Below are 112,966 nucleotides of genomic sequence, written 5' to 3' on the forward strand. Positions count from 1 at the left end.
GAAATGGCCGCCGCCGGGATCGGGGTTGAGGTTGCAGCCGATGAAGCCGAGTTCGGTCACGCAGCGTTCCAGTTCCGCGATCGAGTTGGTCATGTCCGCCTTGGGCGATTGCGGCAGCATGCAGACGCCGACGAAGGTCTCGGGGAAGAGGTCGACGACGCGGGCGATCAGGTTGTTGCAGCGATAGGCCCATTCCTTCGCCATCGCCTCGTCACCCACATGCGGCGCCATCGCCGAGGCGCGCGGGGAGAAGATGGTGAGGTCGGCGCCGCGTTCCTTGATCAGACGAAGCTGGTTGGCCTCGATCGTCTCGCGGATCTCGGCGTCACTGATGTCGGGATAGGGCGGCGCGGCCTCGCCCGCCTTGAACGCGGCCTTCTGCGCCTCGCGCCATGCGTCATGCGCCTTGGGGAGGACGGTGTAGTGGCCGTGGCAATCGATGATCAGGCTCATGCGGCTTGGTCCCTTTCGCGCCCCAGCAGGACCGCGAGCTTGTCGTTGAGCGTATGCGGCGCACTGAGCCCGAGGGCGCCCAGCGCGCGCTGGCGCTGCACCGTGCCGCGCGTCATCGCGCTGCCGGTGCCGAGCGCGTCGAGCGTTTTCACCACCTCGTCCATCTCGGCGGCGCGGCGGATGCCGTGGGTCAGCATCCGTTCGAGATTATAATCGGCCTTCGCCGCCCAGTCGGTGCCGGGCCAGCTCGCATTGAGCGCCGCCACCGCCTCGTCGCGGATGCCCGCGGCCTCGGCGGCCAGGATCCATTCGGCGGTCAACGCCTCGAGCCCCTTGACCATCACCGACCGGATCATCTTGATCGCCGACGCCTTGCCGACACCGCCCTCGACGATGATGACGTTGGTGAAACCCACCGCCGCCAGCCGCTCGCGCGCCACCCCGGCATGGGGGCCGCTGACCAGCAGCGGCACGGCGAAGCGTAGCGGGTGGACCGGCGCCAGCACCGCGACATCGACATAGCGACCACCCGCCGCCTCGATCACCCGCGCCGCCGCCCGCTTGGTCTCCGGCGCGACGCTGTTCATGTCGAACCAGAGGGAATTTAGGGGGAGAAAGGGGGCACAATCGTGGGAAACCAGGGGGACTTTATCGGCGGTTACGAGGCAGAAAATCGTCTCCGCGCCGGCCAGCGCCTCGGCCGCGCTGGCGCAGCCGATGACCCCTACGGCCTTGTAATCCGCGCATTTTTCGGCGGCGGTGGCCGGATCTTCGGTCTTCACGTCATAGGCGCGCGCGCCGGCCGCCGCGAAGGCAATTCCTGCTTCTCCAAAGCCGATGAAGGTGAGCGATGACATGGCGTATAGCCAACATAGCGCCCGCGCCGCCGCCAATCGGATTGGCCGCGGGGCTATTCGGTTTCCTGAAGTCTTGTTGCACGGGCCGCCGCATGGACCGCGTCGAGCAAGGCGCGCTGGCGTGCGGTCGGCCGCCAGTTCGCGGGGGTGCTGATGCCGATCGTGCGCCCCGCGCGCGCCAGCGGCGGGCCGATCTGCGCGAGCATCCCGGCCTCCACCTCCATCGCGATCTGATCGGGCGACAGCAACGTCAGCAGGTCGCTTTGCGCGAGCAGCCCGCGGATGACCATCACCGATCCGCATTCGATCGGCACCGCGGGCAGCGCGTGGCCGGCGAACAGCGCCTCCCAATGTGCGCGCAGCGGCGTGCCGGCGGGGCCGACCACCCATTGCTGCGCGCAAAGTTGCACTATGTCGGGTCGCGCACCTGCCAGCGGATGGTCGGCGCGGGCGAAGATGGCGAGTTGATCCGTGAACAGCGGCACCTGCGCGATCTCCGCAGGCGGATCCTCGCGCAGCGCACCCACGGTCAGGTCGATCACGCCATCGACCAGCGGCTCGATCAGTTCGCGCCACGATCCCTCGACGACATCGAGCACCGTGCCCGGCGACGTCCGCAGGAAGGCGGCGAGCGCGTGCGGCAGCAGCAGCGCGCGGCTGAGCGGCATCGCCCCGATCGCGATGCGGTCGACATCGGCGCCATCGCCGCGCGCCTCGACGATGCCCGCGGCGATCTCGCGCTCTGCCAGCCGCACGCCGCGCGCCATCGCCCGGCCGGCGGTGGTCAGCATCACGCCGCGCCCGCGCCGCTCGACCAAAGGCGTGCCGCAGATCTGCTCCAGATCGCGCACCGCGCGGTGGATCGCGGGCTGCGACGCGCCGCTGGCGTCCGCCGCGCCGACGAAGCTTTGCGCATCGCTGAAATGGAGGAAGGCTTCGAGCTGGGTCGCGGTCATCAGCCATTCGGGGCGGGTAAAGCCCCGCGCCGATCGCCGCGCCCCCGCCGCCAGGCAGTCCAGCGCCCGTTCCGCCCGCTCGGCGAGCGCCTGCCCCGCGGCGGTCGGCATGACGCCGTCCGGCCGGCGCTCGAACAACGTCACCTCCAACTGCCGTTCCAGCTTGCCCAAGCCCTGCGTCAGCGCCGGCTGCGACAGCCCGACCACCTCCGCCGCCCGGCTGAGGCTGCCGCGCGACACCACCGCGGCGAGCGCGCGAAGGTGGCGCAGGTTGAGATCGAAGGAACGGACCATCGCTTCACCTATCGCAAAAACTTATCGCAGTCGGCAAGTTCGAACAGGGCGCTGCGCGGCGACGGGCTAGGCTTCCGTCACTTGCCCAGAGGAGTGTCGAATGGCTGGACGCGTCGTACAGAATATCGCCCGCGCCGATGCATCGGTGATCGACGGGCTGGCGGAGGCCGGCGTCGCGACCGTCCATGAGGCGCAGGGCCGCATCGGCCTGCTCGGCCATTATATGCGCCCGATCTACCCCGGCGCCCGCATCGCCGGCAGCGCCGTCACCATCTCCGCACCGCCGGGCGACAACTGGATGGTGCATGTCGCGATCGAGCAGCTCCAGCCCGGCGACATCATCGTGCTCGCCCCCACCTCGCCGTGCCTCGACGGCTATTTCGGCGACCTGCTCGCGACCAGCGCGATGGCGCGCGGTTGCCGCGGGCTGGTGATCGATGCCGGCGTGCGCGACGTGCGCGATCTGACCGCGATGGGCTTTCCGGTCTGGTCGAAGGCGGTGTTCGCCCAAGGCACCGTCAAGGCGACGCTCGGCAGCGTCAACGTGCCGATCGTCTGCGCCGGCGCCGCCATCGAGGCGGGCGACGTGATCGTCGCCGACGATGACGGCGTCTGCGTCGTCAAGCGCGCCGATGCCGCCGCCGTGCTCGACAAGGCCCGCGCCCGCGAGGCGGCCGAGGCCGACAAGCGCGAGACGCTGGCGGGCGGCGTGCTCGGGCTCGACATCTACAAGATGCGCGAAAAGCTGGAGGCGATGGGGCTGCGCTATGAGTGAGGGCGTGCGCTGCATGTGGATGCGCGGCGGCACCTCCAAGGGCGCCTTCTTCCTCGCCTGCGACCTGCCCACCGATACCGCCGCGCGCGACGCTTTCTTGCTGAGGGTGATGGGATCGCCCGATCCACGCCAGATCGACGGCATGGGCGGCGCAGATCCGCTGACCAGCAAGGTCGCGGTGGTGAGCAGGTCGGCGCGCGCGGGCGTCGATGTCGACTATCTGTTCCTGCAGGTGTTCGTGGACCAGCCGATCGTCACCGACAGCCAGAATTGCGGCAACATGCTCGCCGGCGTCGGCCCCTTCGCGATCGAACGCGGGCTGATCGCGGCTGGCGATGGCGAGACCCGCGTCGCCATCTTCATGGAGAATACCGGTCAGGTCGCGGTCGCGACGGTGCGGACGCCGGGCGGCGTGGTCCGCTATGAGGGCGACGCCCCGATCAGCGGCGTGCCGGGCACCGCGGCGCCCATCCCCCTCGCGTTCCGCGACACCGCCGGCTCCTCCTGCGGCGCGCTGCTGCCCACCGGCAACGGCGTTGACGAGATCGACGGCGTGAAGGTGACGTTGATCGACAATGGCATGCCCTGCGTCGTGATCGCCGCCAGCGACGTCGGCATCACCGGCTATGAGGATCGCGAGACCCTGGACGGCAATGCCGCGATGAAGGCGAAGGTCGAGGCGATCCGTCTCAAGGCCGGCCCGCTGATGAATCTGGGTGACGTCAGCGAGAAATCGGTACCCAAGATGATGCTGGTGGCGACGCCGCGAGACGGCGGCGCGATCGCCGTCCGGTCGTTGATCCCGCACCGCGTCCACGCCTCGATCGGCGTGCTCGGCGCGGTCAGCGTCGCGACCGCGTGCCTTGTCGACGGGTCGCCGGCGCAGGCGGTGGCCAGGGTGCCCGAAGGCGCCACCAAGACGCTGGGCGTCGAGCATCCCACCGGCGTCACCGAATGCGTCGTGACCGTGGACGCCGATGGCGCGCCGGTCGAGGCGGGGATGCTGCGCACCGCGCGTAAACTGATGGACGGAGAAGTCTTCGCATGAGCACCGACGAACAAGGCCGGATCAGAAGCTGGACGCTGACGCCGTCGCAGCCGCGCTACGAGCCCCCCGCCGGCGCGGTCGATGCGCATTGCCATGTGTTCGGGCCGATGGCGGACTTCCCGTTCAGCGCCAAGGCCAAATATCTGCCGCAGGATGCCGGCCCCGACGCGCTGTTCGCGCTGCGCGAGCGGCTGGGCTTCGCGCGCAACGTGATCGTGCAGGCTAGCTGCCACGGCACCGACAACCGTGCGACGTTGAACGGCATCGCCGTCTCCAGCGGCACCTGCCGCGGCGTCGCGGTGGTCGATCCGGCGATCGGCGACGAGGAACTGGATGCGCTCCACGCCGGCGGCATCCGCGGCGTGCGCTTCAACTTCCTCAAGCGGCTGGTGGACGATGCGCCGAAGGACAAGTTCCTCCAGGTGGCGCAGCGCATCCAGCGGCTCGGCTGGCACGTCGTGGTCTATTTCGAGGCCGACATTCTCGACGAGATGAAACCGTTCCTCGCCGCGATCCCGACCCCGATCGTGATCGACCATATGGGCCGGCCGGACGTGACGCATGGCCCCGACGGCCCCGACATGACCGCGTTCCGCGCGCTGCTGGACAGCCGCGACGATATCTGGACCAAGGTCACCTGCCCCGACCGGCTCGATCCCGCGGGGGAGCCCTATGCCGATTTCGTCCGTTCGGTGCGCCCGCTGGTAGAGGCCTATCCCGATCGCGTGCTGTGGGGCACGGATTGGCCGCACCCCAATATGGAAACGCGCATTCCCGACGACGGCCGGCTCGTCGACGTGATCCCGCAGATCGCGACCACCGCCGCGTTGCAGCACAAGCTGCTCGTCGCCAATCCGATGCGCCTTTACTGGCCGGAAGAAGCATGACCCGGACGATCGCCGGCCGCGCCGTCCATCCCGTCGGCCTGGGCTGCATGGTGCTGAGCCACGCCTATGGCACGCCGCCGGACCGCGAGGCGGCCGGCCGCCTGCTCAACGAGGCACTCGACCTCGGTTACGACCATCTCGACACCGCCGCGCTCTACGGCTTCGGCACCAACGAAACGCTGATCGGCGAAACCATCGCGCACCGCCGCGACGCCTATTTTCTCGCGTCCAAATGCGGGTTGACCGGAGTCGACGACAAGCGCGTGATCGACGGGCGCCCGGAAACGCTGCGCAGGACGATCGACGAGGCGCTGACCCGGCTCAAGACCGATCGCATCGACCTCTATTATCTCCACCGCTGGGACAAGGCGGTGCCGATCGAGGAGTCGGTGGGCGAACTCGCGCGGATGATCGAGGCCGGCAAGGTCCTGTCGATCGGGCTCAGCGAGGTTTCGGCGGCCACCTTGCGGAAGGCGCATGCCGTCCACCCGATCGCAGCGGTGCAGAACGAATATTCGCTCTGGTCGCGCAACGCGGAACTCGGCGCGCTGGAGGCTACGCGCGAACTGGGCGCCGCGTTCGTCGCCTTCTCGCCGCTCGCGCGCGGCTTTCTTGCCGGCGGCGTGCCCTCGGTCGAGGCGCTGCCGCAGGGCGACATCCGTCGCGCCATGCCCCGTTTCCAGGGCGAGAATTTCGCGCGCAACCGGGCGCTGCTGGCCGAACTCACCGCAATCGCCGTTCATCTCGACGCGACACCCGCGCAACTCTGCTTGCGCTGGCTGGCGGACCGGGCCCCGCATGTCGTGACGATCCCCGGCACCACCAACACTGCGCATCTGCGCGAGAACCTGGCGAGCGAACTTGCACCGTTGCCCGGCGCCGTTGCCGACACGCTCGACCGCCTGTTCCGGCCGCAAGCGATTGCCGGCCCGCGCTATCCCGCCGCGACGCTCGCCGAGATCGATACCGAAGAGTTCGCCTGACGACAGCGGCGGGGCGGCAGCATGCAGCCGTGCCTCAACCGCGACGTCCCAAATTGCTTATCGCTCGAAGCCGAAGCGGCTGAGCAGTTCCGCGCGCGTGGCCGCCTCGCGCTTGCCCGGCGGCACCCGCTTGCCGGTGACGCGCTCGAACCGGTCCGGCCCCACCTGCCGCCACCAGGGCAGGTCGATCGGCCCCGCCTTCTGCTTCAAGTGCAGCAAATATTCGTCGAGCGTCCGAAAGCGCTGTCCGAACGCATAGGGCAGCCCTGCCCGCCCGCCGGACGCACGCTCCGGAGCCGTCGTTTCGACTTGCGCATGCTTGGCGGGATCGGCCTGCGCGCCTTCCAGCGGCAGTGGCCGGAAAGGACTGCCGGCGGTCGCCGCGGCCGCAATGATCAGGCTTATCGTCACGCAACTCAACATGGCGCAAGAATCCTTACATGTCTATTGCCACACTAAGTTTCTTGTGGTCCCTATCGCCCCATCACGAGTATCGGGAGGGTTAACATGGGGTCACCGTTAGTTCGTTTTGACTCGGATGGTTCGATCATCGACAAGAGCGATGCGAAGGCCACCCAAGTCATTGACGCAAGGATTGCGCTGGGTGCAATCGGCGTGCCCGGCAGCGTCATCGCGGCCGAAGCCGACACAACTTTAACCGGCAGCCTGTCTGGCACCGAGACGGAAGATTTGATCGCGATCGAGCTTGTTGCCGGTCAGACCTATAGCTTCGCCTATCGCGGAACCGTCGAAGGTGGCATCGAGGATCCGTATCTGGCGCTGTTCGGGCCGGGCAACGCCTATATTACCGAGGATGATGACGGTGGTGCCGGCCGTACGTCCCAGATCACTTATACCGCGACCGTAACGGGTACGCATTATCTCTATGCAACGTCCTGGTATACGCTCGAATATGGCGATCCCACGCTGGATACCGGCAACTACACCATCGACGTCTGGGAACAGGATCCCGCGAAGGATGCGCCGGATACGATCGAGGGCGCCGAGGTTCTGACCCCCGGTGAGACGACCTTCGGTTATCTGGATTCCGCAACGGACATCGATCTCTACCAGATCACCGCCGAAGCCGGGAAAGTCTATTCCTTCACCTATGCCGGCGGCATCGCTGGCGCCGCCGAACTGGGAGATCCGTTTCCCGGTGAAAATATCGGCTATGTTTCGGTCTACGATTCCGAGGGCAATCTGGTTGCCGATGGTCTCAACTATGAGACCGGCGTCAGTTTCTTCGCGGAGACCGGGGGCACATATTACGTCCAGGTCGAACCCTATGACCCCTCGTTGCTGGGCGGTTATACGCTCGACGTCAGCGAGATCGACCCTTCGGACCTCGACCCGCTGGATTCGATCGACTGGCAGAGTGCCGCCAACGTACCCTTCGTCGATGTCGACGGGGTGCCGACCGCCTATGTCTATTTCGCCCCCGCCGGCGAGAATTTCGGCGAACTGGGTGACGACGGCAACCCGATGATCACCTACGGCTGGCAGCAGTTCCAGATCGATGGCGTGATGAAGGCGCTTGGCGAGTTCGAGGAAATTCTCGGCGTCAATTATGTGATCACCACCGACGTGAACCAGGCGACGTTCCGTCTGCTCACCACCGAATCCGAAGAATATGGCGCCTATTTCTACCCGCGCGATCCGAGCTACGGCACCCAGCAGGGCATCGCCGCGTTCAATCTGCTGAGCGGCGGTTTCACGTTGCCGGCCAGCCTCCAGCCGGGCGGCTTCTCCTACGCCGTCATCCTGCACGAATTCGGCCACGCCCATGGCCTCTCGCACCCGCACGACAATGGCGGTGGCTCGGACATCATGCTGGGCGTCACCGGATCCGACTCGCTCGGCGTCTATGACCTCAACCAGGGCGTCTACACCGTCATGTCCTACAATGATGGGTGGGCGACGCATCCGAGCGGGCCATTGACGTATAGCCGCGCGAACATCGGCTATGGCTGGTCGGGCTCGCTCAGTGCGTTCGATATTGCCCAGTTGCAGACGCGCTATGGCGTGCATGCGCAGAATGGCGGCAACACGCTCTACCGCCTCGATGACGCCAATGTCGTTGGCACCTTCTTCGAGACGATCTGGGATACCGGCGGCACCGACATCATCCGCTACGACGGCGCCCGCGACGCGCACATCGACCTGCTCGCCGCGACGCTCGACTATTCGCCCACCGGCGGTGGCGTCGTTTCCTATGTCGACACCATCTATGGCGGCTACACGATCGCCAACACCGTGGTGATCGAGAACGCCAACGGCGGCAGCGGTGACGACGTCATCCTCGGCAACGACGTCCGCAACATCCTCATCGGCAATGCCGGTGACGATACGCTGATGGGCCGCGCCGGCGACGATATCCTCTACGGCTATGCCGGTAACGACGTCCTCGAGGGCGGCGACGGCAACGACACGCTGCGCGGCGGTCTCGGCAACGACACGCTGGATGGTGGCGACGGCAACGACTCGCTGCTCGGCGAAGAAGGTGACAACATCCTCATCGGTGGCGCGGGCCGCGACACCGTCTATGGCGCCGGCGGCGTGGATACGATTGATGGCGGCGACGGCAACGACACGCTCCGCGGCGGCGTCGACAATGACGTCATCGAGGGCGGTGCCGGTGACGACACCATCCTCGGCGAGACGGGTGACGACATCATCACCGGCGGTGCCGGTCGTGATACGATGCTGGGCGGAGCGGGTGCCGACACCTTCGTGTTCGAGGATGTGACGGACAGCACGGCGGCGTTCCGCGACGTCATCCGTGACTTTGCCAAGGGCGACGACCTGATCGATCTCAGCGCGATCGATTCGGGCGCGGCCGGCGGCGCCTTCTCGCTGGTCTCGTCGTTCAGCGGCACCGCTGGCGAACTCGTCGTCACCAATGTCGGCGCGTTCCAGCAGATCCGCGGCGACGTGAATGGTGACAGCATTGCCGACTTCGCGATCCTCGTCACGGTCACGGGCGGCTCCCTCGCCGCGGCTGACTTCGTACTCTGATACGGAATGCACCTCCCTCCGCCCCGGCGGAGGGAGGTGCGACCGATCGGGAAAGACGGGCACCGGCACAGCGCCGGTGCCCTTTTTTGCGCCCCGGCGGATCGGACGTGGCGCAGAGGAGCGCCGTTCGGTGCAGCCGGATTCCCGCGGCGTCGGGAACGCGTTCAAAATGCCCTTTCGCTCCCTTGCAATTTGTAAGCAACACATACAGTATTGCCTCATAATCAATGGGCTGGGATGAGGAGCCGAGGGCCATGACGTGGATCACCAACCGCTGGTATGTCGCCGGGTGGGATTCGGAGGTCGATCGCACGCCGGTTGCGCGCACCATCTGCGGCGAGCCGCTGATGTTCTATCGCAAACTCGATCGCAGCGTCGTCGCGATGCGCGACGCCTGCCCGCACCGCCTCCTGCCGTTGTCGATGGGCTATAAGGAAGGCGATTCGGTGCGCTGCCGCTATCATGGCCTGCTCGTGGGGCCGGACGGCTGCGCCACCGAGATGCCGATCAAGAGCGAACGCGTGCCAAGGGGTGTGTGCGCGACGCTCTATCCAGTCGTCGAGAAGCATCGCTTCGTCTGGGTATGGATCGGCGATCCGGCGCGCGCCGATCCCGAGCTGGTGCCTGATTTCTGGCCGTGCAGCACGCCGGGCTGGACGTTCGACGGCGGCTATAACCGCGTCGGCTGCGACTATCGGCTGATGATCGACAATCTGATGGATCTCAGCCACGAAACCTGGGTGCATCAGGGCTCGATCGGCCAGCATGAAATCACCGAGGCGCCGATCGAAACCGAAGTGCGCGGCGAGGAGGTGCTGGTGCGCCGATGGATGCCGGGGATCGAACCGCCGCCGTTCTGGCGTGACGCGCTGCGCTCCGCCGGCCCCGTCGATCGCTGGCAGGTCTGCCACTTCCTGCCGCCGTCTTCGGTGCTGATCGACGTCGGCGTGTCGCCGGTCGCCGCGGGCGACACGATCGAACGGCATGATTCGGGCGTGCGCGGATTCGTCGTCGACGCGATGACGCCGGAAACCGAGACCAGCACGCATTATTTCTGGGGCATGGCGCGCAATTTCGACGTCGATGATCCCGGCTTCACCGCTCGCTTCAAGGCGCAGCAGGGCCGTGTGTTCGACGAGGATGTCGAGATTCTGGAGGCGCAGCAGCGCTCGATCGACGCCAATCCCGATCTCAAGCTGCGCGGCTATTCGATCGACGAGGGCAGCGTGCGCGCGCGCGGGATCATCCGCAAGCTGGCCGCCGCCGAGTTGGCCGATGCCGGCTGAGATCGGCCTCGGCGCGCTCGATACGATCCTGGGGCTGCGCATCCGCCGCGCGCATGGCGCGGTGCAGCGGCACTTCGCCGATCATTTCGCCGCGCTCGGCCTCACCCAGAAGCAGGTTTCGGTGCTGTGGCTGGCGGGCGACCACTCCGACCTCGCCCAGACCGACCTCGCCGCCGCGCTCGACATGGACCGCGCGACGACGATGACGATCGTCCACGCGCTGGAGAAGCGCGGTCTGCTCGCCCGTGCCCCGTCGCCGGGCGACCGCCGTCGCATCGCCTTCCGCCTGACCGCACAGGGCCATGCGGCGCTCGCCGCGGCACGGAGCGCGATCGCCGAGCACGAGGCCTGGCTCACCGCGCGCTTTACCGCTGACGAACGTGCCACGCTGGAGGAATTGCTCGCGCGCATTCATGGCTGATTTTGTTGTGTAGCATAACAGTATCTCTCAAGACGGACAGGCGGTGCCTGACGGCGTGGGCGGAACCATAAAGAAGGCGCGGATCGCGCACGGCGAATGACGAGGAGAGAATGATGGCAATCGATCCACGCGCGGTGATCGAAGATGCGCCGATGTCGCGCTTCCAGTGGAGCATCGTCGCGACCATGATCGGCCTCAACGCGCTCGACGGATTCGATGTGCTGTCGATCAGCTTCGCCTCGCCGGGCATTGCCGCCGAATGGGGGATCGACCGCGCCGCGCTGGGTATCGTGCTGTCGATGGAACTGGTCGGCATGGCGATCGGATCGCTCGTGCTGGGCGGCATCGCCGACCGCATCGGCCGGCGCGCGACCATCCTTTCCTGCCTCGTGCTGATGACGATCGGGATGATCGGCGCGGCGACATCCGCCGGTATCGCCGCGCTGTGCATCTGGCGCGTCCTCACCGGCCTTGGCATCGGCGGGATGCTGGCGGCGACCAACGCCGCGGTCGCCGAGGCGGCGAACGCGAAACAGCGCTCGCTCGCCGTCGTGCTGATGGCGGGCGGCTATCCGCTCGGCACGATCGTCGGCGGATCGGTCTCCGCGCTGCTGCTCGCGCACTATGACTGGCGTGCGGTGTTCCTGTTCGGCGCGGTCTGCAGCGCGCTGTTCGTGCCGCTGGTGCTGTGGCGCGCGCCCGAATCGATCGCCTTCCTGATGCACAGCCGCCCCGCCGGCGCGCTGGCGCGGATCAACCGCACCCTCGTCCGCATGGGCCACGCCCCCGCAACCGCCCTCCCCGCCCCAGAGACGACTGGGGCACGCAAGGTGCCGGTCGTCGCGCTCTTCTCGCCTGCGCTGCTGCGACCGACGGTGGTGCTGACCATCGCCTATCTCACCCACATCATGACCTTCTATTTCATCCTCAAATGGATCCCGAAGATCGTCGTCGATATGGGCTTCCCCGCGCCGCAAGCGGCGGGCGTGCTGGTGTGGGCGAGCATCGGCGGCGCCACCGGATCGCTGGTGCTGGGGCTGCTGACCGGCCGCATCCGCGTGCTGGCGCTGACGATCACCGCGATGCTCTTCTCCACCGCGCTCGTCATCCTCTTCGGCCAGGGCCAGAGCGACCTCGCCGCGCTCTCGGCCGTCGCGGCGATGGCCGGCTTCGCCACCAACGCCGGCGTCGTCGGCCTCTATGCGCTGGTGGCGCAAGCCTTCCCCACCAGCGTCCGCGCGACCGCGACCGGCTTCGTCATCGGCATCGGCCGCGGCGGATCGGCACTAGCCCCCGCACTGGCGGGCTTCCTGTTCGCCGGAGGCTACGGGCTGCCGACGGTGGCGCTGCTGATGGCGCTGGGCTCGGTAATCGCGGCGGGCGCGTTGATGGCGCTGCGCGGCCGCGAAAACGGCTGACGAACGACCGGCTGGGCGGCGGATCGATCAAGGCCGCCGGCCCGCTCGCGGCGATACGCCGAAGGCTCGACGGAAGGCATGGCCGAAGGCGCTCTGCGACGTATAGCCCACCGCCTGCGCTGCCTGCGCGACCGCCACGCCACCGCGGTTCAGTGCCGTTCTTGCCGCCATCAGCCGCCACGTGCGCAGATAGGACAAGGGCGGCTGCCCGACCCGGCGCGTGAATTCCGCAGAAAAGGCAGCGCGAGACATGCCGGCGATGCCCGCGAGACGCGCAACCGTCCAGGGTTCCGCCACGTCGGCATGGATGGCCCGAAGCGCCCGGCCGAGCCGCGGATCGGAGAGCGCACCAAGCCAGCCCATCGGCGCCTGCCGACCATAGGCACGGATCGCCTCCACCAGCAGGACGTCGGCAAGACGCGCACTGACGATTTCGCGGCCGGGCAGATCCTCGTCGATCTCCTTGCCGATCAATTGGAGGATCGTCGCGATGGTGCCGGATGCGGGCGCGGCGCCCGATATGATCAGCGCGTCAGGCAGCATGTCGAGGAAGAAGCCGGCTTCGGCGGCGTCGATGGTGACCGTGCCGCCGATTGCGATCACATCGTCTCCGCCGAGACGCGCCACGTCACCGCCGGCGTCGTCATAAACTGCCTGTCCATCGATGGGTGCGAGGCTCGCGTCGCTGGCGACGGTATAAGCGGTGCGACCGAGGAGGCAGACGTCCCCGGCGCTCAGCAACTGCGGGTCTTTGTCCGGGCGCAGCAGCCACTGGCTACCCCGCAGCATCGCGACGAACTTGAGCCTGTCCAGCGCTGGGAAGGCCAGCGCCCATTGGCCAGCGGCCTCCATGCGCGTCCGTCGGCTGATCCGTGCGCCGAGCACGTCGAGAATGTTCGACAGCGGATCAAGGCTCGATTTAGACGAATGCGACAATTCCATGGATTAGATCGCATAGATCATCTTCGCACCGCTGCCTATCTCCTGTTCGAAGGAGACTGATGATGAGCATTGCCGACAAGGTTGTGGCGATCACCGGGGCCAGCAGCGGCATCGGCCGCGCAACCGCCAAACGGCTGGCGACCGAGGGCGCGTTGGTCGTGCTCGGTGCCCGCAACGAGGCGGCATTGCGCACGGTGGTGAAGGAGATCGAGGCGGCAGGCGGCCGGGCGGCGTTCAGGGCGACGGATGTCCGCAGCCGGCGGGACCTCGAGGCACTCGTGTCGCTGGCGGTCGAGCAGGGCGGCCGGCTCGACGCAATCGTCAACAACGCCGGTATCGGCCCCATCTCGCGCTTCGATGCACTGCGCGTCGAGGACTGGGACGCGATGATCGACGTGAACCTGCGGGGCACGCTTTACGGCATCGCCGCCGCGCTGCCGGTGTTCGAGCGGCAACGTTGCGGGCATGTGATCAACATCGTGTCTACGGCCGGGATCCAGATGGTCCCCACCATGGGTGTCTATGCCGCGACCAAGAATGCGGTGCGCACGGCGACCGAGGTGCTGCGGCAGGAGGCCGGGCCGCATCTACGCGTGACCGAGATTTCCCCGGGGATGATCGGGACGAACTTCGTCGACGGCATCACCGACGAAGCGTCCAGGCGGATGATCGAAGACCGGTTCGGCGATATCGCGATTTCACCGGACGCGATCGCAAACGCCGTGCTTTATGCGATGGAGCAGCCGGCCGAGGTCGCCGTCGGCACCATCGTCATCCGGCCGACGGCGCAGGGATGAGCGCCTGACGATCCTGCGCGGCGTTCAGGACCCGACGAGCGAGCGCCGCGCCATCGCCTTTTCGAGGTCGGGATCGACAGTGCAGCGATACGACCCGGCGTCGGCAGCCGCCCCCTTGCCCTGATAGCGCGCCGCCTGCGGATAGGGGCAGAGCTTTCGGGTCAGCACGTCCTTGCCGTCGATGCGTTTCGCGGCGGTGATCTGCTGCGGGGCCTGCCCCCGTTCCACCCAGCGGATCAGCGCCCACAGCATGTCGCGGCCCGGATCGTTCGGCCAGGTGGGCTGGCCGGAGGCGCCGAAGGCGTCGGGGCCGGGGCCGCCGCGGCAGTGATACATGCCGGGAACCATGAACAAGCGCACCGCCTCCCCAAGCCTCGCGGCGCCGCCATGGGCGCGGGCCAACGCCGCAAAATAGTCGATGGTGGGGCCCGCGTTGGTGGAGGGATCGGCCCAGCCTTGGTAGAGGATCGCCTTGCCGCCCGCCTTGATGAACGGCGCGATCGCCAGCTTGTCCGCGCGCAGTTCGGGCATCGCGCGGTTGGCGGCATCGAGATCGGCGGTAGGGCGGAAGCCGTCCTCGTTCCAGTTGGGGTCGTTGTAGACGCCGTCCGCCCACATCGCGCGCAGCAGTGGAGAGGGCGGCCCCGGGCGGGTGCGGACTCCGGGTAGCAGGCCCCCGTCCATCGCCCTCCCCTGCTCGTCCCTCATCGGCGAGACGATCGTCTTCAGCATCGCCAGCCTGGGGGCGGTGAGACAGCGACCGGTCTGGCCGGGCTTGCACAGCAAGGTCTCGACGCGGAAGCGGCAGGCCATCGGGTTGGCGATGATGCCGTCGACCACCCCATCCGCCGCGTCGCAGGCCGCAGTCGCCTTCGCCTCGTAGAGCGACCAGTCGGCATCGGTCAGCCCGGCGTCCGGCATCTGCTTCTGCTGCAGCGAGAACCACATCATCCGCACCGACTGCAGCGGCATATAGGGCCCCGGCGCGCCGGCGATCACGCCGTCATAATCGCCCGGATAGTTCTGCATTTCCTTCAGCGCCTGCCGGCCGCCCCCCGAGCAACCGGTGAAATAGCTGCGGTCGACCGCGCGGCCATAGAAGGCGGCGGCGAGCCGCTTGGCGGCGCCCGTGGTCAGGTGGACGGCGCGATGCTCATAGTCGACGCGCGCCTTGGGATCGGCCATCCAGCGCGCCTGGCTGGCCTTGTGGCCGCTGTCCGTGGTGACGGTGGCGAAGCCCTCCGCCACACGCTGGCTCATATCGATATAGTTGTAGACACCGGCGTCGCCGCCCACCCCGGCGCCGAGCAACCGGCCGTTCCAATTGGCAGGCAGCCATAACTCGAACCCGATATTGCCCTCGATTACCGCTTCCACACGGCAGAAGGGCACCGAGACCGGCAGCCCGCGATAGGGTCCGCGGCTGTTCGGCGCCTCCCACGCCGGCGGCGGCGCGATGGGCGTGGCGCCGGTGACTTTGACATCGCCCGCATGCGTGCCGGTCAACGCCGCGCAGCCGGCGAGCGCGGCCGCGATCAGCCCTGCCATCAGAACTTCACTGCCGCCGTGACGGAGATCAGCCGCGGGATCGGGTTGGCCGACTGCGGATCGAAGCCGTTGGTGGTGTCGACGAAGGGCGGATCCTCGTCGAACAGGTTGCGAACATCCGCCGACAGGGTGACATGTTCATTGAGTTCATACCCCAGCGACAGATCGAACGTGTCGTAGTTGCTCACGTCCTGCCGCGGCGTGACGCTGTTGTTGAAATAGCCCCGCAGATGGTTCCAGGTGAAGCGCCCGCGCACCCCGCCCCACTTGACGCCGATATCGGCCTGGCTGCGGAAGCTCTGGGTGAAGCCCAGCGTGTCGGCGACGTCGATCAGCCCGGCGCCGGGCACCGCCTCGAACAGATAGTCGAGCAGGTAGGTGCCCTGCACGCCGGCATCGAGCTTCACGTCACCCCATTGCCAGTCATAGGCGAGCACGAAATCGAGCCCGCGCATCAGCGAAGTGCCGAGGTTCTGGCGGCGACCGTCGGCGATGAAGGTGACGTCCGCAGGGTTGATCGCGCTGTTGATCGGCAGGCCCGAGGCGAGCAGCGCCGCGATCTCCGCCTGGCTCGGATCGAACTGGACGAAAGAGTCGTAGACCGGGTTGGTCAGCAGCCCCGGCGTGCCCCGCAGCGCCTGGATCTGATCGGTATAGTCGATACGGAAATAGCTGAGCGAGGCGACGAGCCCCGGAATGTCCTCGGGCGCCGCTTCGACGCCGAACGACCAGGTCTTCGCCTGTTCGGGCATCAGGTTCGGATTGCCGCCGGCGATGCCGATGCCGATCTGGTTGCCCGCCGGCCCCGGCAGCGTATCGAAATAAAGGCCGGCGCCGCCCGCCAAGGTCGACACCTCGGTAAAGGTCGGCGCGCGGAACGAGGTGCCGTAGGTGCCCTTCAACGTCAGCCCCGGGAAGGGCGCGTAGGTGAGACCGATCTTCGGATTGGTCGTGCTGCCGAAGTCGCTGTAATTCTCGTGCCGCACCGCAAGGCTCAGCGACAGCCGTTCGAAGCCGGGAGATGCGTTGCCGGCGCCGACGATCGGAACGAAGAGTTCGCCGAACACCGCATCGACGTTGCGCTTGCCCGAGTCCGCGGTGGTCACCGGCGTCGCCGCCTGCCCGCTCAGCAGATCGGTGAAGGTATATTCCACGCGATGCTCGGCACCCACCGCGATGCGCACGGCGCCGCCGGGCAGGTCGAACAGCGATCCATCGAGCTGGCCGTTGATCACGTCCAGCCTGGTGCGTCCTGTGATGACGAACAGATTGTCGGTGATGCGCGCCAGCGTATCCGGATTGTTGGCGCCGCCGAACACGTTGAGCGCCGTTGCCGGGTTGGTGTCCGCGAGCGCGCGGGCGAGCGCACCGGCGTTGACGCCGGAGCGGCGGCGGTCCGCCACCTCCTCGGATTCGCCGTGGGCGTAATAGACCGTGCCCCGGAAGTCGCCGAACAGGTTGGCCTCGACGCCGCCCGAAACGTTCCATGAGGAAGCGTGATACGGATTGCGGAGCTGGCCCAGTTCCGGAACCAGCGAGTAGGCGACGTTGACCGAGGTTGCACCCGGCACCGGGCTGACGAAGAAGGGATTGGTGCTTGGCACGGTGGCGTTGACCGTCGGGTTGATCAGCACATCGCCTTCGCGCCGCGAATAGAAGCCATCGGCGAAGACGCGGATATCGTCGGTGATGTCCTGGCTGAACGCCCCGACCACGCTGATCCGCTCCTGCGGCGGGATGACATAGTCGCTATCGCCGTAGAAGCAGCGATTGCTGGTGCCGCGCACCAGCGAACCGACATTGGCGCCGGTGACGCCGCCCGCCGGGATCGCATAGGTGCCACCACCAACGGTGATCGTGCCGGGGTTGCAGTTTGTCACGCGCAGGTCACGCCCGCCGCGGTCGCGATTGTCGTTCTCGTAGAAATCGAGCTCCGATCCGCGCAGCACCTTGTTGGAGGTATATTCGGCGGCGATCATCGCGTTGCCGCTGCTCCATTTGTGCCCCGCGATCGCGGCGAACTGCTTCTCGTCGTAGTTGCCGTCGGTAAAGCCGTAGCGGGCACGGGCCTCGATGCCCGAAAAGTCACGGCGCAAGATGAAGTTCACCACACCCGCGACCGCATCCGATCCGTAGATCGCCGACGCGCCGTCCGCGACCACCTCGACGCGGCCGAGCGCGATCGACGGGATTACCGAGGGGTCGGTAAACTGGCCCTGCGTGCCCTGCGGCGGCAAGCGCTTGCCGTCATAGAGCAGCAAGGTCGCGTTGGTCGAAAGCCCGCGCAGGTTGATGCCGGCGCCGCGCGTCGCGTTGGCCGCGCCATTCTGGGCCGAGCCGCCGGCGCGGTTCGCGCCGAGCGAGACGACCTGCGGCACGCGGCGGAGCAGATCGTTGGTGGAGGTGACCGGCTCCTGCGCGATCGCATCTGCATCGATCGCGATCACGTTCGACCCCACCGGATCGATGCCGCGGATGCGGCTGCCGGTAACGACGATCTCCTGCTCTTCCTTCTCCGAAAGCGGGGGCGCCTCTGGCGCGGGATCGGCGGTCTGCGCGAAGGCCGGCAGAGCAAGGCCGAGGGCGAGCGCGCCCAGCGCGGTGCGGCCCATCAGCAGCGTGGATCGGGTGACGGTCATGTCTCTCTCCTCTGGTCGCCGCCCGCCTGTGTCGGCGGTTCGGACGGAGTTGTGTTGGGATCAGGTGGTTTCCGCGCGCGCCGCCTTTACCGGGCGCTGTGAGAAGCGGGGGGCAAGCGAAAGCAACACGATGGCGCCGATCAGGATCGCCGCTCCGGTCAGCTCGGCCGGACGCGGTGCGTTCAGGCCCCAGAACCAGGACAGGATCAGCGCACCGCCGACACCGGCAACGAGGCTCGCTGCGCGCTCCAGCGGCACGCAATAGGCGTTCTCGCGCGGATCGAGCAGGATGATGATGGCGAACACGCTGACGATGGTCAGCGTCACGCCGATGCCGAACAGCGGCAGGATCACCGGATCGGTCCACACCGAGACGAAGCCCCAGCCGAGCGCGCCGGACTGGTTGCCGATGCCGGAGGCGGAGATCGCCGCGAGGATCGCCACCGACAGGGGCAGCGCGAACACCTTCTCCTCGACGAAATATTTGCGCACCGAGGCGGGATCGCCGCTCTTCGACACCTTCGTCATTACCGCGAGGCGGATGAAGTAGCCGATGGTGTAAAGCACCACCGTGAGGATCGCGAGCGGCGGCAGATGGAAACCGCCGCGATCGGAGAGCGTGATCGCCAGCGCCGCGAGCACCATCGCCAGCGCCGTCCAGCTCCACCAGCGCACGCGGCGGCCGAACGCCAGGTCGACGAGCGGCGCGATCAGCAGGATGTCCCCGCGCATCAGCAACTGGATGAACGGGATCGAGACGCCCTCGAAGGTGAAGGAGAGCGGCACGGTGAACAGCACCAGCGCGGTGCCGATGCCGGACAGGAAGGTATATTTGGTCGGCACCGGGATGCGACGGCCGCCGATCATCACGCCATTGGCATCCTTGTGCCAGCCGGACCACCAGATGAAGAGGTAGGTCAGCACCATGCTGATGATCAGCGAGGCCGGCAGCGTCTCCAGCCCGGTCAGCGGGCGCCCCAGCCCGGCGTGCGGCATGCTCGTCACCAGCTTGGTGATGATCACATTGGGCAGATAGGCGATCAGGTAGAGCCCGACATAGGCCTCCAGCGGGAAGGCCGCCGGCTTCGCTGCCACGCCACCGCTCACGCCGCCGCCTCCAGAACAACCATCTCGCTCTCCACGCGATAGCGGGCGTTGAGCCCTGCCTCGGCGGTCACTGCCGCCATGTAGTCGACCACTTCGGCGTGGCGTTCACTTCCACGCTCGACGAAGCGGGGCACCGCATCGCGATCGATGGAGAGCGGCAGGAAGCCGGCGCGCACGATCCGGCCGCCGGCGATTTCCAGCCGGGCGACCATCGACAGGCGCGATGCCTTGGGGAAATTGTAGAGGCTGTCGAAATCGGGCTCCCATTCCTCGGCGAGCACGCGGATCTCGTTGAAGCCCTTCGACGCGGCATGGGCCGGGTCCATGCGCAGGTCGGTGGCGAAATTGCATAGCGAATAGAAGATCGGCTTGCCGTCGATCAGCTCGCAGCCCTTCAGGATGTGCGCGTGGCCGCCGAGGATCGCGTCGGCACCGGCCGCAATGGCGGCACGCGCGATGTCGCGCTGATAGTCGGCGATGGTCGCGCGGACGAAATGGATGCCCCAGTGCAGCGAGACGAGCACCACGTCCGCCACCGCCTTCGCCGCGCGGATGTCCGCCTCCAGCGCCGCCAGGTCCTCGCGGTGCGGGAAGCTGTGGATGCGCGCGGGCGTGCCCGGTTGGTCATGTTCGATCTGCTCGTAGAGCGTGTGCGCGCGCATCGGTGCGCAGCCCGGCCGGCGATCCTCGGCCCAATAGCCGTGCGGAAGGATGCTCGAATAAGCGAGGATGGCGACTTTGGTGCCGTCCCCCAGCGTCTTCACGACCGGCTTGCGCGCTTCGGCGATGTTGGCGCCTGCCCCCACCACCTCGATACCGGCGCGTTCGAGATTGGCCCTGGTCTCGAAAAAGGCGTCATTGCCCCAGTCGAGCACATGGTTGCCCGCCATCGAGATCACGTCGAACCCGGCGCGAGCCAGCGCGTCGGCACCATCGGGACGGGCGAGCACCGCGTGGCGCGCCTGCGGCAGCCGTACACCTTTTGCGGCGAAGCTGGTTTCGAGCTGCGCGAAGGCGATGTCGGCCGCCTTCAGCACATCGCGCGTGGCGTCATAGCTTTCGTCATAATGGTCGCGATCGGGGGCGAGGTCGCCGGCGGCGAGGAAGACATGCGTCATGCCGCGGCCTTCTCGAACGTCACCGGCACCGCGAGCGCGCCGATCTCCGGGAAGCGCGTCGGCATGGGCTCGCCCGCCAGCGCGAAACCGGGTGCGGCAGCGAGCAATTCCTCGAGCGCCACCTGCAGTTCGAGCCGCGCGAGTGCGGCGCCGACGCACATGTGCGGGCCGCGTCCGAACGCGACCGAATCCTTGATGTTGGGCCGGTCGAGGCGAAATTCGTCGGGAGCCTCGAACACATCGGCATCGCGGTTGGCCGAGGCGTAGACGAGCGCGATCGGCTCGCCCGCAGGGATCGTCCGTCCGCGGATGGTCACGTCGCGCACCGCCGTACGCGCGAAACCGCGATAGGGGGTGTAGAGCCTCAGGAACTCTTCGATCGCCGCCGGCACCAGCGCGGGCTCGGCGCGCAGCCGATCCTGCAGCGCGCGATCACGCGCCAGATGCACCGCGATCGATCCGATCATCACGCTGGGCGCGATGATGCCGACCACCAGCACCTGTCGGATGGTGCCGACGATCATTTCCTCCGGCAGCGGCTCGCCATCGACGCGCACCGCGAGCAACGCGCTGGTGACATCCTCGTCGATCGACATGGGATTGGCCTTGCGATCGGCAACGACGCCACGCGCCATGTCGTAGAGCAGCGCGCTCGATTCCTTCGTGGCATCGATATCATTCGCCTGGATCGCAATGTTGTAGCGCTTGCCGACTCGGGTCAGTTCCTCGACCGCCGCGGGCGGCAGGTTCATCCAGGTCGCGAAGGTGGCGATCGGCATGTGCGCGGAGAAATCGGCGACGATGTCTCCCGAGCCTTGCACAACCATCGCCGCGAGCAGATCGCGGCAGATGCGGCGAACCGCCGGCTCCAGCTTCGCGACTCGGCGCTCGGAGAGCAGCGGCGCGATCGCGCGGCGATAGGGCGTATGCTCGGGCGGATCGAGGTGCAGCGGCGGGCGGCGACCGGTGAATGCCACCTTGGGAATGACATTCTGCTGCGAGGTGATGAAGGTCTGCCAGTCCGCGGCGGCGGCCGCGACATCGTCATGCTTCATCAGCGCCCAGAACCCGCCCCAAGCGTCGCTATGCGCGACCGGGCATGTGGCGCGCAACACCGCATAATCGGCATTGGGGCTGTCGAACGTTTCCGGAAGCAGGGGATCGAAGTCATGAGACATAACAATTTCGTACGCCGTCATGAAAGCGCTTGCAAGAGTTTTTGCATCATCGCTGAAATCGGCGCTAAGAAAGCGGTCTATGGCCACCCGCCCGCCCCGCCTCGATGATGTCGCCGCCCGCGCGGGCGTCTCGGCGGCAACAGTCTCACGCTATCTCAACAGTCCAGAGGTGGTGGCAGCGGCGACCGGGGCGCGCATCCGCCAGGCGATCGAGGAGACGGGCTATGTGCCCAACATGGCTGCAGGTACGCTGGCCAGCAATCGCTCCAGGCTGATCGCGGCGCTGGTGCCGGACATCGCCCAATCCATCTTCAACGACACGATCGAGGCGATGATCGACGAACTGGCGAGCGACCGCATCAGCGTGGTGCTGGCGCTGACCGGCGCCGACAATCACCGGTTGGTGCCCGAGATCAACATGGCGCTCGCCCGCCGCGTCGACGCGATCATCCTGACCGGCATCGTCTCCGACGACGAGACGCGCCAGCGGCTGCGCACCGCGGGCATCACGGTAATCGAGACCTGGGGACTTCCCGAGGATCCCATCGACGTCGCAATCGGTTTCTCGCACCGCGCCGCGGGCGAGGAAATGGCGCGTTTCCTGCGCCAGCGCGGCTATCGCCGGCCACATCTGGTGGTGCCCCGCTCGACCCGGTCGGAACGCCGTGCCGGGGGTTTCATCGCGCGCTGGCTGCATGATGGCGGGCCCGAGCCGACGCGGCTCGACGTCAACGTCCCCAGCCATTTCGGCCAGGGGCGCCTGTCCTATCGCGCACTCGCCGACCTGCCCGAGCGGCCCGATGTCGTCGTTTGCGGGTCGGACTGGATCGCGCAGGGGCTGATCGTCGAAGCGCAGGCGGCGGGCATGCGCGTGCCCGACCAGCTTGCGGTCACCGGCTTCGGCAATCTCCGCCTCGCCGGTGACATGCGGCCGACGATCACCTCGGTCGATGTCGATGGCGCGCATATCGCGCGCGAGGTGATGCGCGTGCTGCGCGCCCGCACCGCAGGCACAGAGGTGGAGAAGCGCATCGATGTCGGCTTCCGGGTGATCGCGCGCGAGAGCGCATGAAAGGGCTTGCATAGTCCGGCGAACGCGATAGCTTTATCTCATAACATTTTGGGAGAGCCTGATGCGGTTGGGTATGATGGCGATCGGACTGGCGCTGCTCGGCAGCAGTGCGCTGGCGCAAGGGGACGGCAAGGCGCCGGGCGTCGCCGAACTGGCACAGCGCGAAACGGAAAGCCGCGCCGCCGACAATGCGATGCCCGACACGCCGGGCACCGGCGCCTACCCCGCGATCAAGGAGATCGACCCGACATTGGCCGATCACGTCGTCTATCGGCCGAAGGATCTGGCGAAGCTTGGCGACCGCAAGCTGGCGGTGCTGGTGTGGGGCAATGGCGGCTGCAGCGCCGATGGCGCCAGCGCACGGCAGCATCTCGCCGAGATCGCCTCGCACGGCTATCTTGCGATCGCGCCGGGTGAGATCCAGTCCGGCCCGGACGCGACCAGCACGCCCAGGGATCGGCCGGCCGATCGCGGGACGGGCGTGAAATTCGCCGTCGCCACCACGTGGCAGGATGTCGCCAAGGGTATCGACTGGGCCATCGCCGAAAATAGCCGCGCCGGCAGCCCCTATCGTGGCCGGATCGCGACCGATCAGATCGCCGTCGCCGGGCATAGCTGCGGCGGATTGCAGGCGCTGCAGATCGCGGGCGACAAGCGCATCAGGACGGTGATCGTCCACAACAGCGGCATCTTCGCCGACGGATCCAACCCGATCGCCGGCATCAACGTCGAAAAGTCGCTGCTCGAGACGCTGCACACGCCGATCCTCTACGTGCTGGGCGGCAGGGGCGATGTCGCCTGGCCCAACGGCACCGACGATTATGCCAGGATCACCAGCGTGCCGGCGGTGCTGGTCGATGGCGATGTCGGCCATGGCGGTACCTTCCGCAAACCCGATGGCGGCGAAGTTGCCGGCTTCGCGCTGGCGTGGCTCGACTGGCAGCTGCGCGGCGACCGGCAAGCGGCGAAGCTGTTCGCGGGCGCGGATTGCGGGCTGTGCAAGAACCCGAAGTGGCGGATCGAGAAGAAGGGATTTTGAGCGGGCCGGCCGAAGTGCGCGTTCCCGGCATGGCGGCAGCCGATCGCTGCCGCGTAGCCCACATGCCCCCCCCCGCCTTCGATCAGTTCACGCGCTTCGCCCATAGCGCCGGAGGACGCACCGCGCCGACCAGCGGCCCGCCAGCCTTCCACCGGGATGTAAGCAGGCCGTCACATGCTGGCGCTAGAAGCGCAGAATGGGTCCAGTGTCGAGACAACGCGCCGCGTGGCTGGGGGAGAGAATCTTCCCGCATGAGGCGGCACTGCGCGCATGGCTAGCGCGGCGGCCGCTCACCAGCGCGATGGATATCGACGATGTCGTGCAGGAAAGCTACGCGATCCTCGCCGGGTTGGAGAGCGTGGAGCATATCCGCAACCCACGCACCTATCTGTTCGAGGTCGCCAAATCGGTCGTGCTGCAGGCGCTGCGTCGCTCGAACGTGGTGACGATCGACGCGCTCGCTGAGGCCGAGGCGCTGCAGGTGCCGGCGAACGAGCCCAGCCCCGAGATGATCGCCGCCGACCGGCAGGAACTCGGCCGCCTGGCGACGCTGATCGGTGGATTGCCACCGCGCTGCCGTGAGGCGTTCACCTTGCGCAAGATCCATGGATTGTCGCAGCGCGAGGTGGCCGAGCAGTTGGGCTTGTCCCAAAGCACGGTCGAAAAACACATCATCAAGGCGCTGTCGATCCTCACCGGCGCGATCGGACGTGGCGGAAAGCGCAGCATTGAGTCATCTACACCCCGTGACCACGATGATCCCATCCAGCCCGGACGCGCCGAGGGAGAGCGCCGCCGCCATTGAGCAGGCGGCGTTCGCCTGGGCAGCGCGGGCCGATCGCGGGCCGCTGACGCCCGACGAGGAAGCCGAACTCGACGCCTGGGCGGCAGCCGACAGCCGTCGCGCCGGCGCGTATGCCCGCGCGTTGGCGGCCAATGCCTATCTCGACCGCGCGGTGGCGCTGGGCGCGCATTTCGAGCCCGCGCTTTCCCCCGCCCCGCCGCCGCCGACCGGCGCGATCGGGCGGCGGCGGATGTTCGCGATCGGCGGCGGCGCATTGGCAGCGGCGCTGGTCGGCGCGATCGGCATCGCGACCTATGCACGGCCCGATTCCATCGCGACCGCCAAGGGCGATGTCCGTCGCGTTGCGCTGGCCGAGGGTTCGTCGGTGACGCTCAACACCGACAGCGAAATCCTGCCCGATCTCGGGACGACGACCCGCCGTGTCGATCTGGTTCGCGGCGAAGCGCTCTTCGAGGTCGCCAAGGATCCCGCCCGCCCCTTCGTCGTCTACGCCGATACCGTGCAGATCCGCGCCATCGGAACCAGCTTCACCGTGCGCCGCCACGCCGATGGCAGTGTTGGCGTGCTCGTGCGCGAGGGCGTCGTCGCGGTCAGCCGGGACGGGATCGCGCCGGTGCGGCTGCCGGCGGGCGGCGTGACGCTCGTCCGCCCAGGCAAGGCGATCGCAGCGCATGCGCTGCCCGAGGGCGAATTGAACCGATCGATGGCGTGGCGCGATGGCCGGCTCGATTTGACCGGCCTCTCGCTCGCCGCCGCAGCCGCCGAGTTCGCTCGCTATTCCGATCGACGGATTGTCGTGGATGATCCGTCGATCGCTGCGCTCAAAGTGACCGGGGTTTATTCGACAAGCGATCCGCAGGGCTTCGCACGCGCGGCAGCGCTCAGCCTTGGACTTGCGACTCAGGAGGATGAGAGGGAGATACGGATCAAGCGGGCTCCTTCCTCTCCCGCCGTCCGCCAGGAGTAGAGGCCAAGCCGGGCGAAGGCCTGGATTGAAGGATCGGATGCGGTCTCGGTCGCGGTTTTTCGATGCGTGATTTCCGATCCGCTCCGCCACGCTTCGGCAGGGCCGGAACGTGGGTCGGAAGCCTCCGAAATATTTCGCGCGCGCAGATGGAGGATGCCGCGCACCCCCGGCATCTACCTCATGAAAACGGCACGAATGCCGTATCCAACCTTGGGGGGCACGTTTCATGAACCAGCGGTTCGCGATCGGCTACGGCGTTGCCGTGGCCGCACTGTTTTCGGCTGCACCGGCTCTGGCGCAGCAGCGATCCTTCGATATTCCCGCGCAGCCGATCACCTCGGCAATCTCGGCGTTCGGCCGACAGTCCGGGTTGCAGATCGTCGCCCCGGCTGACGGGATGGAGGCGGTGCGCAGCCGTGCCGTCCGTGGCCGGATCGAGGCGCGCGCAGCCCTGCGTCAGCTCATTGCCGGCACCGGGCTTGAGATCGCATCCGACAGCGACGGTCAGATCGTGCTGCGTCGTTCGCGCGTGCCGGTCCGCGACGCGCAGCCCGAACCGGAGAGCGAACCAGTCGTCGTCGCCGACATCGTCGTGACCGCCCAGAAGCGTGACGAAGCGGCGCAACAGGTGCCGATCGCGCTCACCGGCTTCTCGCGCAAGACGATCGAGCGCCAACAGGTCGATACGCTGCGTGACGTCGCGCGGCTGACACCCGGCCTGCTCGTTTCCGCTTTCAACCAGAGCAGCCCGACGATCGCCGTCCGTGGCGCCACCAACACCTTCACCCAGATCGGCGCCAACAAGCCGGTGGCGGTGGTGATCGACGACCTGTTCGTGCCGCGCAACAGTGCCGCGACCTTCGAGCTTTACGGGATCAGTTCGATCCAGGTCCTCAAGGGCCCGCAGGGCACCTTGTTCGGCCGCAACGTCACCGGTGGCGCAATCGTGATCGACACCGGCAAGCCGGCGTTCGGCGATGTCGCCGGCGGCGTTCGCGCCAGCATCGGCAATTACGATCTTCGGCAGATCGACGGCCAGGCCGATCTTTCCACGGGCGATACCATTGCCGTGCGCATCGCCGGGTCGATCAAGGACCGCGACGGCTTCGGCCGTGACCGGCTGACCGGTCGCGAGCAGGACGATATCCGCAGCCGCAACCTGCGCGGCCAGTTCCGCTTCGCGGCGACCGAAACACTCGAAGTGCTGATCGGTGCCGATTACGCCGAGGATTCGAACGGCGGCCGAACGCTTTCCTCGAAGGGCGCGGGTGACGACGGCAATCGCCGCACCTCCGAACTCGGCTTCGATCAGGGGTTCGACCGCGACCAATGGGGTGCTTCGGCACGCCTCTATTGGGATCTGCCGGCGGGGCAGATCACCTCGATCACCGGGTATCGCGCGTCGAAGTCGGTCGAGGATTATTCGGGCACCGGCACCAGCTTCCGCTTCCTCTCCACCGGCAGCCAGACCGTGAACCGCGATGCCGACGATGTCGGGCTGTTCTCGCAGGAATTGCGCTATGCCAGCCCGAAATGGCGCTGGGGCGACGTCGTCGCCGGCGGCTATTTCTGGAGCGAGGATGCCAAGCGCCAGCTCACGGTCCGCAACCTTGCCGCAGTCACCGGCCGCGAGACCTCCAACGTGCTGACCGACCAGGCGGTGGACACCACCAGCTATGCATTGTTTGCCGATGGCGTGATCCATCTCGGCCGTACCGTCGACCTGACGTTGGGCGTGCGCTGGACGCGCGACGAAAAGACGGCGTCGCTCAACCGGATCGACGCGATCAACCCGGCGGGCAGCTTCACCGCGCGCAACCTGAAAGCAGCATGGAGCGAGGTGACGCCGCGCGCGGTGCTCACCTGGTCCCCCACGCGCGACATCCATGCCTATGCCAGCGTCACCCGCGGCTACACAGCCGGCGGCTTCAACACCGACGCCGCCACCCTGACGGCGCTCGTCACCCCTTTCGATCCGGAGACGGTGACCAATTATGAGCTCGGGCTGAAATCCGAATGGCTTCAGAACCGGTTGCGCGTGAATGCCGCGATCTTCCACATGGATTATCAGGACAAGCAGGAGTTGTTCTTCAACAACCTCACCCGCATCCTGACGATCACCAACGCCGGCGAGGCCACCGTGGAGGGTGCCGAGGTGGAAATCGCCTATCAGCCGCTGCGCTGGCTGAGCCTGTCGGCCACTTACGGCTATCTCGACACCGTCTATGACGAATTCATCATCCCCGGCGGCGCGGTCTACACCGGCAACGATCTCGGCTCCTCGCCGCGCCACAAGGGCTCCTTCGCCGCCGATCTCGACCTGCCGCTGGGCGATGCCGGCTATCTGATTGCCTCCGCCAACTGGTCCTACACCGGAACCTACAACACCGGCGCCGCGGCCGATCCCAATCTGCAGATCAAGTCCTATGATCTCGCCAACGCGCTGATCGGCTTCGAGCCGCCGAGCCGTGCCTGGCGGGCGACGGCGTGGGTAAAGAACCTGACGAACAAGGATTTCGTGCTGACCAACTCCACCCAGGGCGTGCTCGCCGAATATCTCGGCGAGCCGCGCACCTGGGGCTTCACGCTCTCGGCACGGTTCTAAAGATGCGGCTGGACCGGCGCGCCTTTCTCGCCGCGATTGCCGCCTCGGCGGCAGGCCGCGCGGGCGCGGCGACCGGTGATCGCGATGTGGTGGGCGAGGCGCTCAGGCCGTGGCGGCCGGGCGGTCTCGACATCCACCACATTGCGACCGGGCGCGGCGATTCGACATTGGTGATCGGCCCCGACGGATCGAGCCTGATGATCGATGCCGGTGCTTCCAGCACCGTCGCTCCGCCGACGCTGGCACCGCTGCCCGACAGCGGTCGGCGACCCGGCGAATGGATCGCGCGCTACGCGCTCAGGCGCCTTGCCGACACCGGCGGCCGTGCGATCGACGCCTTCCTCGCGACGCACCAGCACCCCGATCATATCGGCGATGTCGATGCCAATGCGCCGCTCGCTCCCGATGGCCGCTATCGCCTGACCGGGGTGAGCGACGTCGATGCGCTGGTGCCGATCCGCCGGCTGATCGACCGCGGCTATCCGGACTATGCCGTTCCCGTTCCCTCGCAGGCACCATTCCAGCGCAACTACCAGGCCTATGTCGCCAGCCGCCGCGCCCGCGGACTTGCCGTGGAACGCTTCCGCCCCGGGGCGCTCGACCAGCTTCGCAGCGGCAGTGCCGCACCGGGCTATGCGATCCGCAACATCGCTGCCAACGGGCAGGTCTGGACGGGCGAGGATGACGCCGTCCGCACCCGGTTCCCGTCGATGGCCGGGCTGCCCCCACGCGATGTCCCCGATGAGAATGTCTGGTCCGCGGCGATCCGTATCTCGCTCGGCCGCTTCGCTTATTTTGCAGCGGGGGATCTCACCTCCAGCACTTATGACGGCGCGCTCCCATGGCGCGATATGGAGAGCGCTGCCGCCGAGGCCGCCGGTCCGGTCAGCGTTGCCGTTGCGCCTCACCACGGCATGTTCGACGCAACCGGCCCCGGCGCCGTCCGCGCGCTCGACGCGCAGGTGTGGATCATCCAGGCGTGGCACGCCCTCCACCCCAGTCCCTCGACGCTGGATCGCCTGCTGAACGGAAGGAGCGCGCGGGTGCCGCGCATTTTCGCCACCGCCATGGCCGATCCCACCGCCACCGCCAGCCCCTGGCTGACCAACCGCCTCGCCAGTCGCCAAGGCCATGTGATCGTGCGCGTTGCGACCGGAGGCGATCGCTATTCGGTGGTGATCACCGACAGCCGGGACGAGCGCGATCGGGTGACGGGAGTGTTCGGGCCTTTCGACTGCCGCAAATGAGGCGGATGGAATGCCGACGGGTCACCGGCAACGACCCGCCCCAAAGCGATGCTATCGAGGCGCTTGATGACCTGGCCGGGTTCGCGCCAGTCAGCCCTGCATCCGCCTCAGAAGTGCAGGTCGATATAGTCCGTCAGGCCATCGCACCATTCGAACTCGCGCAGGCGATAATAAGGGCGGTTCTGGGTGATCCCGAAACGCCAGGCCTTGTCCTTCACGCAGGATCGCCCGGCATCGGGCGTATCGGTGATGCTGATCCGGCCGACGAAGATGAAATAGTCGGTGCCGATCTCGGTGATCCTGCCGTCGAGTTCGAGCCGGCCCGGGCCGCCCTTCGCCACCTGCGAACCGCGCAGCGTCCAGCCCTTGCTGTCGGCGCGGACGCGGGCGGTGCCGCGCGTGTTCCAGTCGATCCACTGCAGGGTCAGCCCCTTGTTGGCGAGCAGCCGCTGCGCCGCCTTGCGGTCTAGCACGCGGGTCGCGCCGGACGCGGGGGCGCCACCCACCACGGGATTGTCCGCCGCCGGGGCGGAAGCCACGGGCAGGAACAGCGTCGAGAGCAGGGCGGCGAGGGTCAGGCGGGCTTGCATGCGTTCGAATACCTCCGGCAGACGCTGGTCACGGACCAGGCGCCATCTAGAGCCTCATCGCCGGCCACTTCAAGTTCGGGCGAGCGCTGACGATGGATCGCGGTCGAAGCCCACATATTCGGGCAACAGGGGAGACGGTCAGCGCGCCGCGCCGGCGCCGCGCTGGCAGGCTGCCACGGAGCCAATCCCCAGCCCGACGCGTTTCCACCCCGAAACGAGTCTTGCCAGCCGCCCCACGCTTGCGCATCGCAGCGGCGGCGCGGTCGGCGGGCAAGCGGCGGCGATGAGCAGGGTGGACGGACGAATGACGATTTCCCGGCAGCGGGTGGAAAATGGTGGGCTGGTCGTGGTGCTGATGCTCGTCACGATCGGGCTGACCCTGATCGTGTCGGGCTTCATCGGCGCGCTGTTCTGGGCGGCGCTGGCGGCGCTGCTGTTCCAGCCCCTGTTCCAGCGCCTGCTGGAACGCTGGCCGGGGCGGCGCAACGCGGCGGCGGCGGTGACGATGCTGATCATCACCATCGCGGTCGTCATCCCCGCGCTGACCATCGCCAGCCTCGTCGTCGAGCAGGCGGCGGGGGTCTATAACCAGATCCGCACCGGGCAGATCGATTTCGCCCATTATTTCCAGCAGATCCACGATGCGCTGCCGCAGCGCATCCAGCATGTCGTCGACAATTCGGGGTTCGATAGCTTCGAACAGGCGCAGCGGCGGCTGAGCCAGATCGTCAGCGCCAGCGCCAGCACATTGGCGCAGCGCGCGCTTTCGATCGGCGCCAATGCCGCGGCCTTCCTGCTGGTGTTCGGCGTGGCCCTGTACGTCACCTTCTTCCTGCTGCGTGACGGCGAGCAGATCGGCCCCGCGATCGTGCGCGCGCTGCCACTGGAGCGCGGCGTGGCGGCGCGGCTGACCGACAAGTTCGTCAGCGTGGTGCGCGCGACGGTGAAGGGATCGGGCGTGGTCGCGGTGGCGCAGGGCGCGCTGGGCGCGATCACCTTCGCGATCGTCGGCGTGCCCGCAGCGTTGCTGTGGGGCCTGCTGATGGCGATCGCGGCGCTGCTGCCTGCGGTCGGCCCCGCGATCATCTGGGCCCCTGTCGCGATCTACCTCTTCGCGATCGGCGACATCTGGCAGGCGATCGTCGTGATCCTTTCGGGCGTGCTCGTGATCGGCCTCGCCGACAACATCCTGCGCCCGATTCTGGTGGGGCGCGACACCGGCATTCCCGACTGGCTGGTGCTGGTGACGACGCTGGGCGGCATCGACCTCATCGGGCTCAGCGGCATCGTGGTGGGCCCGCTGACCGGCGCGCTGTTCATCACCGGTTGGCAGATCCTGGCGGAGCAGCGCGATGCCACGGAAACGGAGGACGCGGAGCATGAGCGGATGGCGCCCCCGGGTGGGTGACGGGCGCCTGACAACCTAAGGGAGTATAAGGCGTTCCCCGTCAGTTCGTCCCCATCGCCGCGATCGCCGCCGGCGCCTTTTTCTGCCCCAGTACCGCCGCCTGCCGCAACAGCGCCCGCGCCTTGGGGCGATCGGCGGTGCCGCCCTCGCCGCGCAGCAGCATCGCTGCGAGGTTGAACATGCCGTCTGCATCGCCGCGCTCGGCGCCCTGTTCGAACCAGCGGCGCGCCGCCCGATGGTCGCGCGGCACCTGTTCGCCGCGGTAGAAATAGGTGCCCATCGCCACCATCGCGGCGCCATCCCCCGCCAGCGCCGCCGCCTTGTACAGCGTGATCGCGCGTTCGGGGTCGGCGGGCATGCCCTCCCCCAGATCCTGCGCGCGAGCGAGTGCATAGAGCGCGCCGGGATGGTTGTGGCGCGCCGCCGCGCGATACCAGGCCAGCGCCTCGTCGCGATCAGGCTTCACGCCGTCGTCGCCCGTCCACAGGATCGCGGCCAGCGCAACTTGCGCCGCCGGCAGGTCGAGCTCCGCCGCCCTGCGATACCAGCGCACCGCCTTCGCCGGATCGCGCGCGGTGCCGATGCCGTCCAGATGCATGTCCCCCACCAGCTTGGCCGCCGGCACATGCCCCACGTCCGACGCGCGGACGAACCAGCGGCGCGCTTCCGCCATATCCTTCGGCAGCCCGTGCCGCCCATTGGCATGGAGATTGCCGAGGATTACCGCCGCCTCGCCCACCGCTGTGTTGAGTTCGGGCCGGGTGGGGTCGAACACCGGGGTTTCGTTGGCCGGGTTGAACGGCGCCGTCGCCGCCCGCTTCAGCCATTTCAGTGCGCGTGCCGGATCGCGATCCTTGCCGAACCCGGCCAGTTCGAGCTTGCCGATGAACAAGGCGGCCTCGTCCCCGCCCTCGCGCAACTGCAGCTTGTCCGCCGCGCGGTGAAAGAAGGTGAGGGATTCGGCATAGCGCCCCTGATCGAACAGCAGGAACGCCACCGGCAACGCGTTGTCGCGCCGTACCACCGTCTCGCGTCCGCGGAAATTGGCGCCGGGGCCGGGCGTCGGGCCGCCATAGAGCGTGCCCGGTCCCGCGCCGGTGCGCAGTTCGGATGCCATGCGCGATCCCAGCACGCCGCCGCGGCTGCCGCCCGGCGCATAGGCATCCAGGCAGGCGGCGAGGCTTGCGGCGCGATTGCTCAGCAGGTTGGCGGTCGCACTGCCCTCCTCCGCCGGGACATCGCCCGCGCCGACATCGTTGCCGCTGGGCTGGAGCCCTTCATAAAGGATGTCGGGAACGGCGAAGCGGGATCGCCCCACCGCCGGCAGCGGCGATCCCGCCGGCACGTCGGGTGCTGCCGCATAGTCCGGATTGCGCGGCAGCCGCGTCGGCACGAAGATCGCTGGCGCCAGGACGCCATGCTCCGCCGCCGTCGCCGAGACCGCCGCGAAATGCGGATCGCGCACCAGCGCCTGGCACGTCGCCCAGCGCGGCGCCTCCGCCCGCGGCATGCGCCGGCCGTCGACGGTGATCGCCCGGCCATCGGTGTTGATCGGCCGGCCATCGCCGTTGGCCGGCAGGTCGGTCTGCGCGGCAGCGGGCAGCGGCGCCGCTGCAATCAGGGCAAGGCAGCCAAGGGTCGTACGGCCAATCGACGCCATCGGTCATCCTCCACGCCCGCCCTGGCCCGACAACGGGCTCTTGCATGATGCTATCAGCGATCATGACAACAGGGAATATGCTTTGCGCGCGAGGGAAGGATACTGTTCCGTTCTTGGGGAACGGCCGGGATACTTGCGGCGTGCGCGGAAGAACGCGCGTATCGCCGAATTGCAGCCGGCGACGGTCCTGCCCCACATCGCCCCTACCCGCCATCCTCCAAACCCCGCATTGTCCCGCCATGGACAATCGCGCGGGCGAAATGCTGGTGTTCGTTCGGGTGGTGGAGGCGGGCAGCTTTTCCGAAGCCGCGCGGCTGCTGATGATGACGCCCTCTACCGTATCCAAGCTGATCGCGCGGCTTGAGGCCCGGCTGGGCGTGCGCCTCGTCGAGCGATCGACCCGGCGGCTGGCGCTGACCGGCGAAGGGCAATTCTATTATGAGCGCAGCCAGGCGTTGCTCGCCCAGATCGACGAGACCGAACAACTCATCGCGCAGGATCGGGCAGCGCCCGAGGGGCTGATCCGGGTGACATCCTCCGTCACCTTCGGCACCGCCGCGCTCGAGGCGATGCTGCCCGCCTTCTGGGAGGCGTACCCCCGCATCAGCATCGATCTCTCGCTGTCCGACGATGTCGTCGATCTCTATCTCGAGCGCACCGATGTTGCGATCCGCGTCGGCGCGCTGCCCGATTCCAACCTGATGGCGCGCCGCATCGGCGAGACGCGGCGGCGCATCGTCGCCGCGCCCGCCTATCTGGCGCGCCACGGCATACCCGAAACCCCCGAGGATCTGGTCGCGCACAACTGCCTGGGGTTCAATTTCCGCCGCACCAACCCGGTCTGGCCGATGCGCGAGGGCGGGCGGATCGTCGAGCGGATGCTGAGCGGCTCGCTGCTCGCCAACAATGGCGACACGCTGCGGCGGATGGCGATCGCCGGCGTCGGCATCGCACGGATCGCCGACTATCATGTGCGCGGCCCGATCGCGCGCGGCGAACTGGTCGAGCTGCTCGCCGACAGTGCCATCGCCGAGAACGACGAGATCCACGCTCTGTTCCGCGGCGCCCGCTTCCTGCCCGCGCGCGTCCGCGCCTTCCTCGACTTCACGGTGCCGCGCCTCCAGCGCTTCCTGGCGGAAGGCTGAAGGCGCGCTTACCGCGCTTATCCCTCGATCGGCAGCGGCGCCGCGGGATTGACCAGCCGCTCGACGCGCAGGTCGCGCCAGAAGCCGGCGGGGATCACCTCGTTCATCGCGGCGCTGTCCTCGGCGATGCGGCCGGGCCGGCTGGCACCGGGGATGACCGCCGCCACCGCGGGATTGGCGAGCGCGAACTGCAGGCCGGCCGCCTTCATGCTGATGCCGTGGCGGTCGGCGATCGCCTTGATCCGCGCCACCTTGTCGAGGATGGCGGGGGTGGCAGGGGCATATTCGAAATTGGGCCCGCCCACGAGCGCGCCCGAACTATACGGCCCGCCGACGACGATGCCGAGGCCGCGTTCGGCCACCCTCGGCATCACCCGCTGCAGCGCACGATCATGATCGAGCAATGTGTAGCGGCCGGCGAGCAGGAAGCCGTCGGGCCGCGGCCCTTCGAGGTCGAGCAGCAATTCGATCGGCTCGACGCGGTTGACGCCCAGCCCCCACGCCTCGATCACGCCCTCGTCGCGTAGCCGGTCGAGCGCCTTGAACGCGCCGTTGCGCGCGCTTTCGAACACCGACAGCCAGTCGTCGCCGTAGAAATCCTGCGCCACGTCATGCACCCAGGCGATCTCGATGCGATCGGTGTTCAGACGCTTCAGGCTGTCCTCGATCGAGCGCAGCGTGGCATCCTCGGAATAATCGTTCACGATCCGGTTGGGGCGGCCATATTTGAAGACCTCGCCCTTCTCGCCCAGGTCGCGCGCGCTGACATCCTCCACCTCGTCGAGGATCAGGCGGCCCACCTTGGTGCTGATGACATACGCATCACGCGGCCGTCCGGCCAGCGCCTCGCCCATGCGGATCTCTGCGAGACCCGCACCGTAGAAGGGGGCGTTGTCGAAATAGCGGATGCCGTCGTTCCACGCGGCGTCCACGGTCGCCAGCGCCTCGGCCTCGGGAATGTCGCGAAACATGTTGCCCAGCGGCGCCGCACCGAAGCCGAGCCTGCCGGGGAGAATATCCTTGAGCGCCATGGGTCCATTCCTTCCAATCGGATCCACCAGCGTCCTGTTTACGCTGGCCACGGGGAAAGAATAGGCATTCGCTGCGCCGGCAGAAGCGCGCGCGGGTTCGCATCAGCTTGGAAATGAATTCACGGGTGGATTCAACCCTCTCCCGCACTTCGCGGGAGAGGGCTGAATTCCCTACCCCTGCATGTCTTCCAGCTCGCGTCCCCGCGTCTCCGTCACCATCGCGCGGACGAAGAAGAAGGAGATCGCCGCGAACAGCGCATAGCCGGTGTAGGTGACCGCAAGACCCGGCCAGACCACCAGCGACGGGAAGCTCACCGAGATCGCGGCGTTGGCGATCCACTGTGCGAAGCCCGCCACGGCGAGACCGGAGCCGCGGATCTGGTTGGGGAACATCTCACCGAGCATGACCCACATGATCGGGCCCCAGCTCATGTTGAAGAAGACGACGTAGAGATTGGCGGCGACCAGCGCGATCACGCCATTGTTGCCGGGCAGGGTCACGCCGCCGTCCGCCGCCGGGATCGCGGTGGAGAAGGCGTAGGCGACGACGGCCAATGCCACCGCCATGCCCGCGGAGCCCATCAGCAGCAGCGGCTTGCGGCCGATGCGGTCGACCATCGTCATCGTCGCGAGGCAGGCGCCGATCGAGAGCACGCCCGAGAGGATGTTGGTCTGCAGCGCATAATCCTCGGAGAAGCCGACGGCCTCCCACAGGGTCGCGCCATAATAGAAGACGACGTTGATGCCGACGAGCTGCTGGAAGATGGCGAGGCCAAGGCCGGTCCACACGATCGGGCGGATGCGGCCGCTGGTCTTGTCGATCAGGTCCGACAGCTTGGGACGGTGATGGTCGGCGGCGAGCGAGGCGCGGATCTCGGTGACCTTGCGGTCCGCCTCGGCGGCGCCGAACAGGCGGGTGAGCACCGTGCGCGCCTGTTCCTCCTGCCCCTTCGCCACCAGGTAGCGCGGGCTTTCGGGGATCACGAACAGCGCCACCAGATAGATCGCCGCCGGGATCGCCTGCAGCCAGAACATCCAGCGCCACGCCGGATAGCCCATCCAGAATTCGGCGGTGGAGCCGCCGGCATAGCGCGCAAGCGCGAAATTGGCGACGAACGCGCCGGTCAGGCCGGTGATGATCATCACCTGCTGGATGCTCGAAAGCCGCCCGCGGATCGCCGCCGGCGTCACTTCGGAGATATAGACCGGCGAAATCACGCTGGCGGCCCCCACGCCGAGGCCGCCGACGATGCGCGCGATGATGAACAGCACCGACGAGGAGGCGGCGCCCGCCAGCAGCGCGCTGACGAGGAACAGCACCGCGGCCAGCATCATCACGCCGCGCCGGCCGATCATGTCGGACAGCCGGCCTGCACCGAACGCGCCGATGGAGGAGCCGACGAGGATCGCGCCGACATTGATGCCGATGCCCAGCTTGCCGAGATCGAACGCGCTCTCCAGCCCCTTCTGGGTGCCGTTGATCACGCCCGAATCATAACCGAACATGAAGCCGCCGATCGTCGCGACGGCGACGATCGCGGCAATGAATGCCATGTTGACCTTGGCCGCGTCGGAACCTGCCGTCGTCGCCATCCTCGTCCCTTTCTTATATGTGGTTCAGCTGCCGCTTAGAGATCGGCCGGCGTTACCGGCAGCCCCGCTACCCCGGGGTCGAACGCGAAAAGATTGCCTGCCTCCGGCTGCGCGGCAAGCGCCGCCTCGTCCAGCCCCGCGCGCGCGCTGGTGGCATAGGCGGTGCGCAGCCCGGGGCCACCGAACGCGATCTTGGTGATGTTGGACGCGGGCAGCTTCTGCGTGCTGACGAGGGTACCGGCGGGATCGTAGCGCCGCACGCACCAGCCGCCCCACAGCGCCACCCACAGATGCCCCTCGGCATCGATCACCGAGCCGTCGGGATGGCCATCCTTCTGGTCGATCACGATATGCTTCACCGGCGTGCCCAGCACCCCGTCGTCGCCCACCGGCACGCGCCAGATCACGCCGCCCACCGTGTCGGTGTGGTAGAGTGTGTCGCCATCGGCGCTCACCGCGGGGCCATTGGTGATCGGCACCGGCGGCAGGCCGGTATCGGTGCACACGCCCTTGATGCAGCCGAACAGATGGCCGGTCACGGCACCCTCGCCATCGTCCATGCTGCCGAACCACAGCCGGCCCAGCGAATCGGTGGTGGCGTCGTTCAGCCGGTTGTTCGGCCGGGTCGGTTCGGGCTTGTGGAGCAGCGCGAAGCTGCCCGTTTCCGGATCGAAGCGGTGCAGGCCGGTCTTCAGGCCGACGATCAGCCCGGTCTTCGACGGCAGCACCCAACCGACCTGGTCCGGCGCATCCCAGCGCTTCGCCACGCCCGTCGCCGGGTCGAAGCGGTGGATGTGGCGCTGCTTGATATCGACGAACCAGAGCGCGTCCTCGATCCAGACGGGGCCCTCGCCCAGCGTCGCTTCGACCTTCAGAACCCGTTCGGCGCTCATGCTATCTCCATCCTGCATCGACGAAATAATCGTGTCCGGTGCACATACGCGCATCGTCCGACGCGAGGAACAGGGCAAGTGAGGCGACGTCCGCGGGCTGGATGCGGCCGTCGAGGCATTGCGCCGCGACGATCTCCGCCTCGCCCTCCGGCGTGTACCAGCGCTCCTGCCGCGGCGTCTGGACGTTGCCGGGCACGATCGTCGTCACGCGGATGCCCGCGCGGCCCAGATCGCGCGCCATGCTGCGCGTCATCCCCTCGATCGCCGCCTTGGCGGTCTGGTAGAGGACGAGCTCGGGCAGGCCGAGATGCCAGCTGATCGATCCGAAATTGATGATCGCGCCGCCGCCCGCCGCACGCATCGCCGGCACCACCGCCTGCGCCGCGAAGAACAAGTGGCGCAGGTTGGTCGCCATCCGGTCGTCCCAATATTCGGGAGTAACCGATTCGAAACTGTGGCGATCGTCGTTGGCGGCGTTGTTGATCAGCACGTCGATGCCGCCCAGCTCCGCCGAGAAAACCTCGATCGACGCATTCAGCGCCGCCAGGTCGCGCAGGTCGCACTCCCGGAACAGCGGCGTTTCCAGCCGCGCCGCCAGCGCCTCGCCCGAGGCGCCGTCGATATCGACGAAGGCGACGCGCGCGCCCTGATCGGCGAACGCCTCGACCAGCCCGGCGCCGATGCCGGAGGCGCCGCCGGTGACGAATACGCGCTTGCCGGCAAGGCTGGGGTAGATCGCGCGCGTGCGCTGAGAGGCTTCCACCGCCCCCATCGCCGTCACTTCGCGCCGCCGATCAGGCCGCGCGCGGCGAGGTTGGCGAAGAGCGCGCCGATCCCCAGCGACCAGGCCGGGGCGTCCGCCGAATAGACGACGCGGTTGACCAGCCGGCCCAGCCGGTCGCTCTCGATGCTGACGATGTCGCCCACCTTGTGGGTAAAGCCGCGGCCGGGCTCGTCGCGATCCTGCACCGGCGCGAACAGCGTGCCCAGCAGCAGCAGGAAGCCATCGGGATAATGATGCTCGCTCAACGTCTGGTGGACGAGGTCGAGCGGATCGCGGCTGATTTCGGCCATGTTGCTGATTCCGTCGAGCACATAGCCGTCCGCGCCCTCGATGCGCAGCCGCACCTCGGCGCCGCGGACGTCGTCGATCGAGAAGCCGTCGTCGAACAGCCGCACCAGCGGCCCCAGCGCGCAGGAGGCGTTGTTGTCCTTCGCCTTGCCGAGCAGCAGCGCGGAACGGCCCTCGAAGTCGCGCAGGTTGACGTCATTGCCCAAGGTCGCGCCCACTGCCGTGCCATGGCTGTTCACCAGCAGCGCGACTTCGGGCTCGGGGTTGTTCCAGGTCGAGTCGGAGCGGATGCCGATCTCGGCGCCCGCGCCCACCGTGGAGAGCACCGGCGACTTGGTGAACACCTCCGCATCGGGGCCGATCGCGACCTCCAGATATTGCGACCAGAGCCCATCCTCGATCAAAGCCGCCTTGAGCTCGGCCGCGTCGGGCGTGCCCGGCACCACCGCGCGGATCGAACCGCCGACGCGGCTTTCCAGCCGCTCGCGGATCGCCGACGCCGCGGTCCAGTCGCCCCTCGCCCGCTCTTCGATGACACGCTCGATCGCCGAGACCGCGAAGGTCACGCCACACGCCTTGACGCATTGCAGGTCTACGGGGCTCAGCAGGTCGACCGCGTCCGGATCGAAGCGGCCGAGCACGGTGCCGCCCGCGCCGGAAAAATCACCGGCCTCGACCAGCGCCGAAACGGTGGGCGCCACCCGCGCCATGTCGATCAGTTCACCGCCGATCACGAGCACCGGAGTCGGCCCTTCGGGGGTCGCGATGCGCCCCAGGAAACTGCCCGTTTTCCAGTCCATAGGCAGGATCGACGCTGCTGCGCCGCTTTCGCCGGTCATGTCCCCTCCGCTCGACGCTCGTTGATAGCGCTACCAACGATATATGCACCATTCTGTCAAGCGCGAACGGTTCCGGCTAGTACCGGCCGCGCGCGAAACGAAAAATTTTCGCAAGCTGCTTTCACCAGGGAGATTGACCATGTCCAAAACCAGCATCGGCCGCGATACGAGGCTGTGCATGTCGCTCGCGGCACGCCCTGGCACCTTCGGCTCGCGCTTCCACAACCATCTCTACGAACAACTCGGACTGGACTATGTCTATAAGGCGTTCACGACGCGCGATCTCGCCGCCGCCGTCGCCGGCATCCGCGCGCTCGACATCCGCGGCTGCGCGGTCTCGATGCCCTATAAGGAACGCGTGATCCCGATGCTCGACGGGCTGGAGCCGTCGGCTGCGGTGATCGAGAGCGTCAACACCATCGTCAACGAGGATGGCCGGCTGACCGGCTACAACACCGATTACACCGCGGTGCGGACCTTGCTGGAAGGCGCCGGGCTGGACCGCGCGGCGCCGTTCCAGCTGCGCGGCAGCGGCGGCATGGCCAAGGCGGTGGCAGCGGCGCTGCGCGACGCGGGTTTTGCGCATGGCGCGATCGTCGCGCGCAACGAGGATGCGGGGCGCGCGCTGGCGGAGGCCTATGGCTTCGGCTGGCACGCGACGCCCGGGGACGCGGGCGATGCCGTGCTGCTGATCAACGCGACGCCGATCGGCATGGCGGGCGGCGATGCGGATGCACTGGCCTTTTCGGACGCCGCAATCGACGCCGCAGCGGCGATTTTCGACGTGGTCGCGCTGCCGGCGGAAACCCCGCTGCTGAAGGCCGCACGCGCGGCGGGCAAGGTGACGATCTCGGGAACGGAGGTCGCGGCGCTGCAGGCGCTGGACCAGTTCGTGCTGTACACCGGGGTCCGGCCGAGCGCCGGGCAGGTGGAAGCCGCGGCGAAATTCGCGCGGGGTTAACGAGCACCCGCCACGCTAAAGCCCACTCCCCTTTGGGGGAGAGGGCAGTTCGGCGCGCCTCGACCATCAGCGCACGCCCGCACACCCTGAAACGGGACGGGGGAGAGCCAGCCACACTTGTGGTCGCGACCCTGACAGGCTCTCCCCCTTACCCCTTCCAAAAGCATGGAGAGGGGAGTTGGCGCAGAGGCGCGCCCCACCCTCCGTTCGTCCCGAGCGACGTCGAGGGACGAGGGGGCACGCGCCGAAATCTCAAATTACCTTCGCGTGACTCGTCCCTCGACTGCGCTCGGGACGAACGGAAACAAGGCCCCTCCCTCACTCCGCCGCCGCATACTCCGGCGTCCACATCATGGCCGCGATCCGCGTGCGCCAGTCGTCGGTTGCCACCGTCGCCAGCCCGTCCGCCACCGCCTGCTCGGCCACTGCGGTCGCCACCGTCAGCGCAACGTCGCGCAGCGCGGTCACCGGCGGCAGCAGCGCGGAGGCGCCGTCCGCCGCCTCTGCCAGCGCGCGGGCGGAGGCCATGAACATCGCGTCGCTCACGCCGCGGGCGCCCGCCGCCAGCGCGCCCAGCGCGACGCCGGGGAAGATGTAGACATTGTTGACCTGCGTCACCGGCGTCAGCGCCGCCTTTACCGGCGGGAAGGGGCTGCCGGTGCCGATGATCGCACGGCCTTCCGTCCATGCGCTCAGCATGTCGGGCCGCGCTTCGGCATGGCTGGCGGGGTTGGACAGCGGGAAGATGATCGGGCGGTCCACCGCGGCCGCCATCGCACGTACCGCATCCTCGGTGAACGCCCCCGACTGGCCGGAAACGCCGATCATCACCGTCGGCGCCACCCGCGCGACGATCGTCGCGAGATCGGCGCCGGCCAGATCGTCCGCCTCGCCCGCCGGCCGCGCGAAGCGGCGCGCCGCCTCGCTCACCTGGTTGGCACCCTCGCGGATCAGCCCGTCGCGATCGATCGCCCAGATCGTGGCGCGCGCCGCCGCCTCGTCCAGCCCCTCGGCGCGCATCGCCGCGATCAGCAGCGAACCGATTCCGGTTCCCGCGGCACCCGCGCCGAACAGCAGGATGCGCTGCGCCGACAGCGGCCGCCCGGTGCGCCGCATCGCGCTGAGCAAGGTGCCCACCGCCACCGCGGCGGTACCCTGGATATCGTCGTTGAAGCTCAGCAGCTGGTCGCGATGGCGATCGAGCAGCCGCGCGGCGTTGGCGCCGGCGAAATCCTCCCACTGCAGCAGCGCGCCCGGCCAGCGTTCCGCCACCGCGGCCACGAACGCGTCGACGAACGCGTCGTAATCCGGCCCGCGCACGCGCTCGTGCCGCCAGCCGATATAGAGCGGATCATTGCGCAACCGCGCATTGTCGGTGCCGACGTCGAGCAGGATCGGCAGCAATTCGCCCGGGTGGAAACCGCCGCACGCGGTGTAGAGCGCCAGCTTGCCGATCGGAATGCCCATGCCGCCCGCGCCCTGATCGCCGAGCCCCAGGATGCGCTCGCCATCGCTGACCACGATCGCGCGGACGCGATCATAGGCCGGATCCGCCAGCATCTCCTTGATGCGGTGGCGGTTGGGATAGCTCAGAAACAGCCCGCGCGGCCGCCGCCAGATCTCGGAGAAGCGCTGGCACCCCTCGCCCACCGTCGGCGTGTAGACGATCGGCAGCAGCGCCTCGATATTGTTCGCCACCAGCGCGTGGAACAGGATCTCGTTGCTGTCCTGCAGATCGCGCAGGAAGGAGTAACGCTGGAAATTGTCGGGCAGCGCGCCCAGCGCGCGCCACCGCCGCTCCATCTGCGATTCCAATGTGCCGACGTGCGGCGGCAACAAACCGTGCAGACGGAACCGGTCCCGTTCCTCCTCGGTGAAGGCCGTACCTTTGTTGGTCAGAGGATCGGACAGCAGTTCGCGCGCGCGGGACAATGCGGGGGGCCTCCTGGAAAAGCGTCAGAATCGAAAGCTGAGCCAGCCGGCGGCGAAGGCGGAGTCCCTCAAACCGGCGCGGCGCAGCACGGTGTCGGCGCGCAGATACTCCAACCGCATGGTAGCGCTCAACCTCGGAGAGATGGACCAGACGAACTGCGCACGTGCCACATCGGCCACTTTGCTGCCGGGTACAATCTGCGTGCCGGGCAGCGCAGTGCCGTTGGCGCGATAGACCGCGTCAGTGTTATCGGCGCGCCATGTCCACTGATATTCCAGCGTCGCGCGCACGCGCTTCACCGGCTGGAAGGTGAAATTGGGCGCGATCGCCTTCAGGTTGGTCGGCGTCAGGAACAGCGCATAGCTGTAATAGATATTGTTTCCGAACGGCGAAAAGGCGGTGCGCAGCTTGCCGTGCCCATCCGCGCCGCCGCCGCTGGCATAATCCGCGTGAAAGCCGATGCGCGGCGCGGTGGAGGCGGCGCCCAGCCGATAGGTCTGCGCCATCAGCACCTGCGTCGCGTCGATCTCGCGCCCGTCGAAATCGCCGCTCTGGTGATTGGCGCTCCAGTCGATCGTCAGCCGGCCGACCTCCCCCCACAGCCGCGCGCCGGCATAATTGCGCGCCTCGCGCGCGGTCGTCGCCCCCCAGGTCGCCGCATCGGTGCGCAGCCGCCAGACGAAGGGATCGAGATACAGCTTCGAGCCGCCGAACCAGTCGCGCGGGATCACCACGCCGCCGGTGACGCCCGAGAAGCGCCGGCCATCGTCGACCTTGTCGTCGCCCATGCCGCCGTCGCCGAAGCGCGTCATCCGGAAGTCGAACGCATCGAGCCGCAGCGTCTTGCCGCGCACCCAGCCCCGCGCGCCGTTGAGCACGAAGCGGATCGTGTTGTTGTCGCGCTGCGAGATCAGCAAATTGGGACCGTCGGTGAATTCCTGCCGGCCATAGCGCCCGCCGACGGTCACCCCGCCGACCGCGCCACGCAGCTCGGCAAAGCCCTGCTGGAGCATCAGGTCGTTGCGCAAGGTCGCCGCCGGGGTGCCGAGGTTCTGCCCATCGAGCCCGCCATGCGCGATCTCGCCATAGAAGCGCAGATGCTTGCCGACATGCACGTCCGCGCCGCCGACGAGGCGCAGGATATCCTGCCGCTGGTGCGGCGCCTTGCGCAGCCCGGGGTTGGTGGTGAGGTTGATCCGCAGCCGCGCCTCGCCACTCAACGTGACGTAGACGTCGCCATCATCGTCGAGCGGCAGATATTTGAGCCGGTCGAGGACATCGTCGCGCTTCTGCGGATCGCGATACCTGGTCCAGTCCTCTGCCCAGCGCGAAAGGTTGTAGCCCGCGCTGGTGTTGCCGTCCCCCGCCGCCTCGGCGGGGTAGGACGTGGCGATCGGCGTCGCCGGCTCGCGGGTCTGGCCGCTCTCGGATGGCGGGATATTGGGATCGACGCTGCGCGCGAGCACGACGATCGGCGATTCGGCGCTGCGGGCGATCACTGCCTGCGCGGCGGCGGGCTGGGTCGCTGCCAGCAAGGCCAGCGGGGACAGGGCAGCGGCTCCGGCTGCTGCGCGCAGCCGGCGGGGGGTCATCGACATGAGCGGAACTCCGGGGTGGGTTAGGGCCGGATCACGCGTCGACGGCGGCGGGGGCCGCTGCGGCGGCCTTGCCCGACAGCGTCTCGGCGAGCTGCGCACGGTCGAGCGTGCCTTCCCACCGCGAGACCACCACCGTCGCCACCGCATTGCCGATGAAGTTGGTGAGGCTGCGGCACTCGCTCATGAAGCGGTCCACGCCCAGGATCAGCGCGATGCCGGCGACGGGCACCGTGGGCACGATCGAGAGCGTTGCGGCCAAGGTGATGAACCCCGCGCCGGTGACGCCCGCGGCGCCCTTCGACGAGAGCATCGCCACGCCCAGCAGCAGCGCCTGCTGGCCGAGGCTGAGCTCCACGCCGGTCGCCTGCGCGATGAACAGCGCCGCCAGCGTCATGTAGATGTTGGTGCCGTCGAGGTTGAACGAATAGCCCGCGGGGACGACGAGGCCGACCACCGACTTGGGGCAGCCCGCGCGCTCCATCTTCTCGATCAGCGCCGGCAGCGCGCTTTCGGAGGAGGAGGTGCCGAGCACCAGCAGCAGTTCCGCCTTCAGATAGGCGATCAGCTTGAGGATCGAGAAGCCGCACGCCCTGGCGACGCCGCCCAGCACGACCAGCACGAACAGCAGCGAGGTGAGGTAGAAGGTGCCGACCAGCGCGGCGAGGTTGGCGAGGCTGCCGACGCCATATTTGCCGATGGTGAAGGCCATCGCCCCGAACGCGCCGATCGGCGCCGCCTTCATGACGATCGCGACCATGCGGAACACCGCCGCCGACACATCCTCGAGCAGGCCGAGCACGCGATCCCCGCGCTCCCCGCTCATCGCCAGCGCGATCCCGAACAGGATGGCGACGAACAGCACCTGGAGGATGTTGCCGTCGGTCAGCGCGGACACCATCGTGTCCGGGATGATGCCGGTCAGGAAGCCGGTGAGCGTGGAGGCGTGCGCCTTGTCCGCATATTCGCCGACCTTGCTGGCATCGAGCGTGGCGGGATCGATGTTGAGCCCCGCCCCCGGCTGCACGACATTGGCGACGATCATGCCGATGATCAGCGCGAGCGTGGAGAAGAACAGGAAATAGGCGAAGGCCTTGCCGGCGACGCGGCCCACCGCCTTCAGATCGCGCATCCCGGCGATGCCGGTGACGATGGTGAGGAAGATGACCGGCGCGATCACCATCTTCACCAGCTTGATGAAGGCATCGCCCAGCGGCTTCAGCGCGGCACCCAGATCGGGGTAGAAATGCCCCAGCAGCACGCCGGCGACGATCGCGACCAGCACCTGGACATAGAGATGGGCGTACCAGCGCCGCGGCACATGCGGCGTTGACGGGGTGATCGATCCGGTTGCGACGAGCATCTGAGCGCCTTTCATCCTCTGTCCGCCCGGTTAGCCCGGCGGTTGCGCCAAGCATCGTCCGCCCGCGCATGCGGCCAAAGAGCCGCTATGCAACATTCCAAAATCGCGAATTTTCAGCACTTTGGTTGCGATGGAGGCCGTTTTGCCGGGCAGATTTCCACACGGCGATTGGACACGCCGTGCAGATTTCTGCACAAACCCGCAGATGGTCGCCCCCCGCCCGAATCGCGCGGCATGAGCCTGTTCCGCTCCCGCCTGCTGGTGCCGCTGCTGATCGCGGTGGCGGCGATCGCGGCGGCGTTCGGCCACTTCGCGGGCCGCCGCGCCGAGCTTGTCGCGATCGCGCAGCTGCAGACGGAAGCGGTCGCGGACGCGACCTTGCGCGCCACCCTGCTGCGCGGCGATATCGAGCGCTTCCGGCTGATGCCGGTGGCGCTGACCGAGGATCGCGGCGTGCTCGCCGCGCTCGCCGGCGTGCCCGGCGCGGCGCAAGCGCTCAGCCGGCGGCTCAAGATGCTGGCGCGGGAGACGGGGGCGGAGAATATCTACCTGCTCGACCCACGCGGCCGCGCGATCTCCTCCAGCAATTATGACGCGCCGCGCAGCTTCGTCGGCCAGGACTATGCGTTTCGCGACTATTATCGCGAGGCGGTGCGCGAGGGCGCGGGCGTGCAGTTCGGCATGGGCACGGTCAGCCGGCGGCCCGGCCTCTACGTCTCGCATCGGACGGAGGCCGGCGGCTATATCGTCGTCAAGCGCGTGTTCGGCAGGCTGGAGCGCGACTGGGCGCGCGCCGGCGGGCTGACATTGGTGACCGACACCAACGGCATCGTCGTGGCGAGCAGCGATCCCGCGCTGCGCTTTCGCGCGACCCGCCCGCTCACGCCCGCGCAGGTCGCCTATTTCCGGCAGGAGATGCAGTCCGGCGATGCATCGGTGCGCCCGCTGCAGATCGCCCCTACGCTGAACGGGCGGCTGGTGCGGCTGGAGGGCGATCGCACGCGGCGGGTGAGCGCGCATGTGCCCGCGGGCGACCTCGGCTGGACCCTGCACCTCTACACGCCCGCGGACCCCGCCGCGACGCGGGCGGGCCGCGCGGTGTGGCTGGCGACCGCGCTGGCCGTCGCGCTGATCGCCGCGCTAGCCTGGGCGCTGGCGCTGCGCATCCGCCAGCGCCGCATCCGCACCGCGGCGCTGGAGGAAGAGGTCGCGGCGCGCACCGCGCAACTCCGCGCGGCGATGGACGAGCGCGCGGCCGGCGAGCGCCGCGCCGACGAACTGCGCGAGGAACTGCGCCAGGCCAACCGCCTCGCCATCCTCGGCCAGATCACCGCCGGCGTGGCGCACGAGACCGCGCAGCCGGTCGCCGCCATCCGGTCCTATGCCGCCAACGGCATCGCCTTCCTCGAACGCGGCGACAGCGATGCCGCTGCCGCCAATTTCGGCGCGATCGGCCGGCTGACCGAGCGGATCGGTGCGGTCACGTCCGAGCTGCGCGGCTTCGCGCGCAAGGGCACGGGGGAGATCGTGTCGCTGCGCATTTCCGAGGTGATCGAGGGTGCGGCGCTGATCCTGCGCAACCGGCTCGCGCGCGTCGGCTTCAGCGTCGACCTCGGCGCGGATCCCCCGGTGCGCGCCGGGCGGGTACGGCTGGAGCAGGTGTTCGTGAACCTCATCCAGAACGCGCTCGATGCGCTCGAGGACCGCCGCGACGGCCTCATCGAGATCAGGCTGGATGCCGATGCCGGGACGGTCCGGGTGCGCATCCGCGACAACGGCCCCGGCATCGCGCCGCAGGTGGCCGAGCGGCTGTTCACGCCCTTCGCCACCAGCCGCGCCAACGGCCTCGGCCTCGGCCTCGTCATCGCGCACGACATCATGCACGAGCTGGGCGGCGCGCTCGTCTGGGTGCCGGGCGCGGGCGGCGCCTGTTTCGACCTGACCCTGCAGCGCGCCGCGGCATGAGCGACCGCGCAGCCCCGCCTCGCGTCGCTCTCGTCGAGGATGACGAGGATCTGCGCGCCGCGACGGTGCAGACCTTGCAGCTCGCCGGCTTCGCGGTGGACGCCTTCCCCGCCGCCGAACCGGCGCTGGCGGCGATCGATGCCGACTATCCCGGCGTCGTCGTCACCGACGTGCGGATGCCGGGGATGGACGGCATCGCCCTGTTCCGCCGCCTGCGCGAGCGCGATGCCGCGCTGCCGGTGCTGTTGATCACCGGCCATGGCGATGTGACGATGGCGGTGGAGACGCTGAAGGCGGGCGCATGGGATTTCGTCACCAAGCCCTTCGATCCCGATGCGCTGGTCGCCGCCGTCCGCCGCGCCGCCGAGACGCGCGCGCTGGCGATCGACAATCGCCGCCTGCGTGCACTGGCCGAACAGGCCTCCGCCGAGGTGCTGGTGGGCGACGCGCCGGCGATCGTGCGCATCCGCCAGACCATCCCCGTCCTCGCTGGCGCCGATCTCGACGTGCTGATCGAGGGAGAAACCGGCACCGGCAAGGAACTGGTCGCGCGCCTCATCCACCGCGCCGGCCGCCGTGTGCGCCACGGCTTCGTGACGATCGCCTGCGCCGCAATCCCCGAGGCGCTGGTGGAAAGCGCGCTGTTCGGCGAGGGCGGACGGATGGGGCCGGTTGCCGAGGCGCAGCGCGGCACCCTGTTTCTCGACGATATCGACCAGGCGGTGCCAGCGCTGCAGGCGCGGCTGACGCAGTTGCTGGAGGAACGTAGCTTCGTGCCGCCGCACGGCCGCGACGCGGTGCCGCTCGACGTGCGCATCGTCGCCGCCGCGGGCGGCTCGCTCGACGCCGCGGTGCGCGAGGGCCGCTTCGCCCCCGCACTCTTCTACCGCCTTGCCGGCATGACCCTGACGCTGCCGCCGCTGCGCGACCGGCAGGACGATCTTGCGCTGCTGTTCGCCCACCTCCTCGATCGCGCCGCCGCCCGCCACCGCCGCCCGCCTCCCGCGATCGGCGCGCGCACCCGCAGCCGCCTCGCCGAGCATCGCTGGCCCGGCAATGTCCGCGAACTCGCTCATTTCGCCGAGCGTGTGGTGCTGGGGCTGGAAGCGGACGGGACGGACGAGGCGGGCGCCGGCGCCACATTGCCCGAACGCGTCGCCCGCTTCGAGGAAGCCGCGATCCGCGACGCCTTCCTCGCCGAGGACGGCGATGTCGGGCGGACGGCGGCGCGGTTGGGCATCCCGCGCGAGACCTTCTACTACAAGACCAAACGCTACGGCATCGACCTGGCCGCGCTCAGGCGCCGGGTGAAGGGCTGAGCTCCCCTTTTGCTCACCCCTCGTCCACACCAGCCGCATCGCTGCGCATCTGCCCATGCGCGAGCAGCCCGAACAGCCCGGCGCCGCCGATGATGTTCCCCGCCAGCGCCGGCAGCACGAAGTCGGTCAGCGCCTCGCCGAGCGGCATATGGCCGCTGAGCCACAGGAAGGCGACCTGCGACGATCCGGTGACGACATGGCTGAACCCGCCCAGCGCGATGACATAGGTAAGCAGGGTGATCACCCAGAACTCGCTGCCCTTGGCGCTGGGCAGGATCCACGCGATCGCCGCCATCAGGAAGCCTGCGGGAATGCCGAGGGTCAGCGTCTTCGTCCCCTCCTGCAATGTGAGCTTGCTCAAAATGTCGACCGCGGCGACATGCTGTTCGCGGGTGATGACCACCTCATGCGCCATCAGCCACGCGACGATCACCACGCCTACGAGGTTGGCGAACAGCACGCAGCCCCACAGCCGCAGCAACTGCCCCGCCTTCGCCCAAGTCGGCCGCGCGGCGAGCGGCAGCACCGCGGTCACGGTGCTCTCGGTGAACAGCTGCAGCCGCCCCATGATGACGATGATGTAGCCGACCGGATATCCCGCCAGGAACACCAACTCCGCCCAGCGCGTGTCCGGCAGCCGCATCCGCAGATAGAGTTCGGCAAGCAGCGACGCGCTGATCGCGATCCCCGCCGCCAGCCCGGAGAGCAGCAGCGCCGGCACCGGCCGCACCAGTTCCTCCTCCCCCTGCAGCCGCACCACCTCATGCACCACCATCGAAGAACTCGCCCGCCGATCCTCGACATCCCGCACCTCCTCCGCAGAGAGCGCCGCGTCGGGTTCGTGTTCGTCGTCGTGGGGGTTGGGTTCGGGGGTCATGCGCAGGTCTCGCTGGGGCTGGGTGCGGGCTGCCCGGTGAAACGCGGATCATCGAATGTCGGGGGCAATGCCGCGACGGGAATGTTCGCGGACGTCCGATTGCCAATGCCACCCGCGCGCGTCAGTCTCGCTTCATGCAGTTGGGCAAGCGCACCATGAACCTCACGCTCGCGGTTCTCCTGATCACCATTCTCATATTGAGCGCCGCGCTATACCGCTCCGCGCGCCGCCCGCTCGTGCCACCGGAAGACGCGCCCCTGGTACAGAAGGCGCGTCGGGACTCCCTCAAAATCTTTCCACGGGGCGACGCAAATCGCGCATCGAGTTTTGCGATCGTGATGCGTCTTGAGGATCGATCCTGCGTCGAGCTCCGCTCCCGCGCGACAGACAAGGCCGGAACCTAACTCGCCTGCTACGACACCCACACCGGCAAGATCATCGAAGAGCGAGCATATGGTGGCTTTTGAACGATCCTCAGCGCCCCTATTTCGGTAATTTCGGGGACATAATACTAAACTTGATGCGGAGCGCGCGCGAGGCCCGACGCCCTCGCGCTCGCATCCCGACGATCGCCCCCGCTCCAGCCGCCACCACCACTAATCGTAAATTCCCGATGAGACATTGACCCCACAAATCCCATCGGATATTCCCGATACATGAATACCGACGCCGCGCTCTCGATCCTTGCCGCGCTCGCGCACCCGACACGGCTCGCCGCCCTTCGTCTGCTCATCCGGCATGAGCCGGAGGGGCTGTCCACCGGCGCGCTGGTCGATGCCTCGGGGCTGACGCAGAGCACCTTCTCCACCCACCTCGCGGTGCTGGCGAAGGCGGGGCTGGTGGTGTCGGAGAAGCGCGGCCGTCAGCAGATCCAGCGCGCCGACCTCGACGCGCTGCGCGGATTGATGGTCTATCTGGCCAAGGATTGCTGCCAGGGCCGCGCCGAACTGTGCGAGCCGCTGCTCGCCGAACTCGACTGCGGCTGACGAGGCCCCGATGACGGATGTCGTGATCTATCATAATCCCGAATGCGGCACGTCGCGCAACGCGCTCGCCATGATCCGCAACGCGGCCATCGATGCGACGCGGCGATGACGCCGACCATCCGCGCGGTCGGCGCGGACGACTCGCCATCGATCACCGCGATCTACGCGCATCACGTGCTCCACGGCACCGCGACCTACGACATCGTGCCGCCGACCAAGGATGAGATCGCCGACAAGATCCGGACGATCACCGGCCGGGGCTGGCCCTTTCTGGTCGCGTGCGACGGGCCCGCCGTGGTCGGCTATGGCTATGCCACCCAGTTCCGCGACCGGCTCGCCTACGCCTTCGCCTGCGAGAACAGCATCTACATCGCCCATGACAGGCGCGGTGCCGGGATCGGCAAGCGCCTGCTGCAGGCGTTGCTGGACGCCGCCGAGGCCGGCGGGTTCCGCCAGATGGTCGCGGTGATCGGCGGCGGCGAGCCCGCCTCGGTCGCGCTGCACGCATCCTGCGGTTTCCGGCATGTCGGCCGGCTGGCGGGCATGGGCTGGAAGGCGGGGCGGTGGCTCGACACGGTCTACATGCAGATCGCGCTGGGCGGCGGCACCCTCACCCCGCCCGATGCCGATCGGGCGGATTGAGCGATGTCGCTGTTCGAACGCTATCTCCCCGCCTGGGTCGCGCTGTGCATCGTCGTCGGCATCGCGCTCGGCCATCTGCTGCCCGGCGCCTTCGCCGCGCTCGAGGTCGCGGGTCTTGCCGGCGCCGCCCTCACCCCTCCCCCGCGCTCTCCCGCAGATGCCCGCGCATCACCACCAGCGCGTCGCGCATCGCGCCGAGCTGCTCCACCGTCATCCCCGTCGCCCGCAGGATCTCCTCGGGCACGCATGCCGCTTCCTCCGCCAGCATGCGCCCGGCCTCGGTCAGCGAGACGCGGACGACGCGCTCGTCGGCGCCGTCGCGCTTGCGAGTGACGTAGCCGGCGGATTCCAGCCGCTTGATCAGCGGCGTGAGCGTGCTGGTTTCAAGAAAAAGCTTCTCGCCCAGCTCACCCACCGCCTGGCCGTCGCGCTGCCACAGCAGCACCATCGCCAAATATTGCGGATAGGTGAGCCCCAGCCGGTCGAGCAGCGGCTTGTAGACGCGATTGAAGGCGAGGCCGGCCGAGTAGACCGCAAAGCAGACGAACGGGTCGAGCGCGTCGTCGGGTGCAGCCGGCTTCGTCTTCAGCGGGGAATTGCGCTTTGCCATGCGCGCAATTTAGGTCGTGCACGATATGATCGCAAGATGCGCAGACATCGGGATCGGCGTATCGCGCGCACATGTTGCCTCCCCGACGCTGCGTGCCGGGGAGGAAAAGGGCGGCCGTCACCGCGGCGGGTGAATCACCGCTGCTTCAGCGCCGCCTGCGCCGCCGCCAGCCGCGCGATCGGCACGCGATAGGGCGAGGCGGAGACATAATCGAGCCCGGTCGCCTCGCAGAACGCGATCGAGGCCGGGTCGCCGCCATGCTCGCCGCAGATGCCCAGCTTGATGCCGGCGCGGGTCGCGCGGCCGCGCTCGGCAGCGAGCGAGATCAGTTCGCCGACACCCTCGACGTCGAGGGTGACGAACGGGTCGCGGGCATAGATGCCCTTTTCGACATAGGTGGTCAGGAAGCGCCCGGCATCGTCGCGGCTGACGCCGAGCGTGGTCTGCGTCAGGTCGTTGGTGCCGAAGCTGAAGAATTCGCCCACCTCGGCGATCTCGCCCGCCTTCAGCGCGGCGCGCGGCAGCTCGATCATCGTGCCGACGAGATACTCGACCGAGGCGCCCTTCTCCGCGAACACCGCCTTGGCGGCCTCGTCGACCACCGCCTTCATCAGCTCCAGCTCGCGCCGGGTCGCGACGAGCGGGATCATGATCTCGGGAATCGGCGCCTCGCCGCTGCTCTCCGCCACGGCCAGCGCCGCCTCGAAGATGGCGCGCGCCTGCATCTCGTAGATCTCGGGATAGGTCACGCCCAGCCGGCAGCCGCGATGCCCGAGCATCGGGTTGAACTCGTGCAGCTCGCCCACGCGCCGCTTGAGCGTCGCGACGTCGACCTCGGCAGACTTCGCCACCTCCTCGAACTCGGCCTCGGCGTGCGGCAGAAATTCGTGCAGCGGCGGATCGAGCAGACGGATCGTCACCGGCAGGCCGGCCATGATCCGGAAGATCTCGGTGAAGTCCGCGCGCTGTTCCGGCAGCAGCTTGGCGAGCGCCGCGCGCCGGCCCTTCTCGTCCTCCGCCAGGATCATCTGGCGCACCGCGGTGATGCGGCCGGCCTCGAAGAACATGTGCTCGGTGCGGCACAGGCCGACGCCCTCGGCGCCGAAATCGCGCGCGACCTGGCAGTCGAGCGGGGTCTCGGCGTTGGCACGCACCTTGAGCCGGCGCACCTCGTCCGCCCAGCCCATCAGGATGCCGAAATCGCCGGCCAGCTCGGGCTGAACGGTCGGCACCTTGCCCGCCATCACCTCGCCGGTGGCGCCGTCGATGGTGAGGATATCGCCGGCGCTGAGCACGCGGCCGCCGATCTTCAGCGTTCCCGCCTTGGCATCGATCAGCAACGTACCCGCGCCCGACACGCACGGGCGGCCCATGCCGCGCGCGACCACCGCGGCGTGGCTGGTCATGCCGCCGCGCGCGGTCAGGATGCCCCGGGCGGCGTGCATGCCATGAATGTCTTCGGGGCTGGTCTCGACGCGGACGAGGATCACCTCGGCCCCCAGCGCGGAGCGGGTCTCGGCGGTGTCGCTGTCGAACACGATCTCGCCCGAGGCGGCGCCCGGCGAAGCCGGCAGCCCCTTGGTCAGCACGTCGCGCGGCGCGGAGGGGTCGAGCGTCGGGTGGAGCAGCTGGTCGAGCGCCATCGGGTCGACGCGCGCGATCGCTTCCTCGCGGGTGATCAGCCCCTCATTCGCCATGTCCACCGCGATCTTGAGCGCGGCCTTGGCGGTGCGCTTGCCCGATCGCGTCTGCAGCATCCACAGCTTGGACTGCTGCACCGTGAACTCGATGTCCTGCATGTCGCGATAATGCGTTTCCAGCAGGTCGAACACGCGGGCGAGCTCGGCATAGACCTCCGGCATCGCCTCTTCCATCGAGAGCGGCCTGGCGTTGGCCGCCTCGCGCGCCGCCCTGGTCAGATATTGCGGGGTGCGGATGCCCGCGACCACGTCCTCGCCCTGCGCGTTGATCAGGAACTCACCATAATAGGCGCGCTCGCCGGTCGCCGGATCGCGGGTGAAGGCGACGCCGGTCGCCGAGGTGTCGCCCATGTTGCCGAACACCATCGCCTGCACGTTGACGGCGGTGCCCCAGCTGGCCGGAATGTCGTTGAGGCGGCGATAGACCTTCGCGCGCTCCGACTGCCACGATCCGAACACCGCGCCGACCGCGCCCCACAGCTGGTCGTGCACATCCTGCGGGAAGGGCTTGCCCCACTGCTCCTCGACCAGCTTCTTGTAGGCGCCGACCAGCGCCTTCCAGTCGTCCGCGCCCATATCGGTATCGAGGACGATGCCGCGATCCTCCTTGGCGACCTCGAGCGCTTCCTCGAACGCGCCATGATCGAGCTCGAGCACGACGTCCGCATACATCTGCACGAAGCGGCGATAGCTGTCCCACGCGAAGCGCGCGTCGCCCGAGGTGGCGGCGAGCCCCTCGACGGTCGCGTCGTTGAGGCCGAGGTTGAGGACGGTATCCATCATGCCGGGCATCGACACGCGCGCGCCGGAGCGGACCGAAACCAGCAGCGGATCGGCGGCATCGCCGAAGCGCTTGGCCGTAACGCCCTCGATATGGGCGATGCCGGCGGCGACCTGCGCGCGCAGCTCGTCAGGGAAGGCCTGGCCATCGGCGTAATAGCGCGTGCACATCTCGGTCGAGATGGTGAACCCCGGCGGCACCGGCAGGCCGATCGAGGCCATGCCGTCAAGGTTCGCACCCTTGCCGCCGAGCAGGTTCTTGTCGCCGTTGCCGCCATCGGAAACGCCGCCGCCGAAGCGGTAGACATACTGAGTCATCGGATCCCTTCCCCGTATTTTGTTGCATCGCAACATATGCAACGGCCCTGCTCATGGCGAGTCTGGTGTGGCCGCTGCAAACCTCAATCATCGCGTGCCGGCGGCGGATCAGCCCTCGATCTTCGAGAAGTCCGCGACGCGCTGCACCGCGGCACGCACGCGCACCAGCATGCCGAGCCGCGCCGCCCGCTTGTCGGTGTCGGCATCGTTGACGGTCACGGCATCGAAAAAGGCGTCGATCGGCGCGCGCAGCATCGCCAGCGCGGCCATCGCCCCTTCGAAATCCTCGGCCGCGACCGCGGCGGCGGCGGCCGGCTCGGCAGCATCGAGCGCCGCGACCAGCGCCGCTTCCGCGGGTTCCTGCGCATAGCCCGGCGTGAACGTCGGCGCCGCGGTGACGCCTTCCTTCTTGAGGATGTTCGCCGCGCGCTTGTAGCCCGCGAGCAGGTTGGCGCCATCGTCGGTCGCGACGAAGGATTGCAGCGCCTTCACCCGCGCCAGCAGGCGGACGAGATCATCCTCCCCGCCCAGCGCGAACACCGCGTCGATCAGGTCGTGGCGAACGCCCGCCTCGCGCTGCTGGACCTTGAGACGGTCGGCGAAGAAGTCGGCCAGTTCGCCGGTCACGTCGCGCGCGGTGCCGATGATCGCCTGGGCCTGCGCCACCACCGCGCGCAGGTTCAGCCGCGTGCCGTTGACGAGGATCGTCTGGATCACCTGGAGCGCCGCACGGCGCAGCGCGAACGGATCCTTGGACCCGGTCGGCCGGATATCGCGCGCGAAGAAGGCGACGAGCGTGTCGATCCGGTCGGCCAGCGCGACGCAGGCGGGTATGCACCCCTCGACCGCGGCGACATATTGCTGCTTCAGCGCTGAAACCGTACCCGGCTTTTCGCCGGCCCGCTCGGCATAATAGCCGCCCATGATGCCCTGCAGTTCGGGGAATTCGCCCACCATCTGCGTCGCGAGATCGGCCTTGGCGATCAGGCCCGCACGGCGCGCGGTCTCGGGGTCGCGCTCGGGGAAATAGGCCTCGGCGATCCAGCCGGCGAGTTCGCCGATCCGCTCCGCCTTGGCGCGCAGCGTGCCCATGCCCTCGTAGAACAGCATCGTCTCGAGCTTGGGCAGCACATCGTCGAGCGGAACCTTCAGATCCTGCTCCCAGAAGAATTTCGCGTCGGACAGCCGCGCCGCGAGCACCTTGCGGTTGCCCTCTACGATCAGCGCGCCGCCATCCGCCGCAGCGATGTTCGCAGTGCAGATGAAGGCCGGCGCCAGCTTGCCCGCGGCATCGTTCAGCGCGAAATATTTCTGGTTGGTGCGCATGGTGAGCTGGATCACCTCGCGCGGCACGTCGAGGAACGCGGGATCGAAGCTGCCGAGCAGCGGCACCGGCCATTCGGTGAGGCCGGCATTCTCGATCACCAGCCCCTCGTCCGGCACCACCGTCAGCCCGGCATTGGCGGCGGCGCGGTCGGCGGCCTCGCGGATGATCGCGCGGCGCTTTTCCTGGTCGACGATCACATGGCAGGCGTTGAGCTTGGCCTCATAATCCTCGGCCGAGCCGATGGTGATGCGGCCCGGATGATGGAAGCGATGGCCGACCGTCTCGGCGCCCGAATGCAGCCCGTCGATCGCGATCGGCACCACATCCTCGCCCAGCAGCGCGACGATGCCCTGCAGCGGGCGCACCCAGCGCAGGCTCTCGGTGGTCGCGGAGGCGGTGCCCCAGCGCATCGACTTGGGCCACGGGAAGGCGCGGACGATCGCCGGCACTGCCTCCGCCAGCACCGCGGCGGTCGGGCGGCCGGGCTTCTCGATCACCGCGAACAACACGCCATCGCGCTCGACCAGCGCCTCGCGGGTGAGGCCGGTCTTGCGCAGGAAACCCTCCAGCGCCTGCGGCGGCGCGGCGGCGCGCGGGCCCTTCAGTTCCTCGCTGACCGCCTCGGTGGCGAGGGGCAGCCCACGCGCGATCAGGGCCAGCCGGCGCGGCGTCGCGAAGGTCTCGATCGCCGCCGCCTTGAGGCCGGCGCGGCCGATCTCGTCGGCGAACAGCTTCGCGAGGTCGGCGCGCGCCTTGTCCTGCATGCGCGCCGGAATCTCCTCCGAGAGGAGTTCGAGAAGGAAATCGCTCATTTACCCTCTCCCCTCTGGGGAGAGGAACGACCCGCGCAGCGGGTCAGGGAGAGGGGGCTGATGCGGTCGCGCATAAACATCACACTGCCCCTCTCCTCGGAAGGGAGAGGGAGATTCATAGTGCTCATGCCGCCCACCCGTTCTTTTCCATCCACGCCTGGCAGCTGCCCTTGGCCAGATCGCGCACGCGGCCGATATAGGCTTGGCGCTCGGCCACGGAGATCACGCCGCGGGCGTTCAGCAGGTTGAAGATGTGGCTCGCCTTGATCGCCTGGTCATAGGCGGGCAGCGGCAGCTTGTTGTCCAGGCACACCTGGCATTCCGCCGCGGCATCCTTGAACCACCGGAACAAGGTCTCGGTGTTGGCGATCTCGAAATTATAGGTCGAGAACTGCTTCTCGTTTTCCAGGAACACGTCGCCATAGGAGACGCCGGCGTCGTTGAAGCGCAGGTCGTAGACCCGGTCGACGCCCTGGATATACATCGCCAGCCGCTCCAGCCCGTAGGTCAGCTCACCCGCGACCGGCTTGCAATCGAACCCGCCGACCTGCTGGAAATAGGTGAACTGGGTCACCTCCATGCCGTCGCACCATACTTCCCAGCCGAGGCCCCAGGCGCCCAGTGTCGGGCTTTCCCAGTCATCCTCCACGAAGCGGATGTCGTGGCGGGTGAAGTCGATGCCGATCGCCTTCAGGCTGCCCAGATACAGTTCCTGGATGTCGCCCGGGCTGGGCTTCAGGATCACCTGATACTGATAATAATGCTGCAGCCGGTTCGGGTTCTCGCCATAGCGCCCATCCGCCGGGCGGCGGCTGGGCTGGACATAGGCGGCGTTCCACGGATTGGGGCCGAGCGCGCGCAAGGTGGTTGCCGGGTGGAAGGTACCGGCGCCCATCTCGACGTCATAGGGCTGGAGGATCACGCAGCCCCGGGCGCTCCAATAGGCATGGAGCGTCAGGATCAGGTCCTGAAAGCTGAGCGACTTGGGGTCAGGCACGGTTTCGCCTTCGCTGTTGCAATATATGAAACGGCCGCCGCTTTGGCCGATGGATATCGGCGGGTCAACCGACCGGCTGCGCGGCGGCGGCGATGATCGGCACGAAATCGGCGGCTTTCAGGCTGGCGCCGCCGACGAGCGCGCCGTCCACATCGGGAATGTGCAGCAGCGTGGCGGCGTTGGAGGGCTTCACCGAGCCGCCATAGAGGATGCGCACGCCCTGCCCCGCTTCCCCGAAGGTCGCGACCAGCCGCGCACGGATGGCGGCGTGCATCTCGCCCACCTCCGCGACGGACGGGGTGCGGCCGGTGCCGACCGCCCAGATCGGCTCATAGGCGACGACCAGCATCGCCGGGTCGACGTCCGCCGGCACCGAGCCTTCCACCTGCGCCTCGACGACGGCGACGGCATCGCCCGCGTCGCGCTGGTCCTCGCTCTCGCCCACGCAGACGATCGCGGTGAGGCCGCCGGCGATCGCGGCGTTCGCCTTGGCGCGGACGTCGGCGTCGCTTTCATGATGATCCGCGCGGCGCTCGCTGTGGCCGACGATCGCGAAGCGCGCGCCCGATTCCTTGAGCATCGTCGCGGAAACGCAGCCGGTATGCGCGCCGGCGACATTGGCGTGGCAATCCTGCCCGCCGATGATGAGGTCGGGGCTGCGCAGCGCCGCCGCGGCGATCAGCGTGAAGGGCGGTGCCACAGCGATGTCGACTTCGGGGTAATCGTCCACCGCCGCGCCGATCGCGTCCAGCTCGGCCAGGGCCGACAGTTCGCCGTTCATTTTCCAGTTTCCGGCGATCAACTTCCTGTTGGCCATGATGTTTTGCCCCTTCCCCGTTTTTCCGTCCGATGGGCGTGCGCGATAGCAACCGGCCGGATCGGCTTGCAACACGCTTGAAGCAAACCGTGCCGCCCCCTAAAGCGAGGGCCGTTTTTTCTTTGCCCGTAGGACTTCGATGCTCAACCTTTTCCGCCGCGCACTCAGCTCGAGGGTCGGCATCGTGATCGCGGGCCTGCTGCTGGCAGTCATCGCCGTGGGCTTCGCGATGACCGACATCGGCAACACGCTGAACGGCAGCGGGCAGCAGCCGGGCAAGGGCGACCGGCTGGCCAAGATCGGCGACGAGGCGCTCTATGCCGGCGACGTCCGCCAGGCGATGGAAGCCGCGCTCGATGCCGAGCGTCGGCGCAATCCCACGCTCGACATGGCCGGCCTGATCGCGGCGGGCGGGTTCGAACAGGTGCTCGACGGCCTGATCGCGGAGCGCGCGGTCGACCTGTTCGGTCGCGAACAGGGCCTGCGCGCGAGCAAGAAGCTGGTCGATGGCGAAATCGCCAGCATCCCCGCCTTCCAAGGCGCCACCGGCAAGTTCGACCAGCAGACCTTTCTCCGCCTGCTGCGCGAGAACAATCTGACCGAGGATCAGTTGCGCGACCAGATCCAGCGCCAGCTCGTCGGTCGCCATCTGATGGTGCCGGTTTCCGCTGCCGCCAAGGCGCCGCGCCAGCTTGCCCTGCCCTATGCCTCGCTGCTGCTTGAACAGCGCGAAGGCACGCTGGCGGCGATTCCCGCGCAGGCGATGGACCGCGGCGCGGATCCGACCGCGGCCGAACTCGACCAGTTCTACAAGCGCAACCTGCGCCGCTTCACCGTGCCGGAACGCCGCGTGATCCGCTTCGCGCCGTTCGGCCCGGCGACGCTGCCCAAGGTCGCGCCGACCGAGGCGGAGGTCGCCAAGGCGTTCGCCGATCGCAAGGCGGAGTTCGCCGCGCGCGAGACCCGCACCTTGACGCAGGTGATCCTGCCGACCCGCGAAGCCGCGCTCGCGCTGGCGCAGAAGGTGCGCGGCGGCGCGGCGATCGCCGACGCCGCGCGGGCGGTGGGCCTCGAAGCTTCCAACACCGGCGCGATCGAAAAGGCGATGTTCGCGGAGGCGAGCGCCCCCGCGGTCGCCAACGCCGCCTTCTCCGCCGCGAGGGAGGCGGTGACCGATCCCGTCCAGTCGCCGCTCGGCTGGCACGTGGTGCGCGTCGATGCGATCACCGCGGTGCCGGCGCGCACGCTCGATCAGGTCCGCCCCGAACTGACGGCGGCGATCGACGCGAGCAAGACGCAGGCCGCCATCGCCGCGCTTCAGACGAAGATCCAGGACGCGATCGACGAGGGCGCGACCTTCGACGAGATCGTCGCCGCCAACAAGCTGGGCGTCACCACCACCCCGGCCGTCACCGCGACCGGCGCCGACCCCGACAAGCCGGACATGGCGCCGCCGCCGCAGATGGCAGAGGTGCTGCGCCCGGCGTTCGACGCCGAGGCCGATGACGATCCCGCGGTGGTGCCGGTGGGCCCGCCCGCCCAGCAGAGCTTCGCGCTGATGGACGTCGTCCGCATCCTGCCGCCGGCGCCGCGCCCGCTGACCGATCCGAGGATGAAGGAAGCGGTCACCGCCGACTTCATCGCCGATCGCCAGTCGAAGGCCGCGCGGGCCGTGGCGCTCGCGGTGATCGCCAAGGTCAGCAAGGGCATGGCGCTGGACCAGGCGCTGCGCGAGGTCGGCCGGCCGCTGCCGCCGACCCAGCCGATCGGTGGCCCGCGCCTCGCGCTGATGCAGGGCAACCGCCAGATCGATCCGACCGAGGAGCTGCTGTTCTCGATGCGCGAGAACAGCGTGAAGCTGCTCGCCATGCCCAACCGCGCCGGCTTCTTCGTGGTGCGCCTGCAGAAGATCATCCCCGGCGACGCCAATGCCCAGCCGCAGCTGGTGACCAACACGCAGCGCAGCTTCGACCAGACGCTGGGCGGCGAATATGCCGAGCAGTTCGCCGTCGCCGCGCGCACCGCGGTGGGCGTGGTCCGCGACGACAAGGCGATCGCCAAGCTCAAGCGCGAGCTGAGCGGCGCCCCCGCCGCCGAATGAGCCAAGGGCAGGGCGTGACGGCCGGCGTTTCCGGGGGCGGAACGGGCGACGCGGCGGCGCTCGCCGCGCTTGCTGCGGGGCGCCCGGCGCTGGTCCATCGCCGACAGATCGCCGACACCGACACGCCCGTCTCCGCGGCGCTCAAGCTGATGGAGCCGGGGCGCGGCGACTTCCTGCTCGAATCGGTCGAGGGCGGCGCCGTCCGTGGCCGCTACAGCCTGCTCGGCATCGCCCCCGACCTGATGTTCCGCGCCGAGGGCGACTCGGCGGCGATCAACCCGCACTGGCTGACCGACCGCAACGCCTTCGCGCCGGTGGACGGCGGCGCGCTCGCCGCGCTGCGCGCGCTGGTCGCGCGCTGCCGGATGGACGTGCCGGAGGATCTGCCCCCAGCCCTCGCCTGCCTGGTTGGCTATTTCGGCTATGAGACGGTCGGCCTCGTCGAACGCCTGCCGCGCGCCGGCGCCAGCCCGATCGGCCTGCCCGACATGCTGTTCGCGCGGCCGACCCTGCTGCTGGTGTTCGACCGGCTGGCCGACGTGCTCCACCTCGTCGCTCCGGTCTGGCCCGAAGGCGCGGGCACGCCCGACCAGAAGATCGCCGCCGCGGTCGACCGGATCGGCGCCGCTGCCGCCCGGCTCGCGGCCCCCCTGCCGGCGCGCGCCGAAGACGCGCCCATCGCCGATCCCACGCTGGCGGTGACGCCGGTGCTGGCGCCCGGCCGCTACGAAGCGATGGTGGCGCGCGCGAAGGACTATATCGCCGCGGGCGACATCTTCCAGGTGGTGCTGGCGCAGCGCTTCACCGCGCCCTTCCCGCTACCGCCCTTCGATCTCTACCGCGCGCTGCGCCGGATCAACCCCAGCCCCTTCCTCTACCATCTCGACCTGCCCGGCTTTGCGCTGACCGGTTCCAGCCCCGAGATCCTCGTGCGCGCCCGCGCCGGCGAGGTGACGATCCGCCCGATCGCCGGCACCCGCCCACGCGGCGCGACCGCCGCCGAGGACGCCCGCCTGCGCGCCGAACTGCTCGCCGACCCCAAGGAACGCGCCGAACATCTGATGCTGCTCGATCTCGGCCGCAACGATGTCGGCCGCGTCGCCACACCCGGCAGCGTGACCGTGACGGACAGCTACACGGTCGAATATTACAGCCATGTGATGCACATCGTCTCGAACGTGGTCGGCCGGCTCGACCCGTCGAAGGATGCGCTCGACGCGCTGTTCGCGGGCTTCCCCGCGGGCACCGTCAGCGGCGCCCCCAAGGTCCGCGCGTGCGAGATCATCGCCGAGCTCGAGCCCGAGGCGCGCGGCGCCTATGCCGGCGGCGTCGGCTATTTCTCGCCGGACGGCTCGATGGATTCGTGCATCGTGCTGCGCACCGCGGTGGTGAAGGATGGGGTGATGCATGTGCAGGCCGGCGCCGGCATCGTCGCCGACAGCGATCCCGCCGCCGAGCAGCGCGAGTGCGAGGCGAAATCCGGCGCCCTGCTCGCGGCGGCGCGCGAGGCGCTCAGGCAGGCGACGGAAGCGGGCTTCGGGCAGTAGCCGCTCTTTTCCGCCCCGACGCTGCGTGTCGGGGAGGACAAAGCAGGCTCACATCATCGGCCCATAGCCCAGATAGGTCACCATGAAGCTGATGATCGTCAGCACCAGCCCCAGCAGGAAGGCGCGATAGGCGAGCCCCAGGAACCGGTACTTCTTGCGCTGGAGCACCTGGCCGTTCTGGTAGATGTCGCGCAGCATCGTCCGGAACAGCGTCTCCTCATCCTCCAGCCGGTCGATCACCGCGTCCGCGAACTCTTGCTCGGACATCGTGGTGAAGGTGCCGAAGAACAGGATGTTGCGATCCTCCGCCGGCGGCGTGCCGGTGGCGGGCAGCACCGCATAGACCGCCAGCATCGCCGAGATGAACGAGAAGAAGGCGAGGACCATCAGCGGCAGCGCGAATCCGCCGGCGCGCACCTGGCCGATCGAAATGGTGAACACGACGAAGGTGCCGCCCATCAGGATCGAGGCCTTCTGGTCCGCCATCTGGCTGAGCGCGACGTTGATCTGCTGGGTCGTCCGGATCAAGTGCACGGCGTGAACAGAGAAATTCCGCTTCCGTTTCGATTCGTCTGCGTCCATGCGCCCCCCGCCCGTGTCGCCGTTTTCCTTAAACATGCCCATTTGCCGCCGCAATCGCTTGGCAAGCGCATCGTCACATCGGTAAGGACCGCGCATGACAGACCGTGCCCAGATTTTCGACATCGTCGCCGAGCAGATCGCGCCCTTCAACAAGAAGGGCATCGCGCTGACCGAGAGCACCACCTTCGCCGGCGACCTGGAATGGGACAGCCTGACGGTGATGGACTTCGTCGCCGCCGTGGAAGACGCGTTCGACATCATCATCACGATGAACATGCAGGCCGAGATCGAGACGGTCGGCCAGCTCGTCGACGCCGTCGCCAAGCTCAAGGGTTGATCGCAGGATGACCGAGGCCGCCCAGACCGCGCATGACGCGCGCACGCCCGAAGAGATCGCCGGCGCGCGCGACCTGTTCTCCAAGTTCGACGGGCTGATCGCCGAGCGACAGGCGCTGCTGGATACCGGCGTGCGCGATCCGTTCGCGATCGTGATGGACGAGGTGAAATCGCCCACCCTCGCCATCATCAAGGGCAAGGAAACCATCCTGCTCGGCACCTACAACTATATGGGCATGACGTTCGATGCGGACGTGGTGCAGGCCGGCAAGGATGCGCTCGATGCGTTCGGCGCCGGCACCACCGGCAGCCGCGTGCTCAACGGCACCTATCAGGGCCACCGGGACGTCGAGGACGCGCTGAAGGACTTCTTCGGCACCGACCATGCGATGGTGTTCTCCACCGGCTATCAGGCCAATCTCGGCATGATCTCCACCCTCGCCGGCAAAGGCGACTATGTGGTGATCGATGCGGACAGCCACGCGTCCATCTATGACGGCTGCTTCCTGGGCGACGCCGAAGTCGTCCGCTTCCGCCACAACAGCGTCGAGGATCTCGACAAGCGCCTCGGCCGGCTGCCGAAGGAGGCGCAAAAGCTGGTCGTGCTGGAAGGCGTCTATTCGATGCTGGGCGACATCGCGCCGCTGCCCGAGATGGTCGCCGCGGTGCGCAAGCATCCCAACTGCATGATCCTGTGCGACGAGGCCCATGGCATGGGCTTCTTCGGCGAGCATGGCCGCGGCGTGTTCGAGGAACAGGGCATGGAGGGCGAGATCGATTTCATCGTCGGCACCTTCTCCAAGTCGGTCGGCACAGTCGGCGGCTTCTGCGTCTCGAACCATCCCAAGTTCAACGTGCTGCGGCTGGTGTGTCGCCCCTATGTGTTCACCGCCTCGCTGCCGCCGAGCGTGGTCGCCACCGCCGCCACCTCGATCCGCAAGCTGATGCATGCACAGGACAAGCGCGCGCACCTGTGGGAAAACAGCCGCAAGCTGCACGGCGGCCTCAAGGCGCTGGGCTTCACCTTGGGCAGCGACACGCCGCAATCCGCGATCATCGCCGTCATCCTCACCGACCAGGCACAGGCGGTGGCAATGTGGCAGGCGCTGCTCGAGCTCGGCCTCTACGTGAACATGGCCCGCCCCCCCGCGACCCCCGCCGGCATGTTCCTGCTGCGCTGCTCGCTGTGTGCGGAACACAGCGCGGCGCAGGTGGACCAGATCCTTGAGATGTTCGAAGCAGCGGGCAAGGCGACTGGCGCGATTGCCTGATTCCCCCTTCGGTCTTCTCCCCTCCCGCTTGCGGGAGGGGTCGGGGGAGGGCCTGTCCGGGATAGGTGCGAGCGTCAAAACACGCCCTCCCCTAGCCCCTCCCGCAAGCGGGAGGGGAATGTTTCACCGCACCGCCCCCGACGTCAGCAGCTTCGGCAACAGCACCACCGCCCCCAGCAGCGGCCAGCGCCGCTGCCACGGCCGGATCTCGATCGCGGTGCCGGCGTGGCGGTTGATCTTCCAGGCGAGATAATCGATGCCGCCGGCGAAGGTCAGGCTCGCCTTGGCGAGGCGCAGCACCGACAGCGTCTTGCCCTGCAGCCGCCGCAGCCGCCAGCGCCGCCGCGCGGCAGCCGCGCTCTCATCCTCGCCCAGCAGCGCCAGCGCCGGCGCGGTGAAGGCGCGGTAGCGCGCCGGATCGGCATCCACCATCGCGCCCGGCCGGGCGTTGCGCTCGGCGCGCAGTTCGGCGCCATAGGTCAAGGTGAAGGCCGCGCGCCACAGCGTCAGCGGGTCGCCACCATCCTCCCCCGCCAGCGGCCGCGCCGCGCCCAGCAATGTCGGCGCCGCGCGCGAGACCGCCATGATCGCCCGCCGCCCGGCTTCGGCATCCGCCGCCCAGACCAGTCGGCTCGGCTGCGCGAAGCGCGCCCAGACCGACACGTTGAGCGTCGCCGGCCCGTTCAGCCGGTCGAAATCCGCCTCGCTCAGCACCGCATATTTGGCGGCGAGCCCGTCATGCGCGAACGGGAAGACGTTGGGCGGCAGCAGCCGGTTCGCCGCCGCGCGCCAGCCGCCGCCATAGGCCGCGCGATAGGAGGAGACGATCACGTAGAAATCGAGCATCTGCCCTTCGAGCTCGGCGCTGCGCAGGCAGGATCCGTAAAACAGCACCGCGCGCGCGGCATCGCCGAAGGTCGCCGCTATCGCCGCCGCCATCGCAGCCGCGCGCGGATCGACCGGCAGCGCGAGTTCGGCCGCCACCAGTGCGTCCAGTGTTGCAGGCGTTTCGGCGACCGTCACGGCCATGGCGGCACGGCTCACGCCGCGAGGCGGAGGAACGGCACCGGCGGGGTCGAGCGCAGCACGATCGGCTGACCGAGCTCGGCCTGGAACAGTTCGCCGTCGAGGATCACGCTGGAGCGTTCGCCCTCGATCTGGATCATGTCGCCGCGATCGAGATGGATGCCCGCCATGCGCCCGCGGCCGAGCTTGCCGAACGCCGCGGCGGCGATCGCGCGCACCAGCGCCCATGGGCTCTGGTCCACCGCCATCAGCTTCATCCGGCCGGCGCTGACCCCAACCATCTCGGTGCGGCTGCCCAGCAGCATGCGTTCGAGCGTGGTGACGATCAGCAGCGAGAAACGCCCGCTGAGCTGGCCGTCGCGAATCATCGAGACCCGCACGGGCCGCGGCCGCGGCGGCAGGAAACGGCCGCCGATGCCGAACAGCATCGCGAACAGCACCGCCAGCGCCGCGATCACATGGCTGAGCCCGTTGGGCAGCCCCAGCGGATAGATCTTGTTGCGGCAATAGAGGATCGTGTCCGCCAGCCCGGCGCCGCCCAGGAACATGCCCAGCACCGGCCGGCTGCCATGCGCGCCGCTCGAAAGCTCGATCAGCTCGCGCACCACGACATGCTCGCTGAGGTCGCCGCGCGTCATCTTGACGATGCGGTCGAGCGCTTCAAGCGGATCGCCATGCGCACCCAGATCGAGCGCGATCAGGTTGGTCTTGCCGTTGGGCAGCACCGCCACGGGCGGCGGCGCGTCGCCGAAATGGCCGCCCTGGTGCAGCTCGGTCAGCGCCGCCTGCACGGTGCCGTCGCCGCCGTTGATCACGATCACCCGGGGCTCCACCAGCGCGATCGTGCGCAGGGCCTGGCCGATCTGGTCGACATTCTCCACCTCATAGTGGAAGATCTCGGGATGCGTCGCGCAATAGGCCCGCACGCGCGGCAGCAGCGCACGGTTGCCCGTGGAGCGGGGATTGGACAGAAGCGCGACGCTGGGCATGGTCTATCGTGATCCCTCGATCGGCCGGATCGACAGACCCGAACGGTAATTGAGCACGACATCCACCGTGCGAGTCGCGGCACCGACCGGAATCACCACCGCACTGTGCTTGGGCTTGAGGTTGGTCAGCGACAGATGCGGGTTGCGCGAGAAGCCACCGCCATCGCTCCAGCCCGACTTGCCGTTGCCATCCACGTCGTGCCGCACCGCGACGGCATAATTGCCCGCCGCCGGCAGCCCGACGCATACATCCATCACGCCACTGCGCGTGACCGGCAGGTCGACGCGCTTCAGCCACTTGCCCTTTTCGAGGAACTCCGCGGCGTTGCCGCCATAGATCTGCACGCGCAGCTTGCCGGTGCGCGCCTTGAAACCCTCGACGCGCACCAGCACGGAGGGCCCCTGGCCCGCATCGCAGACAGCCGCGTCGGGACCGAGAGCGCCGGCATAGGCGGGCACCGCCAGCGCCGTCAGCACCAGCGGACCCGCGATCAGCGTCCTCCAAAGTTTCGACATGACCTCACGACTCCTGGAAGCTATAGCCATGCCACAATCGGCATGACCGGCACTGTTGCCCCCATGCCATTGAAGATCGGGCTCGTTTGCGGCCAAAACATGGTCATGGGGCGTCTGAATTTCGAAATGCTGACCGCGACCGACCGTTACATCGCCCGCCTGATCGCCCTGCCGCTGTTCGGCACGCTGGTGATCGCCGCCATGCTGCTCGTGCTCGACAAGATGCTCCGGCTGTTCGATTTCGTCGCGGCCGAAGGCGGACCGGTCAGCGTGGTGTGGCGCATGCTTGCCAACATGATCCCGGAATATCTGTCGCTGGGCATCCCGATCGGCCTCATGCTGGGCATCCTCCTGGCGTTCCGCAAGCTCGCCATGTCGTCCGAGCTGGACGTGTTTCGCGCGGTCGGCCTCAGCTACGGCCGGCTGATGCGCGTGCCGTATATGTATGCCATCGGGCTGGCCCTCGTGAATCTCGCGATCGTCGGCTTCGTCCAGCCCTATGCGCGCTACGCCTATGAGGGGCTGCGCTTCGAGCTGCGCTCGGGCGCGCTCGGCGCCTCGATCAAGGTGGGCGAGTTCACCCGGCTGGGCGCGCGCATGACGATGCGGATCGAATCGAGCCGCAATTCCGGGCGCGACCTCAACGGCATCTTCGTCCGTGCCGAATCGCGCGACGGCAAGTCGCTGGCGGTCACCGCCGAGCATGGCACCTTCATGGCCACGGACGATCCCGACACGATCATCCTGCGCCTGCGCAACGGCGTGCTCGTCCACAACGCGCCCGAGTTCAGGACGCCGCGGGTGCTGGCCTTCACCGGCCATGACCTGCCGATCGACCTGCCCCGCATCGAGGCGTTCCGGAAGCGCGGCGACAAGGATCTGGAACGGACGATCCCCGAACTGGTGCGGATCGGCAAGGATCCAAACCTGCCGAAGAACCTGCGGCTGGAAAGCCGCGCCAACTTCCATTTCCGCATGGCGGAGGTGGCGATGATGCTGCTGCTGCCGCTGCTGGGCATCGCGCTGGCGATTCCGCCCAAGCGATCCTCGTCGGCGCTGGGCGTGTTCATCTCGATCGTGATGATCGTGACCTATCACAAGGTCAACGAATATGCCGAAAGCCTGGGCGCGCTGGGCAAGGTGGATCCGATCATCGCGCTGTGGGTGCCCTTCGCGATGTTCGCGGGGCTGATCTACTGGATGTACCACATGGTTGCGAACGTCCCCGGCGGAGCGCCGATCGCGGCGCTCGAACGCGGCGCGGCGAAGATGGGCGGCGCGGTGAAGGCCTGGCTGCGGCTCGGCCGGCGCAAATCGTCCGAAGCCGCGTGACAAGGGCTATGACCACCCGATGATGAGTTTCTTCCCGTCGCGCACGCTTGCGCTCTACATGGCGCGCATGTTCCTGCTGCGCACCCTGGCGGTGCTCGGCGCGCTGGTCGTCGTTCTCCAGACGCTCGACCTGCTCGGCGAATCGGGCAGCATCCTCGCTTATCCCGGCAACGGGCAGGAACAGCTCTGGTACTATGTGTCGCTGCGCGCACCGCAGATCATCGCGCGCTTCCTGCCCTTCTCGGTGCTGCTCGCCACCCTGATCACGCTCGCCACGCTCAACCAGAACAGCGAGGTGATCTCGATGAAGGCCGCCGGGCTTTCGGCGCACCAGGTGCTGGCGCCGCTGATCGTCGCCAGCCTGGGCGTCGCCGCGGTCTCCTTCGTCTTCAACGAGCGGATCGTGGCGCGCGCCACCGCCACTCTCGCGCAGTGGGAGCATGTGGATTACGGGCCGGTGCCGAAACAGCGCGCGTTGCAGACCAATGTGTGGGTGCGCGACGGCGCGATGCTGATGCGGGCCGGAGAGGTTCATGGCGGCGGCGCCACGACCTGGCTGAAGGACGTCACCGTCTATGACCGGTCGAGCGGCGCGCTCGACCAGATCCTGAACGCGCCGGAGGCTCGCTACGTCGCCGATGGCGGCGGCTGGCGGCTGGCGGGCGGCGCGCGCTTCGACGTCGCGCGTGGCGTGCGCGTGCCGATCGGCCCGGTCACGATCGCGCGGGGCGTTCGGCCCGACCAGTTCACCCTCGCCGATGTCGACGGCGATTCGCTGTCCGTCCGCGAACTGCGCGGCGCGATCGCAGACCTGAAATCGGCGGGCCGGCAGACCGCATCGCTCGAATCCTCCTATTATCACAAATTTTCAGGGCCGCTTTCGGCGGTGCTGATGCCGCTGCTCGGCGCCGTCGCCGGATTCGGCCTCGCCCGTTCCGGCCGGCTGTTCGTGCGTGCGGTGGTCGGCATGGCGCTGGGCTTCACCTATTTCGTCGCCGACAATTTCTCGCTGGCGATGGGCAATCTCTCCGCCTACCCGCCCATGCTTGCCGCCTGGGCGCCGTTTTTCCTGTTCCTGCTGATCGGCGAAGCGGTGCTGATCCGCACCGAGGAGTGATGCGCCGGGTTACGATTGTGGCACGCTATCCTGTGCGCCGTCGAAAAATCGCCTTATTGCGCGGCCAGTAGCGGCTTCCATATACAGGAGCCGGCTTGTGCGCAGGCCCCGAGTCCGTTCGAGGAAGATGACGTGAAGACTGAGCAGACGCTCCGCACCGGTTTCTGGAACCGGTCGCACTATCTGGACCGGATGACGCTCAAGGAATTGACCGTCGCCTATTTCCAGTATCCGGCGATCATCGCCTATCTGACGCTCGCGGTCGTGTCGGCCGGTGTCTATGTGTGGCGCCCGGCGGCGCCGGTGCAGACGCTCGCCTCGATCGCCATCGCCCTCCTCGTCTATCCGCTCGCCTGGTACGTGCTCCATCGCTGGGTGCTGCACAGCCAGTGGATGTGGAAGGTGAAGTGGCTCGCGCCGACCTGGAAGCGCATCCATTACGACCACCACCAGGACCCCAACCATCTGGAGATCCTGTTCGGCGCGCTGCACACCACGCTGCCGACGATCGTGATCGCCACCGCGCCGCTCGGCTATCTGATCGGTGGCGTCGGCGGTGCCGCGATCGCGACGTCCACCGGCCTGCTCACCACCTGCTTCTACGAGTTCTGCCACTGCATCCAGCACCTTGGCTACAAGCCGAAGAGCAAGTGGCTGGCGACGATCAAGCAGCGCCACATGGCGCACCATTTCCACAACGAAAACGGCAATTTCGGCATCACCAACTATTTCTGGGATCGCCTGTTCGGCACCTTCTACGAGCGCGCGGGCGAGCGGAAGAAGAGCCCGACGGTGTTCAACCTGGGCTACACCCAGGAAGTGGCCGAGAAATATCCATATGTCGCGGAGCTTTCCGGTGGCGTCGCCAGCGGCCACCCGCGCAGGCGCAAGCAGGACTGACCCTCCGCTCAACCGTATCCGGGGCGGGGACGCACGACAGCGCGTCGCCCGCCCTTCTTTTTGTTTTGCCCTGCTCCGAAGGCCCGTCAGCCATGTCTGATCCGATCACCGTCACCCCGGTCACCAGCCGCCCCGATCGCAAGGCGTTCGTCGAACTCGCCTATCGCCTGAACGGCAGCGATCCGGCCTGGGTGCCGCCGCTGCGCAACGACGTCTACGAACTGCTGACACCGGGCAAGAACCCCTGGTTCGAACATGGCGAACAGCAGCTCTTCCTCGCCCGCCGCGGCGGGCGGGTGGTCGGCCGCATCTCGGCGCATATCGATCATCTCGCGCTCAAGCAGCCGGTGGAACAGGGCATGGGCCCCCATACCGGCAATTGGGGGCTGTTCGAAGCGGAGGACGAGGCGGTCGGCAAGGCGCTCCTCGCCGCCGCGGAGGATTGGCTGCGCGCCAAGGGCCTCACCCGCGCGCTCGGCCCGATCAGCATCTCGGTGTGGGACGAACCCGGCCTGCTCATATCCGGCTTCGATCATCCGCCGACGGTCATGATGGGCCACAACAGCCCCGCCTATCGCGCCTGGATCGAGGCGGACGGCCACAAGCCGGTCAAGTCGCTCTTCACCTACGACCTCAACATCGAGGAGCCCTTCCCCGGCATCGTCTCACGCGTCATCCAGAGCGGCGAGCGCAACCCGCGCATCAACATCCGCCGCGCCGACAAGTCCCGCTTCCAGGAGGAGGCGACGCTCATCCTCGGCATCCTCAACGATGCCTGGTCGGACAACTGGGGGTTCGTGCCGCTGACCGACAGCGAGATCGCCTATGTCGGCAAGAAGCTGAAGCAGATCGTGTTCGAGGATCTCATCCGCGTCGCCGAGGTGGACGGGGAGGCGGTGGCGTTCATGATCACGCTGCCCAACCTCAACGAGAAGCTGAAGGGCATGGGCGGCACCTTGTGGCCGTTCAACTGGATCAAGCTGTTGCTGTGGCTGCGCGCGCCGAAGATGGAAACGATGCGCGTGCCGCTGATGGGCGTGGTGAAGCGCATGCAATCGAGCCGCCTCGCCAGCCAGCTGGCCTTCATGATGATCGAATATATCCGCCGCGATTCGACCGCAAAATTCGGCGCCACCCGCGGCGAGCTCGGCTGGGTGCTCGAAGACAATCAGGGCATGGTCGCGATCGCCGACATGATCGATAGCAAGGTCAACAAGGAATATGTGATCTACGAAAAGGCGCTGTGAGCCTTAAGCCCCTCCTCTCAGGAGGGGCTTGGTAACCGCTCAATGCCCGCCGCGCATCGTCGCAACCTTGTGCACCACCAGCGCGATCGCGCCGCCCAGGATCACACCGACCACGCCGAAGCAGGCCGCCTCCACCACCCAGTGGACCAGCCCTTGCGCCACCGGCACGGCATGCGCGGCGGCGCCGGCGAGATGCTCGATCCATTCGGGCAGCGGCGTGAAATGATAGTCGTGCAGGCCGTGGACGATGATGCCGCCGCCCACCCAGATCATCGCCGCGGTGCCGATCGTCGCCAGCGCGGAGAGCAGCACCGGCATCGCCTTCACCAGCCCGCGCCCGACGCCCTGTGCAGCGGCCGACTCGCGCGCGGCCAGATGCACGCCGATATCGTCCATCTTCACGATCAGCGCGACGACGCCATAGACGCCCACCGTCACCGCGGCACCGACCAGCGCCAGCACGATCCCCTGTTCCCACAGCGGCACCGCGCCGCCGGACTGCACCTCGGCGAGCGCGATCGCCATGATCTCGCCCGACAGGATCAGGTCGGTGCGGATCGCGCCGGAGATCTTGGCTTTCTCCAGCGCCGCGGGATCCCCGCCCTCCGCCACGTCTTCGGCATGCTTGCCATGGCCGGTCAGCGCCTCGATCAGCTTCTCGGCGCCTTCGAAGCAGAGATAGGCGCCGCCCGCCATCAGGATCGGGGTGATCGCCCAGGGCGCGAAGGCGCTCAGCAGGAGGGCCGCGGGCAGCAGCAGCAGCAGCTTGTTGCGCAGCGATCCGACCGCGATCTTCCAGATGATGGGCAGCTCGCGCTCGGGCGTGAAACCGGTCACGTAGCGCGGGGTGACCGCGGTATCGTCGATCACCACGCCGGCGGCCTTGGTCCCCGCCTTGCCCGCCGCGGCGGAAACATCGTCAAGCGACGCCGCCGCCAGCTTGGCGATCGCGGCGACATCGTCGAGCAGTGCGGCAAGTCCGGAAGCCATGGCCGGTAATATCCCCCTTGTTGTCGTCGAAACGGCGAACCGTCCTAGCCGCCCCCGGTTCCGTGCGGAAGAGAGGCGGTCCGGCGGCCCTATGCAGCCGCCACCGGCGGTTCGGACGCGAACCAGGCGGCGGCGAGATCACGCGCATGGTCGCGCACGTCGACCGGCAGCGTCTCGGTCAATTCGGTGAAGCGCGCGGCGTCATGCGCGTAGAGCGCACGGATCGCCTCCTCATAGCCCGCACGATTGCCCGCCATCGCCGAGAGGAAATGATAAGCAGCGTCGCGCGCCGCGGTGCCGCTGACCCCCTGCTGCCGCGCCGCATCGACCAGCCGGCGCAGCGCGGCCGAGGCACCGCCGGGCTGCGCGCGCAGCCATTCCCAATGCCGGGGCAGCAAGGTGACCTCACCCGAGACCACGCCCATGCGCGGCCGCCCGCGCGGGCGCGCCGGCTCATCCGGTCGCATGTCGAGGTCGATCTGGCGCCCGGTGACGTCGTCGAACACCAGCAGCGTCCCGATATCGTCATGCATATCGAGCGCACGGATCGCCTCGCGCACCGCTTCGGCGCTGCCGGTCGCGATCCAGGTGTCGCCGGCAAAGACTGTGCAACTTTCCATCGGCATTCCTTCCCGCGTCGATCTAGGCGAGCGCCGATGTCCGTTCAATATTATCCGGGTTAAATTATGTGTCTCCCGCCGGAAGACACGACCGCCGCGTCATCCCAGGCTTGAGCGGGCATGACGGAAACATCGGCGCATGCGGCCCCGGGCCGGACGCGCTTACGTGTCTCGCAGGACCGCCCAGGTCGCGGCATGGTCGCTGGCCTTCTCGCGGCCGCGGAACGCCTTGTCGACATTGGCGTCGACCAGCCGGTCCGCGGCGGCGGCGCTGAGCAGCAGATGGTCGATGCGGAACCCCGCGTCGCGCTGCCAGGCGCCCGCCTGATAGTCCCAGAAGGTCCAGATCGGGCCGACGGGATGGCGGGTGCGGATCGCATCGGTCCAGCCCTGGTACAGCAATGTACGGAACTCGATACGGCTCTCGGGCTGCATCAGCGCATCGCTCGCCATCGCAGCGGGCGAATAGACGTCGGCGTCGGTCGGGATGACGTTGTAATCGCCCGCGAGCACCGCCGGCACTTCCTCCGCCAGGATTTCCAGTGCGCGCAGCTGCAGCCGGCGCATCCAGCGCAGCTTGTAATCGAATTTCGGGCCGGGCTGCGGATTGCCGTTGGGCAGGTAGATCGAGGCGACGCGCAGGCCAAGCACATCCGCCTCGATATAGCGGCTATGCTCGTCCTCGGGCTCGCCCTCCAGCCCCTTGCGGACCACGACCGGATCGGTGCCGCGCGCGAGGATGGCGACGCCGTTGAACCCCTTCTGCCCATGCCAGATCGCGCCATAGCCGGCACCGCGGATATCCGCTTCCGGGAAGGTCTCGTCGCTGGACTTGAGTTCCTGCAGGCAGACGATGTCCGGCTTGGTCTCGTCCAGCCATTCCAGCAGCCGGGGGAGCCGGGCCTTGATGCCGTTGACGTTGTAGGTCGCGATCTTCATGGCAGCAGGGTGTAGCGGCGGCCGGGGCGGCGCTCAAACACTTCCTCCCCGGGTTCGGCGCCTAAGCCGTCTCCCGCGAAGTGCGTTGTGACTTGCACTCATCTTGAATGGATTGAGTGGGGCTGCCGCCGCGCCCCCTCGCCCCTACGGGGAGAGGGGGAGTCGCGCGCCGCGTAAAGGTTCGAAGGGCTCAGCACCGCTGTTCGGCTGGCCCTGTTCAGAGCGAACCCGTCAGACTTTTACGCTTGGCGCGACTGCCCCTCTCCCTGGTCCGCTACGCGGACCTTTCCCTCTCCCCGCAGGGGCGAGGGGTAAAAGCGGCCGCGAACGAGAAGTACGCATGCAATCCGGGAGAGGGCTTTTTACGCCACCTCGACCTCGCGCCCGAGCGTCGCGAAGCGCATCAGGTGATAATCCTCGTCGCCCAGTTGATGGCCGATCATCACCAGCCGCTTGGCATAGTGCGACAGCGGCAATTCCCACGTCATGCCGATGCCGCCATGCAACTGGATCGCCTCCTCCGCGACCAGCGAGCCGATATGGCCGATCGAATATTTGGCGGCAGACACCGCGCGCTCGCGCGCCAGCCGGTCGCCGTCCAGCGCCGCCGCGGCGTTGATCGCCGCCGAGCGCGCCTGTTCGATCTCCAGCGCCACCGTCGCCATGCGGTGCTGCAGCGCCTGGAACTTGCCGATCGGCACGCCGAACTGCTTGCGCGTGCGCAGATAGTCGAGCGTCTGCGCCTTCAGCACGTCCATGATCGCCACCGCCTCCCAGGCGAGCGCGACCAGCCCGGCGGCGATCGCCGCCTCGACGATCGGCCCGGCCTCGCCCTGCGCGCCGACCAGCCGCGCCGGCGCGCCGTCGAGCACCAGTTCGCCCGCGCTGCCGCCGTCGATCAGCGGGTAGTCGCGGATCTCGACCCCTGCGGCGCTGCGCTCGACAAGGAAGGTCGAGAGGCCGTCATCGCCCTCGACCCGCGCGGTGACGAGGATCAGGTCCGCCTGCGCCGCCTGCGCGACCACGGCCTTGGCACCGGTCAGCGCCCAGCCGTCGCCCTGGCCACGCGCGCGCGTTTCGATTGCGGCGATGTCATGGTCGCCATGCGGCTCCTCATGCGCGAAGGCGAGGATGGTCTCGCCCGCAATCACGCCGGCCAGCGCATCGACCTCGCCCGCCGCCGCCAGCACCCGGCCGGCGAGCAGGGTGCCGAGGAAGGGTTCCACCACCAGCGCACGGCCGAGCTCGCCGAACACCGCGCCGACGTCGAACGCCGCGCCGCCATAGCCGCCGCTGGCCTCGTCGAAGAGCGCGCCGACGATGCCGAGTTCGGCCAGCGCCCGCCACGTCTCGCGCGACCAGCCCTCCGCCGACGCGATGATGCGCTCGCGGGTGGCGAAGTCGTAATTCTCGCGCAGGTAGCGGCCCAGCGAGTCCACCAGCATCTGGCGGTCTTCACCCAGAGAGAAGTCCATCGTCAGAGCTCCAGGATTGCCTTGGTGATGATCTCGCGCTGCACCTCGTTCGAGCCGCCGAAGATCGAGAGCTTGCGGTTGTTGAAATATTGGCCCGCCACCGGCGCGGCGAAATCGGGGCCCACCGGCGGGCCGTTATAGCCAGCCTCCAGCGCCTCGGCGACGAAGGGCTGGGCATAGGCGCCGGCGGCGCGGCGCATCAGGTCGGTGATCGTCTGGCGGATCTCGGTGCCGCGGATCTTGAGCATCGAACTTTCCGCCATCGGCGCCGCGCCATGCCCCGCCGCGTTCAGTACGCGCAGGTTGGTGGTCTTCATGTTCTCGAGGTCGATCTCCAGCCGCGCGAGGCGGGCGGCGAACTGCGGATCCTCCGCCAGCGGCCGGCCGTTGCGGCGCTGGGTGCGCGCGACCTGCTTCAGCCGCTCGAACGCCGCCATCGAGGCGCCGACGCCGGCGATGTTGGTCCGCTCGTAGGTCAGCAGATATTTGGCGTAGGTCCAGCCCCTGTTCTCCTCGCCGACCAGATTCTCCACCGGCACGCGAACGTCGGTAAAGAACACCTCGTTCACCTCGTAATCGCCATCGAGCAGCTGGATCGGCCGCACCTCGATGCCCGGCGTCTTCATGTCGATCAGCAGGAAGGAAATCCCCTCCTGCTTGCGCCCCTCGTTGGAGGTGCGGACGAGGCAGAAGATCATGTCGGCATATTGACCGAGCGTGGTCCAGGTCTTCTGGCCGTTGACGACATAATGATCGCCATCGCGCACCGCCGCGGTCTTGAGGCTGGCGAGGTCGGAGCCCGCGCCCGGCTCCGAATAGCCCTGACACCACCAGTCGCTGCCGTCGAGGATGCGCGGCAGCCAGTGGCGCTTCTGCGCCTCATTGCCATATTTGATCAGCACCGGCGCCAGCATCGAGAGGCCGAACGGGATGATCCGCGGCGCGTGGGCGAGCGCGGTCTCCACGTCGAAGATGAAGCGCTGCATCACCGTCCAGCCGGTGCCGCCCCATTCGACCGGCCAGTGGTTGGCGAGCCAGCCGCGCGCGTTGAGGATGGCATGCCATTCCTCCATGTCCTGCTTGCCGAGATGCTGGCCGTTCAGCACCTTGTTCGAGATGCGCGCCGGCAGCTTCTCGCGCAGGAACGCGCGGACCTCCTCGCGAAACGCCTCTTCCTCGGGGGTGAAGCTCAGATCCATCGCCCGGTCCTCCTCAAACGATCTCGAACAGCCCGGCGGCGCCGATGCCGCCCGCCACGCACATCGAAACGACGACGTAGCGGACACCGCGCCGCCGCCCCTCGATCAGCGCATGGCCGACGAGGCGGCTGCCGGTCATCCCGAACGGGTGGCCGATTGCGATCGCGCCGCCATCGACGTTGAACCTGTCGGGATCGATGCCGAGTTTGTCCCGGCAATAGACCACCTGGCTGGCGAACGCCTCGTTGATCTCCCACAGGCCGACATCCTCGACCTTCAGACCGGCGCGCGCCAGCAGTTTCGGCACCGCCAGCACCGGGCCGATGCCCATTTCCTCGGGCCCACAGCCCGCGACCTGGAAACCGCGGAACAGGCCCAGCACCTCGCGCCCCTCGGCCTCGGCGGTGGCGCGGTCCATGACGACCTGCGCAGAGGCGCCGTCGGAGAGCTGGCTGGCATTGCCGGCGGTGACGAAGCGGCCCTCGGCCACCGTCTTGCCGCCCTTCCACACCGGCTTGAGCGACGCGAGCCCCTCATAGCTGGTGTCAGCGCGGATGCCCTCGTCGGCCGCCAGCGTCACAGTCTCGCGCCCGGTCTCGCTGCCATCCTTGGCACGGAGGATCTTCTCGGCGGTCAGCGGCACGATCTCGTCGGCATAACGGCCCGCCGCGGTCGCCGCGGCGGCGCGATGCTGGCTTTCCACCGCGAAGCGATCCTGCACCTCGCGGCTGATGCCATAGCGTTCGGCGACGATCTCGGCGGTCTCGATCATCGCCATATAGGCGTCCGGCTCCTGCGCGATCACCGCCTGCGACCGCCAGTCGGGCGTCACCATCCCGGGAAGGCTGGTGTAGGTCACCGACTCGCCGCCGCCGGCCAGCGCCACGTCGATATCCCCGCAGATGATCGAGCGCGCGGCGAGCGCCACCGTCGTCAGACCCGATCCGCATTTGCGATCGACCGAGAATCCCGCCACCGATTGCGGCAGCCCGGCGGCGAACGAGGCCATCCGGCCGATATTGTAGAATTGCTGGCCATATTGGTTGCCGGCACCCCAGAACACGTCGTCGATGCGTTCGGGATCGATCCCCGCCCGCTCGATCGCGGCGTGCATGACATGGCCGGCGAGCACGGTCGGCTCTGTGTTGTTGAACGCGCCGCGGCCAGCGCGGCCGATCGGGGTGCGGGCGGTGGAGACGATCGCGGCTTCGCGGGTCATGGCGGGGTATCCTGTGGGGCGAAAGGGGGGTCAGCGGGGGGCCTTGAAGTCGGCATGCTTGCCGAACTCGGCGCGGGCGATGGCGCGGGCGTGGACCTCGTCCGGCCCGTCCGCAAAGCGCAGGGTGCGCTGATGCGCCCATGCCTCGGCGAGGAAGAAGTCGGACGAGACGCCGCCGCCGCCATGCGCCTGGATCGCGTCGTCGAGGATACGCAGCGCCATCGTCGGTGCCTGCACCTTGATCATCGCGATCTCGAGCTGCGCGGCTTTGTTGCCGGCGCGGTCCATCATGTCGGCCGCCTTCAGGCAGAGCAGCCGGCTCATCTCGATATCGATGCGCGCGCGGGCGACGCGCTCCTCCCACACGCTATGCTCGGCGATGCGCTTGCCGAAGGCGACGCGGGAGGTCAGCCGCTTCGCCATCGCCTCGATCGCGGTCTCGGCGACGCCGATCGTGCGCATGCAATGGTGGATGCGGCCCGGCCCCAGGCGCCCCTGCGCGATCTCGAACCCGCGCCCCTCGCCCAGCAGCATGTTCTCCGCGGGCACGCGGACATCCTCCAGCACCACCTCGCCATGGCCGTGGGGCGCATGGTCATAGCCATAGACCGTCAGCAGCCGCTCGATCCGCACGCCCGGCGTATCCATCGGCACCAGGATCATGCTCTGGCTGCCGTGGCGCGAGCCTTCGGGATCGGACTTGCCCATCACGATCGCGATGCTGCAGCGCGGATCGCCGACGCCGGACGACCACCATTTGCGCCCGTTGATCACATACTCATCGCCGTCGCGGATGATCGAGCTCTGGATGTTGGTTGCATCCGAGGAAGCGACCGCGGGCTCGGTCATCAGGAAGGCGGACCGGATCTCGCCGTCCATCAGCGGGCCCAGCCAGCGCTGCTTCTGCTCCAGGGTGCCATAGCGGTGGAGCACCTCCATATTGCCGGTGTCTGGCGCGGAGCAGTTGAACACCTCGCTCGCCCAGCGCAGCCGCCCCATTTCCTCGGCGCACAGCGCATATTCGAGGTTGGTGAGCGCCGGCCCCTCGAATGCGAACGCGTCGTCGACATGCGTGCGCCCCGACTGCGGCGGCATGAACAGGTTCCACAACCCGGCGGCGCGCGCCTTCGGCTTCAGCGCCTCGATCACCGGGATCACCTTCCAGCGATCGCCCTCATGCGCCTGCGCCTCATAGTCGTCGTTGCGCGGCCGGATCTCCGATTCGATGAAGTCGCGAACCTGATCGCGATACAGGCGCTGACGCTCACTGAGTTCGAAATCCACCGCTCTCTCCTCGGCCGCGTTGCGGAGTCGCGTGTGGCCGCGCTCCGTGGCGGCGATTTCTTGCAGGCGGCGCGCGGGAAGGCAAGCCGGATTTCATACGCACTATTCGATAAATCTCACACAACCTCGAAAAACCCGCTTGGAATGCCATCCCCAATTTTGCAAAATAGCATCAACCAAAGGGAGAGAGATGTGAAGGCTGCCGTTCTGCGCCAGGTGGGCGCCCCGCTGGTGATCGAGGATGTCGCCATCGCCGATCCCGCCCCCCACGAGGTGCGGATCCGCACCGTCGCCACGGGCGTGTGCCATTCGGATCTCCACTTCCTGGAGGGCAGCTATCCGACCGCGCTGCCGACGATCCTCGGCCATGAGAGCGCCGGCGTGGTCGAGGCGGTGGGCAGCGAGGTGCGCACGGTGAAGGTGGGCGACCATGTCGTCACCTGCCTTTCCGCCTTTTGCGGCCATTGCGAGCATTGCGTGACCGGCCATCTCAGCCGCTGCCACGCGCCCGACGTGCAGCGCGGCGCGGAGGACCCGCCCCGGCTCGGGACGGGGGACATGCCGATGGCGCAGTTCCTCAACCTCTCCGGCTTCGCCGAGACGATGCTGGTCCACGAACATGCCTGCGTCGCGATCCGGCCGGATATGCCGCTCGACCGCGCCGCGCTGATCGGCTGCGCGGTGCTCACCGGCTATGGCGCGATCGTCCACACTGCACAGGTGCGGCCGGGCGAGACGGTGGCGGTGATCGGCTGCGGCGGCGTCGGTTTCGCGGCGATCAACGCCGCCGCCATCGCGGGTGCCGCGCGCATCATCGCGGTGGACCGGGTGGCGGCCAAGGAAGCGCTTGCGCGCACCTTCGGCGCCACCGATTTCGTCGATGCCTCCAGCGACGACGCCGCCAAGCAGGTGGTCGCGATGACGCGCGGCGGCGTTCACCACGCGTTCGAGGCGATCGGCCTCGCCAGCACCGCCGAACTCGCCTTCGCGATGCTCCGTCGCGGCGGCGCGGCGACGGTGATCGGGATGATCCCGATCGGCCAGAAGGTGAGCATCGCCGGCTATCAGTTGCTGGCCGAGAAGACTTTGCGCGGATCGCTGATGGGGTCGAACCGCTTCCCGGTCGACGTGCCGCGGATCGTCGACCTCTATCTGGCCGGCAAGCTCAAGCTCGACGAACTGATCTCGCGCCGGATCGGCCTGGGCGACGTCAACGAGGCTTTCACGGAGATGAAGAGCGGCACGATCGCCCGCTCGGTCATCACCTTCGCATGAACGACCCCACCGGAGAGGCTGCCATGACCCACTTCAAGCTGCTGATCGACGGCGCGCTGACCGATGGCGCGCGGACCATGGACGTGATCAACCCCGCCACCGGCGAGGCGTTCGAGACCTGCCCGGTCGCCGACGAAGCCCAGCTTGACGCTGCGGTTGCGGCTGCGGTCGCCGCCTTCCCCGCCTGGTCGGCGCTGCCGATCGGCGAGCGCGCGGCGCGCATCGCGGCGCTGGCAGATGCGCTGCAGGCGCGCGCGGACGCGTTCGCACGGCTGCTCACCGCCGAACAGGGCAAGCCCGGCAACCAGGCGAAGATGGAGGTGATCGGCGCGGTCTTCACCTTGCGCGCCTTCGCCGCGATGCGGCTGGAGCCCCATGTGATCCGCGACGACGACAAGGCGCGGATCATCGAGGTGCGCCGGCCGCTGGGCGTGGTCGGGGCGATCCTGCCGTGGAACTTCCCGGTGATCCTGCTGATGAACAAGCTCGCGCCCGCCCTGCTCGCGGGCAACACGTTGGTCGCCAAGCCCGCGCCGACGACGCCGCTCACCACCTTGCTGTTCGGCACATTGTGCGCGGAGATCCTGCCGCCGGGGGTGGTCAACATCATCTGCGACGAGAATGATCTGGGCGGCGCGCTTTCCGCGCATCCCGGCATCGCCAAGGTCTCGTTCACCGGATCGACCGCGACCGGCAAGAAAGTGATGCAGGCCGCCGCGGCGACGCTGAAGCGCATCACTCTGGAGCTGGGCGGCAACGACGCCGCGATCATCCTCGACGATGCCGACCCGATCGAGACCGCACGCAAGATCTTCCAGGGCGCGATGGCCAATGCCGGACAGGTCTGCATCGCGATCAAGCGCGCCTATGTGCCCGAGGCGATCTACGACGTGTTCTGCGAGGAACTCGCCCGCCTCGCCACCGCCGCGGTGGTCGACGACGGCGCCAAGCAGGGCGCGCAGATCGGCCCGGTGCAGAACGCCGCGCAATATGAGAGGCTCAAGACGCTGCTCGACGAGAGCGCGCGCGAGGGCAAGGTGATCGCCGGCGGCGCGGCCCTCGACCGCCCCGGCTTCTTCATCGCCCCGACCATCGTCCGCGACGTGACCGACGATGCCCGCATCGTCCGCGAGGAACAGTTCGGCCCGGTGCTGCCGGTGCTCAGCTATACCGACCTCGACGATGCCGTCGCCCGCGCCAACGCCTCGGAGTTTGGCCTGGGCGGCTCGGTCTGGGGCACGGACCTCGACCGCGCGACCGACATCGCGCTGCGCCTCCAGTCCGGCACCGCCTGGGTCAACCAGCACATGGCGCTGAGCCCGACCGTACCGTTTCGCGGCGCCAAGCAGTCGGGCGTCGGCGGCGAACTGGGGCTGGAGGGGCTGCACGAATATACCCAGGCGATGATCGTCAACGTCGCGCGGGGGTGATGGCGGCTCGGGGGAGGCTGACGGCCTTTTCTTCACCCCTCCCCTGAAGGGGAGGGGCAAGGGGTGGGGAGCGGCGGCGGGGGCTCAATGCCCCCGGCGGCGCTGTTGTTTCCGCTTGCGCGGAAGCTCGCTACGCTCGCCCCCACCCCAACCCGTCCCCTGAAGGGGAGGGGCTAAAATCCCCTCAAAACGTCGGTACCACCCTGAGTTGCGGCAGCGGCTTCGGCGCGCCTTCGGTCAGGTCCACCGCCGCATCCTTCCAAGACGCCGCCTCGTTCCGGATGCGCTCCAGCCGGGTCACCGCCTCGTCCGCCTGCGCCTTGCTGAAGCGATAGGGCCCTGCGGTCGGCAGGTCGCGGCTCCACAGCCGCTCGAACGCGCGGGCATTGTCGGCATTGAGCGGCCCTGCCAGCGCGTCGCCGAAGGTGATGGTGAAGCGCTCCGCGGCGGAGGCGACGTTGCGGTAGCGGATCCAGAAATGATTGTCGAAATCGAAGTCCGCGATCAGCCGCGCGCCCGCTGCCCTGCCCTTGCCGGCGATGGAACCGAGCACCGCCTCCGGCATATCCAGGTTCATGCCGCCTTCGTCCGCATCCAGCGCGATGCGCACGATGCGGTCACGGTGGCCGGGCGCGCGCCCCTGCAGCAGATCGCGCCAGTTCTGCATCGTGCCGATGATGCCGAAGAAGAAGCCGGATAGGTCGCTGATCGGCCCCTTGCCGGTGATCTCCCGATAGCGCGGCCGCATCGCGGCATTGTTGTGGGTGGGCAGGAAGATCGGATCGGGCATCGGCTGCTTGCTCGAATAGACCAGGTCGATCGCAAAGGTCGGCCAGCGCGGCAGCGGCGCATCGAACAGGTGGATCGGGAAATTGCTGCTGACGCCGCCGTCGGTGAACCAGCAGCGCCTGAGCGGCAGCGTCGCCGCGCCGTCAGCCTCGCATTCGATCTGGTCGGCCGCAGCCAGCGCATCGACGCTCTCGGCGAAGCGCGGCCGTTCCCGGGCCTCGGCGGCGGCGGCATCCGCCGCCGGGTGCGCCGCGGCGGCACCCGCCTTGTCCACATCCAGCTCGTGCAGGGGGATCGCGCTGATCAGCAGCGGGAAGCTGAGGCTCATCCGCGCGGCGACGACGATCGGCATCCGCGCCGCCTCGGGCAGGTGATGATAGGCATGGCCATCTTCGTCCCGCTGCTTAGGGCTGTGCGCCACCATCCAGTCGACCACCGCCGCGGGAAACAGCCGTCTGAACTCGTCCTCGCGGAAAAAGAAGCCGCCCTTGGCGAAGGGCAGGGTCCGCGGTTCCGCATGCGAGATGTTGGTGGTGATGATCGCCAAATCGATTCGCCGCGCGCTCTCCGGCTCGTCCGCATAGGCCGGCGCCTGCCACAGATCGCCGAAGGTCACCGGTCGCCCTTCCGCATCGTCCAGCCCCGCCAGCGCGCGGATCCCGTCATGCATCCATTCGGTCAGCGCGGGCCGGGCAGCGCCGCGACCGCCGAGCCCCGAGCAGAGCCCCATGAAATTGTCGCCCGCCGCGTGCGCCGTCACCCACAGCGCGCGCCACGCGCCCGCCGCCAGCGCGCAGACCAGGGCGGGGAGAAGCGCGGCCAGCGTCCCGCGGACGCCCGCCGCCAGCCAGCCGGTGCCCAGCAGCAACAGCAGCGTGAACAGCATCGTGACCGGCGCCAGCCGCAGCAGCGCCAGCACCCCCTCCGCGAAGCGCGCCACGACGGAAGGCCCGGCCGCCAGCCGCACGATCAGCCGATAGGCCGCGCGCGCGACGGGCGTCGGCTGAAACAACCCATAGATGAAGCCCGGGCGGCCGAGATCGGCCGCGATGGCGGCGAGTCCGTCCATCCCCATCCCCGGCAAACCCGCCTGCCCGTCATTCACCAGCCGCCGTTCGCCCAGCGCCGCCGCCGCTGCCATCGCCGCCGCGATCGCGCCCGCGGAGGTGCCGCCGATATTCTTGAAGCGATAGGCCGTCGCGAGTTCGAGCACCGCGCTGGGATAGACCAGCCCGCTGGTGATCCCGCCCTTCATCACGAGGTCGCAATATTTGGTCGGTGCGCGCATCGATCCTCCTCCGCTCGGCGAAGGCTATCATGCCAATCGGACGCTTCGGTGTCGCCGGGCGGTGGGAAAGCGACTCGCCCTCGCCAAAACAAAAAAGCCCCGGAAAACCGGGGCCTTTCTTAAATTGGTGGAGCCGAGGGGGATCGAACCCCTGACCTTCGCAATGCCATTGCGACGCTCTCCCAGCTGAGCTACGGCCCCGGGAATTTTTCAGCGGGGCAGCCTCGCGCGAACGCAGGCCACCCGCTGACTTCGTGTTGGTGGAGCCGAGGGGGATCGAACCCCTGACCTTCGCAATGCCATTGCGACGCTCTCCCAGCTGAGCTACGGCCCCGGGAACAGGCGGTGCCCTCTAGTGGAGATTTCACCGCCCTGCAAGCCTCAACTTTCGTCGTCGGCCTCTTCGGTGTTCACGCCGAGATCGTCGTCGCCGCCGAGATCGACTTCATCGTCCGGCGAGGGGCTGTCCTCGTCGCCGATGTCCAGATCCTCATTGTCCAGATCCGCGTCGTCGGCGACCTTCGCATCCTTCTTGGGCGCGTCGAACGGCAGCGGCTGCTTGGACTTCAGCACCGGCTCCGGCTCCCATTGGTTGCCGCACTCGATGCAGTTGACGGGATCGTCCTTCCCGAGATCGTAGAAGCGGGTGCCGCACTTCGGGCAGGTCCGCTTGGTGCCCCATTCAGGTTTCACCATGAATCGTTCAATCCTTGCGTAGACGTGATGTCGACAAATGCCGGAAAGCCGGCCGGCCTTAGCCGGTCGGCGAAACGTCGCGCGCCTTGCCATAGCCGGGCGCCACTGTCAAAAGCCCGGCCCGCAACCGCCAGCAATTAGCAGGAAGCCGCGTTCCTTGTCAGCCTCCCATTCTGCCACCGGCCCTTCTCCCCGCACGATCGCCCGTGCCGGCGCACTCACCGGCACCGCCCGGGTACCGGGCGACAAGTCGATCTCGCACCGTTCGCTGATGCTTTCCGCGCTCGCGATCGGCGAAAGCGTGATCGACGGGCTGCTGGAGGGGGAGGATGTGCTTGCCACCGCAGCCGCGATGCGCGCGATGGGCGCCGCGGTGGAACGCGGCGCGGACGGGCGCTGGCGCGTCTCGGGCGTCGGCGTCGGCAGCCTGCTGCAGCCGCGGACGGCGCTCGACATGGGCAATTCGGGCACCTCGACGCGGCTGCTGATGGGCCTCGTCGCCAGCCACCCGATCACCGCCACCTTCACCGGAGACGCGTCGCTGTCGAAGCGGCCGATGAACCGCGTGATAGAGCCGCTCGGGCTGATGGGCGCCGATTTTACCGCCAGCCCCGGCGGCCGGCTGCCGCTGATGCTGCGCGGCGCGGCGCCGGCGGTGCCGATCGCATATCGCCTGCCCGTCGCCTCCGCCCAGGTGAAGTCGGCGATCCTGCTCGCCGGGCTCAACACCCCGGGCATCACCCGCGTGATCGAACCGGTGCCGACCCGCGACCATAGCGAGCGCATGCTCGCCGGCTTCGGCGCCGAGCTGACCGTCGACATGGATGGCGATGGCGTGCGCCATATCGCGATCCGCGGCGAGGCGGACCTGCGCCCGCAGCAGATCGACGTGCCGGGCGATCCCTCCTCCGCCGCCTTCCCCGTCGTCGCGGCGCTGATCGTGCCGGGGTCGGACGTGACGATCGAGAATGTCGGCATCAACCCCACCCGCGCCGCACTGTTCGACGTGCTGCGCGCAATGGGCGGCGACGTGACGTTGCTCAACCCGCGCACCGTCGGCGGGGAGCCGGTGGCGGACATCCGCGCGCGCCATTCGGTGCTGACCGGCATCGCGGTGCCGCCGGACGTGGTGCCGAGCATGGTCGACGAATTCCCGGTGCTGTTCGTCGCCGCCGCCTTCGCGCAAGGGCGCACGGTGACGACCGGGCTTGAGGAGCTGCGCGTCAAGGAATCGGATAGGATCGCCACCATGGCCGAGGCGCTGGCGGCGATCGGTGCGCGCGTGGAAGAGCGTGAAGACGGGCTGGTGATCGACGGCACCGGCGGCGATCCGCTGCCCGGCGGCACCACCGTCGCATCGAAGCTCGACCACCGCATCGCGATGTCGCTGGCGGTCGCCGGACTCGCCTGTCGCGCACCCGTCACCCTCGACGATGCGGCGCCGGTGGCGACCAGCTTCCCCGGCTTCTTCGACCTGATCGGCGGCCTGCAGCGATGATCATCGCGGTCGACGGGCCGGCGGCAAGCGGCAAGGGCACCATCGCGCGCGCGCTCGCCAGACATTATGCGCTGCCGCATCTCGACACCGGCCTGCTCTATCGCGCGGTCGGCCAGGCGCTGCTCGCCGCCGGCGGCGATCTCGACGACGAGGCGGCGGCACTCGCCGCCTGCGCGTTCGACGATGCGCTGCTGGCGGATCCGGCGCTGCGCAGCGAGGCGGCCGGTGCCGCCGCCTCCAAGGTCTCCGCGCACCCGCTGGTGCGCGCGGCGCTGGTCCAGCGCCAGCGCGACTTCGCCAACCAGCCCGGCGGCGCCGTGCTCGACGGCCGGGATATCGGCACGGTGATCGCCCCCGATGCCGATGTGAAGCTGTTCGTGAAAGCGACCCCCACCGTCCGCGCCCGCCGCCGCCACACCGAAATGAGCCGCGCCGGCAGCACGATGAGCTTCGACCGCATCCTCGCCGACATCCGCGAACGCGACCGCCGCGACATGATGCGCGCCACCGCACCGCTGCGCCAGGCCGACGACGCGCTGGTGCTCGACACGAGTTTTCTCGACGTCAACGCTGCGATCCACCGCGCGATCGATCTGGTGGAGAGGAAGCGGGCGGCGTAGGCGAAGACTGCCGTCGCACCCACGCGACCAGTCCCACCTTCCTACGGAAAACACCTCCGTCACCACCCCGTCACACCGCCGCCCCGAAATCCTCATCGTCCCGTCCGCAAACTGCAACGCCACCCACCCGGCAGTGTCACACATCGCCGTTAGCGCCGGCTGCGACGCAACATGTTGGGGGACAGTGTCGTCGCGATGCGCTGGTCAGTCGTTCTGCCGGTCTTCAATGAGGCCGATTATCTGCCGCGAACGCTTGCCTCATTGGCAGCGCAGGATGCGCCGTTCCGGCTGATCCTCGTCGACAACGGCTCGACCGACGGCTGCATCGAGGATGCGCGCCGCCAGATCGAGGCGGCCGGAATGACCGCCACGATCCTTTCCGAGCCGCGGCCGGGGCAGGTCCACGCGCTGCGCCGCGGGCTCGGCGAGGTCGCGACCGAATTCGTCGCGGTCTGCGATGCCGATACGCTCTATCCGCCGCATTACCTCTCTGCCGCGATGCGGCTGTTCGACCGGCACGGCCCCGCCTGCGTCGCCGCCTGCGCCTGGCTGGCGCCCGAGCGGCCGGGGCGGCTGCGGCGGCTGGCACGCGCTGCGCACCGGCTGGGTGCGGCCCGGCTGATGCCGCGGCAGAACCACACCAGCGGCGCCGCGCAGACATTCCGCAGCGCCGCGCTGGCGGAAGCGGGCAGCTATGATCCGGCGATCTGGCCCTATGTCCTTAAGGATCATGAGGTGATGCACCGCGTGCTCCAGCGCGGCCGGCAGGCCTATGCCGCGGACCTGTGGTGCATCTCGTCCGAGCGTCGCGCCGATCGCCGCAAGGTGCGCTGGACCCTCGCCGAGCGGCTTCGCTACCACTTCACCCCGTTTGCGCGGAAGACCGACTTCTTCCATCACTGGCTGGGCCCCCGCTTCGCCGGCCGCGGCCAGGCCGATACGGTGCTGCGCGACCAGAGCTGGACGAACGCGGGGGCCGCGGCATGAGCACCGCTGCCGCCCTCCCCCCCGCGCTGCCGCTGGCCGACGAGCTGCCGGCGCTGATGCCCCGGCGCGCCGCCTGGTCGAACTGGCTGCTGCGGGGTGTGTCGCTGGCGCTGCTGGTCGCGGTCATCGCCGAGATCGTTACCGCGCGGCCGAACCTCGGCGATCTCAGCCTGCCCGCCTCGCCCCTGTTCTGGGCGGCGATTGCGGTGCTTTATTTCGCGCTGCCCGTCGCCGACTGGCTGATCTTCCACACGTTGTGGCGGCTGCCTGCCGCGGGCTTCGCGGTGCTGCTGCGCAAGCGCATCTCCAACGAGATGCTCCTCGCCTATTCGGGCGAGGCCTATTTCTACCTGTGGGCGCGGCGCAATGCCGGGCTGACGACGGCACCGTTCGGCGCGATCAAGGATGTCGCGATCCTCTCCGCCTTTGCCGCCAACCTCGCGACATTGGCGCTCGCCGGTTTCGCCTTGCCCTTCCTCAACCAGCTCGCGCTCGGCCAATATGCCGCGGCGACGATGGTCTCGATCGGCGCGATGATCGCGCTGTCGGCGGTGCCGCTGCTGTTCGCGCGCCGGCTGTTCACGCTGCCGCGCGGGACATTGGCGTGGATCACCGGCGTCCATCTCGCCCGCCTCGCGCTGACCACCGCCGCGCTCGGCGTCGCGTGGCACGTGGTGATGCCCGCCGCACCGCTCGGGCTGTGGCTGGTGCTGGCGACGCTGCGGCTGGTGGTCACCCGGCTGCCGCTGCTGCCCAGCAAGGACCTTCTGTTCGCGACGATCGCGATCTTCCTCATCGGCCATGACAGCGAGGTCGCGACATTGATGGCGACCACCGGCGCGCTGATGCTGGCCGGCCACCTGCTGATCGGTGGCGCGCTCGGCGTCGCCGGGCTGCTCGAACGGGAGCCCCGCGCATGATCGGGCGTCTTGCCATCGCCGCCGCATTGGCGCTGCCGCCCATGACCTGCGCCGGCGCCGCGATCGTCGTTCCGCCCAAGGCCGAGCGCGGGAAGGCCGGCGCCGCCTGCCGCGCCGGCGAGTCGGGCCCGGCCGTCCGCGTCCTCGTCTCCGGCCTCAAGGATCGGGACGGGACGATCCGGCTGGAACTCTACCCCGCCAACGACGAGGATTTCCTCGCACCGGACAAGGTGCTGATCGCCGCCGGCAAGCCCTTCAAGCGCGTCGAGCAGCCGGTGCCCGCGGTGGACGGCACGACGATGTGCATCCGCGCGCCCGCCAGCGGCCGCTATGCGCTGTCGGTGCTGCACGACCGCGATGGTGACGGCAAGTTCGGCTTCCTGCGCGACGGCGTCGGCTTTTCCAACAACCCCCGGCTCGGCCGCCGCAAGCCGGTGGCGTCGGCGGTGGCGCTCACCGTCGGCCCCGGCGTGGCACAGGTGCAGATCGTGATGAACTATCGCCGCGGGCTCGGCTTCGGGCCGCTTTCCGGCGCCGAGCGGACGAGCGCGCGATGAGGAGCATTGGGAGGTCCCCAGCCATGCGCATCGTCGATGTCTGCGAATTCTACGCGCCCGAGGGCGGCGGGGTTCGCACCTATGTCCACGCCAAGCTGAAGGCGGCGGCAGAGGCGGGTCACCGGCTGGTGGTGATCGCCCCCGGCCCCGCCGACCATGTCGCCGAATTTCCGGGCGACTGCCGGCTGGTCACCGTCAAGTCGCCGCCGCTGCCGTTCGACCGGCGCTACGCGATGTTCTGGGATGCGCGGCCGGTCCACGCGATCCTCGACGCCGAGCGGCCCGACATCCTCGAAGCCTCCTCGCCCTGGCGCGGCGCGTGGATCGCCGCCGAATGGCAGGGTGCGGCGGTGCGATCGCTGTTCATGCATCATGATCCGCTGTCCGCCTGGGCCTATCGCTGGTTTGACGGCTTCGTCGCACGCGACCAGGTCGATCGCCATTTCGAATGGTTCTGGCGCTATTTGCGGCGGATGTGCGCGCGCTTCCCGATCGTGGTGTGCGCCGCGCCCAGCCTCTCCGGCCGGCTCGCTGCGGGCGGCATCGCCGGCACCGTGACGATCCCGATGGGCGTCGATGGCGGCGTCTTCTCGCCCGCGCATCGCGATGAGGCGCTGCGCGCGTCGCTGCTCGATCGCTGCAATCTCGACAGCCAGGCGACGCTGGTGCTCGGGATCGGCCGTCACACGCCCGAGAAGCGCTGGCCGGTGGTGATCGACGCCTGCACCATGGTCGCAGCAGAAAGGCCGCTGGGGCTGGTGCTGGTGGGCGATGGCATCCACCGCAAGCGCGTGCTTGAGGCGATTGGCGGCAATCCGCATATCACCGCGCTCGCCCCGACGCACGATCGCGCGCTGCTCGCCCGGCTGATGGCGAGCGCGGACATGCTGGCGCACGGCTCCGCCGCCGAGACCTTCGGCCTCGTCACCGCCGAGGCACGCGCGTCGGGCCTGCCGTTGATCCTGCCCGACGAGGGCGCGGCCAACGACCTTGCCGACCCCGCCTATGCCGAGACCTATCGCACGGGAGACCGCCGCGCGGCCGCGGACGCGATCCGCCGCATGCTCGCCCGCGATCCCGCCACGCTGCGCCGCGCGACCGGGGCCGCGGCTGCGGCCGCACGCACGCTGGATGAACATTTCATCGATCTGTTCGATTCCTATGCGATGATGCTCGAACGCAGGCTGGCGGCGTGATTGCGCCGCGCGCCGGCGAGGGAAGGATCGAACCGATGGGTACAGCGTCCGTTTCGCTACCGCCGTCCGCCGCCGCGCCGCGGCCGCCGGCGAAGGCACCGCGCCGGCGCTCGTTTCGCCCCCGTGGGGCAGCGCTTCGATTGTGGTGGGAATTGCTTGCCGGCCCCGGGCCGCGCTGGCTGCGGCTGCTGCGCTGGGCACAGCGCAACTGCCGCGACTGAGCGCGCGAAAGCCGCGCCGACCCGCCCGGCAATGCTTGCCGGATGACGGACAAATCGCTATGTGGGCGCCGTCCTGCGGGCGGTAGACGCTCGCGAAAGGCCCCGGATCAGGACAGGCGGTGAGTCGCCACCCTGAGCAGGCGCGTCGAGGCCCGGCTCGTGTCCGGCGCTTCCACGCGCCCTTTTCGCTTTGGCGGAGAGGCGGCTTTTTCGCGATGCCGACCCCTTTCGCCGGATGCCGTGACCGGCAAACGGCCGCCGCGGCGTTTTGGCCAAGACCGTCGGAGACAACCGACTGGCCTGAAACGAACGAACGTAAGGAATCCGATTTTTATGGCCACTATGGCACATCCCACCCGTGACGATTTCGAGGCGCTGCTCAACCAGACCCTCGGCGGCGAGAACGCCAGCTTCGAAGGCAAGGTCGTCAAGGGCATCGTCACCGCGATCGAGAACGACCTCGCCGTCATCGACGTCGGCCTGAAGTCCGAAGGCCGCGTGCCGCTGCGCGAATTCGCCGCCCCCGGCCAGAAGGCCGAGATCAGCGTCGGCGACGAAGTCGAGGTCTATGTCGACCGCGTCGAGAACGTCCATGGCGAAGCCGTGCTGTCGCGCGATCGCGCGCGCCGCGAAGCCGCCTGGGACAAGCTGGAGACCGAGTTCGCCAAGACCGCGCGCGTCGAGGGCGTGATCTTCGGCCGCGTGAAGGGCGGCTTCACCGTCGACCTCAACGGCGCCGTCGCCTTCCTGCCCGGCAGCCAGGTCGATATCCGCCCGGTGCGCGACGTCACCCCGCTGATGGACATCCCGCAGCCTTTCCAGATTCTCAAGATGGATCGCCGCCGCGGCAACATCGTCGTGTCGCGCCGCGCCGTTCTGGAAGAGACCCGCGCCGAGCAGCGTTCGGGCCTGATCCAGTCGCTGCATGAGGGCCAGATCATCGAGGGCGTCGTCAAGAACATCACCGATTACGGTGCGTTCGTCGATCTCGGCGGCATCGACGGCCTGTTGCACGTGACCGACCTCAGCTACAAGCGCATCGGCCACCCGAGCGAGATGATCAACATCGGCGACACCGTCCGCGTTCAGATCATCCGCATCAACAAGGACACGCAGCGCATCTCGCTCGGCATGAAGCAGCTCGAGAGCGATCCGTGGGAAGGTGCGGCCGCGAAGTATCCGGTCGGCGCCAAGCTGTCGGGCCGCGTGACGAACATCACCGAATATGGCGCGTTCGTCGAGCTCGAGGCCGGCATCGAGGGCCTGGTCCACGTCTCCGAGATGAGCTGGACCAAGAAGAACGTCCACCCGGGCAAGATCGTCTCGACCAGCCAGGAAGTCGACGTCGTCATCCTCGAGGTCGACGAGGACAAGCGCCGCATCTCGCTGGGCCTCAAGCAGGCGCAGGCCAATCCGTGGGAGAGCTTCGCGGAGCGTCACCCGATCGGCAGCACCGTCGAGGGCGAAGTCAAGAACGCCACCGAGTTCGGCCTGTTCATCGGCCTGGACGGCGACGTCGACGGCATGGTCCACATGTCGGACATCGCGTGGGGCGTTTCGGGCGAGGACGCGCTCAATCTGCACCGCAAGGGCGAGACCGTTCAGGCGGTCGTTCTCGACATCGACGTCGAGAAGGAGCGCATCTCGCTGGGCATGAAGCAGCTCGAGCGCGGTGCCCCCGCGGTCGGCGGCGGCACCAGCTCCGCCTCGGGCCTCAACAAGAACGCGGTCGTCACGGTCACCGTGCTCGCGATCAACGATGGCGGCCTCGACGTGCAGGTCGGTGATGACGGCGTGAACGGCTTCATCAAGCGTGGCGACCTCGGCCGCGACCGCGACGAGCAGCGTCCGGAGCGCTTCCAGATCGGCCAGAAGCTCGACGCGATGGTCACCGGCTTCGATCGGTCGAAGAAGCCGACCTTCTCGGTCAAGGCGATGCAGATCGCCGAGGAGAAGCAGGCGGTTGCGCAATATGGCTCGTCCGACTCGGGCGCGTCGCTGGGCGACATCCTGGGCGAGGCACTCAAGGCCCGCCAGACCAAGAACTGACATCCTGTTGCCGGCCTTCGGGCCGGCACTTGATCCATTTCGAACCGAATGAAACGCCGGGTGGCCGCCAGCGCCGCCCGGCGTTTCATTTTCGGCTTGCGCCAGATTAATTTTCCATCATGCTCGAAGCCGTCCGCGGCACCGTGAAACAGACCGGAAGCGGTTGTTCGGGCAGGCCATATCCGTGCTTCGAGGATTTGGCGGGTCGCTTATCTTGGAGGCGTGGGGCTCCATCGTGTCACACAAGGCTGCGGGGAGCTTGGGTCGCGAATCAAGGCAGGCCGAAAGGGGATCGCTATGATTCGTTCAGAGCTCGTACAAATGCTGGCGTCAGAAAATCCGGATCTCTCACTGCGGGAGATCGAGAAGATCGTGGCGGTCTTCTTCGCCGAGATCAGCGCCCGCCTCGCCGAGGGCGGTCGCGTCGAACTGCGCGGTTTCGGCGCCTTTTCCACCCGATCGCGCGATGCGCGCACCGGCCGCAACCCGCGAACGGGCGAGTCGGTGGATGTGGACGCCAAGCGCGTGCCCTATTTCAAGCCCGGCAAGGACATGCGCGCGCGCCTCAACGTCTGACCCGCTTGACGCCGCGCCCGCGATGCGGCTTTTGCGCTGCGGGCGGACGTGGCGAAATCGGTAGACGCAGCGGACTTAAAATCCGTTTCCCGTTCGGGAGTGCGGGTTCGAGTCCCGCCGTCCGCACCAGCCCGCTGAGCGCCGACCGGAGAATGCGGCGTGGTTTTCATCCTCGGCTCGCGGGTGGGGGGCGCATATCCAGCGTACCTCGGGAGCCATAGGGCCTCGGTACCGGGCCGGCGGGGCGACGCACCTGCCGCCCAGCCCCCACGACCGCTGATAGCTTTTATATCGCCCCCCATCGAAAGCCGCGGCTGGGCAGCGCCCCGGCTTTGCGCCATGACCGCGCTCCAAGCCTGACCGGACGACCAGACCAGAAGACGCCTGACCAGCCCCGATGCCAGCCCCCACGACTGCCGCCCCCTTCCACCCCGCGCAAGGTGCGGGCCGATAATGGCCACGATCGAGCCGCTCTACGCGCTCGCCGGCCTGATGGTGGGGCTGCTCGTCGGCATGACCGGGGTCGGCGGCGGGTCGCTGATGACGCCGCTGCTGGTGCTGATGTTCGGCTTCCATCCGTCGGTCGCGGTGGGGACGGACCTGCTTTATGCCGCCGCAACCAAGTCGGTCGGCAGCGCGGTGCATGGCTGGCGCGGGTCGGTGAACTGGCGGATCGTGGCGCTGCTCGGCGCCGGCAGCCTCCCGGCGGCGCTCGTCAGCCTCGCCATCCTCTCGCGGCTCGGCGGCCCCTCCCCCGAAACCGCGACATTGCTCAAGGCGATCCTCGGCGTCACGCTGGTGCTGACCGCGGCGGCGCTGGTGCTGCGCCAGCCGATCGCGGCGCGGCTCGCACGGCGCGGCGGTCCGGGGCTGAGTGATCGCAGCGTCGCCACCCTCACCGTCCTGCTCGGCCTGGTGATCGGCGCCGCCGTCACCTTCTCCTCGGTCGGCGCCGGCGCGATCGGCGCCACCGTGCTGATCCTGCTCTACCCGCGGCTGCCGATCGACCGCATCGTCGGCACCGACATCGCCCACGCCGTGCCGCTGACGTTGATCAGCGGGATCGGCCACTGGTATCTGGGCGCGGTCGATTTCGGCCTGCTGCTGTCGCTGCTGATGGGTTCGGTACCCGGCATCATCGCCGGCAGCCTGCTGGCGGGCCGTACGCATGAGCGCATATTGCGCCCGCTACTCGCCACCGTGCTCGTGGTCGTAGGGCTGATGCTGCTGTTCTGACCGGTTTTTAGCGGCCCCCGCATTGTCCCCCCTTGCATTTGGCGGGTTTTACCGCCATAAATGCCGCAGCGCATCATGGCCCCAGTTCCGGCCATCATAGCATATCGGCAGCGTGAACGCCCGGCTTGCCCGGGACCGGCCGAACCGATGCGCGCCACCAGGCTTCCCTTTTCACGCGGGTCGTCGACGAACCCCGCGTCGCGCGACGTCCGTCATGGGCGCCGCCCTTCGCACATGATGACGAAAGGGTCTTAGTTGACCAAGTTCTCAGACCTCGGCCTTTCCGAGCCGATCCTTCATGCCCTGACCAACAAGGGTTATGACACGCCGACGCCGATCCAGGCGCAGGCGATCCCGCCGCTGCTGCAGGGTCGCGACCTGTGCGGCATCGCGCAGACCGGCACCGGCAAGACCGCGGCTTTCGCGCTCCCCTCACTGATGCGCCTGACCGACAGCGGCCGCAACCGTCCGCCGGGCGGCTGCCGCATGCTGGTGCTGTCACCGACGCGTGAGCTCGCCAGCCAGATCGCAGAATCGTTCCGCGACTATGGCCGCCAGCTCAAGCTGACCGTCGCCACCGTGTTCGGCGGCGTGCCGATCGGCCGCCAGATCAAGCAGATGCAGCAGGGCGTCGACATCCTCGTCGCCACCCCCGGCCGCCTGCTCGACCTGATCGACCAGCGCGCGCTGCGCCTCGCCAATGTCGAGATCTTCGTGCTCGACGAGGCGGACCAGATGCTCGACCTGGGCTTCATCCATGCGCTGAAGCGGATCGACAAGCTGTTGCCGGCCAAGCGCCAGAGCCTGTTCTTCTCGGCGACGATGCCCAAGACCATCGCGGAGCTGGGTGACCGCTTCCTGACCGATCCGGTCAAGGTCTCGGTGGTGCCGCCCTCGACCACCGCCGAGCGCGTCGACCAGTTCGTCACCTTCGTCAACCAGGCGGAGAAGCAGGCGCTGCTGACGCTGACGCTGCAGGCCGAGCCGATCGACCGCGCGCTCGTCTTCACCCGCACCAAGCATGGCGCGGACCGGGTGGTGAAGAACCTCCAGGCCGCCGGCATCGGCTGCGCCGCGATCCACGGCAACAAGAGCCAGCCGCAGCGCACCACCGCGCTGCAGGCGTTCCGTTCGGGCGAGATCAAGATCCTCGTCGCGACCGACATCGCCGCGCGCGGCATCGACGTCTCGGGCGTCAGCCATGTGTTCAACTATGAGCTGCCCAACGTGCCGGAGCAGTATGTCCACCGCATCGGCCGCACCGCGCGCGCCGGCGCCACGGGCAAGGCGATCAGCTTCGTCGACGGCGAGGAGAAGCAGTGGCTGAAGCAGATCGAGCGGCTGACGCGCGTCGCGCTCACGCCGATGCCGCTGCCCGAAGGCTTCGACATCGCCAAGGCGCGCCTGCCCAAGCCGGTGCTGGCCAAGCCCACCGCGCAGCGCCGCCACGAGGACTCGCGCGGTCGCGGCGATCAGCCGCGGCGTGACGGCGCCCCCGGCGGCGACCGCCCCAAGCGCGCGTTCGGCCGGCGCAAGCCGGGCGGCGTCGGCGCCCACAAGGGCGCCGTCCGCAAGACCGGCGGCAGCGGCGCCGCACGCTGAGCCAGGATACGGCCCGCCCCGGGGATGCCCGGGGCGGGCCGATTGGCTTTAGCGATACCTCGTCCCACCCCTTCTTCATCATCACCGGCGGCCCCGGATCGGGCAAATCGACGCTGATCGCCGCCCTCGCCCAGACCGGCCTCGCCACAATGCCGGAGGCCGGCCGCGCGATCATCCGCGACCAGCAGGCGATCGGCGGCACCGCGCTGCCCTGGGCCGATCGCGCGGCCTTCGCCGAACGGATGCTGGGCTGGGAATTGCGCTCGCACGCCGAGGCGCAGGCGCATGCCGGCCCGGTCGTCTTCGATCGCGGCGTTCCCGACGTGATCGGCTATCTCACGCTATGCGGCCTGCCCGTGCCTCCCCACATGCACCGCGCCGCCGCACTCTATCGCTACAACCCCACCATCTTCCTCGCGCCCTTCTGGCCGGAAATCTACGCGGCCGACACCGAACGCCGCCAGTCCACCGCCGAAGCCGAGGCGACCGCCGCCGCCATGGTCACCGCCTACGAAACCGCCGGCTACCACATCCTCCCCCTGCCGCTCGCCCCCGTCGCGGACCGGGTGACGTTCGTACGCGGCGAGATCGACCGGGCGCTGGCGCAGCCCTGAGCCTGGGAGTTTTGAGGACACGGAATTTCGGGGACACAACTGGAGTGCTGGAGTGGAGTGCCCCCCCTAGATTGAGACAGTGAAATAAGGGACGGCCCTATGGGGAGGGCAGCATGTCCAAGGTTGTTCGACGAAGATTTGGCCGGGCGTTCAAGCTTGAGGTTGTCCGGCGGATGGTGGCCGGCGAGAGCGGGACGGCGTTGTCGCGAGAGTTGGGCGTCAAGCGCACGATATTGTACCGCTGGCGCGACGCGTTTCGCGATGGCGGGGAGGAGGCACTTCGGGACGGCCCCGGCCGGCCGAAGCGGGCAGAGAAAGCGGCGATGGCGCTGGCGCGTGGGCCGGCGGCACGGGCACGCGATCTTGCCGAGGCTCGCCGCCAGATCGCCGAGTTGGAGCGCAAGGTCGGCGAGCAGCAGGTGGCGCTGGATTTTTTCAAGGGTGCCTTGCAGCGCATCGAGGCGTCACCCCCGCCGAGCGACGGCGGTGGCGTGACGGGGTCATCGCCCAGATCCAGGCGATGACGGGTCTGCAAGGCTCTGGATCGGCGCTGTCGGTGGAGCGGTTGTGTCGTTTGGGCGAAGTGAACCGGGCAGCCTTCTATCGACGATGGCAGGACCATGCGCCGAAGCAGGAAGAGACGGCGCTGCGCGACCAGCTTCAGCGGCTGTGCGTGGCGAACCGGCATTATGGCTATCGGCGGATCACGGCGCTGCTGAAGCGCGACGGCTGGCACATCAACCACAAGCGGGTGCAGCAGCTGATGCGGGAGGATAATCTGCTGTGCGTGAGAAAGCCGATCTTCCGGCCGGCGACGACGGACTCGCGCCATGGCTGGCGGATATGGCCCAATCTGGCGCGCCACCTCGATCCGAGCGAGGTCAACCAGTTGTGGGTTGCGGACATCACCTATGTCCGCCTGGCCGAGGCGTTCGTCTATCTGGCGGTCATCCTCGACGCGTTCAGCCGCAAGGTGGTCGGTTGGGCGATGGCGGATCATCTGCGCGCCGAACTGGCGCTCGATGCGCTGACGATGGCGTTGGAACGGCGCCCCGTTGTGGCGGGTGGCCTCGTCCACCATTCGGATCGCGGCATCCAATATGCCTGCGGCGATTACATCGCCCGGCTGGAGGCGGCCGGCATCCTGCCGAGCATGAGCCGGGTTGGATGCCCCTATGACAATGCCATGGCCGAGAGCTTCATGAAGACGCTCAAGCAGGAGGAGGTGAACGGCGCCGACTATCGCGACCTCGCCGATGCCGCGAAACACATCGGCTCATTCCTCGAGGAGATTTACAATCGCCAGCGGCTCCACTCCGCCTTGGCCTACAGATCTCCCGATGAGTATGAACATATCTCGCCAAGGGCTGCTGCGCAGCAGCCCTTGGCCGTGACGGCAAATCGCTGTCCCTAATTGTCGTGTCTCATCGATCGGGGGCACTCCAGGAGTGCAACCCTCCATTGAGACATAGAAGTTCAGGTGACAGGGTCTCGTAGGGTTTGCGGGAGTTGGCGTGTCTTGCACCGGCGCTCGAACTCGGCCGGCGGGGTGTAGCCCAGGGCCGAGTGCAGTCGCTTCCGGTTGTAGATGTTTTCGATGAAGGCGCCGATGTCGGCGATCGTGTCCCAGTTGGTGGTGTAGCTCGTCGGTAGCAAAGCTGACCGGCTGCGCGCTTGCGAACAGCGCTGTAGCAGCCGGTCAGCTTTGCGGGTGGCCATCGGTGATCTTCGGATAGGTTTGGGTTGCGACACTCGAACCGACGGAGATCCCGATGACCGACGACAAGATGAACGTTCAGGCGCTGCTGGGGAAGAGCGCGGATGCCGACTTCCTGCGCGAGATGATCGGCTTTGCGGCCCAGCGGCTGATGGATCTGGAGGTAAGCGGGCTGACAGGTGCCGGCTATGGCGAGAAGAGCACGGAACGTCTCGCCCAACGCAACGGCTACCGCGAGCGCGATTGGGAGACCCGCGCCGGCACCGTCGAGCTGCGCATCCCCAAGCTGCGCAAGGGCAGCTATTTCCCCGGCTTCCTCGAGCCGCGACGGATGGCCGAGAAGGCGCTGACCGCGGTGATCCAGGAAGCCTATATCCAGGGCGGAGCCTGCCAAGGTTCCGGCGATGCGTAGCATCGTTGGAAAGCAGGCGGAGGGATCTCGACGCGCTCGGTCGACGATCTGGTGAAAGCGATGGGGATGAGCGGCATCTCCAGGAGCCAGGTCAGCCGGCTGTGCGAAGAGATCGACGATCGGGTGAAGGCCTTCCTCGACCGGCCGATCGAGGGCGACTGGCCCTATCTCTGGATCGACGCCACCTATCTCAAGGTCCGTCAGGCCGGGCGGATCGTCTCGGTCGCGGTGATCATCGCGGTCGGTGTCAACGGCGACGGCCGGCGCGAAGTCCTTGGCATGGCGATCGGCTCGTCCGAAGCCGAGGTGTTCTGGACGGCCTTCCTGCGCAGCCTTGCGCGACGCGGCCTGCGTGGCGTCAAGCTCGTCGTCTCCGATGCCCATGAGGGCATCAAGGCGTCGGTCTCCAAGCTGTTCAACGCGACTTGGCAACGCTGCCGCGTCCACTTCGCCCGCAACGCCCTGGCCCATGCCGGCAAGAGCGGGCGCAGGGTGGTGTCGGCGTTCATCGCCACCGCCTTCGCCCAGGAGACCGCCGAAACCGCCAGCGCCCAGTGGCGCAAGGTCGCCGACCAACTGCGGCCAACCGTGCCCAAGCTCGCCACCTTCATGGATGACACCGAGCAGGACGTGCTCGCCTACATGACTTTCCCGCCGCAGCATCGCGCCAAGCTGCACTCGACCAATCCCATCGAGCGGCTCAACGGCGAGATCAAGCGGCGCACCAACGTCGTCGGCATCTTCCCGAACGAGGACGCCATCACTCGCCTTGTCGGTGCCATCCTGCTCGAACAGAACGACGAGTGGGCTGTACAGCGCGCCCGGTACATGACGCTGGAAAGCGTCGCTCCGTTCAGCGATAATCCTCTTGTCAGCATGCCCGCCGTGGCTGCCTGATCAATCCGGCCTCGCCGGAGATCGCCGTCACAACGCCGGCGAACCTACACCACCCGGTGGGACACGATCATGTCGGCACGGGCCTGCTCGATGGTGGCGTATGAGCTGGCATCGATCTCCTCGTGCTTGAGGGTCTTCATGAAGCTCTCGGCCTTGGCGTTGTGATAGGGATTGCCGGTCGCTCTCATGCTGATCTGGATGCGATGGTCGTCGAGACGGCTGACATAGTCGGTGCAGGCGTATTGCACGCCGCGATCGGAATGATGGATCAGACTGCCGGCTGGAGGGCATCGGTCGTTCAGCGCCATGTCGAGCGCGGCGATGGCGAGCGTTGCCCGCAGGTGATCCTCCAGGGCCCAGCCGACCACCTTGCGCGAATGGGCATCCAGGACGACGGCCAGATAGACGAAGGCCTAGATGTTTGATCCCAGGCTTTGATGGTGCATTATTCACCGGCAGCTGGAAGGAAGCGCTATGGGCCAGGTACTCCACGGGAGCGCCACAACGACTGAGGCAGTCCGTCGAGCGATACAGCGTAGTCAAGCGAGCCTGAGGGCGCTGGCGAAGCGGCACGGCATCAACCAGAAGACGGTCGTCAAGTGGAAGAAGCGAACCTCCACAGCCGATCTGCCGACCGGACCGAAGGTCGCCAGATCGTCCGTGCTGTCGGTCGAGGACGAGGCGGTGATTGTCGCCTTCCGCCGACATACGCTACTACCGCTGGACGACTGCCTGTATGCCTTGCAGGCCACCATCCCGCACCTGACGCGCTCGTCGCTGCACCGATGCCTCCAGCGCCACGGCATCTCGCGGCTTCCCACGATCGAGGGCGATGCGCCCAATAAGCGCAAGTTCAAGAGCTACCCGATCGGCTATTTCCATATCGACATCGCCGAAGTTCGTACCGAGGAAGGCAGGCTCTACCTGCTCGTCGCGATCGACCGGACCTCGAAGTTTGTTTTCGTTGAACTGCATGAAAAGGCCACCACGAGGGTCGCAGCCGACTTCCTTCGGCACCTCATCGCCGCTGTCCCGTACAAAGTGCACACCGTGCTCACCGACAACGGCATCCACTTCACTGATCCGAAGTATCCGGGCTCCGCAGTCGAAGAGGTCAAGCTCGCGATCACGGCTGGCGAACGGTTCCGCTGCCACTCCTTCGCGCTCGCCTGCGCGCAGAACGACATCGATCATCGGCTCACTAAGCCGCGTCATCCTTGGACCAACGGGCAGGTCGAACGGATGAACCGCACCATCAAGGAAGCCACCGTCAAACGCTACCACTACGACAATCATGACCAGCTCAGGCAGCATCTTGGCGACTTTGTCGCCGCCTACAACTTCGGCCGCAGGCTCAAGACCCTCAAGGGCCTCACACCCTACGAAGCTATCTGCAAAACGTGGCTCAAAGAGCCACACCGCTTTACGTCAAATCCGACCCACCAAATCCCGGGACCAAACATCTAGGCCAATCGCGTCATTCTGCCATTTGAGAAGTAACCCACGCTTTTGTCTGGCCGTTCGGCCTGAACCCTAGATAGGAGCGTGAGACCCTCTTCGTCCAAGACCGTTACTGCATTCTCCGGGAAGCCAGCGAAATGCGCGTCCTCATATTTTCGTTGCCAATCAGAAAGGTCGGACACCAACGAAGCTGAAAGTTCGATAGCGGCGGGTTGGAGGTAGCCGCCATTCACAGCGTCTCGGACGCCCGTGCCTGACAGCATACCGTCGATGAGGAGATCGGTGATCACGCCGCAATCATAGGCGAAGGATCGATTGCCGCAAATGACCGCTTACCACCACTTTCCGACGCTTCCGGGCCGCCATCTTGGCGCCGACCGATGTCTGAAAGCGGAACAAACCGGACTGGCAGCCCTTGGCACGAGATAGAGAAAAGCTGCCGTCGCCCCGCTCCCCGGCCTTAGGCCTTTTCAAAACACGCGGCGGGATCAGGGATGATGCCGCCATCGTCGCATGCGCACACAGGCATCCGGCAGCTCAAAGATGCTGCGGACGAGTTCCATTCCCCCGTCGCGCCCGGTTCGGCACCTGAACGCCGGTTGCCGGCGATCGACGCGCACGGCGCGGCGGGGCATGCATCCCGGAAGGCGCTTCATCCGCCGAACCCATGCCTCACCGTCCGGGCCAAAGTTCGAGGAAAGTGTCGGCGATGCCGCGCAACTGGGATTCGTCCACCCCGGTCGCGGCCGCCACCAGCAACCCGTCCGTCGTCGCTTTCAGGGTCAGCGCCAGATCGCGCGGCGCGATCGACGCCGGAAAGTCGCCGTCGCGCGCCGCCTGCTCGAAACGCGCGATCAACGCGTCGCGCCAATACCGGCCGCGCTGCATGACGAATTCCCGGATGGCCTCGTCGCCCGGCGCATGGCTCAGCGAATGGACGATGCCCATGCTTCCTTTCGGATCGGCGGTGTTGGTCTGTAACGCGATCGTGCCGTACAGCAGATGCCTCGCGACGCCGCGTCCGGACGGTTGCTCCAGCGCGTCGACCATATAGGCGGTCTTCTCCCGTTCGTAGAGGTCCATGACCTTGCGGAACAGATCCTCCTTGTCGCCGAACGATGCGTACAGGGTTGCGCGGCTGATGCCCATCGCCTCGAGCAGCGTCCCGATGCTGGCGCCCGCATAGCCGTGTCGCCAGAACACCCGCATCGCGGCCACCAGCGCGGCGTCGCGATCGAACTGGCGGGGACGGCCGCGGAGGCCGCCCCCGGCCGGCGCCGCCGCGTCCCCGATGGCCGCGGATTCACGATCGTCCGTCACGATCGCCCCGCACGGGGTCGATTTATGGAACGATCGGTATATCTAATCATTTATGGAACGATCGGTATAGTTAATGATCATGTTTCATCGAAACTGCGTCCCCGCGAGGAGAAAGGCAATCATGTCCTACACCCCCGAAGAACAGGCCAATCTGCAAACCGTCACCGGGGCGCTCGACCAAGCCTCCGCCGATTTCCCCAAATTTTTCGAAGCGATCTTCGCGCCCGACGTCGAATGGACGATCGCCGGTAACGGTCCGGTCGCCCGGACCTATCATGGCATGAAGGACCTGTTCGACAATGCGGAAGACGCCTTGTTCGCGCGGTTTGCCGAACCGCTGGCGATCACCACCAGGGGCGTGTGGGCCGATGGCGACAAGGTGTTCGCCCAGATCGACAGTCGCAGTCGCGCCCTCGACGGCAAACCGTACCGGAACGGCTATATGTACATCATGACCATGAAGGATGGCAAAGTCGTCTCGGGCATCGAATGGCTCGACCTCCACGCCTACTACGACATTTTGGACCGGGTCACGGTCTGACGGCGCAAGCGGTACCGCGGCCCGACGCGCGACGGACGCCCGGGCCGGGTGCATTCGCAGGGCTGAACCCGCCGCGCGATCGGCTGGCAGCCCTGCCGCGCCATACCCCGATCCTGTGGGATCCGGCCATCCGCGCGCGCCGCGCCGAGACGCGCGGCGCGCGCCTTGCTTACCCCTTCAGCGCCGCCGCGATCGTCTCGGCGACGGGCGTGGTCGGCCGGCCGATCAGGCGGCCCAGCGCCCCCGATCCGTCGAACAGCGCGCCATTGGCCGCGGCGGCATCCGAATCCGCGATCAGCGCCGCGAAGGGTTCGGGCAGGCCCGCGCCGACCAGCGCGGTGCGATAGGCGGCCTCGGGCATGTCGACATAGGGAATCTCACGCCCCGCCTGCCGCGAGAGTTCTGCGGCGAAACCGGCCAGCGTGAAGGCGGTGTCGCCCGCCAGTTCGTGGATCATGGCCGCGCCCGCATCCTCGACCAGAGCGATCGCCGCGGCCTCGGCATAGTCGAGGCGCGCCGCGCCGGAGATCTGCCCCGTGCCCGCACTGCCGATGAAGGCGCCATGCTGGAGCGCAGGGGCGATCGAGGCGGCATAATTCTCGCTGTACCAGCCGTTGCGCAGCAGCGAGTAGGCGATGCCGCTCGCCGCGATCAGCGCCTCGGTCTCGCGATGCTCGCCCGCCAGCCCCAGCGCCGAGCGATCGGCGTGGAGCAGGCTGGTATAGGCGATGCGGGCGATGCCGGCGCGCGCCGCCGCCTCGATCGCGTTGCGGTGCTGCGGCACGCGGGCGCCGACCGCGTTGGAGGAGATCAGCAGCAGGCGCTCGGCGCCGGCAAAGGCGGCATCGAGCGTCTCCGGCCGATCATAATCGCCGTGGCGGATGACGACGCCCTCGGGAAACAGCGCCGCGGCGGCGGCGGGATCGCGGACGACGGCGGCGACCTGCGCAGCGCCGACGCGCGCGGCAAGCGCGGCGACGACGAGGCGGCCAAGTTGTCCGCCAGCGGCGGTGACGACGAAGCGGGGGGCGGTGGCGGACATGATCGAACTCCGGTCTCGATTTTCAACCTGGTCTCAGATAGAGACCGATGATCGACCCCGAAAGACGGCACTTTGCCGTCACCAGGTTACCGCGGAGGAACCATGCGCGATGCAGCCGAGGCGCTCGGCGCCAAATTCCAGGCCTGGCAGGCGGCAGCGTTCGACGAAACGCGATGCCCGGTCCGCAACCTGCTCGACCGCATCGGCGATCGCTGGTCGACATTGCTGCTGGCAAACCTGGCCAGCGGCCCGCAACGCTTCAGTGCCCTCGCCCGCGCGGTGCCCGACATCTCCAAACGCATGCTGACGCAGACCCTGCGCACGCTGGAGACCGACGGCTTCGTCCACCGCGACGTGCAGCCGACGGTGCCGCCCAGCGTCACCTACTCGCTGACCCCGCTGGGCCGCAGCTTCGCCACGCCGCTGCTGGGGCTGGTCGAATGGGCGGAGGCCAATTTCGCCGATGTCTGCGCGGCGCGGGCGCGGATGGCCGAGGCGGCGTAGGGAGGCGGCGTAGGAACGCCCCGACGACCGCCGGCCGCGATCCCCGCCGCCCCCGGCTGGTAACGCAACCACATATCTTCGCCCCTATCCTGTGCCCTCCTCGCAACAGGCATGCGGAGATCGCCAAAAATCGCACGGCCGCCCGCCCGCACCCGGCAGAATCCGCTTGCCCGCGCGGTGCCGAACGGGCTCTTTGCGCCGGTGCCGGAATGAGCGCGCTATCCACGATGCGCCGGCGGCCGCAGGAGAAGGGTGCACATGCGAGCGACGTGGGACGGAGTATTCCCGCCGACTGGCGGGGCGGGCCGCGAACGAGTCGCCGCAGACCGGCGCCGCGGTCCAGGCGACGGCGCGATCTGAGGGCGCCCCTTCCCCTCCTCAAGGTCAACCGGGCGGCGCCAGGCCGCCATCGCAAGGAGTGCGCATGCAGCAGGATCCCACGTCGGACCGGGTGGTGAAACGGGTCGTCGTCGCCGGCGGCGGCACCGCCGGCTGGGTGACCGCGACCGCGCTGGTGCGGCATCTGGGGCCGCTGCTCGACGTCACCCTGGTCGAATCGGACGAGATCTCGACGGTCGGCGTCGGCGAATCGACCGTGCCCACCTTCAAGGGTTTCCACGATCTGCTGCGGATCAAGGAAGATGTGTTCATGTCCGCCGCGCAGGCGACGTTCAAGCTGGGCATCGAATTCGAGAATTGGGGCCGGATCGGCGACCGCTATATCCACCCGTTCGGCATCATCGGCCGGCGCGCATCGTGGATGGCGCCGTTCCATCATTTCTGGCTGCACGCGCGGGCGCGCGGCTTCGGCGGCGACCTCGGCGAATATTGCCTGGAACATATGGCGGGGGAGGCGAACCGCATCGCGCTCGATGCCGCGCCCAACCTCGGCTACGCCTATCATGTCGATGCGACGCGCTACGCCCGCTTCCTGCGCGGGCTGGCCGAGCCCGCCGGGGTACGCCGCGTGGAGGGCAAGATCCGCGCAGTCGAGCTTCACCCCGAAAGCGGCTTCGTCGACGCGATCGTGCTGGATAGCGGCGAGCGGATCGAGGCCGACCTGTTCATCGACTGCACCGGCTTCCGCTCGCTGATCCTGGGCGAGGCGCTGGGCGTGCCGTTCGAGGATTGGGGGCGCTGGATCACCACCAACAGCGCGGTGGCGGTGCAATCGCGCTCCGTCCGGCCGCCGCAGCCCTATACCTCGGCGATCGCGCATGAGGCGGGCTGGCGCTGGCGCATCCCGCTGCAGCATCGCGAGGGCAACGGCCTGGTCTTCTGCAACGAATTCATGTCCGACGACGAGGCGCGCGCGAAGCTGCTCGCGGAGATCGCCGGCGAGCCGCTCGTCGAACCCTGGCTGCTGCGCTTCAAGACGGGCATGCGCGTCGACAGCTGGTCTCGCAACTGCATCGCGCTGGGGCTGGCGGGCGGCTTCATCGAGCCGCTGGAATCGACCAGCATCCACCTGATGATGGCGGGCGTGACCCGGCTGATCGAGGATTTCCCGTTCAACGGCTGCAGCCCGGGGCTGGTGCGGCGCTTCAACGAGAAGTCGCGCCTGGAATTCGAATGCATCCGCGACTTCATCATCCTCCATTATCACGTCACCGAGCGCGACGACTCCGCCTTCTGGCGCCGCGCGCGGACGATGGAGATCCCCGATTCGCTGCAGGCGCGGCTGGCGCTGTGGCGCGAGGACGCCCGCGCCTACCAGCTCGACCATGAGCTGTTCCGCATCGAGAGCTGGTCTTCCGTGCTGCTCGGCCAGCGTTTTGCGCCGCGCGGCTATCACCGCCTCGCCGAGATGATGCCCGAGGATGCGCTGCGCGACTTCCTCGATCGCACGCGCGGCGAGATCGCCGGCATCGTCGCCACAATGCCGACCCATCCTGAATTCCTCGCCCGCTATTGCCCGGCACCGCCGCCGGAGTGACCGCCGCGGCGGTTGCGCGGGATGGTTGCGCGACGCCGGTTCCAGCCGCATGCTGGGCGCATCCAGGGAGGCACATCATGTTCAGCCATGTCATGGTCGGATCCAACGATCTCGACCGCTCGAAACATTTCTACGATGCCGTGCTCGGCACGCTGGGGTTCGCCGGCGAGCCCTTCCGCCATGTCGCCGCGAGCGGGCATGCGCGGCTGTTCTACGCGCATGACGGCAGCATGTTCTGCGTGTCCGAGCCGATCAACGGTGAGCCCGCCTGCTGCGCCAATGGCGGCACGATCGGCTTCAGATGCGCGTCGCCGGAACAGGTGCAGGCGTTCCACGACGCCGCGCTCGCGCATGGCGGCAGCGCGACCGAGAATCCCCCCGGCCTGCGCGAGGGCGGCGCGCTCGGCCCGCTCCACCTGGGCTATGTCCGCGATCCCGACGGCAACAAGCTGTGCGCGCTTCACCGGCCGGGGTGATGCCGGGGGCTTGAGGCCCCCTCCCTATTCCAGCGGCAGGAACAGGTCCGCCACCGCCTCATGCTCCGGCACATCCGGGAACAGGCTGAGGCGCTGGCAATAGAGCGGGAAGTCGCGCGCTTCCTCGCCGCTCGCAGGCAGCCATTCGCGGTAGAGATAGCGCGCGGCGGGCTCCAGATTGTCGGTGTGGCCGACGACGCGCAGCACCGCACAGCGCCCGCCCGGGATGTTGCCGAGGCGAACCGTACCGCCCCCGGCCCCTTCATCGACCTGTGCGTCGGCGACCGGCCGGTCGGTGCCGACGCACAGGTCGATGCTGTAATCCGCCGGCGATGCCGGGCGCGGTTCGGATCGCCAGATTGTGTAGGTGGGGTGCGTCGCGGGATGCAGCCCCGCGGCCTTGCGCCAGGCAATGAAGCGCCGGATCGTGGCGCCGAGGCCGGCGGGGGCGCCGCGATGCGCCATGATCGCCACCCGCGTTGGGGCAACCTCACGGATCGTCACGTCGTCGGGTGTATAGGTCGTCTGCACAAGCTTGCTCCTCGCATCGTCGAGAGGCCCGAAGGCCGCAAGCCACGGTTCCCAGCCCGGTCCCTTCCGGAACGCCGAGGGCGATTGCCCGAAGCGTTGGCGAAAGGCGCGGGCGAAGGCGTCGGGCGCGTCATAACCGGCATCCATCGCGACCGCGGTGACGCTCTGCGCATCGCGATAGGCCAGCCGGTACGAAGCACGCTTCATGCGGGCGAGCTGGACATAGCGATGCACGGACAGCCCGAAGGTCGCCGCGAACTGCCGGTGGAAATGATATTTCGAAAATGCCGCGACCGCGCTCAGCGCATCGAGCCCGAGATCGTCGTCGAGATGCCGGTCGATATGATCCAGCACCCGCTGCATCCGGGCATGATAGTTCCGGAGCGCCGCCTTCATCGTTCCTGTTCCTCCGTGGCGCCTCCAATTAGGCCCGCGACGGCGGCACGCGCTCGACCGATGTTGCGGTTCGCGCCGATGTAAGGGGCATTGCCGAAGCGGCAAGCGGCGCGCGCACCGCACGTCCCGACGCCCGGGTGTTGCGCGGATCTGCCTTCGACGGAACAAAAAACGCCGTGAAATGATGGTGTCGGGGCGCATCGGGAGGGCCCGTATCGCAATGACCGGACCGCTGCCCAGCCGCCGTGCCCTGATTGCCGCCCCCCTATTGCTCACGCCGCTGCTGGTGCTGGGCGCCGCGACCCAGGGAGTGTCCATGCCGACCGAAGATCCGATCATCGCCTTCGCCCGCGACTTTTCGGGCGATGACGCCGCGATCGTCGCCGCGGCCGAACGCTATCTCGCGGCGCCGCCCACCGACGAGGAAACGATCGGTTTCTACAGCGCCGGCGACTGGCCGCCGCGCCACCGCGCCTTCCTCGCAACCGTTACCTTGCTCGACGGCAAGGAGAAGCTGACCGCGGTGGAGGACAAATACAGCTATGAACTGTTCGCGCTGTGGGCAGAGGCGGGCGTGATCGATCCCGCGACATTGCCGCCCGCGGCGAAGGCGCTGTTCGGGCCGCTGATCGACGGCGCGGTGCCCGATGCCGATGCCGCCGCCTATCGGGCGCGTGCCTGGGACAGCTATGCGCAGGCCACCGCCGAACTGGAGGCGCATATCGCGGCGCGCGGCAAGGCGTTGCTCTCGGTGGATGCGACCGATGGCGACACGATGCTGTTCGCGCTGGTCGCCCCCGCCATCGCCGATCGCTGGCGCAACCGCGCGCTGAGCGAGCATCAAGGCTATCGCGCCGGCGTGCGCGCGCCGATGTGGGACCGGCTCTGGGCGCACCTCGCCTATGCGATGCGCGGCGCGCTGGTGGCGGAGGATCGGGAGGGCTATCCGCCGGGCACGCCGCGGCGGGTGGAAGAGATACCGTTCGCGGCGTGAGGGTGCATGGCAGCCGCACCCTCGCCGGTCATCGGCCCTGGAAATAGGACCAGATCCAGCCCATTTCCTCGTTTATATTCTGGTTCGATTGATTGCCCGACATGATCGCCATCAGGTTTTGCGGCCGCGTCTCCATGTTGGCGAAGAGAAAAGCCTCGTTCTGCAGATTGAAATTCACGGTCCCCTGAGCGAAATTCGGTTCGCCGACGCGGATCAGCAGGCGCCCCCCACCATGATTATGCTGTTGCCCGTCGCTCCAGGCGAGCATCTTCACCGCGCTGCGAATATCGCTCGGCCCGGGCGCGGTCGGGACCGTTCCCCTCGCCTCTATGATCAAATGAAGGTGGGGATGGGCCGTGCCGCCATGTCCGTCGAAGTAGAGATTGCCTTGCTGGGCAACCCAGCCGCGCAATTCATAGGCCTGCCTGACGGCCATGGGCATCATGTAGGGCAATTCAACTCTCCAGCCGATCTTCAGTACGGGAATGGGAATCCATGGATCACAGCGCCCTTCCGGCAGATTGCAGCGGGCGACAATCGCGTTGCGATTGACATCGGCACCACCGCGATTCCGCCACTCGAAGTCGCGACACGTCTTCCAAATCCCCCCGCGATCCACACCCCGCGTTATTTCGGGGACACAATATGAAATTATTATTATTTCGGGGACACAATATGAAATTATCGAGATTGATCCCGGCGAAACTGGCACCGGCGTGCAGATCCAGAAAGATTAGTATTATGTCCCCGAAACTGTACGCTGCAGTTCCGCGCCCATGCGGAACCTCCTCCATTGATTGATCAGCTTCGCACAATCGCTGTGACGAGCGCCAGCTTTACCCGTTGAATAATGTCCTGGCTTTCTGCAGCCGCGCTCCACCACCTCGCCCCCGGCAAGCAAGAAGCGCGGTCGACGTGCAATTGCGGATATTGCCAGCCAGAAGGTCGGGTGGCATCTCCCGCACATGCGCGCCGGCTTTAATCCCACGAGACGAAACCGGAATATCGGCACCGCCAAGCAGGGCCACGGCCAGAATAACCGCATGGTCGTGCCCAGGAGCCGTGATCTTTACGCCGCCTTCGATCGAATAGGGCGTCATACGCGCGAAGAGCATGTGGTTCAGGGTCAACGGGTCGGCTTCATCGTCGAGGCAATACGCGGTGGGTGCCGCCACCCTTGCACCGTCGACGACGTTGCGCACCTTCTCCACATGATACCGGCGTCGGATTGGGTGGGCATCCGCACGATTCTGTTCCGTCAGCCGACGCGAAAGCAATCCATTCTCAATCCGCTGTGGGGACGGCTGATCTACTGGGGTGAGATTTCGACGGCGCAGCGGCGCACGATCGCTACCGGCCCGATGATCATTCTGGAGGCGGTCGACGAGGATATGACGATGCGTTGGTCGTCCGCGCTCGATCCCGACAGTCATGAACAACTCGATCGATTGCGGGCCGATGGGCACGCGATCGACTTTGACGGGAGATCTCACAGGATCACCGTCACGCCGGCTTCGGCGCGCAATACGCAGCTTTATCGAACGCTGCCGCACGAGATCGGGCACTGGTTCGACTGGCTTGAAAAGGTGGAAGGGCCCGGCGCGCGTGGTGAGCCGTTCGATGCGTTGATGGATCGCTATTTTGCCCGGCCAAAAGCCGAGCGCGAAGCTTTTGCCCACCGCTATGCCGATGACATATACAAAAGCCTGTTCGCCCGCGACTCAATACCGTTCGAGCAAGGCTTCAATAATCCGACAGAGAGAAGCGCGCTGTAAACCTCCCGTCATCCCGTACTTAAGACTGCATCCCGATTCTTCTTTCACTTTACGATAGGCCATGTTCCACTTTGGCCAAGATTCTTGCATGCGCAACAGCTTGACTGGGTAAAGCAGAAGAAGCGGGATCCCGGCTCAAGGCCGGGTGACGATGTGTGTGGGGGAGGAGGCAACCAGGATGTCGGCGCGTCCCTCCGCCGAACCGGTTCACACCGTCTGTTGCCCAATCAACCGCGCATAATGCCACGCACTCGGCTTGGGCGTGCGCTTGAAGGTCTGCCGGTTCACCGCAACGAGCCCGAACTGCCGCGAATAGCCGTGGAGCCATTCGAAGCAGTCGAGCAGCGTCCAGTGGAAATAGCCGCGCACGTCGGCGCCGCCGGCACGCGCGCGGGCGAGGCTGGCGAGGGCGCGGTCGAGGAAATGGATGCGGCGGCGGTCGTCGTCGGCGGCGACGCCGTTTTCGGTGATGTAGATCGGCTTGTCGGTCACGCGCGCAACATAGGCGATCACCGCCTCCAGCGCCTCGGGGCGGAATTCATAGCCGGCCTGGGTACGATCGGCATCGGGGGCGAGCGGCAACGTGCCGGCGGGGCCGACGAAGTTGCGGGTGTAGGTCTGCACGCCGATGAAGTCGCCATGCGCCGCCGCGGTGCGCAGCCAGGGGAGGTAGACCGCGTCGCGCTTGGCGTCCGCCAGATGCCCCGCGCCCACGCCCTGTTCCTCGTTGATCGCCAATGTCACCCCGATCGGATAGCGGCCGGCGCCGGCGCGCAGCGCCTCCACCGCGAGCGCGTGCGCGCGCATCATCACCGGCTGCATCGTCGCGACATCGCCCGTCAGCATCGAGACGAAATGCGCGCTGCCGGTCGCGCGCTCGGCGGCGGCCTTCATCGCGCGGAATTCCGGATGGTCGGCAAGGCCGCCCAGGCGCTGCGGCGTCCATGTCACGACCTCCACGACATTGGGTTCGTTGAAGGTGGCGGCGGCGGCGAAGCGATCGCCCAGCGCACGGCCGACACGATCGGCATAGGCGGCGAACCGCTCCGCCGCCTCCGGCCGCTCGAACCCGCCCGCGGCCGCGAACCAGCGCGGGTAGGAGAATTGGACGAGGTTGACGAGCGGGGCGACGCCGCGCGCGCGCGCATGATCGAGCAGCCGCGCATAATGATCGAGCGCCGCCTGCGAGAAGCGCCCCGGCTCGGGCTCGATCCGCGCCCATTCCACGCTCATCCGCAGCGCGTTGCACCCGATGGCGACGGTAAGGTCGATGTCCTCGCGATAGCGATGCCAGGAGTCGCAGGCATCGCCCGAGGGATCGCGGTAGAGCGTGGGGCGAACATGTTCGAGCAGCCAGCTGTCCGACGCGATATTGCCGCCCTCGATCTGATGCGCGCCGGTGGCGACGCCCCAGAGGAAGTCGGTGCTGGCGGGGGCGGGTTTGGGCAGCGGAAGCGCGGCGGCGGTGGTGAGGAGGCCGGTGCCGGCGACCATGGTGCGGCGGGTGAGGGTCATGGGTGGGTTCCGTAGGGCGAAAAGCCCTCTCCCCTTGGGGGAGAGGGTTGGGTGAGGGGCAGATCGGGCGCAGCACGATCTGCGGAATGCGCAGCATTCCAGTGTTCGGCCGACGAGGCTTTACGCCTGGTGCGACTGCCCCCTCACCCGGTGATCCGCACCGCGTTGGAGATGAGCAGGATCCTTCCGTCGGCACCGCGCACCTGTGCGCGGATCGCGTGGCGGGCGCGTGACAGCGCGAGCGGAAAGGTCAGTACCGCCTCCCCCGGCGGAACCGGCCGCGTCGCCAGCACCGTCGCGCCGTCGAGCAGTTCGAGGCGCGCGCCCTTCGCCGCGGCGATGCGGACCTGCGCGGTCAGGCCGCGCGACGCCGCGATCACGCCGCCCATCGCCACCGTGCGGCGCCCGTCGCTCACTGACAGGTCGAGCAGACTCGCCGGGTCCATCGAGAGATCGACGAACACCCGCCCCGCCTTGATGCCGGCGAGGATCGCGGCCTCGCTCAGCCCCTC

103 protein-coding genes, 3 tRNA genes and 3 pseudogenes (2 of these 109 running past the window's edge) are annotated in these 112,966 nt (G+C 68.0%); 58 read left to right on the forward strand and 51 right to left on the reverse strand.

Translation table 11 applies throughout. The features are described from left to right. The 3 genes in view from NX02_RS16770 to NX02_RS16780 are tightly spaced (at most 53 nt apart) and all read right to left on the reverse strand, a layout consistent with a single transcriptional unit that may run on beyond the window. Positions 1 to 453, reverse strand: the beginning of a protein-coding gene (locus tag NX02_RS16770) for an amidohydrolase family protein (RefSeq protein WP_025293362.1). The gene continues 573 nt to the left of window position 1, outside the view; the window shows 453 of its 1,026 coding nt (coding positions 1-453); it begins with the start codon at positions 451 to 453; its stop codon lies beyond the left edge, outside the window. Then, positions 450 to 1,310, reverse strand: a complete 861-nt coding sequence (locus tag NX02_RS16775) for an NAD(P)-dependent oxidoreductase (protein WP_025293363.1) — start codon at positions 1,308 to 1,310, stop codon at positions 450 to 452. The genes NX02_RS16770 and NX02_RS16775 overlap by 4 nt, the downstream gene beginning before the upstream one ends. Positions 1,311 to 1,363: 53 nt before the next feature. Next, positions 1,364 to 2,560 (reverse strand): LysR family transcriptional regulator, encoded by a 1,197-nt coding sequence (locus NX02_RS16780; protein WP_025293364.1) that lies wholly within the window; start codon positions 2,558 to 2,560, stop codon positions 1,364 to 1,366. 100 nt (positions 2,561 to 2,660) lie between these two features. On the opposite strand from NX02_RS16780, the gene ligK reads away from it, so the two are divergent. From ligK to NX02_RS16800, 4 genes are read left to right on the forward strand one after another with little or no spacing between them, the layout of a single operon-like run. Next, positions 2,661 to 3,335, forward strand: a complete 675-nt coding sequence (ligK, locus tag NX02_RS16785) for a 4-carboxy-4-hydroxy-2-oxoadipate aldolase/oxaloacetate decarboxylase (RefSeq protein WP_025293365.1) — start codon at positions 2,661 to 2,663, stop codon at positions 3,333 to 3,335. After that, positions 3,328 to 4,383, forward strand: coding sequence for a 4-oxalomesaconate tautomerase (locus NX02_RS16790; protein WP_025293366.1), 1,056 nt, complete (start codon positions 3,328 to 3,330; stop codon positions 4,381 to 4,383). The genes ligK and NX02_RS16790 overlap by 8 nt, the downstream gene beginning before the upstream one ends. Beyond that, positions 4,380 to 5,270: an amidohydrolase family protein gene (locus NX02_RS16795; protein WP_025293367.1), complete on the forward strand. Its 891-nt coding sequence runs from the start codon at positions 4,380 to 4,382 to the stop codon at positions 5,268 to 5,270. The genes NX02_RS16790 and NX02_RS16795 overlap by 4 nt, the downstream gene beginning before the upstream one ends. Beyond that, positions 5,267 to 6,253 (forward strand): aldo/keto reductase, encoded by a 987-nt coding sequence (locus tag NX02_RS16800; protein ID WP_025293368.1) that lies wholly within the window; start codon positions 5,267 to 5,269, stop codon positions 6,251 to 6,253. The genes NX02_RS16795 and NX02_RS16800 overlap by 4 nt, the downstream gene beginning before the upstream one ends. A 57-nt stretch (positions 6,254 to 6,310) precedes the next feature. Here the strand turns inward: NX02_RS16800 and NX02_RS16805 are convergent, their stop codons facing one another. Continuing rightward, entirely contained in the window at positions 6,311 to 6,676 is a 366-nt protein-coding gene (locus NX02_RS16805) for a hypothetical protein (RefSeq protein ID WP_162232690.1), read from the reverse strand. Between the two features lie 84 nt (positions 6,677 to 6,760). Between NX02_RS16805 and NX02_RS30795 the strand changes: the two genes are divergently transcribed. The 4 genes from NX02_RS30795 to NX02_RS16825 all read left to right on the forward strand — a co-directional run bounded on the left by NX02_RS30795 (position 6,761) and on the right by NX02_RS16825 (position 12,396). Further along, positions 6,761 to 9,271, forward strand: a complete 2,511-nt coding sequence (locus NX02_RS30795; RefSeq protein WP_084717855.1) for a M10 family metallopeptidase C-terminal domain-containing protein — start codon at positions 6,761 to 6,763, stop codon at positions 9,269 to 9,271. A 254-nt stretch (positions 9,272 to 9,525) separates the two neighbouring features. Continuing rightward, the gene (locus NX02_RS16815) at positions 9,526 to 10,557 is read left to right on the forward strand and encodes an aromatic ring-hydroxylating oxygenase subunit alpha (RefSeq protein ID WP_025293371.1); all 1,032 of its coding nucleotides are present in this window, start codon (positions 9,526 to 9,528) and stop codon (positions 10,555 to 10,557) included. Then, the gene (locus NX02_RS16820) at positions 10,547 to 10,978 is read left to right on the forward strand and encodes a Saro_0803 family transcriptional regulator (RefSeq protein ID WP_025293372.1); all 432 of its coding nucleotides are present in this window, start codon (positions 10,547 to 10,549) and stop codon (positions 10,976 to 10,978) included. Before NX02_RS16815 ends, NX02_RS16820 begins: the two co-directional genes overlap by 11 nt. Before the next feature lie 113 nt (positions 10,979 to 11,091). Further along, the gene (locus NX02_RS16825; RefSeq protein WP_025293373.1) at positions 11,092 to 12,396 is read left to right on the forward strand and encodes an MFS transporter; all 1,305 of its coding nucleotides are present in this window, start codon (positions 11,092 to 11,094) and stop codon (positions 12,394 to 12,396) included. A 27-nt stretch (positions 12,397 to 12,423) separates the two neighbouring features. Here NX02_RS16825 and NX02_RS16830 read toward each other — a convergent pair whose 3' ends face one another. Next, on the reverse strand, positions 12,424 to 13,338 hold the full coding sequence (locus tag NX02_RS16830; protein ID WP_025293374.1) for an AraC family transcriptional regulator: 915 nt from the start codon (positions 13,336 to 13,338) through the stop codon (positions 12,424 to 12,426). A gap of 59 nt (positions 13,339 to 13,397) precedes the next feature. Between NX02_RS16830 and NX02_RS16835 the strand changes: the two genes are divergently transcribed. Continuing rightward, a complete protein-coding gene (locus NX02_RS16835; protein ID WP_342671261.1) occupies positions 13,398 to 14,135 on the forward strand; it encodes an SDR family oxidoreductase in 738 nt (245 codons plus the stop codon). Positions 14,136 to 14,159: 24 nt separating this feature from the next. On the opposite strand, the gene NX02_RS16840 is transcribed toward NX02_RS16835, so the two are convergent. From NX02_RS16840 to NX02_RS16860, 5 genes are read right to left on the reverse strand one after another with little or no spacing between them, the layout of a single operon-like run. Continuing rightward, the gene (locus NX02_RS16840) at positions 14,160 to 15,683 is read right to left on the reverse strand and encodes a tannase/feruloyl esterase family alpha/beta hydrolase (RefSeq protein ID WP_025293376.1); all 1,524 of its coding nucleotides are present in this window, start codon (positions 15,681 to 15,683) and stop codon (positions 14,160 to 14,162) included. Then, positions 15,683 to 18,322, reverse strand: a complete 2,640-nt coding sequence (locus tag NX02_RS16845) for a TonB-dependent receptor (RefSeq protein WP_245648622.1) — start codon at positions 18,320 to 18,322, stop codon at positions 15,683 to 15,685. The genes NX02_RS16840 and NX02_RS16845 overlap by 1 nt, the downstream gene beginning before the upstream one ends. 60 nt (positions 18,323 to 18,382) lie before the next feature. Then, positions 18,383 to 19,429 carry a hypothetical protein gene (locus NX02_RS16850; RefSeq protein ID WP_245648623.1) on the reverse strand — a complete coding sequence of 349 codons (1,047 nt, stop codon included), beginning with the start codon at positions 19,427 to 19,429 and terminating at the stop codon, positions 18,383 to 18,385. Next, positions 19,426 to 20,547, reverse strand: a complete 1,122-nt coding sequence (locus tag NX02_RS16855) for a CapA family protein (RefSeq protein WP_025293379.1) — start codon at positions 20,545 to 20,547, stop codon at positions 19,426 to 19,428. Before NX02_RS16855 ends, NX02_RS16850 begins: the two co-directional genes overlap by 4 nt. Next, positions 20,544 to 21,725, reverse strand: coding sequence for a cytochrome P450 (locus NX02_RS16860; protein ID WP_025293380.1), 1,182 nt, complete (start codon positions 21,723 to 21,725; stop codon positions 20,544 to 20,546). Before NX02_RS16860 ends, NX02_RS16855 begins: the two co-directional genes overlap by 4 nt. Before the next feature lie 79 nt (positions 21,726 to 21,804). Here NX02_RS16860 and NX02_RS16865 point away from each other — a divergent pair, with 79 nt between their 5' ends. The 6 genes from NX02_RS16865 (at position 21,805) to NX02_RS16890 (ending at position 29,460) form a co-directional block, all read left to right on the forward strand. Beyond that, positions 21,805 to 22,797: a LacI family DNA-binding transcriptional regulator gene (locus NX02_RS16865; protein WP_025293381.1), complete on the forward strand. Its 993-nt coding sequence runs from the start codon at positions 21,805 to 21,807 to the stop codon at positions 22,795 to 22,797. 61 nt (positions 22,798 to 22,858) lie between these two features. Then, the gene (locus NX02_RS16870) at positions 22,859 to 23,836 is read left to right on the forward strand and encodes an alpha/beta hydrolase (protein WP_245648624.1); all 978 of its coding nucleotides are present in this window, start codon (positions 22,859 to 22,861) and stop codon (positions 23,834 to 23,836) included. A 196-nt stretch (positions 23,837 to 24,032) separates the two neighbouring features. Continuing rightward, positions 24,033 to 24,641, forward strand: a complete 609-nt coding sequence (locus tag NX02_RS16875) for an RNA polymerase sigma factor (RefSeq protein ID WP_025293383.1) — start codon at positions 24,033 to 24,035, stop codon at positions 24,639 to 24,641. Beyond that, on the forward strand, positions 24,592 to 25,608 hold the full coding sequence (locus NX02_RS16880; RefSeq protein ID WP_025293384.1) for a FecR family protein: 1,017 nt from the start codon (positions 24,592 to 24,594) through the stop codon (positions 25,606 to 25,608). Before NX02_RS16875 ends, NX02_RS16880 begins: the two co-directional genes overlap by 50 nt. Before the next feature lie 226 nt (positions 25,609 to 25,834). After that, entirely contained in the window at positions 25,835 to 28,213 is a 2,379-nt protein-coding gene (locus tag NX02_RS16885) for a TonB-dependent receptor (protein WP_025293385.1), read from the forward strand. 2 nt (positions 28,214 to 28,215) lie between these two features. Further along, positions 28,216 to 29,460 carry a ComEC/Rec2 family competence protein gene (locus NX02_RS16890; protein ID WP_025293386.1) on the forward strand — a complete coding sequence of 415 codons (1,245 nt, stop codon included), beginning with the start codon at positions 28,216 to 28,218 and terminating at the stop codon, positions 29,458 to 29,460. A gap of 107 nt (positions 29,461 to 29,567) precedes the next feature. On the opposite strand, the gene NX02_RS16895 is transcribed toward NX02_RS16890, so the two are convergent. Then, positions 29,568 to 30,050 (reverse strand): hypothetical protein, encoded by a 483-nt coding sequence (locus NX02_RS16895; RefSeq protein WP_025293387.1) that lies wholly within the window; start codon positions 30,048 to 30,050, stop codon positions 29,568 to 29,570. A gap of 304 nt (positions 30,051 to 30,354) precedes the next feature. On the opposite strand from NX02_RS16895, the gene NX02_RS16900 reads away from it, so the two are divergent. Then, the gene (locus NX02_RS16900) at positions 30,355 to 31,458 is read left to right on the forward strand and encodes an AI-2E family transporter (protein ID WP_025293388.1); all 1,104 of its coding nucleotides are present in this window, start codon (positions 30,355 to 30,357) and stop codon (positions 31,456 to 31,458) included. A 40-nt stretch (positions 31,459 to 31,498) separates the two neighbouring features. On the opposite strand, the gene NX02_RS16905 is transcribed toward NX02_RS16900, so the two are convergent. Beyond that, on the reverse strand, positions 31,499 to 33,118 hold the full coding sequence (locus NX02_RS16905) for a tetratricopeptide repeat protein (RefSeq protein ID WP_025293389.1): 1,620 nt from the start codon (positions 33,116 to 33,118) through the stop codon (positions 31,499 to 31,501). Positions 33,119 to 33,357: 239 nt separating this feature from the next. On the opposite strand from NX02_RS16905, the gene NX02_RS16910 reads away from it, so the two are divergent. Next, positions 33,358 to 34,263, forward strand: coding sequence for a LysR family transcriptional regulator (locus NX02_RS16910; RefSeq protein ID WP_025293390.1), 906 nt, complete (start codon positions 33,358 to 33,360; stop codon positions 34,261 to 34,263). 17 nt (positions 34,264 to 34,280) lie between these two features. Here NX02_RS16910 and NX02_RS16915 read toward each other — a convergent pair whose 3' ends face one another. The 5 genes from NX02_RS16915 to NX02_RS16935 all read right to left on the reverse strand — a co-directional run bounded on the left by NX02_RS16915 (position 34,281) and on the right by NX02_RS16935 (position 39,691). Next, positions 34,281 to 35,294, reverse strand: a complete 1,014-nt coding sequence (locus NX02_RS16915) for an aldo/keto reductase (RefSeq protein ID WP_025293391.1) — start codon at positions 35,292 to 35,294, stop codon at positions 34,281 to 34,283. A 171-nt stretch (positions 35,295 to 35,465) separates the two neighbouring features. After that, positions 35,466 to 36,887, reverse strand: a complete 1,422-nt coding sequence (locus NX02_RS16920) for a sugar porter family MFS transporter (protein ID WP_025293392.1) — start codon at positions 36,885 to 36,887, stop codon at positions 35,466 to 35,468. 35 nt (positions 36,888 to 36,922) lie between these two features. Then, positions 36,923 to 37,780 (reverse strand): SMP-30/gluconolactonase/LRE family protein, encoded by an 858-nt coding sequence (locus tag NX02_RS16925; protein WP_158014055.1) that lies wholly within the window; start codon positions 37,778 to 37,780, stop codon positions 36,923 to 36,925. A gap of 1 nt (position 37,781) precedes the next feature. After that, on the reverse strand, positions 37,782 to 38,552 hold the full coding sequence (gene xylB, locus NX02_RS16930) for a D-xylose 1-dehydrogenase (RefSeq protein WP_025293394.1): 771 nt from the start codon (positions 38,550 to 38,552) through the stop codon (positions 37,782 to 37,784). Between the two features lie 5 nt (positions 38,553 to 38,557). Then, positions 38,558 to 39,691 carry a fumarylacetoacetate hydrolase family protein gene (locus NX02_RS16935; protein ID WP_025293395.1) on the reverse strand — a complete coding sequence of 378 codons (1,134 nt, stop codon included), beginning with the start codon at positions 39,689 to 39,691 and terminating at the stop codon, positions 38,558 to 38,560. A 139-nt stretch (positions 39,692 to 39,830) separates the two neighbouring features. Here NX02_RS16935 and NX02_RS16940 point away from each other — a divergent pair, with 139 nt between their 5' ends. After that, positions 39,831 to 40,652 carry a shikimate 5-dehydrogenase gene (locus NX02_RS16940; RefSeq protein ID WP_025293396.1) on the forward strand — a complete coding sequence of 274 codons (822 nt, stop codon included), beginning with the start codon at positions 39,831 to 39,833 and terminating at the stop codon, positions 40,650 to 40,652. Between the two features lie 318 nt (positions 40,653 to 40,970). On the opposite strand, the gene NX02_RS16945 is transcribed toward NX02_RS16940, so the two are convergent. The 3 genes from NX02_RS16945 to NX02_RS16955 are packed head-to-tail and all read right to left on the reverse strand — an operon-like array spanning position 40,971 to position 45,543. Beyond that, positions 40,971 to 42,584 (reverse strand): NAD-dependent malic enzyme, encoded by a 1,614-nt coding sequence (locus tag NX02_RS16945; RefSeq protein WP_025293397.1) that lies wholly within the window; start codon positions 42,582 to 42,584, stop codon positions 40,971 to 40,973. Positions 42,585 to 42,608: 24 nt separating this feature from the next. Further along, positions 42,609 to 44,177, reverse strand: coding sequence for an alginate export family protein (locus NX02_RS16950; protein ID WP_425424044.1), 1,569 nt, complete (start codon positions 44,175 to 44,177; stop codon positions 42,609 to 42,611). Positions 44,178 to 44,214: 37 nt separating this feature from the next. Beyond that, positions 44,215 to 45,543: a dicarboxylate/amino acid:cation symporter gene (locus NX02_RS16955; protein WP_025293399.1), complete on the reverse strand. Its 1,329-nt coding sequence runs from the start codon at positions 45,541 to 45,543 to the stop codon at positions 44,215 to 44,217. 234 nt (positions 45,544 to 45,777) lie between these two features. Here NX02_RS16955 and NX02_RS16960 point away from each other — a divergent pair, with 234 nt between their 5' ends. Next, positions 45,778 to 47,508 (forward strand): sensor histidine kinase, encoded by a 1,731-nt coding sequence (locus tag NX02_RS16960; RefSeq protein WP_039996651.1) that lies wholly within the window; start codon positions 45,778 to 45,780, stop codon positions 47,506 to 47,508. Further along, positions 47,505 to 48,827 carry a sigma-54-dependent transcriptional regulator gene (locus tag NX02_RS16965; protein WP_025293401.1) on the forward strand — a complete coding sequence of 441 codons (1,323 nt, stop codon included), beginning with the start codon at positions 47,505 to 47,507 and terminating at the stop codon, positions 48,825 to 48,827. Before NX02_RS16960 ends, NX02_RS16965 begins: the two co-directional genes overlap by 4 nt. A gap of 13 nt (positions 48,828 to 48,840) precedes the next feature. Here the strand turns inward: NX02_RS16965 and NX02_RS16970 are convergent, their stop codons facing one another. Further along, positions 48,841 to 49,704, reverse strand: a complete 864-nt coding sequence (locus tag NX02_RS16970) for a formate/nitrite transporter family protein (RefSeq protein WP_025293402.1) — start codon at positions 49,702 to 49,704, stop codon at positions 48,841 to 48,843. Between the two features lie 155 nt (positions 49,705 to 49,859). Here NX02_RS16970 and NX02_RS16975 point away from each other — a divergent pair, with 155 nt between their 5' ends. From NX02_RS16975 to NX02_RS33915, 5 genes and pseudogenes are all read left to right on the forward strand, one after another. Further along, a complete protein-coding gene (locus NX02_RS16975; RefSeq protein WP_162232692.1) occupies positions 49,860 to 50,108 on the forward strand; it encodes a hypothetical protein in 249 nt (82 codons plus the stop codon). A gap of 252 nt (positions 50,109 to 50,360) precedes the next feature. Then, entirely contained in the window at positions 50,361 to 50,690 is a 330-nt protein-coding gene (locus NX02_RS16980) for an ArsR/SmtB family transcription factor (RefSeq protein ID WP_025293404.1), read from the forward strand. 10 nt (positions 50,691 to 50,700) lie between these two features. Then, a pseudogene (locus NX02_RS31655) lies at positions 50,701 to 50,784 on the forward strand (arsenate reductase); the annotation flags it as partial. A gap of 11 nt (positions 50,785 to 50,795) precedes the next feature. Then, positions 50,796 to 51,332, forward strand: a complete 537-nt coding sequence (locus NX02_RS16985) for a GNAT family N-acetyltransferase (RefSeq protein ID WP_025293405.1) — start codon at positions 50,796 to 50,798, stop codon at positions 51,330 to 51,332. Between the two features lie 3 nt (positions 51,333 to 51,335). Beyond that, a pseudogene (locus tag NX02_RS33915) lies at positions 51,336 to 51,449 on the forward strand (arsenical-resistance protein); the annotation flags it as partial. 13 nt (positions 51,450 to 51,462) lie between these two features. Here the strand turns inward: NX02_RS33915 and NX02_RS16990 are convergent. The 5 genes from NX02_RS16990 to tpiA all read right to left on the reverse strand — a co-directional run bounded on the left by NX02_RS16990 (position 51,463) and on the right by tpiA (position 58,693). Beyond that, positions 51,463 to 51,942: a MarR family winged helix-turn-helix transcriptional regulator gene (locus NX02_RS16990; RefSeq protein ID WP_025293406.1), complete on the reverse strand. Its 480-nt coding sequence runs from the start codon at positions 51,940 to 51,942 to the stop codon at positions 51,463 to 51,465. A gap of 134 nt (positions 51,943 to 52,076) precedes the next feature. Then, complete coding sequence (gene ppdK / locus NX02_RS16995; RefSeq protein ID WP_211258224.1) at positions 52,077 to 54,740, reverse strand: pyruvate, phosphate dikinase; 2,664 nt, start codon at positions 54,738 to 54,740, stop codon at positions 52,077 to 52,079. Between the two features lie 108 nt (positions 54,741 to 54,848). Then, positions 54,849 to 56,879 carry a glycine--tRNA ligase subunit beta gene (gene glyS / locus NX02_RS17000; RefSeq protein WP_025293408.1) on the reverse strand — a complete coding sequence of 677 codons (2,031 nt, stop codon included), beginning with the start codon at positions 56,877 to 56,879 and terminating at the stop codon, positions 54,849 to 54,851. Positions 56,880 to 57,003: 124 nt separating this feature from the next. Next, positions 57,004 to 57,876 (reverse strand): glycine--tRNA ligase subunit alpha, encoded by an 873-nt coding sequence (locus NX02_RS17005; protein ID WP_025293409.1) that lies wholly within the window; start codon positions 57,874 to 57,876, stop codon positions 57,004 to 57,006. Between the two features lie 64 nt (positions 57,877 to 57,940). Then, complete coding sequence (gene tpiA, locus NX02_RS17010) at positions 57,941 to 58,693, reverse strand: triose-phosphate isomerase (protein ID WP_025293410.1); 753 nt, start codon at positions 58,691 to 58,693, stop codon at positions 57,941 to 57,943. 139 nt (positions 58,694 to 58,832) lie between these two features. Between tpiA and NX02_RS17015 the strand changes: the two genes are divergently transcribed. Both NX02_RS17015 and trpE read left to right on the forward strand, forming a co-directional pair. Next, positions 58,833 to 60,794: a peptidylprolyl isomerase gene (locus tag NX02_RS17015; RefSeq protein WP_025293411.1), complete on the forward strand. Its 1,962-nt coding sequence runs from the start codon at positions 58,833 to 58,835 to the stop codon at positions 60,792 to 60,794. Then, positions 60,791 to 62,341, forward strand: coding sequence for an anthranilate synthase component I (gene trpE / locus NX02_RS17020; protein WP_025293412.1), 1,551 nt, complete (start codon positions 60,791 to 60,793; stop codon positions 62,339 to 62,341). The genes NX02_RS17015 and trpE overlap by 4 nt, the downstream gene beginning before the upstream one ends. 48 nt (positions 62,342 to 62,389) lie before the next feature. On the opposite strand, the gene NX02_RS17025 is transcribed toward trpE, so the two are convergent. After that, positions 62,390 to 62,875, reverse strand: coding sequence for a Pycsar system effector family protein (locus tag NX02_RS17025; RefSeq protein WP_342671262.1), 486 nt, complete (start codon positions 62,873 to 62,875; stop codon positions 62,390 to 62,392). Positions 62,876 to 63,017: 142 nt separating this feature from the next. Here NX02_RS17025 and NX02_RS17030 point away from each other — a divergent pair, with 142 nt between their 5' ends. Both NX02_RS17030 and spt read left to right on the forward strand, forming a co-directional pair. Next, positions 63,018 to 63,260, forward strand: a complete 243-nt coding sequence (locus NX02_RS17030; RefSeq protein ID WP_025293414.1) for an acyl carrier protein — start codon at positions 63,018 to 63,020, stop codon at positions 63,258 to 63,260. Positions 63,261 to 63,267: 7 nt separating this feature from the next. Then, positions 63,268 to 64,530: a serine palmitoyltransferase gene (gene spt / locus NX02_RS17035; RefSeq protein ID WP_047099807.1), complete on the forward strand. Its 1,263-nt coding sequence runs from the start codon at positions 63,268 to 63,270 to the stop codon at positions 64,528 to 64,530. Positions 64,531 to 64,653: 123 nt separating this feature from the next. Here spt and NX02_RS17040 read toward each other — a convergent pair whose 3' ends face one another. Genes NX02_RS17040 through NX02_RS17050 form a run of 3 tightly spaced genes read right to left on the reverse strand, consistent with a single transcriptional unit; the run spans position 64,654 to position 67,061 of the window. After that, on the reverse strand, positions 64,654 to 65,559 hold the full coding sequence (locus NX02_RS17040) for a hypothetical protein (RefSeq protein ID WP_025293416.1): 906 nt from the start codon (positions 65,557 to 65,559) through the stop codon (positions 64,654 to 64,656). Positions 65,560 to 65,570: 11 nt separating this feature from the next. Continuing rightward, positions 65,571 to 66,545 (reverse strand): diacylglycerol/lipid kinase family protein, encoded by a 975-nt coding sequence (locus NX02_RS17045; RefSeq protein WP_025293417.1) that lies wholly within the window; start codon positions 66,543 to 66,545, stop codon positions 65,571 to 65,573. Between the two features lie 3 nt (positions 66,546 to 66,548). Continuing rightward, a complete protein-coding gene (locus tag NX02_RS17050) occupies positions 66,549 to 67,061 on the reverse strand; it encodes a DUF2141 domain-containing protein (RefSeq protein ID WP_025293418.1) in 513 nt (170 codons plus the stop codon). 126 nt (positions 67,062 to 67,187) lie between these two features. Between NX02_RS17050 and lptF the strand changes: the two genes are divergently transcribed. The 4 genes from lptF (at position 67,188) to NX02_RS17070 (ending at position 71,657) form a co-directional block, all read left to right on the forward strand. Next, positions 67,188 to 68,393, forward strand: a complete 1,206-nt coding sequence (lptF, locus tag NX02_RS17055) for an LPS export ABC transporter permease LptF (RefSeq protein ID WP_025293419.1) — start codon at positions 67,188 to 67,190, stop codon at positions 68,391 to 68,393. A 19-nt stretch (positions 68,394 to 68,412) separates the two neighbouring features. After that, on the forward strand, positions 68,413 to 69,510 hold the full coding sequence (lptG, locus tag NX02_RS17060) for an LPS export ABC transporter permease LptG (protein ID WP_025293420.1): 1,098 nt from the start codon (positions 68,413 to 68,415) through the stop codon (positions 69,508 to 69,510). A 192-nt stretch (positions 69,511 to 69,702) separates the two neighbouring features. Next, complete coding sequence (locus NX02_RS17065; protein ID WP_084718295.1) at positions 69,703 to 70,410, forward strand: sterol desaturase family protein; 708 nt, start codon at positions 69,703 to 69,705, stop codon at positions 70,408 to 70,410. A 92-nt stretch (positions 70,411 to 70,502) separates the two neighbouring features. Further along, positions 70,503 to 71,657, forward strand: a complete 1,155-nt coding sequence (locus NX02_RS17070) for a GNAT family protein (protein ID WP_025293422.1) — start codon at positions 70,503 to 70,505, stop codon at positions 71,655 to 71,657. A 39-nt stretch (positions 71,658 to 71,696) separates the two neighbouring features. On the opposite strand, the gene NX02_RS17075 is transcribed toward NX02_RS17070, so the two are convergent. From NX02_RS17075 to NX02_RS17105, 7 genes are all read right to left on the reverse strand, one after another. After that, a complete protein-coding gene (locus NX02_RS17075; protein WP_025293423.1) occupies positions 71,697 to 72,647 on the reverse strand; it encodes a DUF808 domain-containing protein in 951 nt (316 codons plus the stop codon). A gap of 89 nt (positions 72,648 to 72,736) precedes the next feature. Continuing rightward, the gene (locus tag NX02_RS17080; protein ID WP_025293424.1) at positions 72,737 to 73,267 is read right to left on the reverse strand and encodes a DUF2239 family protein; all 531 of its coding nucleotides are present in this window, start codon (positions 73,265 to 73,267) and stop codon (positions 72,737 to 72,739) included. A gap of 162 nt (positions 73,268 to 73,429) precedes the next feature. Next, positions 73,430 to 74,206, reverse strand: a complete 777-nt coding sequence (gene xth, locus NX02_RS17085; RefSeq protein WP_025293425.1) for an exodeoxyribonuclease III — start codon at positions 74,204 to 74,206, stop codon at positions 73,430 to 73,432. 362 nt (positions 74,207 to 74,568) lie between these two features. Further along, entirely contained in the window at positions 74,569 to 75,681 is a 1,113-nt protein-coding gene (locus NX02_RS17090) for an acyl-CoA dehydrogenase family protein (RefSeq protein ID WP_025293426.1), read from the reverse strand. A gap of 2 nt (positions 75,682 to 75,683) precedes the next feature. Continuing rightward, positions 75,684 to 76,880, reverse strand: a complete 1,197-nt coding sequence (locus NX02_RS17095; protein ID WP_025293427.1) for an acyl-CoA dehydrogenase family protein — start codon at positions 76,878 to 76,880, stop codon at positions 75,684 to 75,686. A gap of 13 nt (positions 76,881 to 76,893) precedes the next feature. Beyond that, positions 76,894 to 78,099, reverse strand: coding sequence for a thiolase family protein (locus NX02_RS17100; RefSeq protein WP_025293428.1), 1,206 nt, complete (start codon positions 78,097 to 78,099; stop codon positions 76,894 to 76,896). 30 nt (positions 78,100 to 78,129) lie between these two features. After that, positions 78,130 to 79,383 carry an acyl-CoA dehydrogenase family protein gene (locus NX02_RS17105; RefSeq protein ID WP_025293429.1) on the reverse strand — a complete coding sequence of 418 codons (1,254 nt, stop codon included), beginning with the start codon at positions 79,381 to 79,383 and terminating at the stop codon, positions 78,130 to 78,132. 192 nt (positions 79,384 to 79,575) lie between these two features. Between NX02_RS17105 and NX02_RS17110 the strand changes: the two genes are divergently transcribed. Beyond that, a complete protein-coding gene (locus tag NX02_RS17110) occupies positions 79,576 to 80,658 on the forward strand; it encodes a Zn-dependent alcohol dehydrogenase (RefSeq protein WP_025293430.1) in 1,083 nt (360 codons plus the stop codon). Between the two features lie 23 nt (positions 80,659 to 80,681). Further along, positions 80,682 to 82,088 (forward strand): aldehyde dehydrogenase family protein, encoded by a 1,407-nt coding sequence (locus NX02_RS17115; protein WP_025293431.1) that lies wholly within the window; start codon positions 80,682 to 80,684, stop codon positions 82,086 to 82,088. A 184-nt stretch (positions 82,089 to 82,272) separates the two neighbouring features. On the opposite strand, the gene NX02_RS17120 is transcribed toward NX02_RS17115, so the two are convergent. The 4 genes from NX02_RS17120 to NX02_RS17135 all read right to left on the reverse strand — a co-directional run bounded on the left by NX02_RS17120 (position 82,273) and on the right by NX02_RS17135 (position 84,861). Next, positions 82,273 to 84,165 carry a patatin-like phospholipase family protein gene (locus NX02_RS17120; protein WP_025293432.1) on the reverse strand — a complete coding sequence of 631 codons (1,893 nt, stop codon included), beginning with the start codon at positions 84,163 to 84,165 and terminating at the stop codon, positions 82,273 to 82,275. A 125-nt stretch (positions 84,166 to 84,290) separates the two neighbouring features. Next, positions 84,291 to 84,366: transfer RNA gene (locus tag NX02_RS17125), tRNA-Ala, on the reverse strand. A gap of 57 nt (positions 84,367 to 84,423) precedes the next feature. Beyond that, a tRNA-Ala gene (locus NX02_RS17130) sits at positions 84,424 to 84,499 on the reverse strand. 47 nt (positions 84,500 to 84,546) lie between these two features. Then, the gene (locus NX02_RS17135) at positions 84,547 to 84,861 is read right to left on the reverse strand and encodes an FYDLN acid domain-containing protein (protein WP_025293433.1); all 315 of its coding nucleotides are present in this window, start codon (positions 84,859 to 84,861) and stop codon (positions 84,547 to 84,549) included. 37 nt (positions 84,862 to 84,898) lie between these two features. On the opposite strand from NX02_RS17135, the gene aroA reads away from it, so the two are divergent. From aroA to NX02_RS17205, 15 genes are all read left to right on the forward strand, one after another. After that, positions 84,899 to 86,359, forward strand: a complete 1,461-nt coding sequence (gene aroA / locus NX02_RS17140; protein WP_084717857.1) for a 3-phosphoshikimate 1-carboxyvinyltransferase — start codon at positions 84,899 to 84,901, stop codon at positions 86,357 to 86,359. Next, positions 86,356 to 86,979, forward strand: coding sequence for a (d)CMP kinase (gene cmk, locus NX02_RS17145; RefSeq protein WP_025293435.1), 624 nt, complete (start codon positions 86,356 to 86,358; stop codon positions 86,977 to 86,979). The genes aroA and cmk overlap by 4 nt, the downstream gene beginning before the upstream one ends. 171 nt (positions 86,980 to 87,150) lie before the next feature. Next, entirely contained in the window at positions 87,151 to 87,966 is an 816-nt protein-coding gene (locus NX02_RS17150) for a glycosyltransferase family 2 protein (protein ID WP_025293436.1), read from the forward strand. Beyond that, positions 87,963 to 88,886: a hypothetical protein gene (locus NX02_RS17155; protein ID WP_025293437.1), complete on the forward strand. Its 924-nt coding sequence runs from the start codon at positions 87,963 to 87,965 to the stop codon at positions 88,884 to 88,886. Before NX02_RS17150 ends, NX02_RS17155 begins: the two co-directional genes overlap by 4 nt. Next, positions 88,883 to 89,443: a DUF2141 domain-containing protein gene (locus NX02_RS17160; RefSeq protein WP_025293438.1), complete on the forward strand. Its 561-nt coding sequence runs from the start codon at positions 88,883 to 88,885 to the stop codon at positions 89,441 to 89,443. The genes NX02_RS17155 and NX02_RS17160 overlap by 4 nt, the downstream gene beginning before the upstream one ends. A gap of 23 nt (positions 89,444 to 89,466) precedes the next feature. Next, positions 89,467 to 90,639, forward strand: coding sequence for a glycosyltransferase (locus NX02_RS17165; RefSeq protein WP_025293439.1), 1,173 nt, complete (start codon positions 89,467 to 89,469; stop codon positions 90,637 to 90,639). A 35-nt stretch (positions 90,640 to 90,674) separates the two neighbouring features. Beyond that, a complete protein-coding gene (locus tag NX02_RS32545; RefSeq protein WP_158014056.1) occupies positions 90,675 to 90,860 on the forward strand; it encodes an SET domain-containing protein in 186 nt (61 codons plus the stop codon). A 333-nt stretch (positions 90,861 to 91,193) separates the two neighbouring features. Then, a complete protein-coding gene (rpsA, locus tag NX02_RS17170; RefSeq protein ID WP_025293440.1) occupies positions 91,194 to 92,909 on the forward strand; it encodes a 30S ribosomal protein S1 in 1,716 nt (571 codons plus the stop codon). Between the two features lie 297 nt (positions 92,910 to 93,206). Then, the gene (locus NX02_RS17175; RefSeq protein WP_025293441.1) at positions 93,207 to 93,485 is read left to right on the forward strand and encodes an integration host factor subunit beta; all 279 of its coding nucleotides are present in this window, start codon (positions 93,207 to 93,209) and stop codon (positions 93,483 to 93,485) included. A gap of 42 nt (positions 93,486 to 93,527) precedes the next feature. Further along, positions 93,528 to 93,614: transfer RNA gene (locus NX02_RS17180), tRNA-Leu, on the forward strand. Positions 93,615 to 93,938: 324 nt separating this feature from the next. Continuing rightward, complete coding sequence (locus NX02_RS17185; RefSeq protein WP_039996652.1) at positions 93,939 to 94,721, forward strand: sulfite exporter TauE/SafE family protein; 783 nt, start codon at positions 93,939 to 93,941, stop codon at positions 94,719 to 94,721. Positions 94,722 to 94,976: 255 nt separating this feature from the next. Continuing rightward, entirely contained in the window at positions 94,977 to 96,323 is a 1,347-nt protein-coding gene (locus tag NX02_RS17190) for a DEAD/DEAH box helicase (RefSeq protein ID WP_025293443.1), read from the forward strand. 80 nt (positions 96,324 to 96,403) lie between these two features. Beyond that, positions 96,404 to 96,937, forward strand: a complete 534-nt coding sequence (locus NX02_RS17195; RefSeq protein WP_425424045.1) for an AAA family ATPase — start codon at positions 96,404 to 96,406, stop codon at positions 96,935 to 96,937. Positions 96,938 to 97,050: 113 nt separating this feature from the next. After that, entirely contained in the window at positions 97,051 to 97,461 is a 411-nt protein-coding gene (locus NX02_RS17200; protein WP_025291248.1) for a helix-turn-helix domain-containing protein, read from the forward strand. After that, positions 97,458 to 98,351 (forward strand): IS3 family transposase, encoded by an 894-nt coding sequence (locus NX02_RS17205; protein WP_084717861.1) that lies wholly within the window; start codon positions 97,458 to 97,460, stop codon positions 98,349 to 98,351. The genes NX02_RS17200 and NX02_RS17205 overlap by 4 nt, the downstream gene beginning before the upstream one ends. Positions 98,352 to 98,413: 62 nt before the next feature. On the opposite strand, the gene NX02_RS17210 is transcribed toward NX02_RS17205, so the two are convergent. Beyond that, complete coding sequence (locus tag NX02_RS17210) at positions 98,414 to 98,656, reverse strand: hypothetical protein (RefSeq protein WP_025293446.1); 243 nt, start codon at positions 98,654 to 98,656, stop codon at positions 98,414 to 98,416. Positions 98,657 to 98,709: 53 nt separating this feature from the next. Between NX02_RS17210 and NX02_RS17215 the strand changes: the two are divergent. Continuing rightward, positions 98,710 to 99,963: pseudogene (locus tag NX02_RS17215) on the forward strand (IS256 family transposase). A 44-nt stretch (positions 99,964 to 100,007) separates the two neighbouring features. Here NX02_RS17215 and NX02_RS17220 read toward each other — a convergent pair. After that, the gene (locus tag NX02_RS17220) at positions 100,008 to 100,364 is read right to left on the reverse strand and encodes a DDE-type integrase/transposase/recombinase (RefSeq protein WP_084717863.1); all 357 of its coding nucleotides are present in this window, start codon (positions 100,362 to 100,364) and stop codon (positions 100,008 to 100,010) included. A gap of 73 nt (positions 100,365 to 100,437) precedes the next feature. Between NX02_RS17220 and NX02_RS17225 the strand changes: the two genes are divergently transcribed. Then, positions 100,438 to 101,430, forward strand: coding sequence for an IS481 family transposase (locus NX02_RS17225; RefSeq protein WP_025291249.1), 993 nt, complete (start codon positions 100,438 to 100,440; stop codon positions 101,428 to 101,430). On the opposite strand, the gene NX02_RS17230 is transcribed toward NX02_RS17225, so the two are convergent. Continuing rightward, positions 101,427 to 101,714: a hypothetical protein gene (locus NX02_RS17230; protein ID WP_025293448.1), complete on the reverse strand. Its 288-nt coding sequence runs from the start codon at positions 101,712 to 101,714 to the stop codon at positions 101,427 to 101,429. The genes NX02_RS17225 and NX02_RS17230 overlap by 4 nt on opposite strands. Positions 101,715 to 102,096: 382 nt before the next feature. Further along, entirely contained in the window at positions 102,097 to 102,744 is a 648-nt protein-coding gene (locus NX02_RS17235; protein ID WP_025293449.1) for a TetR/AcrR family transcriptional regulator, read from the reverse strand. 121 nt (positions 102,745 to 102,865) lie between these two features. On the opposite strand from NX02_RS17235, the gene NX02_RS17240 reads away from it, so the two are divergent. Continuing rightward, positions 102,866 to 103,285: a nuclear transport factor 2 family protein gene (locus NX02_RS17240; RefSeq protein ID WP_025293450.1), complete on the forward strand. Its 420-nt coding sequence runs from the start codon at positions 102,866 to 102,868 to the stop codon at positions 103,283 to 103,285. Between the two features lie 169 nt (positions 103,286 to 103,454). Here the strand turns inward: NX02_RS17240 and NX02_RS17245 are convergent, their stop codons facing one another. Then, the gene (locus tag NX02_RS17245) at positions 103,455 to 104,327 is read right to left on the reverse strand and encodes an NAD(P)H-binding protein (protein WP_025293451.1); all 873 of its coding nucleotides are present in this window, start codon (positions 104,325 to 104,327) and stop codon (positions 103,455 to 103,457) included. 102 nt (positions 104,328 to 104,429) lie between these two features. On the opposite strand from NX02_RS17245, the gene NX02_RS17250 reads away from it, so the two are divergent. The 3 genes from NX02_RS17250 (at position 104,430) to NX02_RS17260 (ending at position 107,243) form a co-directional block, all read left to right on the forward strand. After that, positions 104,430 to 104,831, forward strand: coding sequence for a winged helix-turn-helix transcriptional regulator (locus NX02_RS17250; RefSeq protein ID WP_025293452.1), 402 nt, complete (start codon positions 104,430 to 104,432; stop codon positions 104,829 to 104,831). 424 nt (positions 104,832 to 105,255) lie between these two features. After that, the gene (locus NX02_RS17255; protein ID WP_025293453.1) at positions 105,256 to 106,767 is read left to right on the forward strand and encodes a tryptophan halogenase family protein; all 1,512 of its coding nucleotides are present in this window, start codon (positions 105,256 to 105,258) and stop codon (positions 106,765 to 106,767) included. A 77-nt stretch (positions 106,768 to 106,844) separates the two neighbouring features. Continuing rightward, complete coding sequence (locus NX02_RS17260; protein WP_025293454.1) at positions 106,845 to 107,243, forward strand: VOC family protein; 399 nt, start codon at positions 106,845 to 106,847, stop codon at positions 107,241 to 107,243. 24 nt (positions 107,244 to 107,267) lie between these two features. Here NX02_RS17260 and NX02_RS17265 read toward each other — a convergent pair whose 3' ends face one another. Beyond that, positions 107,268 to 108,170, reverse strand: coding sequence for an AraC family transcriptional regulator (locus NX02_RS17265; RefSeq protein ID WP_025293455.1), 903 nt, complete (start codon positions 108,168 to 108,170; stop codon positions 107,268 to 107,270). A 316-nt stretch (positions 108,171 to 108,486) separates the two neighbouring features. Between NX02_RS17265 and NX02_RS17270 the strand changes: the two genes are divergently transcribed. Beyond that, entirely contained in the window at positions 108,487 to 109,164 is a 678-nt protein-coding gene (locus NX02_RS17270) for a hypothetical protein (protein ID WP_162232693.1), read from the forward strand. Between the two features lie 28 nt (positions 109,165 to 109,192). Here the strand turns inward: NX02_RS17270 and NX02_RS17275 are convergent, their stop codons facing one another. Further along, a complete protein-coding gene (locus NX02_RS17275; RefSeq protein WP_162232694.1) occupies positions 109,193 to 109,618 on the reverse strand; it encodes a hypothetical protein in 426 nt (141 codons plus the stop codon). 382 nt (positions 109,619 to 110,000) lie between these two features. Next, complete coding sequence (locus tag NX02_RS30800; protein ID WP_162232695.1) at positions 110,001 to 110,366, reverse strand: hypothetical protein; 366 nt, start codon at positions 110,364 to 110,366, stop codon at positions 110,001 to 110,003. A gap of 30 nt (positions 110,367 to 110,396) precedes the next feature. Between NX02_RS30800 and NX02_RS17280 the strand changes: the two genes are divergently transcribed. Then, a complete protein-coding gene (locus NX02_RS17280) occupies positions 110,397 to 110,939 on the forward strand; it encodes a hypothetical protein (protein WP_162232696.1) in 543 nt (180 codons plus the stop codon). A 207-nt stretch (positions 110,940 to 111,146) separates the two neighbouring features. On the opposite strand, the gene NX02_RS17285 is transcribed toward NX02_RS17280, so the two are convergent. After that, positions 111,147 to 112,454: a glycoside hydrolase family 1 protein gene (locus NX02_RS17285; RefSeq protein WP_025293459.1), complete on the reverse strand. Its 1,308-nt coding sequence runs from the start codon at positions 112,452 to 112,454 to the stop codon at positions 111,147 to 111,149. 143 nt (positions 112,455 to 112,597) lie between these two features. Further along, on the reverse strand, positions 112,598 to 112,966 hold the 3' portion of the coding sequence (locus NX02_RS17290) for a CehA/McbA family metallohydrolase (RefSeq protein WP_025293460.1). It continues 1,095 nt past the right edge of the window; 369 of the gene's 1,464 nt are visible here — the last part of the coding sequence; the start codon falls outside the window, past its right edge; it ends in the stop codon at positions 112,598 to 112,600.

The sequence above is a fragment of the Sphingomonas sanxanigenens DSM 19645 = NX02 genome (assembly GCF_000512205.2).
GTDB lineage: Bacteria > Pseudomonadota > Alphaproteobacteria > Sphingomonadales > Sphingomonadaceae > Sphingomonas_D > Sphingomonas_D sanxanigenens.

Excerpts from the sequence above, each read along its gene's own strand:
- NX02_RS16775 (WP_025293363.1), bottom strand. The coding sequence starts at position 1,310 with ATGTCATCGCTCACCTTCATCGGCTTTGGAGAAGCAGGAATTGCCTTC.
- NX02_RS16780 (WP_025293364.1), bottom strand. The coding sequence starts at position 2,560 with ATGGTCCGTTCCTTCGATCTCAACCTGCGCCACCTTCGCGCGCTCGCC.
- ligK (WP_025293365.1), top strand. The coding sequence starts at position 2,661 with ATGGCTGGACGCGTCGTACAGAATATCGCCCGCGCCGATGCATCGGTG.
- NX02_RS16790 (WP_025293366.1), top strand. The coding sequence starts at position 3,328 with ATGAGTGAGGGCGTGCGCTGCATGTGGATGCGCGGCGGCACCTCCAAG.
- NX02_RS16795 (WP_025293367.1), top strand. The coding sequence starts at position 4,380 with ATGAGCACCGACGAACAAGGCCGGATCAGAAGCTGGACGCTGACGCCG.
- NX02_RS16800 (WP_025293368.1), top strand. The coding sequence starts at position 5,267 with ATGACCCGGACGATCGCCGGCCGCGCCGTCCATCCCGTCGGCCTGGGC.
- NX02_RS16805 (WP_162232690.1), bottom strand. The coding sequence starts at position 6,676 with ATGTTGAGTTGCGTGACGATAAGCCTGATCATTGCGGCCGCGGCGACC.
- NX02_RS30795 (WP_084717855.1), top strand. The coding sequence starts at position 6,761 with ATGGGGTCACCGTTAGTTCGTTTTGACTCGGATGGTTCGATCATCGAC.
- NX02_RS16815 (WP_025293371.1), top strand. The coding sequence starts at position 9,526 with ATGACGTGGATCACCAACCGCTGGTATGTCGCCGGGTGGGATTCGGAG.
- NX02_RS16820 (WP_025293372.1), top strand. The coding sequence starts at position 10,547 with ATGCCGGCTGAGATCGGCCTCGGCGCGCTCGATACGATCCTGGGGCTG.
- NX02_RS16825 (WP_025293373.1), top strand. The coding sequence starts at position 11,092 with ATGGCAATCGATCCACGCGCGGTGATCGAAGATGCGCCGATGTCGCGC.
- NX02_RS16830 (WP_025293374.1), bottom strand. The coding sequence starts at position 13,338 with ATGGAATTGTCGCATTCGTCTAAATCGAGCCTTGATCCGCTGTCGAAC.
- NX02_RS16835 (WP_342671261.1), top strand. The coding sequence starts at position 13,398 with ATGATGAGCATTGCCGACAAGGTTGTGGCGATCACCGGGGCCAGCAGC.
- NX02_RS16840 (WP_025293376.1), bottom strand. The coding sequence starts at position 15,683 with ATGGCAGGGCTGATCGCGGCCGCGCTCGCCGGCTGCGCGGCGTTGACC.
- NX02_RS16845 (WP_245648622.1), bottom strand. The coding sequence starts at position 18,322 with ATGACCGTCACCCGATCCACGCTGCTGATGGGCCGCACCGCGCTGGGC.
- NX02_RS16855 (WP_025293379.1), bottom strand. The coding sequence starts at position 20,547 with ATGACGCATGTCTTCCTCGCCGCCGGCGACCTCGCCCCCGATCGCGAC.
- NX02_RS16860 (WP_025293380.1), bottom strand. The coding sequence starts at position 21,725 with ATGTCTCATGACTTCGATCCCCTGCTTCCGGAAACGTTCGACAGCCCC.
- NX02_RS16865 (WP_025293381.1), top strand. The coding sequence starts at position 21,805 with ATGGCCACCCGCCCGCCCCGCCTCGATGATGTCGCCGCCCGCGCGGGC.
- NX02_RS16870 (WP_245648624.1), top strand. The coding sequence starts at position 22,859 with ATGCGGTTGGGTATGATGGCGATCGGACTGGCGCTGCTCGGCAGCAGT.
- NX02_RS16875 (WP_025293383.1), top strand. The coding sequence starts at position 24,033 with ATGGGTCCAGTGTCGAGACAACGCGCCGCGTGGCTGGGGGAGAGAATC.
- NX02_RS16880 (WP_025293384.1), top strand. The coding sequence starts at position 24,592 with ATGATCCCATCCAGCCCGGACGCGCCGAGGGAGAGCGCCGCCGCCATT.
- NX02_RS16885 (WP_025293385.1), top strand. The coding sequence starts at position 25,835 with ATGAACCAGCGGTTCGCGATCGGCTACGGCGTTGCCGTGGCCGCACTG.
- NX02_RS16890 (WP_025293386.1), top strand. The coding sequence starts at position 28,216 with ATGCGGCTGGACCGGCGCGCCTTTCTCGCCGCGATTGCCGCCTCGGCG.
- NX02_RS16895 (WP_025293387.1), bottom strand. The coding sequence starts at position 30,050 with ATGCAAGCCCGCCTGACCCTCGCCGCCCTGCTCTCGACGCTGTTCCTG.
- NX02_RS16900 (WP_025293388.1), top strand. The coding sequence starts at position 30,355 with ATGACGATTTCCCGGCAGCGGGTGGAAAATGGTGGGCTGGTCGTGGTG.
- NX02_RS16905 (WP_025293389.1), bottom strand. The coding sequence starts at position 33,118 with ATGGCGTCGATTGGCCGTACGACCCTTGGCTGCCTTGCCCTGATTGCA.
- NX02_RS16910 (WP_025293390.1), top strand. The coding sequence starts at position 33,358 with ATGGACAATCGCGCGGGCGAAATGCTGGTGTTCGTTCGGGTGGTGGAG.
- NX02_RS16915 (WP_025293391.1), bottom strand. The coding sequence starts at position 35,294 with ATGGCGCTCAAGGATATTCTCCCCGGCAGGCTCGGCTTCGGTGCGGCG.
- NX02_RS16920 (WP_025293392.1), bottom strand. The coding sequence starts at position 36,887 with ATGGCGACGACGGCAGGTTCCGACGCGGCCAAGGTCAACATGGCATTC.
- NX02_RS16925 (WP_158014055.1), bottom strand. The coding sequence starts at position 37,780 with ATGAGCGCCGAACGGGTTCTGAAGGTCGAAGCGACGCTGGGCGAGGGC.
- xylB (WP_025293394.1), bottom strand. The coding sequence starts at position 38,552 with ATGGGGGCGGTGGAAGCCTCTCAGCGCACGCGCGCGATCTACCCCAGC.
- NX02_RS16935 (WP_025293395.1), bottom strand. The coding sequence starts at position 39,691 with ATGACCGGCGAAAGCGGCGCAGCAGCGTCGATCCTGCCTATGGACTGG.
- NX02_RS16940 (WP_025293396.1), top strand. The coding sequence starts at position 39,831 with ATGTCCAAAACCAGCATCGGCCGCGATACGAGGCTGTGCATGTCGCTC.
- NX02_RS16950 (WP_425424044.1), bottom strand. The coding sequence starts at position 44,177 with ATGACCCCCCGCCGGCTGCGCGCAGCAGCCGGAGCCGCTGCCCTGTCC.
- NX02_RS16955 (WP_025293399.1), bottom strand. The coding sequence starts at position 45,543 with ATGCTCGTCGCAACCGGATCGATCACCCCGTCAACGCCGCATGTGCCG.
- NX02_RS16960 (WP_039996651.1), top strand. The coding sequence starts at position 45,778 with ATGAGCCTGTTCCGCTCCCGCCTGCTGGTGCCGCTGCTGATCGCGGTG.
- NX02_RS16965 (WP_025293401.1), top strand. The coding sequence starts at position 47,505 with ATGAGCGACCGCGCAGCCCCGCCTCGCGTCGCTCTCGTCGAGGATGAC.
- NX02_RS16970 (WP_025293402.1), bottom strand. The coding sequence starts at position 49,704 with ATGACCCCCGAACCCAACCCCCACGACGACGAACACGAACCCGACGCG.
- NX02_RS16975 (WP_162232692.1), top strand. The coding sequence starts at position 49,860 with ATGAACCTCACGCTCGCGGTTCTCCTGATCACCATTCTCATATTGAGC.
- NX02_RS16980 (WP_025293404.1), top strand. The coding sequence starts at position 50,361 with ATGAATACCGACGCCGCGCTCTCGATCCTTGCCGCGCTCGCGCACCCG.
- NX02_RS16985 (WP_025293405.1), top strand. The coding sequence starts at position 50,796 with ATGACGCCGACCATCCGCGCGGTCGGCGCGGACGACTCGCCATCGATC.
- NX02_RS16990 (WP_025293406.1), bottom strand. The coding sequence starts at position 51,942 with ATGGCAAAGCGCAATTCCCCGCTGAAGACGAAGCCGGCTGCACCCGAC.
- ppdK (WP_211258224.1), bottom strand. The coding sequence starts at position 54,740 with ATGACTCAGTATGTCTACCGCTTCGGCGGCGGCGTTTCCGATGGCGGC.
- glyS (WP_025293408.1), bottom strand. The coding sequence starts at position 56,879 with ATGAGCGATTTCCTTCTCGAACTCCTCTCGGAGGAGATTCCGGCGCGC.
- tpiA (WP_025293410.1), bottom strand. The coding sequence starts at position 58,693 with ATGGCCAACAGGAAGTTGATCGCCGGAAACTGGAAAATGAACGGCGAA.
- NX02_RS17015 (WP_025293411.1), top strand. The coding sequence starts at position 58,833 with ATGCTCAACCTTTTCCGCCGCGCACTCAGCTCGAGGGTCGGCATCGTG.
- trpE (WP_025293412.1), top strand. The coding sequence starts at position 60,791 with ATGAGCCAAGGGCAGGGCGTGACGGCCGGCGTTTCCGGGGGCGGAACG.
- NX02_RS17030 (WP_025293414.1), top strand. The coding sequence starts at position 63,018 with ATGACAGACCGTGCCCAGATTTTCGACATCGTCGCCGAGCAGATCGCG.
- spt (WP_047099807.1), top strand. The coding sequence starts at position 63,268 with ATGACCGAGGCCGCCCAGACCGCGCATGACGCGCGCACGCCCGAAGAG.
- NX02_RS17040 (WP_025293416.1), bottom strand. The coding sequence starts at position 65,559 with ATGGCCGTGACGGTCGCCGAAACGCCTGCAACACTGGACGCACTGGTG.
- NX02_RS17045 (WP_025293417.1), bottom strand. The coding sequence starts at position 66,545 with ATGCCCAGCGTCGCGCTTCTGTCCAATCCCCGCTCCACGGGCAACCGT.
- NX02_RS17050 (WP_025293418.1), bottom strand. The coding sequence starts at position 67,061 with ATGTCGAAACTTTGGAGGACGCTGATCGCGGGTCCGCTGGTGCTGACG.
- lptF (WP_025293419.1), top strand. The coding sequence starts at position 67,188 with ATGCTGACCGCGACCGACCGTTACATCGCCCGCCTGATCGCCCTGCCG.
- lptG (WP_025293420.1), top strand. The coding sequence starts at position 68,413 with ATGATGAGTTTCTTCCCGTCGCGCACGCTTGCGCTCTACATGGCGCGC.
- NX02_RS17065 (WP_084718295.1), top strand. The coding sequence starts at position 69,703 with ATGACGCTCAAGGAATTGACCGTCGCCTATTTCCAGTATCCGGCGATC.
- NX02_RS17070 (WP_025293422.1), top strand. The coding sequence starts at position 70,503 with ATGTCTGATCCGATCACCGTCACCCCGGTCACCAGCCGCCCCGATCGC.
- NX02_RS17075 (WP_025293423.1), bottom strand. The coding sequence starts at position 72,647 with ATGGCTTCCGGACTTGCCGCACTGCTCGACGATGTCGCCGCGATCGCC.
- NX02_RS17080 (WP_025293424.1), bottom strand. The coding sequence starts at position 73,267 with ATGGAAAGTTGCACAGTCTTTGCCGGCGACACCTGGATCGCGACCGGC.
- xth (WP_025293425.1), bottom strand. The coding sequence starts at position 74,206 with ATGAAGATCGCGACCTACAACGTCAACGGCATCAAGGCCCGGCTCCCC.
- NX02_RS17090 (WP_025293426.1), bottom strand. The coding sequence starts at position 75,681 with ATGGACTTCTCTCTGGGTGAAGACCGCCAGATGCTGGTGGACTCGCTG.
- NX02_RS17095 (WP_025293427.1), bottom strand. The coding sequence starts at position 76,880 with ATGGATCTGAGCTTCACCCCCGAGGAAGAGGCGTTTCGCGAGGAGGTC.
- NX02_RS17100 (WP_025293428.1), bottom strand. The coding sequence starts at position 78,099 with ATGACCCGCGAAGCCGCGATCGTCTCCACCGCCCGCACCCCGATCGGC.
- NX02_RS17115 (WP_025293431.1), top strand. The coding sequence starts at position 80,682 with ATGACCCACTTCAAGCTGCTGATCGACGGCGCGCTGACCGATGGCGCG.
- NX02_RS17120 (WP_025293432.1), bottom strand. The coding sequence starts at position 84,165 with ATGCGCGCACCGACCAAATATTGCGACCTCGTGATGAAGGGCGGGATC.
- NX02_RS17135 (WP_025293433.1), bottom strand. The coding sequence starts at position 84,861 with ATGGTGAAACCTGAATGGGGCACCAAGCGGACCTGCCCGAAGTGCGGC.
- aroA (WP_084717857.1), top strand. The coding sequence starts at position 84,899 with ATGCCGGAAAGCCGGCCGGCCTTAGCCGGTCGGCGAAACGTCGCGCGC.
- cmk (WP_025293435.1), top strand. The coding sequence starts at position 86,356 with ATGATCATCGCGGTCGACGGGCCGGCGGCAAGCGGCAAGGGCACCATC.
- NX02_RS17150 (WP_025293436.1), top strand. The coding sequence starts at position 87,151 with ATGTTGGGGGACAGTGTCGTCGCGATGCGCTGGTCAGTCGTTCTGCCG.
- NX02_RS17155 (WP_025293437.1), top strand. The coding sequence starts at position 87,963 with ATGAGCACCGCTGCCGCCCTCCCCCCCGCGCTGCCGCTGGCCGACGAG.
- NX02_RS17160 (WP_025293438.1), top strand. The coding sequence starts at position 88,883 with ATGATCGGGCGTCTTGCCATCGCCGCCGCATTGGCGCTGCCGCCCATG.
- NX02_RS17165 (WP_025293439.1), top strand. The coding sequence starts at position 89,467 with ATGCGCATCGTCGATGTCTGCGAATTCTACGCGCCCGAGGGCGGCGGG.
- NX02_RS32545 (WP_158014056.1), top strand. The coding sequence starts at position 90,675 with ATGGGTACAGCGTCCGTTTCGCTACCGCCGTCCGCCGCCGCGCCGCGG.
- rpsA (WP_025293440.1), top strand. The coding sequence starts at position 91,194 with ATGGCCACTATGGCACATCCCACCCGTGACGATTTCGAGGCGCTGCTC.
- NX02_RS17175 (WP_025293441.1), top strand. The coding sequence starts at position 93,207 with ATGATTCGTTCAGAGCTCGTACAAATGCTGGCGTCAGAAAATCCGGAT.
- NX02_RS17185 (WP_039996652.1), top strand. The coding sequence starts at position 93,939 with ATGGCCACGATCGAGCCGCTCTACGCGCTCGCCGGCCTGATGGTGGGG.
- NX02_RS17200 (WP_025291248.1), top strand. The coding sequence starts at position 97,051 with ATGTCCAAGGTTGTTCGACGAAGATTTGGCCGGGCGTTCAAGCTTGAG.
- NX02_RS17205 (WP_084717861.1), top strand. The coding sequence starts at position 97,458 with ATGACGGGTCTGCAAGGCTCTGGATCGGCGCTGTCGGTGGAGCGGTTG.
- NX02_RS17210 (WP_025293446.1), bottom strand. The coding sequence starts at position 98,656 with ATGGCCACCCGCAAAGCTGACCGGCTGCTACAGCGCTGTTCGCAAGCG.
- NX02_RS17225 (WP_025291249.1), top strand. The coding sequence starts at position 100,438 with ATGGGCCAGGTACTCCACGGGAGCGCCACAACGACTGAGGCAGTCCGT.
- NX02_RS17240 (WP_025293450.1), top strand. The coding sequence starts at position 102,866 with ATGTCCTACACCCCCGAAGAACAGGCCAATCTGCAAACCGTCACCGGG.
- NX02_RS17245 (WP_025293451.1), bottom strand. The coding sequence starts at position 104,327 with ATGTCCGCCACCGCCCCCCGCTTCGTCGTCACCGCCGCTGGCGGACAA.
- NX02_RS17250 (WP_025293452.1), top strand. The coding sequence starts at position 104,430 with ATGCGCGATGCAGCCGAGGCGCTCGGCGCCAAATTCCAGGCCTGGCAG.
- NX02_RS17255 (WP_025293453.1), top strand. The coding sequence starts at position 105,256 with ATGCAGCAGGATCCCACGTCGGACCGGGTGGTGAAACGGGTCGTCGTC.
- NX02_RS17260 (WP_025293454.1), top strand. The coding sequence starts at position 106,845 with ATGTTCAGCCATGTCATGGTCGGATCCAACGATCTCGACCGCTCGAAA.
- NX02_RS17265 (WP_025293455.1), bottom strand. The coding sequence starts at position 108,170 with ATGAAGGCGGCGCTCCGGAACTATCATGCCCGGATGCAGCGGGTGCTG.
- NX02_RS17270 (WP_162232693.1), top strand. The coding sequence starts at position 108,487 with ATGCCGACCGAAGATCCGATCATCGCCTTCGCCCGCGACTTTTCGGGC.
- NX02_RS17285 (WP_025293459.1), bottom strand. The coding sequence starts at position 112,454 with ATGACCCTCACCCGCCGCACCATGGTCGCCGGCACCGGCCTCCTCACC.